This is a genomic window from Salinarimonas sp., from assembly GCF_046292825.1.
GTDB lineage: Bacteria > Pseudomonadota > Alphaproteobacteria > Rhizobiales > Beijerinckiaceae > Salinarimonas.
The window spans coordinates 1-109,647 of sequence record NZ_JBKBQG010000009.1 but is presented as its reverse complement, the minus strand read 5'-3'; the positions used below and the strand labels follow the sequence as shown (position 1 = coordinate 109,647).

At 69.1% G+C, this 109,647-nt stretch carries 107 protein-coding genes, 3 tRNA genes, 1 rRNA gene and 1 other annotated feature; of the genes, 68 read left to right on the top strand and 43 right to left on the bottom strand.

Going from position 1 to position 109,647, the window contains the following annotated elements; genetic code table 11:
* From rrf to ACK4UM_RS07170, 4 genes are all read left to right on the top strand, one after another.
* Positions 1-96 (top strand): 5S ribosomal RNA (gene rrf, locus ACK4UM_RS07185); the annotation flags it as partial.
* A 112-nt stretch (positions 97-208) separates the two neighbouring features.
* A tRNA-Met gene (locus tag ACK4UM_RS07180) sits at positions 209-285 on the top strand.
* Between the two features lie 269 nt (positions 286-554).
* Positions 555-1,424 carry a DNA-methyltransferase gene (locus tag ACK4UM_RS07175; RefSeq protein WP_409797269.1) on the top strand — a complete coding sequence of 290 codons (870 nt, stop codon included), beginning with the start codon at positions 555-557 and terminating at the stop codon, positions 1,422-1,424.
* Positions 1,424-2,389, top strand: coding sequence for an XcyI family restriction endonuclease (locus ACK4UM_RS07170; protein WP_409797267.1), 966 nt, complete (start codon positions 1,424-1,426; stop codon positions 2,387-2,389). Before ACK4UM_RS07175 ends, ACK4UM_RS07170 begins: the two co-directional genes overlap by 1 nt.
* Before the next feature lie 51 nt (positions 2,390-2,440).
* On the opposite strand, the gene ACK4UM_RS07165 is transcribed toward ACK4UM_RS07170, so the two are convergent.
* On the bottom strand, positions 2,441-2,875 hold the full coding sequence (locus tag ACK4UM_RS07165) for a hypothetical protein (RefSeq protein ID WP_409797265.1): 435 nt from the start codon (positions 2,873-2,875) through the stop codon (positions 2,441-2,443).
* An 80-nt stretch (positions 2,876-2,955) separates the two neighbouring features.
* Here ACK4UM_RS07165 and ACK4UM_RS07160 point away from each other — a divergent pair, with 80 nt between their 5' ends.
* Positions 2,956-3,300, top strand: a complete 345-nt coding sequence (locus ACK4UM_RS07160; protein ID WP_409797263.1) for a hypothetical protein — start codon at positions 2,956-2,958, stop codon at positions 3,298-3,300.
* Positions 3,301-3,304: 4 nt separating this feature from the next.
* Complete coding sequence (locus tag ACK4UM_RS07155; RefSeq protein WP_409797261.1) at positions 3,305-4,825, top strand: type IV secretory system conjugative DNA transfer family protein; 1,521 nt, start codon at positions 3,305-3,307, stop codon at positions 4,823-4,825.
* A 63-nt stretch (positions 4,826-4,888) separates the two neighbouring features.
* Here the strand turns inward: ACK4UM_RS07155 and ACK4UM_RS07150 are convergent, their stop codons facing one another.
* From ACK4UM_RS07150 to ACK4UM_RS07120, 7 genes are all read right to left on the bottom strand, one after another.
* Positions 4,889-5,122, bottom strand: a complete 234-nt coding sequence (locus ACK4UM_RS07150) for a hypothetical protein (protein WP_409797259.1) — start codon at positions 5,120-5,122, stop codon at positions 4,889-4,891.
* 10 nt (positions 5,123-5,132) lie between these two features.
* Entirely contained in the window at positions 5,133-5,597 is a 465-nt protein-coding gene (locus tag ACK4UM_RS07145) for a hypothetical protein (protein ID WP_409797257.1), read from the bottom strand.
* Between the two features lie 12 nt (positions 5,598-5,609).
* A complete protein-coding gene (locus ACK4UM_RS07140) occupies positions 5,610-5,777 on the bottom strand; it encodes a hypothetical protein (RefSeq protein ID WP_409797255.1) in 168 nt (55 codons plus the stop codon).
* An 11-nt stretch (positions 5,778-5,788) separates the two neighbouring features.
* Positions 5,789-6,487 (bottom strand): hypothetical protein, encoded by a 699-nt coding sequence (locus ACK4UM_RS07135; protein WP_409797253.1) that lies wholly within the window; start codon positions 6,485-6,487, stop codon positions 5,789-5,791.
* 254 nt (positions 6,488-6,741) lie between these two features.
* The gene (locus tag ACK4UM_RS07130; protein WP_409797252.1) at positions 6,742-8,256 is read right to left on the bottom strand and encodes a relaxase/mobilization nuclease domain-containing protein; all 1,515 of its coding nucleotides are present in this window, start codon (positions 8,254-8,256) and stop codon (positions 6,742-6,744) included.
* A gap of 115 nt (positions 8,257-8,371) precedes the next feature.
* The gene (locus ACK4UM_RS07125) at positions 8,372-8,899 is read right to left on the bottom strand and encodes a plasmid mobilization protein (protein ID WP_409797250.1); all 528 of its coding nucleotides are present in this window, start codon (positions 8,897-8,899) and stop codon (positions 8,372-8,374) included.
* Between the two features lie 908 nt (positions 8,900-9,807).
* Positions 9,808-10,155 carry a hypothetical protein gene (locus ACK4UM_RS07120; RefSeq protein ID WP_409797248.1) on the bottom strand — a complete coding sequence of 116 codons (348 nt, stop codon included), beginning with the start codon at positions 10,153-10,155 and terminating at the stop codon, positions 9,808-9,810.
* Positions 10,156-10,511: 356 nt separating this feature from the next.
* On the opposite strand from ACK4UM_RS07120, the gene ACK4UM_RS07115 reads away from it, so the two are divergent.
* Positions 10,512-10,889 (top strand): hypothetical protein, encoded by a 378-nt coding sequence (locus ACK4UM_RS07115; protein WP_409797246.1) that lies wholly within the window; start codon positions 10,512-10,514, stop codon positions 10,887-10,889.
* On the opposite strand, the gene ACK4UM_RS07110 is transcribed toward ACK4UM_RS07115, so the two are convergent.
* The 13 genes from ACK4UM_RS07110 to ACK4UM_RS07050 all read right to left on the bottom strand — a co-directional run bounded on the left by ACK4UM_RS07110 (position 10,886) and on the right by ACK4UM_RS07050 (position 18,498).
* Positions 10,886-11,089, bottom strand: a complete 204-nt coding sequence (locus ACK4UM_RS07110) for a DUF2244 domain-containing protein (RefSeq protein WP_409797244.1) — start codon at positions 11,087-11,089, stop codon at positions 10,886-10,888. The genes ACK4UM_RS07115 and ACK4UM_RS07110 overlap by 4 nt on opposite strands.
* A gap of 201 nt (positions 11,090-11,290) precedes the next feature.
* Positions 11,291-11,605: a DUF736 domain-containing protein gene (locus ACK4UM_RS07105; protein WP_409797242.1), complete on the bottom strand. Its 315-nt coding sequence runs from the start codon at positions 11,603-11,605 to the stop codon at positions 11,291-11,293.
* A gap of 566 nt (positions 11,606-12,171) precedes the next feature.
* Positions 12,172-12,354 carry a hypothetical protein gene (locus ACK4UM_RS07100; protein WP_409797240.1) on the bottom strand — a complete coding sequence of 61 codons (183 nt, stop codon included), beginning with the start codon at positions 12,352-12,354 and terminating at the stop codon, positions 12,172-12,174.
* 191 nt (positions 12,355-12,545) lie between these two features.
* Positions 12,546-12,767: a hypothetical protein gene (locus ACK4UM_RS07095; RefSeq protein ID WP_409797238.1), complete on the bottom strand. Its 222-nt coding sequence runs from the start codon at positions 12,765-12,767 to the stop codon at positions 12,546-12,548.
* Positions 12,764-13,225 (bottom strand): hypothetical protein, encoded by a 462-nt coding sequence (locus tag ACK4UM_RS07090; protein WP_409797236.1) that lies wholly within the window; start codon positions 13,223-13,225, stop codon positions 12,764-12,766. The genes ACK4UM_RS07095 and ACK4UM_RS07090 overlap by 4 nt, the downstream gene beginning before the upstream one ends.
* A 3-nt stretch (positions 13,226-13,228) precedes the next feature.
* Positions 13,229-13,465 (bottom strand): hypothetical protein, encoded by a 237-nt coding sequence (locus ACK4UM_RS07085; RefSeq protein WP_409797234.1) that lies wholly within the window; start codon positions 13,463-13,465, stop codon positions 13,229-13,231.
* Positions 13,462-13,710 carry a hypothetical protein gene (locus tag ACK4UM_RS07080; protein WP_409797232.1) on the bottom strand — a complete coding sequence of 83 codons (249 nt, stop codon included), beginning with the start codon at positions 13,708-13,710 and terminating at the stop codon, positions 13,462-13,464. Before ACK4UM_RS07080 ends, ACK4UM_RS07085 begins: the two co-directional genes overlap by 4 nt.
* Positions 13,711-13,736: 26 nt before the next feature.
* Entirely contained in the window at positions 13,737-14,342 is a 606-nt protein-coding gene (locus ACK4UM_RS07075) for a hypothetical protein (RefSeq protein WP_409797230.1), read from the bottom strand.
* The gene (locus ACK4UM_RS07070) at positions 14,342-14,518 is read right to left on the bottom strand and encodes a hypothetical protein (RefSeq protein ID WP_409797228.1); all 177 of its coding nucleotides are present in this window, start codon (positions 14,516-14,518) and stop codon (positions 14,342-14,344) included. The genes ACK4UM_RS07075 and ACK4UM_RS07070 overlap by 1 nt, the downstream gene beginning before the upstream one ends.
* Before the next feature lie 44 nt (positions 14,519-14,562).
* Entirely contained in the window at positions 14,563-14,820 is a 258-nt protein-coding gene (locus ACK4UM_RS07065) for a hypothetical protein (RefSeq protein WP_409797227.1), read from the bottom strand.
* 1,228 nt (positions 14,821-16,048) lie between these two features.
* Positions 16,049-16,951 carry a plasmid replication initiator TrfA gene (gene trfA, locus ACK4UM_RS07060; protein ID WP_409797225.1) on the bottom strand — a complete coding sequence of 301 codons (903 nt, stop codon included), beginning with the start codon at positions 16,949-16,951 and terminating at the stop codon, positions 16,049-16,051.
* A gap of 155 nt (positions 16,952-17,106) precedes the next feature.
* Positions 17,107-17,325, bottom strand: coding sequence for a helix-turn-helix domain-containing protein (locus tag ACK4UM_RS07055; RefSeq protein WP_409797223.1), 219 nt, complete (start codon positions 17,323-17,325; stop codon positions 17,107-17,109).
* A 42-nt stretch (positions 17,326-17,367) separates the two neighbouring features.
* Positions 17,368-18,498: a tyrosine-type recombinase/integrase gene (locus ACK4UM_RS07050; protein WP_409797221.1), complete on the bottom strand. Its 1,131-nt coding sequence runs from the start codon at positions 18,496-18,498 to the stop codon at positions 17,368-17,370.
* A gap of 328 nt (positions 18,499-18,826) precedes the next feature.
* On the opposite strand from ACK4UM_RS07050, the gene ACK4UM_RS07045 reads away from it, so the two are divergent.
* The 31 genes from ACK4UM_RS07045 (at position 18,827) to ACK4UM_RS06895 (ending at position 52,548) form a co-directional block, all read left to right on the top strand.
* Positions 18,827-20,055 (top strand): IS3 family transposase gene (locus ACK4UM_RS07045; protein ID WP_409797219.1). Its coding sequence is split into 2 segments (ribosomal slippage): positions 18,827-19,127 and positions 19,127-20,055, totalling 1,230 coding nucleotides; the frame shifts between segments, so codons are not numbered across the junction.
* Positions 19,114-19,230: a sequence feature (AL1L pseudoknot), on the top strand. It overlaps the preceding gene by 117 nt.
* A gap of 40 nt (positions 20,056-20,095) precedes the next feature.
* The gene (locus tag ACK4UM_RS07040) at positions 20,096-20,494 is read left to right on the top strand and encodes a protein-glutamine glutaminase family protein (RefSeq protein ID WP_409797277.1); all 399 of its coding nucleotides are present in this window, start codon (positions 20,096-20,098) and stop codon (positions 20,492-20,494) included.
* Positions 20,495-21,361: 867 nt separating this feature from the next.
* Complete coding sequence (locus tag ACK4UM_RS07035) at positions 21,362-22,843, top strand: ABC transporter substrate-binding protein (RefSeq protein WP_409797217.1); 1,482 nt, start codon at positions 21,362-21,364, stop codon at positions 22,841-22,843.
* Positions 22,844-22,923: 80 nt separating this feature from the next.
* The gene (locus ACK4UM_RS07030; protein WP_409797215.1) at positions 22,924-23,901 is read left to right on the top strand and encodes an ABC transporter permease; all 978 of its coding nucleotides are present in this window, start codon (positions 22,924-22,926) and stop codon (positions 23,899-23,901) included.
* A complete protein-coding gene (locus ACK4UM_RS07025) occupies positions 23,898-24,851 on the top strand; it encodes an ABC transporter permease (protein ID WP_409797213.1) in 954 nt (317 codons plus the stop codon). Before ACK4UM_RS07030 ends, ACK4UM_RS07025 begins: the two co-directional genes overlap by 4 nt.
* A gap of 17 nt (positions 24,852-24,868) precedes the next feature.
* Entirely contained in the window at positions 24,869-25,840 is a 972-nt protein-coding gene (locus tag ACK4UM_RS07020; RefSeq protein ID WP_409797275.1) for an ABC transporter ATP-binding protein, read from the top strand.
* On the top strand, positions 25,837-26,838 hold the full coding sequence (locus tag ACK4UM_RS07015; RefSeq protein ID WP_409797211.1) for an ABC transporter ATP-binding protein: 1,002 nt from the start codon (positions 25,837-25,839) through the stop codon (positions 26,836-26,838). Before ACK4UM_RS07020 ends, ACK4UM_RS07015 begins: the two co-directional genes overlap by 4 nt.
* A 40-nt stretch (positions 26,839-26,878) precedes the next feature.
* On the top strand, positions 26,879-28,030 hold the full coding sequence (locus ACK4UM_RS07010; protein WP_409797209.1) for a M24 family metallopeptidase: 1,152 nt from the start codon (positions 26,879-26,881) through the stop codon (positions 28,028-28,030).
* A gap of 543 nt (positions 28,031-28,573) precedes the next feature.
* A complete protein-coding gene (locus tag ACK4UM_RS07005; protein WP_409797207.1) occupies positions 28,574-29,548 on the top strand; it encodes a tripartite tricarboxylate transporter substrate binding protein in 975 nt (324 codons plus the stop codon).
* A gap of 69 nt (positions 29,549-29,617) precedes the next feature.
* Positions 29,618-31,120 carry a tripartite tricarboxylate transporter permease gene (locus tag ACK4UM_RS07000; protein WP_409797205.1) on the top strand — a complete coding sequence of 501 codons (1,503 nt, stop codon included), beginning with the start codon at positions 29,618-29,620 and terminating at the stop codon, positions 31,118-31,120.
* On the top strand, positions 31,117-31,596 hold the full coding sequence (locus ACK4UM_RS06995; RefSeq protein ID WP_409797203.1) for a tripartite tricarboxylate transporter TctB family protein: 480 nt from the start codon (positions 31,117-31,119) through the stop codon (positions 31,594-31,596). The genes ACK4UM_RS07000 and ACK4UM_RS06995 overlap by 4 nt, the downstream gene beginning before the upstream one ends.
* A 23-nt stretch (positions 31,597-31,619) precedes the next feature.
* Complete coding sequence (locus ACK4UM_RS06990; RefSeq protein WP_409797201.1) at positions 31,620-32,099, top strand: nuclear transport factor 2 family protein; 480 nt, start codon at positions 31,620-31,622, stop codon at positions 32,097-32,099.
* A gap of 93 nt (positions 32,100-32,192) precedes the next feature.
* Positions 32,193-33,323, top strand: coding sequence for an ATP-NAD kinase family protein (locus ACK4UM_RS06985; protein ID WP_409797199.1), 1,131 nt, complete (start codon positions 32,193-32,195; stop codon positions 33,321-33,323).
* Positions 33,324-33,367: 44 nt separating this feature from the next.
* Positions 33,368-34,777, top strand: coding sequence for an aminomethyl-transferring glycine dehydrogenase subunit GcvPA (gcvPA, locus tag ACK4UM_RS06980; RefSeq protein WP_409797197.1), 1,410 nt, complete (start codon positions 33,368-33,370; stop codon positions 34,775-34,777).
* Positions 34,777-36,366 (top strand): aminomethyl-transferring glycine dehydrogenase subunit GcvPB, encoded by a 1,590-nt coding sequence (gcvPB, locus tag ACK4UM_RS06975; protein WP_409797195.1) that lies wholly within the window; start codon positions 34,777-34,779, stop codon positions 36,364-36,366. Before gcvPA ends, gcvPB begins: the two co-directional genes overlap by 1 nt.
* Positions 36,367-36,424: 58 nt before the next feature.
* On the top strand, positions 36,425-37,048 hold the full coding sequence (locus ACK4UM_RS06970; RefSeq protein ID WP_409797193.1) for a glutathione S-transferase family protein: 624 nt from the start codon (positions 36,425-36,427) through the stop codon (positions 37,046-37,048).
* On the top strand, positions 37,048-37,968 hold the full coding sequence (locus tag ACK4UM_RS06965) for a polysaccharide deacetylase family protein (protein WP_409797191.1): 921 nt from the start codon (positions 37,048-37,050) through the stop codon (positions 37,966-37,968). Before ACK4UM_RS06970 ends, ACK4UM_RS06965 begins: the two co-directional genes overlap by 1 nt.
* A gap of 16 nt (positions 37,969-37,984) precedes the next feature.
* Positions 37,985-38,932: a 3-hydroxyacyl-CoA dehydrogenase gene (locus ACK4UM_RS06960; RefSeq protein ID WP_409797189.1), complete on the top strand. Its 948-nt coding sequence runs from the start codon at positions 37,985-37,987 to the stop codon at positions 38,930-38,932.
* Complete coding sequence (locus ACK4UM_RS06955; RefSeq protein ID WP_409797188.1) at positions 38,929-40,098, top strand: NAD(P)/FAD-dependent oxidoreductase; 1,170 nt, start codon at positions 38,929-38,931, stop codon at positions 40,096-40,098. Before ACK4UM_RS06960 ends, ACK4UM_RS06955 begins: the two co-directional genes overlap by 4 nt.
* Positions 40,099-40,360: 262 nt before the next feature.
* On the top strand, positions 40,361-41,716 hold the full coding sequence (locus ACK4UM_RS06950) for an ABC transporter substrate-binding protein (protein ID WP_409797186.1): 1,356 nt from the start codon (positions 40,361-40,363) through the stop codon (positions 41,714-41,716).
* A 97-nt stretch (positions 41,717-41,813) separates the two neighbouring features.
* On the top strand, positions 41,814-42,707 hold the full coding sequence (locus ACK4UM_RS06945) for a carbohydrate ABC transporter permease (protein ID WP_409797184.1): 894 nt from the start codon (positions 41,814-41,816) through the stop codon (positions 42,705-42,707).
* The gene (locus ACK4UM_RS06940; RefSeq protein WP_409797182.1) at positions 42,704-43,534 is read left to right on the top strand and encodes a carbohydrate ABC transporter permease; all 831 of its coding nucleotides are present in this window, start codon (positions 42,704-42,706) and stop codon (positions 43,532-43,534) included. Before ACK4UM_RS06945 ends, ACK4UM_RS06940 begins: the two co-directional genes overlap by 4 nt.
* Positions 43,535-43,557: 23 nt before the next feature.
* On the top strand, positions 43,558-44,658 hold the full coding sequence (locus ACK4UM_RS06935; protein WP_409797180.1) for an ABC transporter ATP-binding protein: 1,101 nt from the start codon (positions 43,558-43,560) through the stop codon (positions 44,656-44,658).
* 20 nt (positions 44,659-44,678) lie between these two features.
* Positions 44,679-46,082 carry an aminotransferase gene (locus tag ACK4UM_RS06930; protein ID WP_409797178.1) on the top strand — a complete coding sequence of 468 codons (1,404 nt, stop codon included), beginning with the start codon at positions 44,679-44,681 and terminating at the stop codon, positions 46,080-46,082.
* Positions 46,083-46,123: 41 nt separating this feature from the next.
* Positions 46,124-47,026: a dihydrodipicolinate synthase family protein gene (locus ACK4UM_RS06925; RefSeq protein ID WP_409797176.1), complete on the top strand. Its 903-nt coding sequence runs from the start codon at positions 46,124-46,126 to the stop codon at positions 47,024-47,026.
* Positions 47,027-47,054: 28 nt separating this feature from the next.
* Complete coding sequence (locus ACK4UM_RS06920; RefSeq protein ID WP_409797174.1) at positions 47,055-47,837, top strand: SDR family oxidoreductase; 783 nt, start codon at positions 47,055-47,057, stop codon at positions 47,835-47,837.
* Positions 47,837-48,568, top strand: a complete 732-nt coding sequence (locus ACK4UM_RS06915) for an SDR family NAD(P)-dependent oxidoreductase (protein ID WP_409797172.1) — start codon at positions 47,837-47,839, stop codon at positions 48,566-48,568. Before ACK4UM_RS06920 ends, ACK4UM_RS06915 begins: the two co-directional genes overlap by 1 nt.
* Positions 48,569-48,581: 13 nt before the next feature.
* Complete coding sequence (locus ACK4UM_RS06910; protein WP_409797170.1) at positions 48,582-49,430, top strand: sugar phosphate isomerase/epimerase family protein; 849 nt, start codon at positions 48,582-48,584, stop codon at positions 49,428-49,430.
* A 305-nt stretch (positions 49,431-49,735) separates the two neighbouring features.
* Positions 49,736-50,263 carry a TRAP transporter small permease gene (locus tag ACK4UM_RS06905; protein WP_409797168.1) on the top strand — a complete coding sequence of 176 codons (528 nt, stop codon included), beginning with the start codon at positions 49,736-49,738 and terminating at the stop codon, positions 50,261-50,263.
* Positions 50,264-50,266: 3 nt separating this feature from the next.
* Positions 50,267-51,538 carry a TRAP transporter large permease gene (locus tag ACK4UM_RS06900; protein WP_409797167.1) on the top strand — a complete coding sequence of 424 codons (1,272 nt, stop codon included), beginning with the start codon at positions 50,267-50,269 and terminating at the stop codon, positions 51,536-51,538.
* Positions 51,539-51,564: 26 nt separating this feature from the next.
* Positions 51,565-52,548 (top strand): TRAP transporter substrate-binding protein, encoded by a 984-nt coding sequence (locus ACK4UM_RS06895; protein WP_409797165.1) that lies wholly within the window; start codon positions 51,565-51,567, stop codon positions 52,546-52,548.
* A 27-nt stretch (positions 52,549-52,575) separates the two neighbouring features.
* Here the strand turns inward: ACK4UM_RS06895 and ACK4UM_RS06890 are convergent, their stop codons facing one another.
* Positions 52,576-53,718, bottom strand: coding sequence for an NAD(P)/FAD-dependent oxidoreductase (locus tag ACK4UM_RS06890; protein ID WP_409797163.1), 1,143 nt, complete (start codon positions 53,716-53,718; stop codon positions 52,576-52,578).
* A 184-nt stretch (positions 53,719-53,902) separates the two neighbouring features.
* Here ACK4UM_RS06890 and ACK4UM_RS06885 point away from each other — a divergent pair, with 184 nt between their 5' ends.
* Complete coding sequence (locus ACK4UM_RS06885; protein WP_409797162.1) at positions 53,903-54,850, top strand: dihydrodipicolinate synthase family protein; 948 nt, start codon at positions 53,903-53,905, stop codon at positions 54,848-54,850.
* Positions 54,847-56,001, top strand: a complete 1,155-nt coding sequence (locus ACK4UM_RS06880) for an NADH:flavin oxidoreductase/NADH oxidase (protein WP_409797160.1) — start codon at positions 54,847-54,849, stop codon at positions 55,999-56,001. Before ACK4UM_RS06885 ends, ACK4UM_RS06880 begins: the two co-directional genes overlap by 4 nt.
* Here the strand turns inward: ACK4UM_RS06880 and ACK4UM_RS06875 are convergent.
* Positions 55,989-56,756: an SDR family NAD(P)-dependent oxidoreductase gene (locus ACK4UM_RS06875; protein WP_409797158.1), complete on the bottom strand. Its 768-nt coding sequence runs from the start codon at positions 56,754-56,756 to the stop codon at positions 55,989-55,991. The two genes, ACK4UM_RS06880 and ACK4UM_RS06875, sit on opposite strands and share 13 nt — an antisense overlap.
* Positions 56,757-56,794: 38 nt before the next feature.
* On the opposite strand from ACK4UM_RS06875, the gene ACK4UM_RS06870 reads away from it, so the two are divergent.
* Positions 56,795-57,562 (top strand): SDR family NAD(P)-dependent oxidoreductase, encoded by a 768-nt coding sequence (locus ACK4UM_RS06870; protein ID WP_409797156.1) that lies wholly within the window; start codon positions 56,795-56,797, stop codon positions 57,560-57,562.
* A gap of 325 nt (positions 57,563-57,887) precedes the next feature.
* Here the strand turns inward: ACK4UM_RS06870 and ACK4UM_RS06865 are convergent, their stop codons facing one another.
* Complete coding sequence (locus ACK4UM_RS06865) at positions 57,888-58,688, bottom strand: SDR family NAD(P)-dependent oxidoreductase (protein WP_409797154.1); 801 nt, start codon at positions 58,686-58,688, stop codon at positions 57,888-57,890.
* A 111-nt stretch (positions 58,689-58,799) separates the two neighbouring features.
* Here ACK4UM_RS06865 and ACK4UM_RS06860 point away from each other — a divergent pair, with 111 nt between their 5' ends.
* Positions 58,800-60,521, top strand: coding sequence for a 2Fe-2S iron-sulfur cluster-binding protein (locus ACK4UM_RS06860; RefSeq protein WP_409797152.1), 1,722 nt, complete (start codon positions 58,800-58,802; stop codon positions 60,519-60,521).
* A 119-nt stretch (positions 60,522-60,640) separates the two neighbouring features.
* On the opposite strand, the gene ACK4UM_RS06855 is transcribed toward ACK4UM_RS06860, so the two are convergent.
* From ACK4UM_RS06855 to ACK4UM_RS06835, 5 genes are all read right to left on the bottom strand, one after another.
* The gene (locus tag ACK4UM_RS06855) at positions 60,641-61,480 is read right to left on the bottom strand and encodes an IclR family transcriptional regulator C-terminal domain-containing protein (RefSeq protein WP_409797150.1); all 840 of its coding nucleotides are present in this window, start codon (positions 61,478-61,480) and stop codon (positions 60,641-60,643) included.
* A gap of 52 nt (positions 61,481-61,532) precedes the next feature.
* Entirely contained in the window at positions 61,533-62,999 is a 1,467-nt protein-coding gene (locus ACK4UM_RS06850; RefSeq protein WP_409797148.1) for an NAD-dependent succinate-semialdehyde dehydrogenase, read from the bottom strand.
* Positions 63,000-63,344: 345 nt separating this feature from the next.
* Complete coding sequence (locus tag ACK4UM_RS06845) at positions 63,345-63,518, bottom strand: CsbD family protein (protein ID WP_409797146.1); 174 nt, start codon at positions 63,516-63,518, stop codon at positions 63,345-63,347.
* A gap of 79 nt (positions 63,519-63,597) precedes the next feature.
* On the bottom strand, positions 63,598-64,626 hold the full coding sequence (locus tag ACK4UM_RS06840) for an SIS domain-containing protein (RefSeq protein WP_409797144.1): 1,029 nt from the start codon (positions 64,624-64,626) through the stop codon (positions 63,598-63,600).
* 38 nt (positions 64,627-64,664) lie between these two features.
* On the bottom strand, positions 64,665-65,138 hold the full coding sequence (locus ACK4UM_RS06835; protein WP_409797142.1) for a hypothetical protein: 474 nt from the start codon (positions 65,136-65,138) through the stop codon (positions 64,665-64,667).
* An 87-nt stretch (positions 65,139-65,225) separates the two neighbouring features.
* On the opposite strand from ACK4UM_RS06835, the gene ACK4UM_RS06830 reads away from it, so the two are divergent.
* From ACK4UM_RS06830 to modC, 4 genes are read left to right on the top strand one after another with little or no spacing between them, the layout of a single operon-like run.
* Positions 65,226-66,731 (top strand): PLP-dependent aminotransferase family protein, encoded by a 1,506-nt coding sequence (locus ACK4UM_RS06830; RefSeq protein WP_409797140.1) that lies wholly within the window; start codon positions 65,226-65,228, stop codon positions 66,729-66,731.
* A gap of 57 nt (positions 66,732-66,788) precedes the next feature.
* On the top strand, positions 66,789-67,562 hold the full coding sequence (modA, locus tag ACK4UM_RS06825) for a molybdate ABC transporter substrate-binding protein (protein WP_409797138.1): 774 nt from the start codon (positions 66,789-66,791) through the stop codon (positions 67,560-67,562).
* 13 nt (positions 67,563-67,575) lie between these two features.
* Positions 67,576-68,286: a molybdate ABC transporter permease subunit gene (modB, locus tag ACK4UM_RS06820; RefSeq protein WP_409797136.1), complete on the top strand. Its 711-nt coding sequence runs from the start codon at positions 67,576-67,578 to the stop codon at positions 68,284-68,286.
* Positions 68,283-69,386: a molybdenum ABC transporter ATP-binding protein gene (modC, locus tag ACK4UM_RS06815; RefSeq protein ID WP_409797134.1), complete on the top strand. Its 1,104-nt coding sequence runs from the start codon at positions 68,283-68,285 to the stop codon at positions 69,384-69,386. Before modB ends, modC begins: the two co-directional genes overlap by 4 nt.
* Positions 69,387-69,402: 16 nt before the next feature.
* On the opposite strand, the gene ACK4UM_RS06810 is transcribed toward modC, so the two are convergent.
* Positions 69,403-70,734 carry a lipopolysaccharide biosynthesis protein gene (locus tag ACK4UM_RS06810; RefSeq protein WP_409797132.1) on the bottom strand — a complete coding sequence of 444 codons (1,332 nt, stop codon included), beginning with the start codon at positions 70,732-70,734 and terminating at the stop codon, positions 69,403-69,405.
* A 347-nt stretch (positions 70,735-71,081) separates the two neighbouring features.
* Between ACK4UM_RS06810 and asnB the strand changes: the two genes are divergently transcribed.
* From asnB to ACK4UM_RS06780, 6 genes are read left to right on the top strand one after another with little or no spacing between them, the layout of a single operon-like run.
* Positions 71,082-73,052, top strand: coding sequence for an asparagine synthase (glutamine-hydrolyzing) (gene asnB / locus ACK4UM_RS06805; RefSeq protein ID WP_409797130.1), 1,971 nt, complete (start codon positions 71,082-71,084; stop codon positions 73,050-73,052).
* 25 nt (positions 73,053-73,077) lie between these two features.
* The gene (locus ACK4UM_RS06800) at positions 73,078-73,344 is read left to right on the top strand and encodes a phosphopantetheine-binding protein (RefSeq protein ID WP_409797128.1); all 267 of its coding nucleotides are present in this window, start codon (positions 73,078-73,080) and stop codon (positions 73,342-73,344) included.
* Between the two features lie 31 nt (positions 73,345-73,375).
* Positions 73,376-74,923 (top strand): class I adenylate-forming enzyme family protein, encoded by a 1,548-nt coding sequence (locus ACK4UM_RS06795; protein WP_409797126.1) that lies wholly within the window; start codon positions 73,376-73,378, stop codon positions 74,921-74,923.
* 13 nt (positions 74,924-74,936) lie between these two features.
* A complete protein-coding gene (gene nadE / locus ACK4UM_RS06790) occupies positions 74,937-75,974 on the top strand; it encodes an NAD(+) synthase (protein ID WP_409797124.1) in 1,038 nt (345 codons plus the stop codon).
* Positions 75,971-76,684 (top strand): N5-glutamine methyltransferase family protein, encoded by a 714-nt coding sequence (locus tag ACK4UM_RS06785; RefSeq protein WP_409797122.1) that lies wholly within the window; start codon positions 75,971-75,973, stop codon positions 76,682-76,684. The genes nadE and ACK4UM_RS06785 overlap by 4 nt, the downstream gene beginning before the upstream one ends.
* Positions 76,685-76,734: 50 nt before the next feature.
* The gene (locus tag ACK4UM_RS06780; protein WP_409797120.1) at positions 76,735-77,826 is read left to right on the top strand and encodes a hypothetical protein; all 1,092 of its coding nucleotides are present in this window, start codon (positions 76,735-76,737) and stop codon (positions 77,824-77,826) included.
* 17 nt (positions 77,827-77,843) lie between these two features.
* On the opposite strand, the gene ACK4UM_RS06775 is transcribed toward ACK4UM_RS06780, so the two are convergent.
* Positions 77,844-78,278, bottom strand: a complete 435-nt coding sequence (locus ACK4UM_RS06775) for a MerR family transcriptional regulator (RefSeq protein ID WP_409797118.1) — start codon at positions 78,276-78,278, stop codon at positions 77,844-77,846.
* Positions 78,279-78,408: 130 nt separating this feature from the next.
* On the opposite strand from ACK4UM_RS06775, the gene ACK4UM_RS06770 reads away from it, so the two are divergent.
* The 5 genes from ACK4UM_RS06770 (at position 78,409) to ACK4UM_RS06750 (ending at position 87,188) form a co-directional block, all read left to right on the top strand.
* A complete protein-coding gene (locus ACK4UM_RS06770) occupies positions 78,409-80,508 on the top strand; it encodes a heavy metal translocating P-type ATPase (protein ID WP_409797116.1) in 2,100 nt (699 codons plus the stop codon).
* Positions 80,509-80,668: 160 nt separating this feature from the next.
* A complete protein-coding gene (locus tag ACK4UM_RS06765; RefSeq protein WP_409797114.1) occupies positions 80,669-82,243 on the top strand; it encodes a hypothetical protein in 1,575 nt (524 codons plus the stop codon).
* Between the two features lie 529 nt (positions 82,244-82,772).
* Positions 82,773-83,651: an undecaprenyl-diphosphate phosphatase gene (locus ACK4UM_RS06760; protein WP_409797112.1), complete on the top strand. Its 879-nt coding sequence runs from the start codon at positions 82,773-82,775 to the stop codon at positions 83,649-83,651.
* A gap of 110 nt (positions 83,652-83,761) precedes the next feature.
* On the top strand, positions 83,762-85,399 hold the full coding sequence (locus tag ACK4UM_RS06755) for a Na/Pi cotransporter family protein (RefSeq protein ID WP_409797110.1): 1,638 nt from the start codon (positions 83,762-83,764) through the stop codon (positions 85,397-85,399).
* Between the two features lie 190 nt (positions 85,400-85,589).
* Positions 85,590-87,188 (top strand): sensor histidine kinase, encoded by a 1,599-nt coding sequence (locus tag ACK4UM_RS06750; protein WP_409797109.1) that lies wholly within the window; start codon positions 85,590-85,592, stop codon positions 87,186-87,188.
* Between the two features lie 15 nt (positions 87,189-87,203).
* On the opposite strand, the gene ACK4UM_RS06745 is transcribed toward ACK4UM_RS06750, so the two are convergent.
* Positions 87,204-89,111 carry an ABCB family ABC transporter ATP-binding protein/permease gene (locus tag ACK4UM_RS06745; RefSeq protein WP_409797108.1) on the bottom strand — a complete coding sequence of 636 codons (1,908 nt, stop codon included), beginning with the start codon at positions 89,109-89,111 and terminating at the stop codon, positions 87,204-87,206.
* A 156-nt stretch (positions 89,112-89,267) separates the two neighbouring features.
* On the opposite strand from ACK4UM_RS06745, the gene ACK4UM_RS06740 reads away from it, so the two are divergent.
* The 3 genes from ACK4UM_RS06740 to ACK4UM_RS06730 all read left to right on the top strand — a co-directional run bounded on the left by ACK4UM_RS06740 (position 89,268) and on the right by ACK4UM_RS06730 (position 89,841).
* Positions 89,268-89,344, top strand: a tRNA-Pro gene (locus tag ACK4UM_RS06740).
* Positions 89,345-89,395: 51 nt separating this feature from the next.
* Positions 89,396-89,707: an ETC complex I subunit gene (locus ACK4UM_RS06735; protein WP_409797106.1), complete on the top strand. Its 312-nt coding sequence runs from the start codon at positions 89,396-89,398 to the stop codon at positions 89,705-89,707.
* A 57-nt stretch (positions 89,708-89,764) separates the two neighbouring features.
* Positions 89,765-89,841 (top strand) — tRNA-Arg (locus tag ACK4UM_RS06730).
* 54 nt (positions 89,842-89,895) lie between these two features.
* Here the strand turns inward: ACK4UM_RS06730 and phnE (ACK4UM_RS06725) are convergent.
* The 4 genes from phnE (ACK4UM_RS06725) to phnD all read right to left on the bottom strand — a co-directional run bounded on the left by phnE (ACK4UM_RS06725) (position 89,896) and on the right by phnD (position 93,530).
* Positions 89,896-90,753 (bottom strand): phosphonate ABC transporter, permease protein PhnE, encoded by an 858-nt coding sequence (gene phnE / locus ACK4UM_RS06725; RefSeq protein WP_409797104.1) that lies wholly within the window; start codon positions 90,751-90,753, stop codon positions 89,896-89,898.
* Complete coding sequence (gene phnE, locus ACK4UM_RS06720; RefSeq protein WP_409797102.1) at positions 90,750-91,685, bottom strand: phosphonate ABC transporter, permease protein PhnE; 936 nt, start codon at positions 91,683-91,685, stop codon at positions 90,750-90,752. Before phnE (ACK4UM_RS06720) ends, phnE (ACK4UM_RS06725) begins: the two co-directional genes overlap by 4 nt.
* A 5-nt stretch (positions 91,686-91,690) precedes the next feature.
* Positions 91,691-92,506, bottom strand: coding sequence for a phosphonate ABC transporter ATP-binding protein (phnC, locus tag ACK4UM_RS06715; protein ID WP_409797273.1), 816 nt, complete (start codon positions 92,504-92,506; stop codon positions 91,691-91,693).
* A gap of 97 nt (positions 92,507-92,603) precedes the next feature.
* Positions 92,604-93,530 carry a phosphonate ABC transporter substrate-binding protein gene (gene phnD / locus ACK4UM_RS06710; RefSeq protein ID WP_409797100.1) on the bottom strand — a complete coding sequence of 309 codons (927 nt, stop codon included), beginning with the start codon at positions 93,528-93,530 and terminating at the stop codon, positions 92,604-92,606.
* Positions 93,531-93,775: 245 nt separating this feature from the next.
* Here phnD and ACK4UM_RS06705 point away from each other — a divergent pair, with 245 nt between their 5' ends.
* Positions 93,776-94,366 carry an NADPH-dependent FMN reductase gene (locus tag ACK4UM_RS06705; RefSeq protein WP_409797098.1) on the top strand — a complete coding sequence of 197 codons (591 nt, stop codon included), beginning with the start codon at positions 93,776-93,778 and terminating at the stop codon, positions 94,364-94,366.
* A gap of 246 nt (positions 94,367-94,612) precedes the next feature.
* On the opposite strand, the gene ACK4UM_RS06700 is transcribed toward ACK4UM_RS06705, so the two are convergent.
* Positions 94,613-95,848 (bottom strand): branched-chain amino acid ABC transporter substrate-binding protein, encoded by a 1,236-nt coding sequence (locus ACK4UM_RS06700; protein ID WP_409797096.1) that lies wholly within the window; start codon positions 95,846-95,848, stop codon positions 94,613-94,615.
* 157 nt (positions 95,849-96,005) lie between these two features.
* Here ACK4UM_RS06700 and ccoN point away from each other — a divergent pair, with 157 nt between their 5' ends.
* From ccoN to ccoP, 4 genes are read left to right on the top strand one after another with little or no spacing between them, the layout of a single operon-like run.
* Positions 96,006-97,676: a cytochrome-c oxidase, cbb3-type subunit I gene (gene ccoN, locus ACK4UM_RS06695; protein WP_409797094.1), complete on the top strand. Its 1,671-nt coding sequence runs from the start codon at positions 96,006-96,008 to the stop codon at positions 97,674-97,676.
* Positions 97,677-97,691: 15 nt separating this feature from the next.
* Entirely contained in the window at positions 97,692-98,429 is a 738-nt protein-coding gene (gene ccoO, locus ACK4UM_RS06690; RefSeq protein WP_409797092.1) for a cytochrome-c oxidase, cbb3-type subunit II, read from the top strand.
* 10 nt (positions 98,430-98,439) lie between these two features.
* Positions 98,440-98,604: a cbb3-type cytochrome c oxidase subunit 3 gene (locus ACK4UM_RS06685; RefSeq protein WP_409797090.1), complete on the top strand. Its 165-nt coding sequence runs from the start codon at positions 98,440-98,442 to the stop codon at positions 98,602-98,604.
* Positions 98,605-98,607: 3 nt separating this feature from the next.
* Positions 98,608-99,486 (top strand): cytochrome-c oxidase, cbb3-type subunit III, encoded by an 879-nt coding sequence (gene ccoP, locus ACK4UM_RS06680; RefSeq protein WP_409797089.1) that lies wholly within the window; start codon positions 98,608-98,610, stop codon positions 99,484-99,486.
* Between the two features lie 105 nt (positions 99,487-99,591).
* Here the strand turns inward: ccoP and ACK4UM_RS06675 are convergent, their stop codons facing one another.
* The 3 genes from ACK4UM_RS06675 to ACK4UM_RS06665 form a co-directional block, all read right to left on the bottom strand.
* Positions 99,592-100,617, bottom strand: a complete 1,026-nt coding sequence (locus ACK4UM_RS06675) for a glycosyltransferase family 4 protein (protein WP_409797087.1) — start codon at positions 100,615-100,617, stop codon at positions 99,592-99,594.
* A complete protein-coding gene (locus tag ACK4UM_RS06670) occupies positions 100,617-101,456 on the bottom strand; it encodes a UDP-2,3-diacylglucosamine diphosphatase (protein WP_409797085.1) in 840 nt (279 codons plus the stop codon). The genes ACK4UM_RS06675 and ACK4UM_RS06670 overlap by 1 nt, the downstream gene beginning before the upstream one ends.
* 105 nt (positions 101,457-101,561) lie before the next feature.
* A complete protein-coding gene (locus ACK4UM_RS06665) occupies positions 101,562-102,599 on the bottom strand; it encodes an AI-2E family transporter (RefSeq protein ID WP_409797083.1) in 1,038 nt (345 codons plus the stop codon).
* Positions 102,600-102,948: 349 nt separating this feature from the next.
* Between ACK4UM_RS06665 and ACK4UM_RS06660 the strand changes: the two genes are divergently transcribed.
* The 3 genes from ACK4UM_RS06660 (at position 102,949) to ACK4UM_RS06650 (ending at position 105,930) form a co-directional block, all read left to right on the top strand.
* A complete protein-coding gene (locus ACK4UM_RS06660; protein ID WP_409797081.1) occupies positions 102,949-103,227 on the top strand; it encodes a hypothetical protein in 279 nt (92 codons plus the stop codon).
* A gap of 58 nt (positions 103,228-103,285) precedes the next feature.
* Positions 103,286-104,524, top strand: a complete 1,239-nt coding sequence (locus tag ACK4UM_RS06655; protein ID WP_409797079.1) for an alpha/beta hydrolase family protein — start codon at positions 103,286-103,288, stop codon at positions 104,522-104,524.
* A 188-nt stretch (positions 104,525-104,712) separates the two neighbouring features.
* Complete coding sequence (locus ACK4UM_RS06650) at positions 104,713-105,930, top strand: MFS transporter (protein WP_409797271.1); 1,218 nt, start codon at positions 104,713-104,715, stop codon at positions 105,928-105,930.
* A 6-nt stretch (positions 105,931-105,936) separates the two neighbouring features.
* On the opposite strand, the gene ACK4UM_RS06645 is transcribed toward ACK4UM_RS06650, so the two are convergent.
* From ACK4UM_RS06645 to ACK4UM_RS06635, 3 genes are all read right to left on the bottom strand, one after another.
* Positions 105,937-107,355: a sensor histidine kinase gene (locus ACK4UM_RS06645; RefSeq protein ID WP_409797077.1), complete on the bottom strand. Its 1,419-nt coding sequence runs from the start codon at positions 107,353-107,355 to the stop codon at positions 105,937-105,939.
* A gap of 147 nt (positions 107,356-107,502) precedes the next feature.
* Positions 107,503-109,011 carry a tripartite tricarboxylate transporter permease gene (locus tag ACK4UM_RS06640; RefSeq protein ID WP_409797075.1) on the bottom strand — a complete coding sequence of 503 codons (1,509 nt, stop codon included), beginning with the start codon at positions 109,009-109,011 and terminating at the stop codon, positions 107,503-107,505.
* Positions 109,011-109,451, bottom strand: a complete 441-nt coding sequence (locus tag ACK4UM_RS06635; RefSeq protein ID WP_409797073.1) for a tripartite tricarboxylate transporter TctB family protein — start codon at positions 109,449-109,451, stop codon at positions 109,011-109,013. Before ACK4UM_RS06635 ends, ACK4UM_RS06640 begins: the two co-directional genes overlap by 1 nt.
* Positions 109,452-109,647 lie beyond the last annotated feature (196 nt).

Genomic DNA, 109,647 nt, shown 5'->3' with positions numbered 1-109,647 from the left:
GCATAAGACCCGATCCCATCCCGAACTCGGCCGTCAAACTCCTCAGCGCCGATGGTACTGTGTCTCAAGACCCGGGAGAGTAGGTCGTCGCCGGGCCTGCAAAGGACAGGAAGATCTCCAAGAACAACATCCATCCTCTCACGATCGAAACGCCAAGGGCCCCAGGGGAATTCCCCCAACGGGGCCCTTCGCGTTCCGAAAACCTTGCCGCGGGGTGGAGCAGCCCGGTAGCTCGTCAGGCTCATAACCTGAAGGTCGTAGGTTCAAATCCTACCCCCGCAACCAGCTTAATAGCTTGAAATACAACGCCAAAACGAAAGCGCCTCGGCCTGCCGGTCGGGGCGCTTTGGCGTTTCGGGGACAAATTGGGGACAACCCCGGCCAACTCTCGCCAACAGGCGGGACGGTGCAAGATCGCCCTCCACATTCCCGGCGAAGCCCGATATTGTGGGCGAACGATGACGGGGCACGGCATTTAGAAGGCACGATACGGCGCACGCTCTGGCCCGTCGGCGCGATCAAGCGCCTGCCTGATGGGGGACAGACGAGGCGATATGCGAACGCAAAAGATAACCAAGCCCGAAAAGCTGACGGTGACGGCCTCCACGATTTTTGAGGGGGACGCGCTGACCGTGCTCCGGCGGCTGCCGGACTGCTCCGTGCAGACAGTCATAACCTCGCCGCCCTATTGGGGTCTGCGGGATTACAGCATACCCGATCAACTCGGCCTTGAGGGGACGTTGCCCCAGTACGTCAACGCGCTGCGGTCGATCTTCTCGGAAGCGCGCCGGGTGCTCAAGGATGATGGGATTTTCTGGCTGAACATTGGCGACGGCTACACAAGCGGCAATCGCGGTTGGCGTGCGCCTGACAAGAAAAATCCTGCTCGGGCAATGTCGGTGCGCCCTGATACCCCCGACGGCCTCAAGCCAAAGGACTTGATCGGCATCCCGTGGCGGCTGGCGTTCGCCATGCAAGAAGATGGATGGTACTTGCGGGCCGATCTTATTTGGAACAAGCCAAATGCCATGCCGGAAAGCGTGAAGGATCGCCCTACGCGCTCCCATGAATATCTGTTCATGTTCACTAAAGACGAAAAATATTACTATGACCGGGCTGCGGTCATGGAAGGCAACGGAAGCGGCAAACGCAATCGGCGCTCGGTGTGGAACATTCACACGCAAGGCTTTCCGGGGGCGCATTTCGCCACCTTCCCGCCTGCGCTGGTTGAGCCGTGTATCCTCGCGGCCACCAAGCCCGGCGACTTCATCCTTGATCCCTTTTTCGGCTCGGGAACGGCGGGGCTTGTTGCCCAACAGTTGGGCCGAAAGTATGTAGGGATTGAACTCAATCCCGAATATGTTGCGCTTGCTGCCGAACGGCTGGAAGCTGATGAAAAATCCATTGTTCGCGTGGCGGCCTGATGTTCAAAATACCCGATCCAGAATTACAGATTGATTTTTCGGGTGTGCTCGCGGAAATACGCGGGCAATACCTGCAAGACGCGCTCGCCGCGACAATCAAAAACCTCGACATAACGGAAATAGACAAGGCGCTTGCGGACTATGTGCCCAAGCCCAGCCTTGCGACGCTCGCAAGCCACGGCCTGCGCGGGGAACTTATGTTCCCGGTTCCGCTGCTCCTGACGAAAAACCCCCGCTTGTTGGGGTATTATCGGCTCTTGTACGGCTATAGCCAGAAAGAGTTTTACACGACGGAAACGGGGGTATCCCGGTTCCAGTCGATGGAAAAGCGCGGGGTGCTGACGGCGGCCAACGCTGCCGATCTCCCTGACCTGTGCCGGGCGCTGTCCGACGCGGCGGCGCTCCTGCTCGATGGCATTGGCGCGAAGCGCGTAAGCCAAGCCCTGCTTGATGATCTCACGCTTTTGACGCTCGGCCCGCAACTGCGGGGCGGGGCGAACGTCAAAAAGGGCGCTGCGGGGATCGTGAAGGTTTTCGACGCGATCCACGACATTGTTAAGCCTGCCGTCAAGGAAGCCACGGCCAACCGGATAGAAATTGAAAACGCGGCGGGGCGGCGTGTACTGATCGAGTTTGCTCCTGATCCGGATATCATCATCCGCGAGGAAATGAGCGCGGACAATTTTCGGGAATTGATCGCCGTTGAAGTCAAGGGCGGCTCGGACTTCTCGAACATTCACAACCGGATCGGGGAAGCCGAAAAAAGCCACCAGAAAGCCAAGGCTGCAGGCTATGTGGAATGTTGGACAGTCGTGAACGTCGATCGGATCGATATGGACATGGCGAAGAAAGAAAGCCCCACAACCAACCGGTTTTATCGGATTTCTGATCTGATCAACGGCGGCGGGCCTGAATATCAGGATTTCCGCGCGCGGGTGATCTCTCTCACCGGCATACGCTCGTAACGAACACGGCCCGCATACCTGCGGGCCGCTCCGGTTGAGGGGACAACGGCGTTAGCGGATGGCGTCGCCAACCACATAGATCGCGCTACCCGGCTCGGCGTTCCATCCGATCTGATAGGCGAACGGCTGGCGCGCTCCGCCATTTAGTACCGCCTCGGCCTTGCAAAAGGCGGCCACGTCGTGGCCCTCGCCTGCGGTAATCCGCATATCTTCGGCAACGGCTACCACGGCGGCCACGTCCGCGCCCTGATGGCGCAAGCCGTCCAGCGTGTAGGCGATGACCTCGCGCCCGTCGCAGGCGGGCAGGCGTGGGGCAGATGCCACATAGACGGTTGCTTTGCTCGATGCCGCTCCGTGCGCGGTCGTGCTGGCGTGTCCGGTGAAGGCGTAGGCCAAGGAAACACCTATCAAAGTGGCGGCGCTTGCGGCCACAAAACGGCGGTTCATGCTGATCTTGTGGGGGATGTTGAAAAGGTCGCGTTTCAAAGGGGTTTCCTCCTGTCAGTTGTTTTGCCCCCCTCTTTTCATGGGGCGGCCCGCATAAGCGGGTAGGTGGTTGCAGGCATATGCAACCAGGCAACAAAAAAGAGGCTGACACTTTGCGCGAACGCCTGATGTTCCAAGCGGTTCTGCTCGCCCTCGGCGGGGGCGCTGTCTGGCTGAACGCTGCGGCGCTGTTCGCATGGGGTAGCACAAAGGCCGCGCCGGTCGCGGAAGCTGCCCCGGAAGCCGGGGCGTATCTGCCCAAGGATACCCAGCTTTGCACCTCCACAAGCGCCAAGGCGGCGTGCCTGACCATTCCCGCCGGTTCGCCGGTGGAAGTGTTGGAGCGGTCAGGCGCGCAAAGCTACGTCCGTGCCGGGGGCTTTTCCGGGTATGTGCGCACGTCGGCCATAAAACAGGGGAAATAGGCCGATGCTAATCCAAAACCTGAAATTGCAAGCGTTCTTTGGGGTCGCGATGGCCTCGGTCTGCTGGCTGCACTACAACGCCGAACTATACCCCCAAGCCCTCCTGCTAGGCGCTGCGGGCCTCTGGGGCTTGTTCGGGCCGGTGCCCTTTGCGCGGGGCAAAACCCTGCACGGTTCCGCCCGCTGGGCAACTAAGTCGGAAGCCAAGGCGCGGGGCCTGCTGGGCGATGCGGGCGTAATCGTCGGAAAGCTGGAAGGCCGGTTTCTGCGCTACGACGCGCCCGGACACCTTGCCACGTTCGCGCCGACGCGCTCGGGGAAGGGCGCGGGGCAAATTATCCCCACACTGTTGACCTACCCCGGCTCGGTGTTCGTGACGGACATTAAGCGGGAAAACTACGATGTAACGTCGGCCTATCGGGCGGACGTGCTCGGACAACAGGTCGTGCGGATTGACCCAAGCAATCCCGCGCCGGGGGTGATCTTCAACCCTCTCGACTGCATCCGGCGCGATGCCAACATGGCAACGGATGCCGGGGTACTGGCCGATCTGCTCATGCCCCGGTCAGGGGATGGGGGAGCGTCCGAACACTTTGACCAACAAGCCCTGATCCTCGTGCGCGGGCTGCTGCTACATGTGATCGACAAGGCCGGGGATCGCGCCTGCATGGGCATGGTGCGGCAAGCCCTCATGGCCGGGCCGGAACAGTTTGAGCGCATCCTTGACGACATGGCGGCAAGTGCGGTGCCCGAAATACGCGAGGCGGGCGGGCATATGCAAAAGCTGGCGGCCAAGTCGCCGCGTGGGTTTGGTTCCGTGCTGTCCACGGCGGTAGGAAAAACCGACATCTGGAGCGACCGCCAAGTGAAGGCGATTACGACGGGGCGCAGCACGGTTGATTTTGGCCGGATGAAGGAAACGGGCGTAACCGTCTATCTTGTGGTTCCGCCCGACGAAATAGGCCACTTCCGGGTGTTCATGAGAACGGTGGTAGGGATGGCCTGCCGGGCCATGACCAAGAACAAGGCCAAGCCGGAAACGCCGGTGCTGTTTCTGCTCGATGAGTTTCCCGCGCTCGGGCATATGGCCTCGATTGAACAGGGAATTGGTGTCGTCGCGGGCTATGGTGTTCGGTTCTGGATATTCTGCCAAGACAAGCCGCAACTGCTTGCAATTTACGGCAAGGCGGCTGGTACGCTGATGGCTAACTGCGCGGTGCGCTCGTTCTTTGGCGTAACGGAATTGGAAACGGCGGAATACATAAGCCGTTCGCTCGGGCGAACGACGATTGAAACCCATAACCAAGCCGCCCGCGTCGCCGGTGGCGGTCTGGTGGCGACGGATGCCACGGTGTCGCGCTCGATGACGGCGCGTGATCTTATGACGGCGGATGAAGTTGCGGCCATGCCCGAAACGAAACAGGTTATCCTTGTCCAAGGGCTGCGCCCGCTGATGGCGGACAAAGTGCGATATTGGGAGGATGCCGCGTTTCGGGGTCTATTCGGGCGCTGGGAACAGGGGTAAGCCTTTAATCAACCGCCCACGAAAAAGCCGCCCAAGGTTGCCTTGGGCGGTTCTTGTTGGCGCTTATACCCGCCACGGGGGCCGGTACTCGAACGGCACGACGGCGAACACGCGCACCATAACGGCCACGTCCTGCCAGTAGCGCCATTGTTCAAGATCATCATCCCGCCAGCACACGACGGCATGGCCCAAGGAAAGCCGCAACGCGGCCTCGGGGCTACCGCTGCACAAAAGCTGCATGGCCCGCTCTGCGGCGGGCGTCATGTAGTAGGGGGACGGGATCGCGGCCTCGGTCATGCGGGGCCGGTCACTTGTACATCTGGCATTTCATGGCGGTGCAGGTGGTCGAGGGGATGCAAAACTGCTGCTTGCCGGACGAACCGCAAGGCGTTTGCGCGATAGATGCGCTATAGCCCGACTTGCAAGCCGGATACTTCAGGCCGGTGATGCAGGGTTGGCACTTGTCGGTAAGCTGGTACTGGTCAAGGCTGCACGTAAGGTCAAGGTTGTTGATCGTCTGAAATAGCTGGTGAATATCGCCCTCGTTCTTGCTCGTACGGGCGTTCAATTCGGCGTCCCGTGCCTCCAATGCTTCAAGGCGAACATTTTGGGTCTGGTCGATGCCGTCCTGATTGGTGCGAAAAACTTCAAACTCGTTTTCCAGCCGCATGTTGCTGCTGGCTCGGTCGATGCCTTGGCCGGTGACGTGCTGGGCGTGACCGGCAAGCGGAAGAATGGACGCGGCCACAAGAGAAACAAACAAAATACGCATGAAAAAAAGTCCTCACTTGATGGTTTCAATGACGGCCATAAGCGCCTGCCGAACGGATGCGCCGATACTGAAAAGCAATTCCGCAATAATGCCCGCCAACGCTTTCGCCTGCGCCGGGTCGTGAACGTAAGAAATAACGGCCAGCGCAAAAATCATCCCGATCACAATTTTTAAGATCATGTGTTTGCCCCCTATGATGTTTTGCACATGTAGGCCACGGCGCGGAATGGCGGGCGGTTGTCGAACGGCGTCGCGCTCCCGGTTGCGGCGGTGCTGCCGCTCCCAAACACGGGAAGGGTGTTTACGCCGTTCACGAACGAAACGCCGGGCTGGCCGGTGATGTTCGTCCCGTGGCTGTGGGGAGGCAGGTTGGCAACGATCAGCGTTATGCGGTGAGCGCCGCCAGCTTGATTCAAGGTGTAGGTTTCAGGAAAACCCGCAATGCTTAAAGACCCGACGCCAACCAAGAACCGCCCGCGCAAGTCGGGGGTGCCATTGGTGCCGTCGCATAACTGAAACCCTAGGGGCGGCGTGGTCGTGTACATGGGAACTATGGAATATTGCGGCAACGCGCCGCCGCCCCCGACTGGCTGCCATACGGTGCCGTTGCAAAACTCAACACCCCCCGCCGTGCTGTTGTAGCGTAAAGCGCCCTCGTTCTCGGTCGCGCACGCTCCTCCCGCGCCTAGCCTTACCTCGCCATTGGGGGGCACGGCCTCGGAAAGATAGGTAATCGACGCGCCTTGCATGGCCTGATTAGCAAGGATGGCGGTAGCCATGGCCTCGTACTTGCTATTCCCGGCGTTTGTCGAATGGGAATAAAACTTGTCCTGTGCCGCTGCGGGTTCGGCGGCGGCGGCAAAGGCCGTCAGGAAAAGAAAAGCCCTCATGTGCTCGACCTCCGTGTTGTTCTCGTGGGCTTATGCGGCTTGCCGCCAATTCTGACTGACGGGCGCGGGGCTGGAATAACTGACAATCCGGCCAGCGCGCCGGCCGGCAATCTGTCAGGAACTGAAAACCCCCGCCGGGGCGGGGGTCGCTGCTAGCGTATGTCGCTATCTAACTGCCGTAGAGTTGTCCATCTGTATTGCCTTTCGATGATGTTTTGCCTTGCGGCCCGACGGCTGCGCCCTTTGCGCTGCCGTCAATCGTCCCAACCTATGCCCCTGTCGCGCTCGCGCCCGCCGTCGCCCCGCTCGGCGTCGCGGTCGCGGGTAAGTTCCGCCAACGCGGCGGCCTTCTGGCGCACATTCTCATTCAGGGCGGCAAGCCGCCTTTCCTGCTCCTGCCGGTCGCCGGTCTGGTTCGTCCAGTCGCGCCAAGTCCGCGTGGCCTCCTGTGCCTTGTGTTCGGCGGGCGGAATACGGATGCGGGCAACCTTGGCCTGCTCGCGCGCGGCGATAAACCGGGCGCGGGCCTTCTTCATGCGCTCGATGGCGGCCAGCGCCTTGCGGCGCTCGGCGTCCTTCACCATTGCCCGCACCTTGCCCCGGAGCGTTCCAAACCGTTCGGGCTTGAAAGCGCATTCGGCCATTCGCCCGGCGCGCTGGCGCTCGGCCTCGTATTCTTCCCATGCCCTGCGGGCTGCGGTCGGGTCGGCGTAGGCATCCGCGACGGCGGCCATAAACTCGGCCCGGCTCTGGTTGGCTTCCCGGTCGAGCTCGGCAACCTTCGCGGCGAACGCTGCCACGGTCTGGCTTGCTTCCTTCGCGGCGGCCTCGGCGGTGCGTTGTTGCTCCGCCTGCGCCTGAAAGACGTTCCGCTCGCGCACGGCCGCGTCAAGCGCCGCCTGCCTGCGAGCGTATTCGGCGCTGTAATCGTCGCTGGTTAAGGTCTGCGCACGGCGGGGGGTGTTGAGTGCCCGATGATGATCTGCGCCCTTCTCTGGTCGCTCTGGGGCATCTAGGCCGCTCTCGCGGGCGTAGTCTGTGAACCGCTGCCCAAACCTCTCGGCAAGTTTGCCGGTGCGTATGTCCTTTTCCTTTCCAAACACGTCGGACAGCTTGGCCTTGTGCGTGTCGCTGTAAACGTACAGCGCGGCCTTGCTGCCTTTCCCGGCCATGCCAAGCCGCAAGCCCTGCGCCTGTAGGCGCTCGGTCAGGTCGGCCCAGCCGGTGGCCTCGCGAAACGCGGGCAAGGTCTGGCCTCTGATCTCGGCGCGCTGCTCGGGGCTGAACGTCTGGAAGGGCGGGCGGCCCTCGCGCCGGGCCTCGTGGTATTCGGCTTCGCTGATCCGCTCCGCCCCCTGCTCCTGCGAGCGCGATACGTTCAAGCCGTGTTCGCGCGCTACTTCCCTGACGATCTCGGTTAGCCGTGCCCCGCACTTGGAGTTATCCCAAGCGCGCAAGGTTTCGGGATGCACCCGCGAAAACAGAAAGTGCATATGCGGGTTCTGGGTGTCCTTATGGCCGAAAATAGCGCCTTGGTATTCGGCTAATCCCATGCGCTCGATGACCTTGCCCGCGATCTCGCGTTGCACGTCGTCCGGTACCTTTCCGGCGCGTGCGTCGGCGGCGTCAAACGAAACGATAAAATGCAGATAGGGGCCTTTCAGGCGGTCGCTGCCCCTCGATGCGCTAGCGTGCAGATGGGCGGCGATGGCGTCGGGGCTTTCGGCCTGAATGTTGTTCGTCTGAATGAAGGCGACACGCTCGCCCATGATCTCGGCCAGCGGGCGGCCCTGCCGGCCGGATGCTCTGCCGTGACACAAATAGCCAACGCTTTTTAAAGCGTCATTTGGCTGCCTCGCTGGCACCTTCCCGCGCGCCAAGCACCTAAGCCCCCAACTTTTCCTGCCGCGCGGGCTGCTGCTGGCGCTGCTTGGGTGGGAAAATCTTGAACACAACCGAGTTTAGCGCTTTGGTCGCGGCCTCCAATTCCCGACTGTCCGGCCATTTCCGTTCGGTGTTTGCATCCTTGGCAATCGCATTGATGCAGCGCCCTTGCTCCACCAGCGCCCCAAAATGCTCGGCGGCGGCCTCCTTGTCGAAGTCGCCACGGATCATGCGCCCCGCGCAATCCTCACGCATGATGCGTTCCCAAGCGTTCACAGACGTAAGCGCCTCGCCCTCTGCCCAGCGGGCAAGCTGGCTGAAGTTGGTTGCGATTTTCAGTAGTTCGTTGATCAGGTCGCCCACGATGGCGGGATGATTGGCGGGCGGCTTGGGCGTACGCCCGAAGGATCGTTCCCGGATATAGACGGCCAACGGGACGCGGGCGGCGCTTGATGCCGCCTTGAGCGTAGCAAGTTCGTGGTCGTCGTACCTGACTTTGATCTCATGGCGGCGCTTGTCGCGGGTCATGGTCAATCGCTTTCGTTGTTCTCCCGAAGGGCAATAATTGAGCCGAGGCCGGTAGGCCGAACCGCTCAACGGGTAAGGGGACTGAGGCCCCGCAGGCCCCGCAGGGGTCGGCGGGGACGCAAGGGCCTTACCCACATCTTGCCGCCCTCCTTTTGCTTATAACTGGCACCGCAAGCCGACGACTGAACGACTACGGTGGCAAGGTGCACTAGGACGTGTGGCACGGCGTTCCTGTCGGCTTTGCCCATTGTCCAAGTCGGGCATCGGCGGCCCCTCCCGCAAGGCGGGATGGCCGCGCCCGGCGTCAGGCCCAGTCAGGCTTAAGGGCTGAACCGGCCCGCCGCGCCTCCCGAAGGATGGTGCTGGCGGCGGGACGACGTGAAGCCCGCAAGCCTGTGGGAAGAGTGGGCGGCGTGCCGTCCACGCTTTCCAAGGGGCCTGTGGTCAATGGGTGAAGGCGACCCGCGCGCGTTGCTCGCGGGGGGCAAAGGGGGAGCCGCCCGCTCGGTCGATTTTCTCCGGTGGCGGGGTGCGGCCTGCGGCCAGAAAGAGGAAAGCCGCCTTGCGGCGGCTTCCCGGTCGTAACGCCTATTTCGGCGGTTCGTTGTCGGTTGGCGGGTTTGCCGCCTCGCCCTTTGCACCATGCTCAACAGATCAGGCGGCAGCTTATCGCCGCGCATTCCAAGCACGGCATAATCTGCGATTGTCTGGCAGGCATGAGGATGATGCAGCAGCCGAATAAACGCCGGCACCCACGAACCCCGACAGGGCAGGCGTTGCCCTTGCTCAAATGGAACCCCACGCAGGCAGGCCCAGCCCTGCACCGCATAGAGCAGAATCACCGGCCAGGGTGGCCGCATGAAATCCCCAATCACAAACGATCAGCTCATGCGGCCCCGGTCTTGTTGTTAGGCGGCGGCCAATAGGCCCCCAACAAAGGCGGTAAGCCTCTCCCACTCATTGGGGCCGATAAAGCCATGCAATCCGCATTGGTTACGGCCCTCGGCCAGCATCTCCAATTCGCGCACGCGCCATTTCAGGATTTCGGCGTTATGCCAAAGGGCGGTCTGACCGGCACCGCGGGTCAGGAATGCACTATCTGCCATGTGGCGGGCATCGGCGGCCTCTTTTCGGGCTGCGGGCAAGGCTGCCTGTGCCCATGCGATTACCTCGGGGGTAACGTCGATCAGGTCGGCACTGATATTCTCATGCACGTTGATAAGCTGGGGTTTAAAGGTGGCGGTAATTTGTTTCATAGCGAGAACCCTTAAAGTAAATGATTTAACTTACAGTAATAATATAACAATTATCACTCCGCTAATCAAGTAATATAAGCGAAATAATGCACTTTTTCGTTGGATTGACTTCGCGCTTTCATGGGTGAATGTTGCCGCCGTTGCCGCTCTTTCGTTCGTGTCCAGCAAACCCCCCTTCAGGGCAAAGCGCCCTTTTCCCTCATTCAAAACAAGCGGCGCGCAAGCGCCCAAACAAACCTGATCGAGTACACAAAGGAAGATGATTTAAGCGCCCGAAACAAAAGCGATTTTTCTTTTTGATTAGCGGAAAAATGTGATATTATATAGCTACATTCAACAAACAAAGGGTTCTCGAAATGAATATCTTTAAGAATAACCGCCGCGCCAAAACTTCCCGCCGCTCGCGCGGACTGGTGCTTGTGATCGACCGCAACGCGCTTGTTGTCGGCGCTGCGCTCACGTTCGCAACCGCTTTGATCGTGCGCCAGATGGAAGGCCACCGGGAAGCGATGGAAGCCGGACTGCTGGCGGAAGCCCTGAACGTCCAGCGCGGCAATCGCCTGTTGGCGGTGTTTGAGGCGGCGGCCAGCCGCGACGCTGTGCGGGAGCGGTTGCGCGCGCAACAGGCTTTCGCCGCGTTCGCGCCCCTGTTTCTGTTCGCCGTCCTCGATGACGTTCGGGCGGATTTCGGCGGGTGCTGGTCTGACCTGGCCGGGCAGCCGGTCGCGCTCTAAACGTCATCGAATTGGGCAACAAGCCGCTGGATGCGCTGGCGGCGTTCATCCTGCTGGCGCTCAAACTCCTCGAAGGCCAGCCGTTCGGATTCGAGCTCGACTCGCTCGCGCGCCTTGCGTTGGCGGTGGTTGAAGATGGCGACGGCCACCAGCGCCACGACGGCAAGCAAGGCGTAGAATAGAAGTTCGGTCGGGGGCATGTCAGTTTTTCATTGCCGGGCGTTGGTGCGTAAAGGCATAATAATCTTGCGTGGCCGTCTGGTCGAGAACCCTAGGCATCCAACGGCCACGCGGGCAAAGGGGGAGCCGTCCGCAAGGGCGGTTTTCTCCCTTGTAGGGGCTGGCGCTTTCGGGACCGGCGCAAGCAAACGAAAACCCCGCCTTTCGGCGGGGTTTGTCGGTTAGTCCTCTTTCTTTTTCTTCTGGCGCTCAAAGCGAAGGTCGCTCGCCTCGCCGTCGGCGGGGATGGACGCGACGGCATAGACCGGGGCCGCAAAGGCAGGATCGTCCAGCTTCACCGACAGGTAAGGCTTATCGTTCTTGCTGGTTTTCTCCCAAGCCGCGCCGATCTCTGCACCGTCCGCCATGACGCGGAAGCCAGGGGCTTTCTCGTTGTCGCTCTCGGTCGGAACCAGTTGCAGCGAAGCCTTTACGGTCAGCGTGTGCAAGGTGCCCTCGAAACCGTTTGCAGTTTTGACGATTTGGCCGATTTTCATAACTCTATCTCCTTTTGATTTATGGCTGCGCCTATCGCCGCCTTTCATGCCTTATCGTCGGCCCCGCCAATAAGCGGATGGTGCAAGGGAAAAATCGGAAGGTTCGCCGCTTGCGGGGAAAGCCGTGTTTTCCCTTGTGGCGGACGCGGGCGGGGGCAGATTTGGCCATGTCAGGAAGGCTGGTCGATGGGCTGCTGACACTCAAAAGGGGATGGAGCCGGAACGGTCGGCCCAAGTCGAAAAAGCGCCCAAACGGTCGGGGGATGCCTGCGCCTCGATGCGCCGGGAAGGCTGCAACGGTGCCGCCCTGCGGCAAACGCTCTGGGAAGCCCCTGCAATGCGTCCTTGGCCTGCGGCGCGGCGCGGGTAAGGGAAAGCCCGCCGTAAGCCTCTGGCGGCCTGCTGGACGATCCCGCCTGCCGGGTGCTCCTGCTGCCGATGCTCCTGCCCCGTGGCGGGGTGCGGCTCTCGCTGTGCGCCAGAATGGACAACCAAAAACCCCGCACGGGGCGGGGTTCGTGGCGGTGCTGGTGGCCGAAACGACCATTCCAAAAACGCACCCTTTCTTAAAACCAACCATCTTTTTTCTTATCGCCCCAGCCAAAAAAGCTGTTGCTGTTGTCGTTGGATGTTGATCCGCCGAATGGGCGGTCATATTTGATGCCGCCATTGCACGCGCACTCAAATTGCGCTTGACCCTCAAACAAAAAATCCTTGGTGGTGCCGTCGAAGTAATAAACGCGGCACATATCATAAATCTCCTGATTATAATTACTTGTCATTCTCAATGGAAGGGCGGCCATGGCGACCGGCGCGGGCTTTCTTGCGCTCTAACGCCTCGAAATAGAGGCCAAAAGTAAGGTGCCAAAAAGCCCGGGCAATTTGAAAAATAATAGCTACTGCGAAAAGAAGTAGCAGCAATCCTAGAATCTCCATCCGCCTAGCCCCCCGTTTCCCAAGGCGCTACGTCGCCCGTTTGCCGCTCGGCCTCGCGCTGTTCTTTCATTAGCATGGCTTTTACGTCCTCGATGCCGACAACGGCCAGCGCCAGCGCGTGGGCCATGTCCTGCGGGTTGGTGATGCGGGATGCGTGGGCAAGGTCGCTTGCCCGCTCCTGCAATATGTGGCCGATCTCGGCCACGCGGCGTTGTTGCTCGTTCATTTGGTCGGGTGTCCTTTCGTTTGTTGTTGGGCCTTGCGGGCCTGATACCGGGCACGATCTGCCGCGCGCTTGCGCTCGCGGTTCTCGGGCTTGGCTGCCCAGCGGTGCCATGCTTCCCTGACCTGCTCCCGGCGCGGTCGCGCCTTGAGGCGGGCAAGGGAAAACGTTTCAGGGGCGGGCTGGCGCTCGTCGCTGTTCAAGCGGCGGATCGCGGGATGCTTCTTCTTAACCGGCACGCTTGCCGGAAGGTGCGCGCGCCAAAACTCCAAAGCGCGGCCATCGCGGTCAAACTCGATCATCAAGCGCGGGTCTTGCTGGCTCCGGCCCATAAAGCGCACGTCGGCAAGGTCGGTGCCGGGGATTGTCCGGCCCGTTTCCCGCCGCTGGCAGATAACAACCGGCTGCCCGTCGTTGGTGAGGAAGGTAAGACCGATCTCAATGTGTAGGGGCTGGCGCATGGCTCAAGCCTCCACGCGGGCCAACCCGTCGGCGGCCTCGCCCATGATGCGCTCAATAGTTTCCAATATCTCGGCAGCGGCCTGCAAATCAGTAAAGGCCTCTATTGCAGCATCAGAATCATAGGCCGGTGCGCGGAGACTGTTCACGGCTCCGGCAAGGCAAAGGCTCAACTTGTGCGCTTCGGCGCTCGCTGTGGTTAGCAACGCGGCGGCGGTGCGTACTTGTATCGGCTTCTTCATTTCTTGGCCCCTCCGAACATGTCGGGCGTGCGCTTGCAGCGCGGGCCGGGTTTAAACGTCGGCGCGGCCGGCGTGCTGCTCTCTCGCTGTGCGTCTTTCTTGGTGGCGGCGGTCAATAGGCCGTCGATCAAGACAATCTCGCCGGTGCCGGTAATCCCGCCGCTGACCTGCTGCGCCTGCTCGACAAAGGGGCGGGCGGCGCGTAGGGCGGCTACAAGGTTCTTTTCAAATGCAGTTAGTGCCATAGTCCAAAGTTCCTGTTTTGTTCTTATCATTTGACGCGGTAAGCCTCGCGGACGCGGAAGCGCAGCGCATAAAGGGAGCGGATCGCGTCGCCTAAGCCTGCGTCCACGTCCTCGAACGCGGGCGGGTCGCGGTCGGTGCGGCGTTTGCCCCCGGCCTTGCGGCCACGCCAAGCGGTGCCTGCGGTCAGGATGTCCGGTTCGGCCATCCATTGGCCCCGGTAAACCTGACTGACTTCCATTCGGGTGCTGGTCTGATCCTGCTCGCGGTCACGCAAGGCGCTTTGGTGGCGGGTTTCGTCCACCAACACAAAAAGATAAGCCTTGCTCTCATTGGAAAGTACGAACGTCCAGCGGGTCGCGGTGATCAAGTCGCGGTCATTGTAATTGCGGGCCACATAAACTTGCGCGCCTTGGATGTTCTGACCGTCAAAGGTGGTGCCGCAAGCGTCCGCAAGGCGGCCAGCCGTGTAATTCAGCTTGTGGGCGGCTTCGGTCGCGCACCAGCGGGTGAGCGTGTTGCGAATGTCGGCCAACGTCTGGAACGTGGCGGCATAGCTGGCGGTATTCCATCCGGCCCAAGCGGTCGCCGGTACAAAAGCGGCGGCTGCAATGGCAAAACTAACGCCATTCATTACTTCTGCTTTCCAACTTCAATGTTGCTGTCAAAAACGATGGTCGGGAACAGGCGGAAACCGCCCCCGATCTCGCCACCTTGACGGTTGGTGTAGCTGCATCCGGTCGCAACCAGCGCAACCAAGATCAAGGCCACGGGCAGGGCAAGCGCGGCCAAGATGCGGAAGAACCACACGACGGGGCGGGCGCTCGGGCGTATGGCGTAAAGGGATGGGCGTTTCATAGCGCCCCCCCGGTCTGCTCGGATTCGTCTGCATATGTGCGGTCAAAACTCATGCGCACTTGCAGCACGTCGGCGGCCAACATCCGCGCCAGCGTTTCGGCACGCTGCAACAGTTCCTCGGCCTGCTCGCGGTCGGCTTTGACGCCGCGCATGTAGGTATGCTGCAATTCACGGGTAACGCGGTGGAGCGTCCCGGCGTTGCCGGTGGCGCGGTCGATGCCGTCCAGCATCAAGTTGAAGGCGTCGCGGTTCATAAACTCGCCCCCCTTAATGCTTGGTCTGGCCGGGGACGGTCGGCACAAAGGGCAACACGTCGGCGCAAGGCAGTTCAAACACAACGGACCTATTCTCGATGCGGGCGGGTATCTTGCCCTCTAGCAGGGGCACGGCCACGCTAGGCGGGATGTTCCAGCGCTCAAACATGTGCGTAACGGCGCGGACGTCGCCCTGCCGGTGCGCAAGCTGTAATGTGCGGAAAAGGGACGGGGCGTCCGTGCGCCCGTCGCTATTCAATCGGTATTCAACGACGTTGACTTGTGTATTCATGGCAAAAACCCAAAGTAATTATCGGCTATAATTCAATTATGGTTACAGTATAACGCAAAACAAGCCGATTGGCGAAAGAATATTTGCGAAAAATATACCGCCCTAGAACGCCGTTAAAATCGTTTCTGCTGTCGGTTCGCTGTCCTCTATCTATTCAAAGCAAAGAAATGCACCAAAAGCCCGCTGGCTGCGTCTGGCGGGTATTTATAAGGGGCCTGTTCTTCGTCCCTTGCCTCTCGGAGCCGCTTTCGCGCCGGTCGCCCATGACCGGACGGCGGACGGGTCAAGGCCGCGCTTGCGCGCCCCTAGGGCTTGGCCTTTACCCGGCCGGCGGCTGGGCATAGACCAAGCAAGAGAAAGCGGGGACGTGAGCACAGGGACGCCCCCTTGCCTCTTGGTGAGCTCGAGCCAACCGCCCCCGTTTGGGGGCTACGGGGGATGCGCGCCAGCCCATAGGCTGGCATAGCGCATTCCTTTTCAGGCAGGCGCAAGCCTGCCGCCGCGCCCTGCGCGGCTATGTACAATCCCAGCCGCCGCAAGGCGGCTTCCTTTTAAGGCTACCCCGAATGCGGCTGCAATTTTTTGGGCAAAGGGGGAGCCGCCCGCTCGGTCGATTTTCTCCGGTGGCGAAAAGTTATCCACAGCCCTCGCGCGCACGCGCGCTTTGATTAAAAGATGATTAAGAAAGGATTAGCAAGATTTTGCCGATCTGCGGAAAGCCGCTCCTGCCGTGGCTTTAAGGGACGTTTTATTGCGCGTTCTCGTAGGCGCTGGAACGGTATCGCGTAGGCGCTGGAACGGTATCGCGTAGGCGCTGGAACGGTATCGCGTAGGCGCTGGAACGGTATCGCGTAGGCGCTGGGACGGTATTTCGTATCCGCTGGGACGGTACGAAAAAAGCGCCCGCTTATGCGGGCGCTGTGGCGGCGGTTTGCGCTATTTATGGCTCTTATCAACGTGAACCAGGCCGCCAACGATCTCGAACCGGAACGCTTGGCCGCTCGCGGCGGCGGCGCTGGCAACGTCTTTCAGCGCCTTTCGCAACGTCTGCCGCGAACTTCCCGTTGCTGTGTCCTCGCTCCCAGCGAGCCGCAGCAAGGTATCTTCCCGAACAGGGAAGGGATTAGCATGGCTGGAATAGAAGCCATGGAGCCATTGAGCGAGGGGCTTGCCCTCAAGTGCCTTGCGGATCGTCCAATCAAGTTGTGTGTACTGATCGCGTCCAAATAGGGCGGCAAGGTTTGGGTTTATCTTGATCCGCCATTCTTGGGTTTTCTCGTCCTTGCGGCCCTCGTCAACCAATCCGCCGATATACGTATATCGGGCGGTTTTCAACACGATGGCGCTTGCGCGCAGGCGGGTTATCCGTTTCGCCAGCACGGCGCGGTTTTTGCCCGTGTCCGTCTTTCCCATGAGGCGCAACAGGGCATAAGACGTAACGCGGCATTCCTTCCCTAGCGCCTGTGTGCGGACAAGGTGCAGGATGCTTTCCCACACATCCAAATCGCCTTGGTCAAGGCGCTGGCCGGTATAGCGAACGCTCACCCCGTCAACTGCTGCCAATTCTTCATCATCCAAATAGCGCCGCTTGCCCTTGGCAATCGCGCCAAATAGGGCAGTTCGCAAGACGCCGTTGGGAACGGCGCGCACCGCCTCGGGCCACAAGGGGAGCATTGCCGGGGCGGGGGTGTTGTCGTTCGTTGGGGCTGTTGGCGCGGCCTTGGCCGCGTCGGTCGCGCTGATTGTTTTCTCAAGGCTCGCCAAGCGGCGGCGCAAACTAGCGTCCTGAACATTTGCGATGGTAGTTGAAGAATTGGCTTGATTTGTTTGCTTGCTCATGGGATAAATACCTTATTGTTGTTGGTTTATTTTGTTTCTCTAAAACAATCATGGCAAAAACAACCGATTGCCGCAAGCAATCGGTTTGTTTTATTTTTAGACCATGAGGAAAAGCCCCCAGCTTGCGCCGGAGGCTTATTGTTCCCCGCTTGCGGTTAGGCTGCGCGGTCGGCCTTGCGGGCCATGCGCTGGCCTTCAAGCCAGCGGTTGAACTCGGCGCGGTCGATGTAGACCCTACCGCCGATCCTTACCAGCGCCGGGGCTATCCCGCTCGTTTCCGCGTGGAATATCCACCAACGTAGCTTGTTTTCCGTGATGCCGGGTGACTGGTCGGCCACCTGCCGCACGGTCAACAGGTCTTTCAAGTCCACCATGTCCAAACCTCGGCGCATGGGGTTTGAAAAGGCCAAGGAAGCCTAAGTTTTACTGTTGAAAAGGTCGTCGTTCAAGCGCTCGACAAGCCCCTTGACGTGGCTTTCGGACAAGTGGGCGTAGCGGCGTACCATCTGCAACGTGCGATGCCCCAGCACCTCGGCAATCTCCACAAGGCTCGCGCCTTTCATGGCAAGATAGCTGGCGGTTGAGTGCCGTAGGTCGTGGAAACGGAAGTCGGCAAGCCCGGCCTTGTCGCGGGCGTTCTCCCACGCGGTGCGTATGTCGATGGGTTCTTGCCCGTCGGCACGCGGGAAAAGCCAACGGGTCGCCGGTGGCTTGGGCATACCCTCGTATAGTGCGGCGACCTTGGATCGCTGCTCGGTGAGCACGTCGGCAAGGTGCCGGGCGATGGGCACGGCGCGGGTGTCGCCGTTCTTGGTGTCGCGCAAGATCGCCGTGCGCCGGTCAAGGTCAAGGTCGCCAAGCGTCAGCGTCAGGATTTCGGATTTCCGTGCGCCGGTGCTCAAGGCGAACATAACCACGGGGAAAAGATGCGCGTTATCGCTCTGGCGGCACGCCTCTAGCAACTTGGCCCGCTCGTCGTCGGACAGGAACCGTGTGCGCTCGTCGCGTATCTTGGTGATGGCGTTCACCCCGTCCATAGGGTTCTGCGCCGTCCAGCCCCACGCCTTGGCGTGCTTGAACAAAACGGCCAGCGTGTCGCGGTAGTGTTTCAGGGTCTTGCGGCTCTTGGGCCGGTCGGGGGCCGCGCCCTCGTCCAGCTTGCGGCGCGTGTCGCCTGCCTCGGCCAGTTTCTCTAACTCGGCCTCGATGGCGTCTGTTGTGATGTAGGCCAGCCCGTAAGCGCCTAGAACGCGCTGCCAATGCCTTAGGTAGGTTTCGGCTGCCCGCTGGGTGGTCGGGGCCTTGTGGGGCAACACCTGCCGCTTGTAGCGGTTGATCAAGTCGCCAAGGGTCTTGCCCTTGGCGGTCGCCACCACGTTTTGCACCTCGCCGCGCCGGATTGCGGCCTCGGTCTGCTGCGCCCATAGCTTTGCGTCGGTCAGGCGCTTGAAGGTCTTTTGCTTTTCGGGCAGGCCGCGCACCCGGACGCGCACCCGGTAATAGGGTTCGCCGTTCTCGCTGCGGATGCGCTTTTCAATGGTGGGCATGGTGGGGCCTCGGGGACGCGCGGGGACAATATGGGGACACTTGTTCCCATGCTTCACCCCGTTCCGTCAACGATTTTCAACAGCGCGCTGGCGCTAAGCGCCTGGAAAGGCTATGGGTTGGTGTTGGCGGCTGTTGGTGCCTATGGGGCCGCGTTAGGCTCATAACCTGAAGGTCGCAGGTTCAAATCCTGCCCCCGCAACCAAACCAAGAAAACCCCGCGATCGGACCCCCGACGCGGGGTTTTTGCGTTCCGCGAAGCGCCGCCGCCGCGACGCACTGAACCGCCCCGTGTTTGCCGGAGGCTCCAACTCCTGAGAGGATGGAGCCATGAGCGAGAAGAAGCGGAACAAGAGCTACTCCCCCGAGGTGCGCGCCCGCGCCGTTCGGATGGTGGCCGAGCGCCGGGGCGAGTACGAATCCGAGTGGGCGGCGATCGCCTCGATCGCCGCGAAGATCGGGTGCAGCGGGGAGGCGCTCCGGAACTGGGTGCGCCAAGCCGAGCGTGATAGAGGCCAACGCGAGGGGATGACGACCGAGGTGCGCAAGCGTCTGGCCGCCCTCGAGCGCGAGAACCGCGAGCTTCGGCAGGCCAACGAGATCCTGCGGAAGGCCTCGGCCTATTTCGCGCAGGCGGAGCTCGACCGCCGCTCGAAGACATGATCGCCTTCGTCGACGATCACCGCCAGGCCTACGGGGTCGAGCCGATCTGCAAGGTACTGCCGATCGCCCCTTCCACCTACCGCGCGCATGTCGCGCGCCGAGGGGATCCGCAGAGGGCTTCGGCGCGCCGGCGCCGAGACGCGGAGCTGAAGCGGGAGATCGGACGCGTGTTCGAGGCGAACTATCGGGTCTACGGCGCCCGGAAGGTGTGGCGGCAGCTTGCCCGCGAGGGCATCCGGGTCGCACGGTGCACCGTGGAGCGACTGATGCGCACCATGGGCCTCCAGGGCGTCATCCGGGGCAAGCCGCCGCGCACCACGATCGCCGACAAGGCGCTGCCGTGTCCGGCCGATCGGGTCAACCGGGTCTTCAAGGCGCCTCGGCCGGACGCCTTGTGGGTCGCCGACTTCACCTATGTCGCGACCTGGAGCGGCTTCGTCTACGTCGCCTTCGTGATCGACGCCTTCGCGCGCAGGATCGTCGGCTGGCGCGTGTCCCGCTCGGCTCACGCTGGTTTCGTGCTCGACGCGCTCGAGCAGGCCCTGCACGAGCGCCGACCGGCGCAAACCCTTATCCACCATAGCGATCGTGGCAGCAAATACGTCTCGATCGCCTACACCGAGCGCCTCGCCGATGCCGGCATCGAGCCGTCCGTCGGCAGCGTCGGCGACAGCTACGACAATGCTCTGGCGGAGACGATCAACGGCCTCTACAAGGCCGAGGTGATCCACCGCCGAGGCCCCTGGAGAAGCCTCGAGCACGTCGAGTTCGCGACTCTCGAATGGGTAGCCTGGTTCAACACCGAGCGTCTCCTCGGACCGATCGGAAACGTCCCGCCGGCCGAGGCCGAAGCCCGCTACTGGGCCGACACCGAGCACGCCGCCATCGCAGCGTGACTCAAGCCAAAAAGCCTCCGGCAAACCCGGGGCGGTTCAGATCGGCCCGTCCAAGAGCGGCAAGGTCTGGAGCTACGGCAGACTGGTCGCCAAGACCCGTAACCATCCCAATTGCAGCGTCCCCTGGGAATACCACGTGGCGTCGACCGTTCGGGTCAGGAGCGGCGCGACGGTGACGACCTACGTCATCGACCCGTCGCAGCTCGGAAAGGTGGTTTTGGTCGACGCATGGAAGGCGGCGCAGGGGAACGCGGACGCTGTGATCGTCGAGACGGGTCCCGAGCCGTATTATAGAGCGCCGGATGGCACTGTCCAAAAGGACCCCGACTATACCAGCACGAACCAAGCGCTGGCGTCGTTCCGTCTGGCCCTCAAGAACCGCTCCGTCCAGCAGGGGCCTCCCCCCTACGCTCATTGCCCGGTCGCTCCGTCCAGCTGACAGGTCGAGCGTTCGCAGGGCGCAGCCGCGGTCGCGCGGCCGAGCAGAGTGTCCGAACCACGCGGCTGAGCTCCGTCGCGTGGGCGGGGCGGGGCGGGTCGAATCGAGGCGCTGCCCTTCCTCACCATGCGCGCGCTCTGCGAACGGTACGATCGTGGGCGTGGCCGCCCCCGCGAGCGTCTGACGGACCGGGCGCGGCAGGTCATCCTCCAGACCTGCCGCAGGCTGCCCGGCCGCCCCGTGGGCACGGACGAGCCCTGGATCTCCGAACAATCGAGCCTCTTCCCTCCCCTCCCCGGCCGCCCCCCCTGCAACTGGAGCCTCGAGCCTCGACCCACCGAGCGGATGCCGCGGCGGGCGAGACGATGCTCTACGCCAGGCGCTCGATCGGCACGCCGCCACGCTTCGACCGGAAGTGCTCGTCCGACCCGTCGCGAGCCCTTCCCCCTCTTCGGACCCGCGCGCGCTCTCACAGCTCGTGATGCGAAAAATCCCATCCGACACGCTGCCTGCCGACACTGTCCGCGGGCGCCGAGGAGACGCGGGTTCTGGAGCGTCACCCGACAGGGTCGGAAGGGGGCGCGAGCCTGTCCATCGGCCAAAGAAAACGATGGACAGCCTTCGGCATCTGCGCTCATCTTGTGCGGCATGCGCACGAACGTGCGGAAAAATGTTCGCGCCGTCCTGCCTCGAATGCGGATGTCGGAACGTCCCGCTCGGTGACCAGAAGAGGGAGCAGTCATGAAACGGCTTGTCGGCATCGCGTTGGGCTTCGCGCTTCTGGCGACGACCCCGCTCCACGCAAAGGATGTTTTGACGATCGGTGTTCGCTCGGAAGCGAGCTCGCTCGATCCGCATTGGACACAATTGTCCGCGGATCTTCAGGTCCAGGAGCATATCTTCGAGAGGCTCGTCGCGCTCGATTCGGTGTCGCAGCCCGTACCCGGCCTCGCCGTGTCATGGCGCGTGGTCGACGACACCACCTGGGAGTTCACGCTGCGCGAGGGCGTGCGCTGGCACGACGGCGAGCCCTTTACCGCCGACGACGTGATCTTCTCCTTCGACCGGCTGCGCGGCGGCATCCAGGGCGCGCCCGCGAGCCCCGCCTTCACGCTCGAGAAGGGCGGCAAACGCTGGGAGAAGGTCGACGAGCGCACGATCCGGATCACGACCGACGGCCCCTACCCCACCGTCGCCGAAGACCTCGCGATGGTGCCCATCGTCGCCGCGCACGCTGCCGCCGACGCGACGGCCTCGGTGGATTTCAACAATGGTCGCGCGGCGATCGGGACCGGCCCCTTCCGGTTTTCCGAGTTCCGCTCCGGCGACCGCATCACCGTCGTCAAGAACGACGATTGGTGGGGCGGCGAGGTGCAATGGGACGAGGTCGTCTTCCGCCCCGTCGGCCAGGACGCGTCGCGCCTCGCCGCCCTGCGCAACGGCGATGTCGACATTATCGACTATCCCCCCACGGCAGACATCCCGCAATTGCGCGACGATGACCGCTTCGTCGTCAGCTCGATCGCCTCCGATCGGCTCATCTACCTGATGCCCTCCTACCGCGACATGGAGGACTACGTCCTCGACAATGCGGGCAACGTCATGCGGCCCAACCCGCTGCGCGACTGGCGGGTGCGGCGCGCGCTCTCGCTCGCGATCAACCGCGAGGCGATCCGCGACCGCATCATGGGCGGCGCCGCGCTGCCGACCCGCAACGTCGTGCCGCCGGGCTTCTTCGGCTACGACGAGCGCCTGACGGCCGACCCGTTCGACCAGGCGGAGGCGCAACGCCTGATGCAGGAGGCGGGCTACGGCGACGGCTTCCGGATCACGCTGCACGGCCCCAACGACCGCTACGTCAACGATGCGCGGATCGTCGAGGCGGTGGCGCAGATGTGGAGCCGCATCGGCGTGCGCACCGAGGTCGACACGATGCCGCGCAACATCTTCTTCTCCGAGCTGATCCGCGGCCATGCCGACAGCTTCCCCGGACACGACGTGCCGAAATTCTCGATGGCGCTCACCGGCTGGGGCACCGTCGCGGGCGAGGCGACCTACACCGTGTCGGGCATCCTCGAGACCTACAATGCGGCGACAGGTGGCGGAAACGGCAATTTCGGCCGCTACTCGAACCCGCGGATCGACGCCCGCTCGGTGCTCGCCAAGCGCACGGTCGACAAGGACGCCCGCCTGAAGCTGCTGCTCGAAGCGATCAATATCGGCATGGAGGATTACGCGTTCATCCCGCTGCACTTCCAGGTCAACCACTGGGCGCTGCGCGCCGGCCTCGAGCACGACGCGCGCACGAACGAGCGCACGCTCGCGATCGAGGTCCGGCGGGCCGACTGAACCTCGGCGCGCGCAGCGGCGGGCCCCGTCGGCCCGCCGCGACGGCCGAGACTCTCGGCGGGCGAGATGGAGAGCGATCGATGCTGGGCTACGTGGCGCGACGGCTGGTGCAGAGCGTCTTCGTGCTGTTCGTGATGACGCTTTTGGTGTTCTTCGGGGTGAACGTGATCGGCAACCCGGTCTACATCTTCGCCTCGTCCGAATGCACGCAGGCCTGCGTGAACGCGATCATCGCCGATCTCGGGCTCGACCGGCCGATCTGGGAGCAGTACTTCGTCTTCGTCGGCAACGCGCTCACGGGCGATCTCGGCCGCTCCTTCACCTTCGGCGTGCCGGCGATGAGCCTGATCTGGGCGCGGCTTCCGGCAACCCTCGAGCTCGCCTTCGCCGCGCTCTTCATCGCGGTCGCGCTCGGCCTGCCGCTCGGCGCGATCGCGGGCCTGCGGCCGAACGCGATCTCGAGCCGGCTGATCATGGGCTTCTCCACGCTCGGCTTCAGCGTCCCGGTGTTCTGGATCGGCCTGATCTTCATCATGATCTTCTCGGTCGAGCTCGGCTGGTTGCCGGCGATCGGGCGCGGGCGGACAGTGTCGATCCTCGGGCTCGAGGTGAGCTTCCTCACCCGCGAGGGGCTCGCCCATCTCGCGATGCCGGCGTTCACCTTGTCCCTGTTCATGCTCGCCATGGTGATCCGGCTGACGCGGGCGGGCATGCGCGAGGTGCTGCTCGCCGATTACGTGAAGTTCGCTCGCGCCAACGGCGTGCCGGAATGGCGCATCCTCTCGCTGCACGTGATGAAGAACATCCTCATCCCGATCGTCACCGTGCTCGGCATGGAATTCGGCGGCGTCATCGCCTTCGCGGTCGTGACCGAGTCGATCTTCTCCTGGCCGGGCGTGGGCAAGATGCTCATCGACGCGATCGCCGTGCTCGATCGGCCTCTGATCGTCGCCTATCTCGTCTTCGTGGTGTTCATGTTCGTCTTCATCAACCTCCTCGTGGACATCCTCTATTCCGTCCTCGATCCGCGCGTACGTCTCGGCGGAGGCCGCCGATGAGCGCGGACGCCCTCGCACCACGCCCCGGAACGCAGGCGCCTCCCGCGCCCGCGCAGCCGCAACCCCAGGCCACGCCCGCCCGCGGGATCGTCGCTGCCTCGGTCGCGGCCTATGCGCGCTCGTGGATCGCGGTCGGCGCGGCGCTCGTCTTCGCCTCGATCGTCGCGGCCGCGCTCGCCGCACCCTGGATCGCGCCCCAGAACCCCTACGATCTCACCCAGGTCGATCTTCTCGACAATCTGCTGCCGCCGGGCTCCGAGAGCTTCTCGGGCATGACCTATCTCCTCGGCACCGACGGTCAGGGGCGCGACATCCTCTCGGCGATCCTCTACGGGCTGCGGATCTCGCTCCTCGTCGGTCTCGCCTCGGGCCTGATCGCGCTCGTCGTGGGATCGACGGTGGGCCTCGTCGCGGCCTATGCGGGCGGGGCGGTCGACGCGGCGATCATGCGCGTCGTCGATCTGCAATTGAGCTTCCCCACGATCCTCGTCGCGCTCGTCCTGCTCGTCATCCTCGGCCGAGGCGTCGACAAGATCGTCTTCGCGCTCGTCGTGGTGCAATGGGCCTATTTCGCCCGCACCGTGCGCGGGGTGGCGCTCGTCGAGAACGCCCGCGAGTATATCGAGGCGGCGCGCGGGCTCGAGCTCGGGCATCTGCGCATCCTTTTCCTGCACCTCCTGCCGAATTGCCTGCCGACGCTCCTCGTCGTCGCGACGGTACAGGTCGCCTCCGCGATCGCGCTCGAGGCGACGCTCTCCTTCCTCGGGCTCGGCCTTCCGCCGACGCAACCCTCGCTCGGGCTCCTGATCGCCAACGGGTTCGACTACATGCAGAGCGGACGCTACTGGATCAGCGTGCTGCCGGGCCTCGTGCTCCTCGTCACCATCGTCAGCCTCAACGTCGTCGGCGATCGGCTGCGCGACGTCCTCAATCCGAGGCTCGCGTCGTGACCGCGGCGGCGACCGAGATGCCGGTTCTCGCGGTGGAGGGGCTCTCGACGAGCTTCTTCACGCCGGCGGGCGAATTGCGCGTGGTCGACGGGGTGAGCCTGTCGATCGCGCGGGGCGAGATCCTCGGCCTCGTCGGCGAGAGCGGGTCCGGCAAGACGATGACCGGATTCTCGATCGTCGGGCTCGTCGATCGGCCCGGCCGGATCGTCGCCGGCGCGGTGCGCCTCTCGGGCAGGGACATCGTCGGGGCGGATGCGCGGGTGATGCGCGATCTGCGCGGGCGGCGCATCGCCATGGTCTTCCAGGACCCGATGATGACGCTCAACCCGGTCCTGCGCATCGAGACGCAGATGCTCGACGCGCTCTTCGCCCACGAGCGGATCCCCCGCCGCGAGGCGCGCGCGCGGGTGCGCGACGCGCTCGCCGAGGTCGGCATCCCCTCCCCCGACGAGCGCCTGCGCGCCTATCCGCACGAACTCTCGGGCGGCATGCGCCAGCGCGTCGCGATCGCGATCGCGCTCCTGCACCGGCCGGAAGTCGTCATCGCCGACGAGCCGACGACGGCGCTCGACGTCACCATTCAGGGCCAGATCCTCGCCCTCGTCCAGAAGCTGTGCCGCGAGCGCGGGACGGCGCTGATCTGGATCACGCACGATCTCGCGGTCGTCGCCGGCATCGCCGACCGGATCGCCGTGATGTATGCCGGGCGCATCGTCGAGGAGGGGCCGGTCGACGCGGTGCTCGACACCCCCGCCCATCCCTATACGAGCGGCCTGATCGCCTCGCTGCCGAGGCGCGGCGGCGTGCGCCAGCGTCTGGTTCAGATCCCCGGGCGGATGCCCTCCCCTGCCGCGCTGCCGCCCGGCTGCGCCTTCGCGCCGCGCTGCCCGCGCGCCGCCGAGGCCTGCGGCGCGGTCCCCGCGCTGGCACCGCTCGACGCGGCGCGCGCGGTGCGCTGCTTCTTTCCCCTCGTGGAGACCCCGGTATGACGAGCGTGCCCCTGCTCGAAGTCAGCGGCCTCGCCAAGACCTTCGGCGGGCGCCCCGATCTCGTCGGGCGCGCGCTGGCGCGGCTCGGGATCGAGCGGCCAGCGCCGGCAGTGCGCGCCGTCGACGACGTGTCGCTGCGCGTACACGAGGGCGAGGTCGTCGGGATCGTCGGCGAATCCGGCTGCGGAAAATCGACGCTCGGGCGGATGATCGCGGGCATCCTGCCGCCGAGCGCGGGCGAGATCCGCTTCCGCGGCGAGGATCTGCGCACCCGCCGCAGGAGACGCGCTCCCGGCGAGGGGCTGCCGATCCAGATGATCTTCCAGGACCCGTTCTCCTCGCTCAATCCGCGCAAGCGCGTCGCGGCCCTGATCGGCGAGGCGCCGCGCGTCCACCGGATCGTGCCGCGCGACGCGGTCGAGGACTACGTCGCGAAGCTGATGGAGCGCTGCGGCGTCGACGCGGTCTACAAGGACCGCTTCCCCCACCAGTTCTCCGGCGGTCAGCGCCAGCGGATCGGCATCGCGCGCGCGCTCGCCGTGAAGCCGCGGCTCGTCGTCTGCGACGAGGCCGTGTCCGCGCTCGACGTGTCGATCCAGGCGCAGATCGTCAACCTGTTCATGGATCTGCGCGCCGAGCTCGGCCTCACCTACCTCTTCATCAGCCACGATCTCGGGGTCGTCGAGCACGTCTCGGACCGGGTCGTGGTGATGTATCTCGGCCGCATCGTCGAGAGCGCGCCGTCGGCCGAGCTGTTCCGCGCGCCGAACCACCCCTACACGCAGGCGCTGCTCGCGGGCGTGCCGCGCATCGAGCGACGGCGCACCGTCTACGCGCCGGTCGCGGGCGACATGCCCTCCCCGCTCGCGCCGCCGCCGGGATGCCATTTCCATCCCCGCTGCCCCCATGCCGCGCCGCGCTGCCGGACGGAACGGCCCGCCCTGCGCGAGATCGCGCCGGGCCGGCTCTCCGCCTGCCACCTCAACGACGCGACCTGATCCTTAGCCCCCACCGACGACGACGAGAGGAGCATTCCCGATGAGCGCCGCCTATCACGAGCGGATGAAGAGGTTCGAGGCCCTGGTGGCGGAGGCCGCCGACCTCTGCTTCGTGCCGATCGGCACCGACCTCGATTATCTCACCGGCCTGCATCGCGACATTCCCAATTACGGCCGCAACCTGCATCCGGGCATGTGGCTCGAGGGCGCCTGGATCGTGCCGGGCCGCGCGCCGATCCTCACGCTGCCGCGCATGACGGTCGAGTTCGGCGCTGCCGGCGGCATCGAGGGCTACGACGTGCGCGTGCTCGGCGATTGGGACGACCCGGCCGCTCTCGTGGCCTCGATCATCGCCGAGGCGCGGCTGCCCGCACGACCCCGGATCGCGGTGAGCGACGACGCGGAGGCCGAGACGCTGATCGAGCTGCAGGGCCTCCTCCCCGAGGCCCGCTTCGTCTCGGCGACCCGCGTCCTGCGGCGCCTGCGCACGATCAAGAGCCCCGAGGAGATCGAGACGCTGCGCGCGGCCGGCCGCATCACGGAGGAGGCGTTCGCCGCCGTCATCGAGAAGCTGCGCATCGGCATGACCGAGCTCGATATCGTCACGGAAGTCGATTACCAGATGCGCAAGCGCGGCTCGCTCGGGCCGTCCTTCACGACCTCGCTCTACAATACGGGGCCCAACCACCCGATGCTGTTCGGCCGGCGGCTGCAGAGCTGGCCGCGGGTGCTGACGGCGCCGGTCTCGGTGCTGTTCGACTTCGGCGCCGTGCTCGACGGCATGTGCTACGATTTCGGCCGCACCGTCTCCTTCGGCGCGCCGAGCGACGAGCAGGTGAAGGTCCACCGGCTGATCATGGATTCGCAGGCCGCCGGCATCGCCGCCCTGAAGGCCGGCGCCGCGACCTGCGAGGAGGTGGACCGCGTCGCGCGCGCGGTGATCGAGGACGCGGGCTACGGCGCCTATTTCCGCCACCGGCTCGGCCACGGCATCGGCTGGGACGTGCACGAGCCGCCCTTCCTGACGAAGGGCGACACGACCCTCGTCGAGGAGGGCATGATCTTCACGATCGAGCCGAGCATCTTCCAGGACCGCGACTTCTCCGCCCGCGTCGAGGATTGCATCGTCGCCCGCCCCGGCGGCGGCGAGGCGCTGACCCGCGGCTTCCAGGATCTCGTCGTCGTGGAGTGACGGGACGGCCTGCGGCCCCGCCGAGGCCGCAGGCGCCCATCCGCGCGCGGGGTGCCTCCTCCGAGGCCTCCCTCTCCTTACCCTGAAAGTACGAAAAGCTTCCGCCTCGTACCTCGACGCTGTCATTCCGGGGCGCGAAGCGAGCCCGGAACCCAGACTCCCGACGTATGACGAGCAGCCTATAGGCTGCGTCCTTCAACGCATCCAGGGGCTTGGATTGCGGAACGAGCGCGCATGCGCGCCCGATCGAGCGTCGTGGTTCTGGGTTCCGGGCTCGCTACGCGCCCCGGAATGACGGCGTGCGATCTCTAGAAGAAAGATTCACAAACTCTCAGGGGAAGCAAAGGCGCGGCGTCCATGAAAAGCGATGCCCACCCACGTGCATTCCCGTCCGGCTACGGGATTGACAGAAACAGCCCACAGCCGCTTTTCTGCACATCTGTGCGCTATGCGGACAAACTGAGGAAAGCGACCGCGGGCGAGCGACCCGCTTTCAAGAGGCGCCGCCACTCCGGCTCGCGCCGCAACAATGGAGGTCTCACCATGCGAATGCATCCTTCCGTCGCCGCGCTGGCCGCCGGCCTCGCGCTCGGCACCGGTCTCGCGATCGGCGCGGCGAGCGAGGCCCGGGCCGATTTCCCCGACGGGCAGACGATCCGCGTGGTGACCCCCTACGGGGCGGGCGGCGGCATCGACATCGCCGCGCGCATCCTCTCCTCGGTCGCCGACGAGCATGTCGGCACCCGCGTCGAGGTGGTGAACATGCCCGGCGCCGGCGGGCTCGACGCGGCGAGCTACGTGCACGGCGCGGAGGCCGACGGCACCACCCTGATCATCTCAGATTACGGCCCGCTGATCACGCTGGCCCTGCGCGAGGACACCCCCTACGCGATCGACGACTGGGTGCCGCTCGTCCAGGTGACGGAGATCGCGCCGACCTTCGTCGCACGCACCGACGCGCCCTTCGACACGATCGAGGGCTTCGTCGAGGCGGCGCGCGCGCAGCCCGGCGGCATCCCGATCACGCACGGGACCTATATCAGCTCCAGCCACCTGCCGCTCCTGCGCCTCGAGCAGCTCACCGGAGCGCAGGCGAACCACGTGCCGACCTCCGGCGGCGGCGAGACCGTCCAGTTCCTCCTCGGCGGCACCGTGCCCGTGGCGGTGACGACCCCAGCGACGATCGCGAGCGCCATCGAGGCGGGGACGGCGCGCGCGCTGGCGGTCGCGACGGCCGAGCGGGTCCCCTCGCTGCCCGAGACGCCGACCCTGCGCGAGGCGGGCTTCGATATCGTGATGCCCGTCTGGTACACGATCTTCGCCCCCGCGAGCGTCCCCGAGGAGCGCCGAACCGCGATCGCGGAGCGGATCGCCGCCGCCTACGAGAGCCCGGCCGCCCAGGAACTCGCCGAGCGCGCGCGCATCGTCGTGCGCCCGATCACCGGCGCCGAGGTCGAGACGATCTTCGCCGACACTCGCGCCACCGTCGAGGCGACGCTCGCCGAGCTCGACGACTGACGCACGAGCGGGCGCCGCCGCCGCGCGGCGCCCGCAAGACGCTTCTTCCAGTCTCGACAGGGTCGCATCGTGCTCCTCGACACGCTCGCAGCAGCGGCGCAGATCGCCTTTTCCGCCGAGGTCCTCCTCGCCGTGCTCCTCGGTGTCCTCCTCGGGGTGACCGTCGGCGCGATTCCGGGGATCTCCGGCGACATGGCGATGGCGGTCCTCCTGCCCTTCGTCTTCAACATGGACACCGCGCCGGCGATCGGCATGCTGATGGGGATCTACAAGGGCGGCCTGTTCGGCGGCTCGGTTTCGGCGATCATGTTCGGCGTGCCCGGGACGCCCGGCGCCGCCGCGACGATCCTCGACGGCTATCCCGCCAAGAAGGCGGGGCTGCCGAACACGGCGCTGCACACGGCGCTCTACGCATCCGTCGCGGGAGACCTGTTCGGCGTCGCCGTCCTGATCTTCATCGCCACGCCCCTCGCCCTGTTCGCCCTGCAATTCGGCCCGCGGGAGTTCTTCGCGCTCTACATCGTCTCGATCGTGGTGATCGCCTCCCTCGACACGGGGCGGGTCGCGCGCGGCTTCGCGGCAGCCGCGATCGGGGTTCTCCTCTCGATGGTCGGGCGCGATCCGTTCAGCGGCAGCGCGCGCTTCACCTTCGGCATCCAGGAGCTCGTCGCCGGCATCGGCCTCGTGCCACTCCTGATCGGCCTATTCGCGCTCTCCGAGATCATGCTCCAGGTCGGGCGGACCTTCGCCGCGCGGGCGCGCGCCGCGGCGGGCGGCGTCCCCGACGAGCCGGAGGGCTACGATCGCGCCGCCGATCGGCTCCGGCCGCGCACCTTCGCGCGGCTCTGGAAGTCGGTTCTGCTCGGCAGCGCCACCGGCACCTTCATCGGCGCGCTGCCGGGCGCGGGGGCGACGCTCGCGGGCTTTCTGAGCTACGGCCTCGCGCAGCGCGTGTCCTCGAAGCCGGAGCGCTTCGGGCGGGGCTCGCTCGAGGGCGTCGCCGCGCCGGAAGCCGGCAACAGCGCGACCGCGGGCGCGACGCTGATCCCGCTCTTCGCCTTCGGCATCCCCGGATCGGGCAGCGCGGCGCTGATCGGCGCGGCGCTCGTCATGCAGGGGATCTCGCCCGGGCCGACCATGATCGAGAACAACATGGTCGTGATGTACGCGATCTTCATGCTGCTTCTCTATTCGAGCCTGATCAATCTCGGCACGAGCAAGCTCCTCCTGCCCTACTACGCCCGCATCTCGATGCTGCAGCCGCGCTACGTGCTGCCGGTCGTGCTCGGCCTCGCGATCCTGGGCACATACGCCACCTCGAATTCCATCGCGGACGTCTGGATGCTGGTGATCGCGGGCGTGTTCGGCGTCCTGATGCGGCTCGTGGGCATGCCGATCCCGCCGCTCGCGCTCGGCTTCATCCTGGGGCCCGGTCTCGAGCGCGCGCTGCGGCAGAGCCTCATGCTCGGGCAGAACGAGTGGATCTACCTGTTCCAGAGCCCGCTCGCGCTGTCGATCTATGCCGGCGGCGCGGCGATCATGCTCCTCTTCGTCTGGGCGACACGCAAATGAGCGGCACACCGCAACGAACTGGCCGGGACGGCCGCGCGATCGCGCTCGGCGTCGCGCTCGTGGGAATCGCGCTCCTGGGCATCGCGCACGTCCATCTCGGCACCTGGCGCCGCAGCCCCGGCGGCGGCGCCTGGCTGGTGCCGCTCCTCGCCTATGCGACGATGCTCTGCGCGGGCGCCTATGTCGCGCTCGCAGGCCTGCGCCGCGGCAGCGCGCCCGCCAAGCCCGAGCCCGCGCATCTCCTCGCCGTCGCGGCGACCGCTCTGTGGGGGATCGGCTTCTTCTACGCCGTCCGCCATGTGGGGCTCTATGTCGGCACGCTCGCCTTCCTGGCTCTCGCGATGATCGCGCTCTCGCCGCAGCCGCGACGCTCCGCGCTGCCGATCCTCGGCCTGTGCCTCCTCCTCGCGGGCGGCTTCTACCTGATGTTCACGCGTGTCGCGCCGATCCTCGTCGGCCGCCCGCTCCTGTTCTGAGGCTCTTTAGTGGAGGCTCCCCCGTGACCGACGCCACGCCCGATCTCGCCGCCCGCATCGCCGATCTCGAGGACCGCGCGGCGATCGCCGACGCGATCCACGCTTATTGCTGGCATTTCGACCGCAACGAGCCGGATGCGCTGGCGGATCTGTTCGCGGACGGCGCCCGCGTCGATTACGGGCCGGACGTGCCCGAGATCCGCGGGCGGGCGGCGATCCGGGCCGCGGTCGCGCGCGGGCTCGCGGAGATCTTCGCCGCGACGAGCCATCACGTGTCGAATATCCGCATCGCCCGCGAGGGGCCGGACGCCGCGCGTTCGACCTGCCTCCTCTACGCCTGGCACCGCTATCGCGGCGGCGCTCCCGACGGCGAATTGTGGGCGCAATACCACCATCGCTTCGTGCGGATCGACGGCGCCTGGAAGATCGCCGAGCTGCGGCTCGCGGCGGCGGGCACGAAGGACTTCCACCGCGCGCGCATGCATCCGATCGGCCGCGCCTGAGCGCGTTCGCGGCTTGCGTCCGCGACAGGATCGGATATTCTCGCGCTGCGTAAAACATATGTTCGCAGTGCGAACAAATCGGAGAGGGGTTTCGTGAAACGGCGCAGCATCGGCCTCGTGGTCAATCCGATCGCCGGAATGGGCGGCCGCGTCGGCCTCAAGGGTACCGACGGCCCCGAGGCGCTCGCCCGCGCCCGCGCGCTCGGCGCCGTGCCGGAATCGCAGGCGCGGGCCGCGCGCGCGCTCGCCAGGCTCGCGCCCCTCGCCGACCGGATGCGCCTCCTCGCCTGCCGGGGCGCGATGGGCGAAGGGGCCTGCCGCGAGGCCGGGCTCGACGCCGATATCCTCCCCATTCCCGCCGAGGAGGACGCGAGCGGCCCCGCCGACACCCGCGCCGCGGCGGCCGCGCTCGCCGAGGCGGGCGTCGATCTCGTCCTCTTCGCCGGAGGCGACGGCACGGCGCGCGACGTCTTCGACGCGCTCGAAACGCGGGTGCCTCTCCTCGGCATCCCGACGGGCGTGAAGATGCACTCGGCCGTGTTCGCGACGAGCCCGGAGGCGGCCGGCAATCTCGCCCGCCTTCTGGTCGAGGGCGACCCTCGGTTGCGCTTCGCGGAAGCCGAGGTGATGGACATCGACGAGGCGGCGCTTCGCGCCGGCGCCGTCTCCGCGCGCCTGCACGGCTATGCGCGGGTGCCCTTCGAGCGCGCGCTCCTGCAGGCGGGCAAGGCCTCCGCGCGGGCGAGCGACGAGGAGGCGCTCGACGCGCTCGCGGGCGAGATCGTGCGCAACATGGAACCGCGCCGGCTCTACCTGCTCGGCTGCGGCACCAGCATCGCGCGCATCAAGCGCCGGCTCGGCTTTCCGGGCACGCTTCTGGGCATCGACGTCGTCCTCGACGGCCGCCCGATCGCGCTCGACGTCGGGGAGGAGCGTCTTCTGCGGCTCCTCGGCGACGGCGTCCCGGCGACCATCGTGACGGGCGTCACGGGAGGCCAGGGCTTCGTCTTCGGACGTGGCAACCAGCAATTCTCGGCGGAGGTGATCCGGCGGGTGGGGCGGCAGAACATCGTCGTCGTCACCGGACTCGCCAAGCTCGTCGGCCTCGATCCGCCCTGCTTGCGGGTCGATACGGGCGACGCGGATCTCGACCGGAAATTGTCCGGATACATGCCCGTGCGCACCGCGCCGGGCCAGTCGACAATGATGCGCGTCGCCGCCTGAGCGGGCTCGAGCGACGCGCTCCAGACAAGGAGGAGGACAGGAGCGTGACACAGGACATCGCGAGGCCGCATCCCTACATGCCGAACTCGGTCCCCGAGGCCCAGAACGCGATGCTCGCGGCCATCGGCGCCAATTCGATCGAGCAGCTCTTCGCCCAGATCCCCGAGGATCACCGTTTCCGCGGCCGCTTCGACCTGCCGCCGGCGCTCCCCTCCGAGGTCGAGCTGCGCCGCCACCTCCTGCGCACGCTCGCAAAGAACGAGAGCTGCGAGGAGAATCTGAGCTTTCTCGGCGCGGGCATCTATCAGCACAACGTGCCCGCGATCGTCGACGAGATCGCCGGGCGCAGCGAGTTCCTCACCTCGGTGTGGGGCACGGCGATGTCGGACCACGGCCGCAACCAGGTTTGGTTCGAGTTCGCCTCGCAGCTCGGCGAGCTCGTCGGCATGGAATTCGTCGGCCTGCCCGTCTATTCCTGGGGCTGCGCGGCGGGCAACGCGATCCGCATGGCCTCGCGGATCACGGGCCGCCGCAAGGTGCTCGTCGCGGGCTCGACCGATCCCGAGCGCCTCGCGGTCATCCGCCAATATTGCGAGCCCGTCGAGACGAAGAGCCACATCGCGGTGGAGACCGTCGGCTTCGACCCGCGCACCGGTCTCGTCGACCGCGCCGACCTCGAAGCCAAGCTGACCGATGCGGTCGCGGCGATCTACATGGAGGTGCCCTCCTTCTTCGGCACGATCGAGGCAGAGCCCGCCGCCCTCGCCGCGGCGGCGCGCGCGAAGGGCGCGATCACCATCGTCGGCGTCGATCCGATCTCGCTCGGCATCCTCGCGCCGCCCTCCGAGTACGGCGCGGAGATCGTGGTCGGCACGATCCAGACGCTCGGCGCGCACATGAATTGCGGCGGCGGCGCGGGCGGCTTCATCGCCTCGCGCGACGAGGAGGTGTATGCGCGCGAGTACCCGACGCTCAACATCTCGGTCACGCAGACCTCGGTGCCCGGCGAGCTCGGCTTCGGCCTGTGCCTCGCGCATCAATCGTCCTACGGCCTGCGCGAGGACGGCAAGGACTGGACCGGCAACTCGGTCTACCTCACCGCGATCGCGAGCGCCGTCTACATGAGCCTCATGGGACCGGAAGGCTTCCGCGAGATCGGCGAGCTGATCGTGCAGCGCGCGCGTTACGCCGCGCGCCGGATCGCGGCGCTGCCGGGCGTCGAGATCGCCTTCGCCGACGGGTTCTTCAAGGAATTCGTCGTGCGCTTCGACGGCACGGGCAAGTCCGTCGCGCAGATCAACGAGCGCCTGCGGCAGAAGAAGATCTTCGGCGGCAAGGACATCTCGGGCGATTTCCCCGCGCTCGGCCGGGCCGCGCTCTATTGCGTGACGGAAGTACACACCAAGGACGACATCGACCGGCTGGTCGAGGCACTCGAGGAGGTGCTCGCGTGATGACGAAGCCCCGTGAATACCGCCAGGCCCGCTGGAACGAGCCCGTCGTGATGGAGCTCGGCGTGCCCGGCCGCCGCGGCGCCGTGTTTCCCGCCGCCGAGCCGGACGTCGCCGCGACCGTCGGCGCCGCCGAGAGCCTGATCCCGGCCGCCATGCGCCGGCGCACCCCGCCCGCTCTGCCGGAAATGACCGAGCCCGACGTCCTGCGGCACTACCTCCACCTGTCGCAGGAGGTGCTCGGCATGATGAATATCAGCCTGTTCGGCACCTGCACGATGAAGTACAATCCGCGCCTGTCCGAGCAGATCGCGCTCAGGCCGCAGATGGCGGAGCTGCATCCCTATCAGGACCCGCGCACATTGCAGGGCATCCTCGAGATCGTGCACGAGTTCGACCTGATCCTGCGCCAGCTCTCGGGCATGGACCAGTTCGTCTTCCAGGCCGCCGGCGGCGCGCATGCGGCCTATACGCAGACCTGCGTGACGCGCGGCTATTTCGCCGCGCGCGGCGAGCTCGGCCAGCGCAACCAGATCGTCACCACGATCCAGGCCCATCCCTGCAACCCGGCCACCGCCGCCGCAGCCGGGTTCGAGGTGGTCACCCTGATGCTCGAGGAGAACGGCTATCCCTCGATCGACGCCTTGAAGGCCGCCCTCTCGGACCGCACGGCTGCGGTGATGCTCAACAATCCCGACGACATGGGCATCTACAACCCGCAGATAAAGGAATGGGTGCGGCTGACCAAGGAGGCCGGGGCGCTCGCCTTCTACGACCACGCGAACTTCAACGGCGTGATGTCGAAGATCCGCGCCCGCGATCTCGGCTTCGACGCCTGCATGTTCATGCTGCACAAGACCTTCGGCGGGCCGAAGGGCGGCGGCGGCCCGGCGACCGGCGCCTATGGCTGCTCGGCCGAGCTCGCGCCCTTCCTGCCCAAACCGATCGTCGTCAAGGACGAGGCGACCGGCCTCTACGATCTCGATTACGACCGCGAGGCGAGCGTCGGCAAGGTGCGCGAGTTCTTCGGCAATCTGAACATCGTCATGCGCGCCTATGCGTGGGCGCGGGCGATGGGCGAGGAGGGCATCCAGCAGGCCTCCGACATCTCGGTACTCGCCAACAATTACATGGAAAAGCGCCTCCTCGCCATCCCGGGCGTGACGAAATCCCACCCGCATCTGAACGAGTACCGCCTCGAGATGACGCGCTACTCGCTCGAGAAGCTCAAGGAGGCGACCGGGATCGGCGTCGCCGAACTCTCCGCGCGCATGACGGACTTCGGCGTCGACGCCCCCTGGCTCGCCCACGAGCCCTGGCTCGTCCCCGAGCCCTTCACGCCGGAGGCCGGCGAGATGTGGTCGAAGGAGGACATCGACACCTGGATCGACGTCGTCGCCGAGATCGCGCGCGAGGCCCACGAGAACCCGGACCACGTCCGCGCAGCCCCGCACAACGCCGCGATCCACGCGATCGACGGCGCCGCGCTCGACGATCCCGCGCGCTGGGCGACGACCTGGCGGGCCTATCTGCGCAAGAGGGCGCAGAGCGACGACGCGCAGGCCGCTCCCGCGCGCGCCGCCGGCGAATGAAAGCCACCCGCGCGGCCGGATCACGGCCGCGCGGGCTCCTTCGCGAGGTGCCTTTCTCATGACCCTGACGATCTACGGGATCGCGCGCACGCGCACGTCGCGCGTGCTCTGGATGGCCGAGGAGCTCGGCGTCCCCTACACGCACGAGCCGACGCCGATCTCCGACGAGGGCACCCGCGCCCCCGCCTTCCGGGCGCTCAATCCGATCGGCCGGGTGCCGACGATCGACGACGACGGGCTCGTCCTGTCCGAATCGCTCGCGATCAACCTCCACCTGGCGAAGAAGGTCGGCGGCCCGCTCGCGCCGCGCGACCTCGCGGAGGATTCGCTCGCCACGATGTGGACGCTCTTTGCGGCGACCGAGCTCGAGCCGAACGCGCACGAGGTCCTCGTCCACACCCACAACCGCCCGCCCGAGACGCGCGATCCTCAGGCGCGCGATGCCGCGCTCGCCGCCCTCGCGCGTCCGCTCGCGGCGCTGGAGGACGCGCTCGCGGCGGGCGGCGGGCATCTCGTCGGCGGGCGCTTCACCGTCGCCGACCTCAACGTCGCTTGCGTGCTGTTCTATCTGCGCGCGTGGCCGGCCGCGCTCGGACCGTTCCCCGCGATCGCCGCGTTCTGGCAGGCGGCGACGCAGCGGCCGGGCTATCGCGCGATGCTGCGCCTGCGGGGCGATCTGTGATGGCGGACGGGCGCGCGCCGGAGGGAGTTCCTCCCCAAGAAGTCCCGCCCCATGCCTGGCCGGAGGCGGAATGGCGCGGGCTCGTCGGCCGGGTGCGCGCGGGGCGGCGGCTGCGGCCGCCCTCGTGGCAGGGCAAGAGATGCGCGGTCGCGCTCTCCTTCGATTGCGACCACGAGACCTTCGAGATGGGACAGGGCGGACGCGCGATGGGGCGGCTCGCCTGGGGCGAGTTCGGCCGCCGCGTCGGCGTCCCGCGCATCCTGGACGTGCTGCACCGCTACGACGCGCGCGCGACCTTCTTCGTGCCCGCCGTCGCGGCCCTCATCGACCCAGACGAGCCGCGCCGGATCGCGGCGCATGGCCACGAGATCGGCATCCACGGCTTCATTCACGAGAACAATTCGAAGCTCGGCTATGAAGACGAGCGCGCCCTGACCGAGCGCGCCCGCGACGTCCTGCGCGCGACGAGCGGCACCGATCCGGTGGGCCTGCGCTCGGCGAACTGGGATCTCAGCCGCAACACGATCGCGATCGCGGCCGAAATGGGCCTCCTCTACGACAGCTCGATGATGGCCGACGAGGAGCCCTACGAGCTCCTCCTCGACGGCGTGGAAACGGGCCTCGTCGAGGTGCCGGTCGAGTGGCTGCGCGACGACGCCGTCTACCTCCTCTTCAACCGCAATCCCGCGACGCGCCCCTACACGCCCCCCGCCGCGGTGCTCGACATCTTCCTGCGCGAATTCGACGCCGCCTACGCGGAGGGCTCCGTCTTCCAGCTCGTGATGCACCCCTTCGTGATCGGCTACCGTTCGCGGATCTTCATCCTCGAGGAGATCCTCCGCCACGCGAAGGCCAAGGGCGACGTCTGGTTCGCGACCCATGCCGAGGTCGCGGCCTATGCGCGCGATCACGCCGTCTGACCCGTCGAGAGAGACCATGCAGGATCGCACCATCACCATCGTCGGCGCGGGCTCGATCGGCGTCGCCTTCGCGATCGTGTTCGCGCGCGCGGGCGAGCGCGTCGTCGTGAGCGACCCCGATCCCGCGCGCCGCGCCCGGGTCGATGCCGAGATCGCCGAGCGGCTCGACGACCTGTCCGCCCACGGCCTCCTAGAGGGCGACGAGGCCGCGATCCGCGCGCGCGTGCGGGTCGCCGACGATCTCGCAGGGGCGCTGGCGAGCGCGCGTCACGTGCAGGAATGCGCGCCCGAAAACGAGGCGCTCAAGCGCGATCTCGCGCGCGAGATTCTCGCGCTCGCGCCGTCCGACGCCGTCCTCGCCTCCTCGTCCTCCGCGATCGGCGCGAGCCGCTTCGCCGGGCAACTGCCGGAGGGGCAGCGCGCGCGCTGCCTCGTCGCGCATCCCGGCAACCCGCCCTACCTCGTGCCGGTCGTCGAGATCGTGCCCGCGCCCTTCACCGATCCGGCGATCGCCGATCGCACGGCCGACCTGTTCGCGCGCTGCGGGATGACGCCGGTGCGGGTCGCGCGCGAGGTGGAGGGCTTCGTCTTCAACCGGCTCCAGGGCGCGCTCCTGCGCGAAGCCTATTGTCTCGTGCGCGACGGCGTGATCGGGGTCGCCGACATCGACGCGCTCGTGCGCGACGGGCTCGGCCTGCGCTGGTCGGTCATAGGGCCCTTCGAGACCGCGGATCTGAACACGCGCGGCGGCATCCGGGCTCACGCCGCGCGGATGGGACCCGCTTACGCGCGCATGGGCGCCGAGCGCGGCCAGAACGACCCCTGGTCGGAGGATCTCGTCGCCCGCGTCGAGGCCGAGCGCCGCGCGGCGCTGCCGATCGAGCGCTGGGAGGACGGGGTTCGCGCGCGCGACGTCGGGCTCATGCGCGCGCTCGCGGCGCGCCGCCGGGGCGCTTCGTCGTGAGCGATCAGGCGCTCCCCGCGCGGATCGGGACGGCGATCGTCGGCGGCGGCATCGTCGGTCTGTGCCTCGCCCGTCTCCTCGCGCGGGACGGGGCCGAGGTCGCGATCCTCGACGACGGAACGTTGGCCGGCACGACCGCGAATGCCGGCAGCCTGCACGTGCAGATGCAGAGCCGCTTCATCCGCCTCTATCCCGAGCAGGCGGCCGCGCTCGAGCGGGCGCTGCCGCTCTATCTCGCCGCCACCCGCGAGTGGTTCGACCTCGAGCGGGCGCTCGAGGCGGATTTCGAGCTCAAGCGCACCGGCGGGCTGATGATCGCCGAGAACGAGCGGCAATTCGCCTTCCTCGCCGACAAGGCGCGGCGCGAGCGGGCGCGCGGGCTCGACGTGGCGCTCGTCGAGCGCGCGGAGCTGATGCGGCTCGCGCCCTATCTCGGCGAGAGCGCCTACGGCGCCGAGTTGTGCGCCGACGAAGGCAAGCTCAATCCGCTCCTCGCCAATGCCGCGATCCTCGCCGATGCGCGCGCGGCCGGCGCCCTGCATTGCGCGGGCACGCGGGTCTCGCGCGTCGCGGCGGACGGGGCGGGCTTCGTCGTCGCCACGAATCGGGGGGCGATGCGCGCGGGGCGGGTGGTCGTCGCGGCGGGCGCGGGGACGGGGGCGCTTCTCGCGCCGCTCGGATGCCGCGTGCCGACGGTCGCCGAGCCGCTCCACATGAACGTCACCGAGCCGATGGCCCCGGTCGTCGGCCACCTCGTCCAGCACGCCGAGCGGATGATCACCTTGAAGCAGCTCGCGAGCGGACATGTCGTCATCGGCGGCGGCTGGCCGGCCAGGCTCGCGGAGGCGGGACCGCCGCTCGTGCGGCACGAGAGCCTCGTCGGCAACGTGGCGCTCGCGGTCCGCCTCGCACCGGGGCTCGCGCAGGCGCGGGTCGTCCGCACCTGGGCGGGGATCAACACGACGAGCGACGGACAATGCACGATCGGCCCCGCCGGGCCGCGCGGGCTCTTCGTCGCCGTGCCGGGGGACGCCGGATACACGCTCGGACCTCTCGTCGCGCGCCTCGCCTGGCAGAGCCTGCGCGGCGAGCGCCCGTATTTCGACCTCGCGCCATTCGCGCCGAGCCGCTTCGCGCACGACGGTGAGAACGCGGCCGTCGGTTGACGGGTCGAGGGACGCAGACAACCCCGATATCGCACAATCATACGCTTCTCAGCCCCGCCTCGAGCGGCGCTCGACGGCGTTCAATCGTTGCCGTACCGAGGCTAGACGCCGGAAAGCCCACCGAGAGCCACGCAGCCTGCGCAATTTCGCGCAAGATTGCTCTTGCTTCGCCCCGCACATGATGTTCACTATGCGCACGAATGTACGAGAAACGGAACGGCGCCGACGCCGAATCCGGCGACCTCTGGGATTGGAGCGGACGATGACGAAGACCCCGATCGACAGCCTGAATTCCAGCCTCACCAGCGTCTCGCGGCGCACGGTCCTGACCGGCATGGCCGCCGCCGGCCTGACGGTCGCCGCGCCGGCGATCCGGCCCGCCCGCGCGCAGGACGTGACGCTGCGCTGGTGGTCGCCGCAGACGGCGCCCGCGCAGCGCGAGGCCTACGACTACCAGATCAGCACCTTCGAGGCCGCCAATCCGGGTGTGCGCGTGCTGTTCGAGAGCACCTCCGACGAGGGCTATCCGGCGCAGATGGCCGCCGCCTTCGCCTCGGGCCAGGCGCCGAACGTCGTGACGCACCTGCCGTCGTTCGCCGTGTCGAATTACTGGGAAAACGATCTCCTCGAACCGTTCGACGACGTCATCGAGATGATCGGCCCGGAGAATTTCTACGAGGGCGCGAACGACGTCTACGAGATCACGCCCGGGCAATATGCCGGCACCGGCATCGGCAACTCGGCCGCCAACATGCTCTGGGTGCGTCACGACCTGATGGAGCGCGCCGGCATCGAGAGCGTGCCGCGGACCTGGGACCAGCTGCGCGAGGCGGCCGCCAAGATGCAGGGCGGCGGCATCTTCGGCGCGCCCCTGCCCTACGCGCAGAACTCGATGACGAGCCTGGTGTTCATCTGTTTCGTGCACGGCGCCGGCGGGCAGATCTTCACGCCCGATCTCGAGGTGGCGGTCGATTCGGACGAGTTCCGCAACGCGCTCGAGTTCTACAAGTCGATGCGCGAGTTCTGCCCGCCGGGTGCGACGAACTATTCCTGGGGCGACAGCCTCACCGCCTTCGTCTCCGGCGCGACCGCGACGGGTCTCTATACCGGCCGCGTGCTCGCCAACGTCAATGCGCAGAACCCGGCGATCGCCGACCACATCTCGGCGCATCTCTATCCGACGATCTCCGAAGACGTGCCGCACTGGACCTTCAACGACTTCCCGTCGGTGATGATCCCGAAGAACGCGCCGAATCTCGAATTGACCAAGAAATTCGCCGCGCATCTGTTCGAGCCGGACGGCTACATCCGCCAGCTGCATGCGGCGCCGGGCCACGTGCTGCCCGTCCTGCGCACCATCTCGGAGATGGAGGCCTACCAGGCGCATCCGATCATCCAGAAGTATCGCGAAGACGTGGACAAGATGTCGGCCGCGGCTGCCGCAGGGCACAATCTCGGTTGGGAATCGCCGCAGCACCGGCCCAACACGCAGGCCGGCCGCATCGTCGCGAGCCATGTCCTCGCCGAGGCCGTGCAGCGCTACGTCATGAACGGCGATTCGATGGATGCGGTCGTGTCCGACACCGCGCGGCGTCTGGAAGAGCTGATGCGGGGCTGAGCATCGGCGGCGGCGGCGCTCTCCCCGCCGCGATCTCCCCCGCGTCCGGAGCCGGTCGGCGCACGCCGTCCGGCTCCACCCGAAAACGGAACTCCCGATGTACGCCTCCGCCCTCGATCGCCGCTACGCGATGCTCGGCGCGCTGCTGATCGCGCCGACGGTGATGATCTTCTGTCTGGTGATCGTCTACCCGCTCGTCTCGGCGATCTATCTGAGCCTGTTCACGATTTACACGCCGACCCTGCGGGGAGACTTCGTCGGCTTGTCGAACTACGCGGACCTGATGAGCCGCCACGAATTCTGGCGATCGCTGTTCAACACCGTCGTCTGGACGGTCTCGACGCTCTTCCTGCAGGTCGTCTTCGGGGTGGCGATGGCGCTCGTGCTGCACCAGAACATGATCTTCCGCTCGCTCGCGCGCAGCCTGATCCTGTTTCCGTACTTCGTCTCGACCGTCGTCGCGGTGCTCGTCTGGCGATGGCTGTTCAACGATCTCTACGGCATCCTCAATCACACCATGCTGTGGATCGGCCTCATCGGCATGCCGCTCGATTATCTCGGCTCGATGCCGAACGCGATGATCAGCGTCATCCTGGTCGGCGCGTGGAAATACTTCCCCTTCGTCGTCATCGCGGTGCTCGCGCGGCTCCAGACCATCCCCGAGCACCTCTACGAGGCGGCGAAGATCGACGGTGCCGGACCCGTGGCACGGTTCTTCGACGTGACGCTGCCGCAGCTGCGCGACGTTCTCCTCGTCGTCATCCTCTTGCGCGCGATCTGGGACTTCAAGGAATTCGACCTGATCTTCCTCCTGACCGGCGGCGGGCCGATCATCTCGACCCAGACGCTCCCCCTGATGGTCTACAAGGAGGCGTTCGGGCTCAACGACATGGGGCGCGCTTCCGCCGTCGCCGTCACCATGATGCTCGTGATGCTCGTCTTCATGCTCCTCTACCTGCGAACCACCCGCGAGCGGGAGAGTGCACGATGAGCTTCATCCTGCGCCGGATCGCCTGGAACCTGTTCGCCTGGACCCTGGTCTTCCTCGTCGCCTTCCCCCTCGTGTGGATGGTGCTCACCTCGGTCAAGCCGCAATTCGAGCTGTTCCGCATCCCGCCGACCTTCTGGCCGCAACAGGTCACCTTCGAGCATTACTGGACGCTGCTCGAGCGCACGCCGTTTCTGACCTACATGCGCAATTCGCTCGCGATCGCCTTCTCGACGACGCTCCTCGTCGTCGCGGTGGCGACGCTCGGCGCGCATTCGCTGGTGCGCTTCAAGTATCCGGGCCGCGAGCGGCTCGCGACGCTCGTGCTGTTCACCTATCTCCTGCCGTCGGTCGTGTTGATCCTGCCGCTCTACCTGATGCTCGTCTGGGTGGGCGTGGCGAACTCCATCTTCAGCCTGGTGATCGCGTATACGACCTTCTCGCTTCCCTACGCGATCTGGCTCCTGCGCTCGTTCATGCAGGGCATCCCGGAGGATCTCGAATCGGCGGCGCTCGTCGACGGCGCCTCGCGCATGGGCGCCTTCGTCGACGTGATCCTGCCGCAGGCGCTGCCGGGCATCATCTCGACCGCTCTGTTCACCTTCATTCTCTCCTGGAACGAGTATCTGTTCGCGCTCGTCCTGGTGAACACCGATGCGGCGCGGCCGCTGACCACGGGCGTGATGAACATGCTCGTGTCCTCCTTCAACATCGAGTGGTCTCTCCTGATGGCCGCCTCGGTGATGATGAGCTTGCCCCTGATCGTCATCTTCGCCTTCCTGCAGCGTTACTTGACGCGCGGGTTCGGGGCGGGGGGCGTGAAGGGCTGATACCTTAACGAGGGTGACGCACAATGGCGCAGGTGCGCTTCGAGAAGGTCCGCAAGGCGTTCGGGCAGGCGGTCGCCGTCGAGGGGCTCGATCTCTCGATCGACCACGGCTCCTTCGTCGCGCTGCTCGGACCGTCGGGCTGCGGCAAGACGACGACGCTGCGCATGCTCGCGGGGCTCGAATTCCCGACGAGCGGGACGATCTCCATCGGGGACCGCGTCGTCAACGACGTCGCGCCGGGCAAGCGCGATATCGCGATGGTCTTCCAGTCCTACGCGCTCTATCCGCACATGAGCGTCGGCGAGAACATCGCCTATCCGCTCAAGAAGCACGGCGTGCCGCGCGCGGCGCGCGAGGAGAAGGTGCTGCAGGTCGCGCGCACGCTGCAGCTCGAGCATCTGCTGGCCCGCAAGCCGCGTCAGCTCTCGGGCGGCCAGCAGCAGCGCGTCGCGCTCGGCCGAGCGCTCGTGCGCAACCCGCAGGTGTTCCTCCTCGACGAGCCCCTCTCCAATCTCGACGCGAAGCTGCGCGCCCATATGCGCGCCGAGCTGATCGAGCTGCACCGCACCGTCGGCCAGACCTTCGTCTACGTGACGCACGACCAGCTCGAAGCGATGACCATGTCCGACAGGATCGCCGTCATGCGCGAGGGCGTGCTCCAGCAATACGCCCCGCCGCGCGAGGTCTACGACCGGCCCGCGAACCTGTTCGTCGCGGGCTTCATCGGCACGCCCTCGATGAACGTGCTGTTCGGCGAGCTCGTCGGCGAGGGGCCGCGCATGCAGATCCGCGCGCCCGCCCTCGCGCTGCCGGTGAGCGTGCGCGGGGACGCGCCGCGCGGGCGGCGGGTCGCGCTCGGCGTGCGACCCGAGGACGTGCTCCTCGGCGCCGGTCCCCTCGAGGCCCGCGTGCGCCTCGTCGAGCCGACCGGCTACGAGACGATCATCGTCTTGGACGTGCCCGGCGGCTCGCTCGTCACGCGCGCAGGGCCGGACGTCGCGCTGCGGATCGGCGAGAGCGTCCCCTACGACCTGCGCGCCGAGCGCCTGCACCTCTTCGACGGCGACAGCGAAATCCGCCTCGAGGCCGAGTTCGGCCGGGCGGTCGCGAGCGCCGCGGCTTGAATACGTTTCGGAGCAACGACATGGCCCCTTCCGCCGCCGACATCGCCGCGCTCGACCGCGCCTACGTCTTCCACCCCTTCACGGCGCTCAAAGAGCACGAGCGCTCGGGCGGCCCGATGATCGTGCGGGGCTCGGGCATCACGCTCGAGGACAGCGAAGGCCGCACCTATCTCGACGGCATGGCCGGGCTCTGGTGCGTGAACGTCGGCTACGGCCGGCCGGAGATCGCGGAGGCGATCCACCGCCAGGCGCTGACGCTGCCCTATTACCACGGCTTCTCCTCGATGAGCACCGACACGCCGGCGCTTCTCGCCGAGCGGATCGTGCGCGCCGCGCCGAAGGGAATGGCGAAGGTGTTCTTCGGCAATTCCGGCTCGGACGCCAACGACACCCAGGTCAAGCTCGTCTGGTACTACAACATCGCCCGCGGCAAGCCGAACAAGCGCAAGATCATCTCCCGCGCGCGCGGCTATCACGGAGTCACGCTCGCCTCGGCGAGCCTCACCGGCCTCGAGGGCCTGCACAAGGGTTTCGGCCTGCCGCTCGATTTCGTGCGTCACACCCGCGCTCCGCACCGTTTGTGGGAGGCCGAGCCGGGCATGAGCGACGCCGATTTAGTCGCGAGCCTCGCCGCCGATCTCGAGGCGATGATCCTCGCGGAAGGGCCCGAGACGGTGGGCGCCTTCATCGCCGAGCCGATCCAGGGCGCGGGCGGCGTGATCGTGCCGCCGAAGGGCTATTTCCCGGCGATCCGGGAAGTGCTGACCCGCCACGACGTGCTCTTGATCGCCGACGAGGTGATCTGCGGCTTCGGACGACTCGGCACCATGTTCGGATGCGAAGCGCTCGACATCGAGCCCGATCTGATCACGATCGCCAAGGGCATCACCTCGGCCTATGTGCCGTTGTCCGGCTGCATCGTCTCGCAGCGCGTGTGGGACACGATCGCGGACGCGGGCGAGCGCAACGGGCCCTTCGGCCACGGCTACACCTACTCCGCCCACCCGCTCGCGGCCGCCGCCGCCCTCGCCAATCTCGACGTGATCGAGAACGACCGCCTGCTCGAGGCGGCGGCGACGCGTGGCGCCGAGATGCGGGCGGCGCTCGCCGACAGCTTCGGCGGGCATCCGCTGGTCGGCGAGGTGCGCGGCATGGGCATGGTGGCGGCGGTCGAGCTCGTCGCCGCGCGCACGCCCGCGACGCCCTTTCCTCCCGCGCTCAAGGTCGCGCCGCGGGTCGCCAAGGCGGCACTCGCGCGCGGCGTGATCACCCGCGCCCTCCCCTCCTCCGACACGCTCGCCTTCTCGCCGCCCTTCGTCGCGACGAGCGGCGAGATCGCCGAGATCGTCGGGCGCGTGCGTGAGGCGCTCGATGCGGTGGCCGACGAGCTCGCCCGCGAGCGGGCGCTGCCGCGGGCGTCGTGAGGCCGTTCGGACAGATTTCTCAATCGGGAAAGACCAGGGTCATGAACAGGAATGCGGTGAGCTGGATGGGGCCGATGCCGGCGATGACCACCCCCTTCGACACCGACGGAAGGGTCGACGATCGCGCCTTCTCGGCCAATGTCGATCGGCTCCTCTCGGCGGGGGCCACGGGGATCGTCGCCTGCGGCTGCACGGGCGAGTTCTGGGCCTTGTCGCACGAGGAGCGCGAGCGGCTCTATGCGAGCGCGGTCGCCGCCGTCGACGGGCGCGGCACGACCATCGTCGGCACGGGCTGCGTGACGGCGCAGGAGACGATCCGGCTCGCGCGCGCGGCGAAGGCGGCGGGGGCCGACGGGGTCCTCGTGCTGCCGCCCTACTTCGTCAAGCTCACCGACGACGAGATCTTCGCCCATTTCGCGGAGATCTCGGCGGCGATCGATCTGCCGGTGATGGTCTACAACATTCCCGGCAACGCCGTGAACGCCGTCTCGCCCGCGCTCGCGGCACGGCTCGCGGCGCTCGACAAGGTCCTCGCGATCAAGGAGAGCTCGGGCGACTGGAACAATTTCTACGCGATGTTGCTCGCGGTGAAAGACGAGTTGCGCGTGTTCTGCGGGCCGTCCTCCGTCTTCGGCGTGCCGGCGGTCGTCGCCGGTGCCGACGGCACGATCGATTGCTTCCCCAACGTCTGGACCGGCTGCCTCGACCTCTTCTACGCCGCGCGGGACGGCCGCACGAGCGATGCGCAGGCGCTGCAGGCGACCGGGCGCCGGCTCACCGACCTCTTCGTGAGCGGGGGCCGCACGCTCTATCCGGCGACGAAGGCGGCGATGGACATGATGGGGCTCGCGGGCGGCGGGCGCCCGCGTCCTCCGCTCCAGCCGCTCGAGGGCGAGCCGCTCGCGGGCCTGCGCCGCGGGCTCGTCGAGCTCGGCCTCCTCTGAGCGTGCGAGAACAAGAAGGGCGAGAACCATGGATCTGGGGATCAGGGGACGTCATGCGATCGTCTGCGCCGCGAGCCAGGGGCTCGGGCGGGCCTGCGCGGAATCGCTCGCGCGCGAGGGGGTGAGCCTCACGCTCAATGCCCGCCGCGAGGAGCCGCTCGCGCGCGCCGCCGAGGAGATCGCGCGCGCCCACGGCGTCGCGGTGGATTTCGTCGCCGGCGATCTGACGGAGCAGGACGCGCGCGACCGGCTGATCGAGCGCTGCCCGGCGCCCGACATCCTCGTCTGCAATCCCGGCATCCGCCAGGTGCCCGGCGATTTCCGCACCTGGAGCCGGGAAGATTGGCTCTGGTGGTGGGACGCGCATTTCCACGCCATGATCGACCTGATCGCGCGCACGACCCCCGGCATGTGCGAGCGTCGGTTCGGCCGCGTGGTCTCGATCACGGTGAGCTTCATCAAGTTCCCGCAGGTGGGCTTCGCCCACAGCCATTCGGCGCGGCTCGCGCTCTCGGGCGCGATCGCGGCGATGGCGCGCGAGCTGATCCCGCACAACGTGACGATCAATTCGGTCGCGCCGGGCCTGTTCGACACCGACGCGCTGCACACCAATCTCCACGGCCATGCCGCGCGCGGCAACACGACCTACGAGGCGATCGTCGAGGACCGCAAGCGGACCTGCCCGGCCGGCCGCTTCGCCGCACCGGAGGAATGCGGCGATCTCGTCGCCTTCCTGTGCGGCGACAAGGCGGGCTTCCTGACGGCGCAGAACATCGTTAACGACGGCGGCGTCTACCAGGGGCTGTTCTGATGGATGCGCCCGTCCTTCCCGTCGCCGGCCGCGTCGTCGCGATCTCCGGCGCCTCGCGCGGCCTCGGGCGCGCCATCGCCGAGCGGCTCCACGCCGACGGGTACACGCTCTCGCTCGGCGTGCGCGATCCGGACGCGACCGCGCGCCGGCTCGGATTCGATCCGGAGCGCGCGAGCGTCCACCGCTTCGACGCGGAGGACGCCGAGACGGCCGGAAGCTGGATCGCCGCGACGATCGCCCGCCACGGACGGCTCGACGGGCTCGTCAACAATGCGGGCATCTTCCGCAAGGTGACGTTCGAGGAGGGCGGCGAGGCGGATCTCGACGCGCTGTTCGCGATCAACGTGAAGGCGCCCTACCGCATCACCAAGGCCGCGCTGCCGCATCTGCGTGCGGCCGGGCACGGGCGGATCGTCAACATCGCGTCGACCGACGGCAAGCGCGTGCGCGATGCGACCGCCTCGCTCGGTTACGTGATGTCGAAGCATGCGCTCGTCGCGCTGTCGCACGCAACCAAGTTCGCGTCCTGGGAAGACGGGGTGCGGGTGACGGCTCTGTGCCCCGGCGCGATCGAGACGCAGATGATCGCCTCCGTTCCCGGCGCGACGCCCGCCGGCAACAGGCTCGCGCCGGAGACCGTCGCCGAATTGGTGAGCCTCCTGATGCGCCTTCCCGACACAGCAACGATCTCCGAGCTCGTGGTCAACACGCGGCTCGAGGCGTCCTATTGAGGAGGAACCCGTCATGACCGATCTTCGCGTCGCCGCGTCCACCTTCCCGTTCCTCTATTCGCATTCGGGGCTCGACGCCCTGAAGCACCTCGCCTCGCAGGGTTACACCGCCTTCGAGCTGATGATCTTTCCGCCCCATTGCTGGCCGGCGACGATGAGCATGGCCGAGCGGCGGGCCATGCGCGATTGGCTCTCCGACAACGGCCTGTCGGTGACGAGCTTCTGCTACCCGCTCCTCGACAACAACCCGAATTCCGTCTGCCCCTTGATGCGCCGCTACACGCTCGATCGCTACAAGGAGGCGATCGCGTTCGCGGCCGATCTCGGCTGCCCCTACGTCGTCGCGATCCCCGGGCCGGTGAACTCGCTGATCAACCCGCCGGACGCCTGGCAGCGGCAATGGTTCGTCGAGGGCATGCGCGAGCTCGTCGCCTTCGCGAAGGGCTCGGGCGTCGAGCTCATCCTCGAGAACGTGCCCTTCACCTTCCTGCCGACCGCCGAGGACATGCTCGCGGTCGCCGACGAGATCGACCCGTCGATCGGCATCAATTTCGACGTCTGCAACTCCGCCTACATCAAGGAGGACGTGGTCGGCGCGATCGAGCTTCTCGGTGCGCGGATCAAGAACGTCCACATCTCCGATTCGGGCTACGCGGAGTTCAAGCACGACCGTCTCGGCACCGGCATCGTCGAGCCGGGACCCGCCGCCGCCGCGCTGAAGAAGATCGGCTACGACGGCCTGACCGTGCTCGAGATCATCACCGATGCGACGAAGCCCGGCGTCGACCCCGATGGCGATCTCGCGGAGAGCCACGCCATCCTCGCGCGCAACGGTTGGGAGGCGCCGCCGACCCGGCGTTGAGTCGGGCGGAATCTCGCACAGGGCTTTCGCGCGCGCGTCACTGGCACGCGGCGCGGCGCGGGGCGAGTCTGCGAGGCCCGAGCGGAGCAGCTCCAGCGACGGCCGGCGGAGCTGCTGAGCATTTTGTGCGCATAGCGAACAAATTTCTCTCTTGCGCACAAATTATCTTTCGGGAACTATTCGCGGGATCGCACGACGCGATCAGGCGGCCTCTGCGGGCTTCGTCCGGAGTGCCGCGCCGAATCTGCAGCAAACGTGCCCGACGCGGCTCGAAAAGCGGCGTGCGGGGGAGAAAGGGTGCGCGCGTGCGCTCGATCCTGCGTGCCGTCGATCATCTCAACGCCGCGCTCGCCGTGCTGGTGGGCGCATTGCTCGCGACGACGTTCGCGGCGGTGTTCTATCAGGTCCTCGTCCGGTTCGTCCTGACGAGCCTCGGCGTGAACATCAGTGCGCCTTGGACCGAAGAACTCGCGCGCTATTGCCTGATCTGGATGGTGTTCCTCGGCGCGGCGATCGGCTGCCGACGGGCGCAGCTGATCGCGCTCGAATTCGTCGTGCGCTCGCTGCCCGCCCGGATCGGAATTCCCGTGCGCTACGCCACCATCGCCCTGTCGATCGCCTTCTTCGCGCTCCTCGTCCATGTCGGCCTGCCCTTCGTCGAACTCGGCCGCACCGAGACGAGCCCGGTGATGAACATCCGCAAGAGCATCGTCTATTGGGCGATGCCCGTCGGCGCCTCCCTGATGATCCTCAACTCGCTCGCCCTCGTCCTCGAGAGCCTCGTCGAGCGGCGCGACATCCGGTTCGCCGCCGACGACGTCGCGGAGGCGTGAGGCATGGGCGCGCTCCTCCTGCTCCTCATCGTCCTGTTCACCGCCGGCGTGCCGATCGCGCTCGCGCTCGGGATCGCGCCGCTGCCGACGCTGTACGGCCGCAACATCCCCCTCGTCGCGATCCCGCAGGTCGTCTTCGAGAGCCTCGATTCCTTCGCGCTCATGGCGCTGCCGCTCTACGTGCTCGCCGGTCGGCTGATGCAGTTCGGCGGGATCGCGGAGCGGCTCGTCCATTTCGCCGTCGCGCTCGTGAGCTGGCTCCCCGGCGGGCTCGCGGCCGCCGTGGTCCTCACGTCGATGATGTTCGCGACGATCTCCGGCTCCTCGGCGGCGACCGCCGCCGCGATCGGCGCGATGCTCATCCCGGAGATGGAGCGCCAGCGCTATCCCCGCCCGTTCAGCGCGGCGACGACGGCCTCGTCGGGCGAGCTCGGCGTGATCCTGCCGCCCTCCGTGCCGATGGTGATCTACGGCGTCATCGCCGGCGTCTCGATCGGCGATCTGTTCGTCGCCGGCATCATACCGGGCCTCCTGATCGGCAGCTCGCTCATCCTGGTGGCGACCGTCACCGCCTGGGCGAAGGGCTACGGCCAGCGCACGCCTTTCGAGCTGACGCGCTACGTGCCGGACGTCGCCCGCGCCTTCCGGCGCGCGTTCCTGTCGCTCCTGATGCCGGTGATCATCCTCGGCGGCATCTTCGGCGGCATCTTCACCGCGACGGAAGCGGCCGTCGTCGCCGTCGCCTACGCGCTCCTGCTCGGCGTCGTCGTCTATCGCCAGATCGCGATCGTCGACCTGCCGTCGATCTTCGCCAAGGCGGCGATCACCTCCGCCGTGGTGATGGTGATCGTGGCCTTCGCGGCGATGTTCGCCTTCTCGCTCAACATCCTGCGCGCGCCCCAGACCATCGCCGCGATGCTCACGAGCGTCTCCGACAACCCGCTCGTCTTCCTGCTCCTCGTGAACCTGTTCCTGCTCGTCGTGGGCATGTTCATGGAGACCTTCGCGGCGATCATCATCCTCGCGCCGATCCTCGCCCCGATCGCGGTCGCCTACGGCATCGACCCGGTGCATTTCGGGCTGATCATGATCGTCAATCTCGCCATCGGCATGGTGACCCCACCGGTGGGCGTGAACCTGTTCATCGCCTGCGGTATCGCGAAGATCGGCATGGAAGAGCTGATCCGCCCGCTCGCGGTGTTCCTGGCCGTCCTGGTGCTCAACCTGATGGTCATCTCCTACGTGCCGGCGCTCTCGCTGGCATTGCTGCGCTGACACAACGAAAACCTCCGGAGGACACGATGCAGCTCACCCGCAACATCCTCGCCGGCGCCTTCGCCGCCGCCCTCGTGGCGGCGCCGGCCGGCGCGCAAGAGCACCAGATGACGCTCGCCCACGTGCTCAGCGAGCAGAGCGCCTACCAGATCATCCTCACCCGCTTCGGCGAGCTCGTCGAGGAGCGCTCCAACGGGCGCATCGCGGTCGAGGTCCAGTGCTGCGCGCAGGCCGGCAACGAGACCCGGGCGATCCAATCGTTCCGCACGGGCGTCCTCACCGGCGGCTTCGTCGGCGGCTCGTCGCTGGAGACGGTGGTGCCCGCCTTCCGCGTCCTGTCGCTGCCCTACCTGTGGACCGGCTCGGAGGAGGCCTACGAGGTCCTCCAGGGCGAGACCGGGCGCGAGATGCTCGACTTCCTGCACGAATTCGGCATGCACGGGCTCGGCTGGGGCGCGATCTTCGAGCGCTCGGTCGCCTCGCGCCGCCCGGTCGAGACGGTGGAGGACCTGCAGGGCCTCAAGATCCGCGTCCTGCCGACCCCCGGCTTCGTCGAGGCTTATCGGGTGATGGGCGCGCAGCCGACGCCGATGGCCTATGGCGAGGTGTTCATGGCGCTGCAGAACAACGTCGTCGACGCCCTCGAGATCTCCCCAGATTCGATCGTCGCCGACCGCTTCGTCGAGGTGGTCGAGTACTACTCGCTCACCAAGGCCCACCAGTCGACCACGGTCTTCGTGCTGGCGAAATCGTTCTTCGACGGGCTGCCGGAGGATCTCCAGGAGATCGTCCAGACCGCCGCCGACGAGGCGATCGCCCACGGCATCGAGGCCCATCTCGAGCTCAACCGCAAGGGCCTCGAGATCGTGCGCGAGCGCGGCGTGACGGTGATCGAGCCGGATCTCGCCCCGTTCGCGGAGGCGGCGCGCCCCTCCTGGGACGTGATCCTCGCCGACGTGCCGGAGGCGCGCGAGCTCCTCGAGATCATCGAGGCCGGCCGGCAGCGGTAATCGGTAGACTGGTCCGCTCCGGGAGCCTCACGCCGCGCGCGAGGAACCCGGAGCGAAGGCCGCGATGTCGATCGCGGGGCGGCGTCCGACCACGAGGTCGGCGACGAGGCGCGCCGCGATCGGCCCGGCGGTGAACCCCATCCAGGGAAAGATCGCCATGAAGAAGCCGGGCACGCCCGGCGGCTCTCCGAGGATCGGGCGCCAATCGTCCGTGCCGTTGACGAGGGCGGGCCAGGTGCGGACCACGCGGGCCCCCGCGACGCCCGGCACCACGCGGCAGGCGAGCGCGAGATTGGCGCCGAGGGAGGCGGGGTCCGGCGACAGAAGGCCGCTTTCCTGATCGAGCCGCGACGGCCAGCCGCCGCCGATCAGCAGCGAGCCGACGGGCGTCTGCTTGAGGGTCAGCTTGCCGCCGGCGAAATAGAGGAGGTGCCGCACGATCGGCGCCACCGGCTCGCTGACGGTGACCTGGATCGGATGCGCCTCGAGCGGCAGCGCGACGCCGACCATGCGCGCGACCGCCGCCGCATCGGCGCCGGCCGCGTTCACGATCCGCCGGGCATGGACGCGCCCGCGGCTCGTCTCCACGACGAAAGAGCCGCCCTCGCGGGAGATCGCACGCACGCTCGTGAAGCGCTCGATGCGCGCGCCGAGGCGCTCGGCCGCACGGGCGAAGGCCGGCACCGCCGCGAGCGGGTTGGCCTTGCCCTCGATCGGGCACAGCGCCCCGCCGACGAGGTCGTCCGCGACGTAGGGCGCGAGCGCGTGCAGGTCGGCCCGCGAGAGGATCTCGACGGGAAGTCCCTGCTCGCGCTCGATCCGCGCCTTGGCGACGACCTCGCGCATCTGCGCCTCGCTCGCCGCCACGAGGAGACCGCCGGGCGTGGCGACCTCCAGGTCGATTCCGAGCTCGGCCTCGACCTCCCGCCACAGCCGGATGCCCTCCATCATGATGGGGATCGTCGGCGCGAAGGTCCGCGCCCAATCCTCACCTTTGGTGACGAAGGGTTCGTGCGGGATCTGCGCGTGGATCGAGCCCGCATTCGAGCCCGAGGCCTGCGTGTTGAGATCTCCGCGCTCGAGGAGCACGACCGCGACGCCTTCCTTGGCGAGGTAATAGGCGCTCGCCGCACCGGCGAGACCACCCCCGACGACCACCACATCGATCACGCGCGATCTCCTCCCGATCCTGCTCCGCGCTTTACACCATTCTGTGCGGTATGGTAACAAGTGTTCGCAAATCAGGTCCTCATCGCCCATCGAGAGTGCCGATCCCGACGTTGCTCGCCTTGCAAGGGAGGCGGGCGCGGCCCCTTGCGCGCAGGCGATCCGAATACCCCACCAGGAGCAGGTCATGAGCAGAGAGTTCCGCGGCAGCTATACCGTTTCGGTGACGCCGTTCACAGCCGACGGGAGCGCCGTCGATCTCGAGGCGCAGAAGCGCTTCCTCGATTGGCAGATCGCCCAGGGGGTGCCTGGCATCATCGTGCTCGGCACGACGGGCGAGTTCCTGACGATCACCGACGAAGAGCGGCGCGCGCTCGTCGCCACCACGGTCGAGCACGTCGCCGGGCGCATGGACGTCCTCGTCGGCACGATGAACGCCTACACGCCCAACGCCGTGCGCTATTCGCGCGAGGCGGAGGAGCTCGGCGCCGACGGCCTGATGATCATCCCGCCCTATTACTACACCCCCACCGAGGACGAGATCTTCGGCTATTACGCCGCGATCTGCGAGCGCGTCGGCCTGCCGATCATGCTCTACAACAATCCGGTGACCTCCAATGTCGACATGTCGGCGAAGCTCGTCGGGCGCCTGACCCGCGCCTTCTCGCAGATCCGCTACATCAAGGAAGCGAGCATGGACGTGGCGCGCGTCTACGACATCGTCGAGGAGACGCAAGGGGTGATGAACGTCTTCGCCGGCGAGCGGATCGTCGAGAGCTTCAAGCTCGGCGCAGTGGGTTACGTGAACCCCTACGGCAATTACATCCCGCGCGCCTCGCACCGGATCTGGGACTTCCTGGTCGAGGGGCGGATCGAGGACGCTCAGCGCATCCAGAGGCTGATCACCAAGCTCGATCACATCATCGCCGAGGGCCACCCCACCTACGGCCATCAGTGCTATTCGAAGGCGCTCGCCGGCGCCGTCGGCTGCCCGGTCGGCGACGTGCGCCCGCCCCTCACGCAATTCGCCGCGCTGGGCGAGGAGGGCCGCGCGCGCCTGTCGAAGATCATGGCGATCATCGGCGAGATCGACGCGCTGATGACCGAGCTCGACGGTCGGATGGCCGCCGAATGACGGGCCCCATCCTCTTCACGCCCCTCGACCTGAGGGGCGTGCGCTTCAAGAACCGGATCGTCGTCTCGCCGATGTGCCAGTACCAGGCCGTCGAGGGCGCGATCCAGGACTGGCACATGGCCCATCACGGGCGCTTCGCGCTCGGCGGCGTCGGCGCGTGCGTGATCGAGGCGACGGGCGTCACCCGCGACGGTCGGATCACGCCGGGCTGCACCGGGCTCTACGACGACGCGCACATCCCCGGCATGCGCGCGATCGCCGCGCTCTACCGGCGCTTCGGCGCGGCCTGCGGCGTCCAGATCGGGCATGCGGGCCGCAAGGCCTCGACCGCACGCCCCTGGGACGGCGCGGGGCCGCTCGAGCCCGGCGGGCCGGAGCCGGCCTGGGAGACGATCGCCCCCTCCGCCCTCCCCCACCGCCCCGATTGGCCGGCGCCTCGGGCGATGGAGGCGGCCGATTTCGAGCGCGTGCGCGAGGGATTCGCCGACGCGACGCGGCGCGCGCTCGCGGCCGGGCTCGACTTCGTCGAGATCCACGGCGCGCACGGCTATCTCCTGCACACCTTCTTCTCGCCGCTCTCGAATCGCCGCGAGGACGCCTATGGCGGCGATCTCGAGGGGCGGATGCGGTTCGTCCTGGAGATCACGGAGATCGTCCGCTCCGTCTGGCCGGCGGACAAGCCCGTCTTCTACCGCGCGAGCGCGGTCGACGGCACGGAGGGCGGCATCACGCTCGACGACACGATCGCGCTCGCCCGCGCGCTGAAGGCCAAGGGCGTCGACGTGATCGACTGCTCCTCCGGCGGCATCCTCACCGGCGTGGCGCTCGCGGGAGCGGGGTCGAAACCCGCGCCGGGCCATCAGGTCCCACTCGCGGGGGGCGTGCGCCGCGGAGCGGACGTCGCCACGATGGCGGTGGGCCTCATCGTCGACCCGCACCAGGCAGAGGCGATCCTGGAGGCCGGCGAGGCGGACCTGATCGCGCTCGGGCGCGAGCTGATGGCCGATCCGAACTGGCCCTTCCACGCCGCCCAGGCGCTCGGGGTCGAGGATGCCGACGGCGTCCTGCCCGAGCCCTACGCCTTCTACCTGCGCCGCCGCGGACGGGTCTCGCTCGATCCACGAGACCCGCCATGGCCTCAGCGCACGTAAGTCGCGCCGTTGACGTCGAGCGTCGCGCCGCTCAGATGGCGCGAGGCTCCCGTCGCGAGGAAGGCGACGAGATTGGCGATGTCCTCCGGCGGCACCCATTCGCCCATGGCGAGGCCCGCCGTCACCGGCGCCTCCCCGCCCATGCCAGCCGCGAAATCCTCCGACATCTTGGTGCGCACGACGCCGGGCGCGACGATGTAGACGAGGATGTTCTCCTTCGCGCAGGCGCGCGCGATCGTCTGCGTCGCCGCCTTGATCGCCGCCTTCGACGCTGCATAGGCGAGGTGGTCCGCATTGGTCGAGCCGCGCTGCGCGGCCCAGCTCGAGATCGTCACCACGATGCCGCCGCCGCGCGCCCGGTAATGGTGGACCGCGCGGCGCAGGAGGCGGGCGGGGGCGAGCACGTTGATCGCGAGCGTGCGCTCCCAGGTCTCGTCCCAGGCCGAATCGTCCGCGTCGATGCCGCCGCCCGAGAGCATCACCGCCGCGTTGTTGACGAGGACGTCGACGCCCCCGCGCCAATCCTGCGCTTGCCGCCAGAGCCGCTCGACCTCCTCGGGGCGCGACAGGTCGGCCCCGACGAGGAGCTTGCGCTCCTCCGGCAGCTCCGCCGTCGCCGCCTCCGCGCCGGCGCGGTCGCCGCCGTAATGGGCGACGAGGTGGCATCCGGCGGCGCCGAGCGCCCGCGCGGTCGCGGCACCGATGCCCTTGGACGCGCCGGTGAGGAGGACGGTCTTGCCGGCGAGATCGATCATGGCGTGGCTCCTGTAGGGGTCTTCGGAAAGGATGCGGGATGAGACGCTTCGAGAACAGGCGCGTCGTGGTGACCGGCGGCGCGAAGGGCATCGGCCGCGCGATCGCGGAAGGATTCGCGAGCGAGGGGGCCGCGCTCGCGCTCGTCGGTCGCGACGAGACGGCGGGCGCGGAGGCCTGCGCGGCACTCGCGAATGCGGGCGCGCGGGCGATCTTCGTGCGCGCCGATCTCGCCGATCCGCCGGCCGCCGAGCGGGCGGTCGCGCAGAGCGCCGAGCGTCTCGGCGGGCTCGACGTCCTCGTCGCCAACGCCGCCTTCTCCCGCCGCCGCGGGCTCGCCGACGCGAGCCTCGAGGATTGGCGCGAGATGCTCGACGTCAACCTGATCGCCCCCTTCTTCGCCGCCCGCGCCTGCGAGGGGCGGATGGGCGCGGGCGGGGCGATCGTCACCATCGCCTCCGAGATGCACGCGCTCGCCAACCCCCAATCGATCGTCTACGGCACCACGAAGGCCGCGCTCGTCCACCTGACGCGCAAGCTCGCCCTGCATTTCGCGCCCGCCGGCATCCGGGTCGCCGCGGTCGCGCCGGGGCCGATCCGCACCGAGATGCTCGAGCGCTCGGTCGTGCAATCGGGGCAACCGCTCGAGGAAGGGCTCGCGGCGCACGCGGCGCGGCTCCCGATCGGGCGCCTCGGCACGCCCGAGGAGGTCGCGCAGGCCGTCCTCTACCTCGCCTCCCCGCAGGCCGGTTTCGTGACGGGCACCGTGCTCGCGATCGACGGCGGCTCGACGATCCCCCATCCGTGAGGGGGGTGGCGGGTTCGAGGCGGCTCTCCTTCCATCAGAGCTTGGGAGCACATCGCCTCGTACCTCCACGCCGTCATTCCGGGGCGCGAAGCGAGCCCGGAAGCCAGATCCACCACGTCGGATGAGCAGCCTATAGGCTGCGTCCGTCGACGCATCAGGTGCGTCGGTCTGCAGAACGAGCGCGCATGCGCGCTCGAACGAGCGTTGGGGTTCTGGATTCCGGGCTCGCTTCGCGCCCCGGAATGACGGGACGGGAAAGAAGGAGAGCGGCGGCGCCACTCGATCGCAGTCCCCTGCGCAGATCTCGCGAGAACCGCGCATCGCCTCACCCGATGCCGCAATCGACGCAGAGCAGCTGCCCGGTCTGGCCGGACGAGAGGTCGCTCGCGAGGTAGAGCGCGGTGCCGGCGACGTCGGCTTGCGTGGCTATGCGCCCGAGATGGGTCTGCGCGGCCATGGCGGCGAGTTCCGCCTCGGGCGGCTCTCCGCTCGCGGCGGCGCGGCGCTCGACGCGCGCGATCAGCGCAGGCGTCGCCACGGGGCCCGGCCCGATCGCGTTGACGCGGATGCCGTAGCGGCCGAGATCGGCCGCCGCCGCGCGCACGAGGCCGAGGACGGCATGCTTCGAGGCGGTGTAGATCGCCTGGCGCGGATGCGCCCGGTGGGCATTGAGCGAGGCCATCACCACGATCGCGCCGCCCCGCTCCCGCATCAGCGGCACGGCGTGTTTGAGGCAGGCGGCGACCCCGCGCAGGTTGACGGCCATCACCCGGTCGAGTTCGCCGAGATCGAGCGCCGCGATCTCCGCCCAGGGCGGGACGATGCCCGCATTGGCGACGAGGACGTCCAGACGCCCATGCGCCGCCGCGACCTGCGCGAGCCCCGCGGCGACCTCGTCCTCGACGGTGACGTCCGCCCGCGCCGCCCGCCAGCCCGGCGGCAGGGCCTCGGCGGGGTCATCGCGATCGAGGCCCGTGCCGCGCGCGCCTGCGGCGGCATAAGCGTGGGCGATCGCGGCGCCGAGCCCCGAGGCCGCGCCGGTGACGAGCGCCACGCGCCCCGCGAGCAGGCCGCCGATGCCGGAAGGCGCCTCGGCGGCCGGCGTGTCCTTCACCGGGTTGACCATCGACGAACTCCCCATTAAGCGTACGCTTGTACGGATAACGCACAAATCGCCGCACGAGAACCCTCATCGCGGCGCCGAACGGCCAACCCTCCTGTGCGCGCGAGCCCGCCGATGCCCCCCACCGACCGTCCCCTCGACGCCACGCTCCGCTTCGAGGGAGCCGAGATCCCCGCGCGGGCGGGCGAGACCATCGCGGCGGCGCTGACGCGGGCGGGCGTGCGCGTCTTCCGCGAGACCCGCGGCGGGGCCGGGCGCGGCCTGTTCTGCGGCATGGGCGTCTGCCAGGACTGCCTCGTCGAGGTCGACGGGCAGGCCAACCAGCGCGCCTGCATGACGAGCGTCGCGGGCGCGCAGGAGGTCCGCCGCCAGGCGGCCCTCGCCGGAACCGCCGCCGCTCCCATTGCCGCCCCGCGCCCGCTGCGGCGGCTCTCGCCGGACGTCGCCATCGTCGGCGCCGGCGCGGGAGGGCTGAACGCCGCGATCGCGGCGGCGCGCGCCGGGGCGTCGGTGATCGTCCTCGACGAGCGCAAGAAGGCCGGCGGCCAGTATTACAAGCAGCCCGCGGACGCCGTGGCGGGTCCCGACGAGCCCGGCGCCGACGCGCAATTCGAGGCCGGACGGCAGCTCGTCGCCGCCGCGCGGGAGGCGGGGGCGACGATCCTCTCCGAGACGATGGTCTGGGGCGCCTTCGCCCCGCGCGAGCTCGCGGCGATCGGCCCCGAGGGGCCGCTCGTCGTCACGCCGGCCAAGCTGATCGTCGCGGCCGGCGCCTACGAGCGCGCCTTCCCCGTGCCGGGCTGGACGCTGCCGGGGGTGATGACGACGGGCGCGGTGCAGACGCTGCTTCGCAGCTACCGGGTTCGTGCCGGCGACCGGATCCTGTTCGCCGGCAACGGCCCTCTCAATCTCCAGGTCGCGATCGAGGCGGCGCGGGCGGGCGCGCGGGTCGTCGGCATCCTCGAGGCGGCCGCGGCGCCGGGCATCCGCGAGGCCGGCGCGCTCCTGGCGATGGCGCGCAACGATCCTCGCCTCGTGCGCGACGGCCTCTCCTACGTGCTGGCCGCGCGGCGCCTGCGCGTGCCGATCGCGAACGACCGCGCGCTGGTCTCGATCGAGGCGACGCCCGAGGGCCTCGTCGCGACGAGCAGCGCGAGCGGCGATGCGGGCCGCGACGTCCGCCGCCACGAGCCGGTCGACGTCGTCGCCTGCGGCTACGGCTTCCTGCCCGGCAACGAGATCCTGCGCACGCTCGGCGCCCGCCACGAATACGATTCCGCCCGCCGCATGCTCGCGACGATCCGCGACGCGGACGGGCTGACGAGCCTGGCCGACGTCTACGCGGTCGGCGATTGCTGCGGTCTCGGCGGCGCGCCCGCCGCCCGCGAGGAGGGCACGATCGCCGGCGCGGCGGCCGCGGCGGCGCTCGGGCATCGCGTCGAGGAGGCGGCGATCGCCGCGGCGCGCGGGCGCCTCGCCCGCCATCGGGCTTTCCAGAAGGCGCTCTGGCGGGTCTACGCGGCGCCGCTCCCCGCGCTCGGTCGGCCCGCCGCCGACACCCATGTCTGCCGCTGCGAAGAGGTGAGCCTCGCGACCATCGACGCCGCCATCGACGAGGGCAGCCGCACGCTCGGCGACATCAAGCGGCGCACGCGTGCCGGCATGGGCCGCTGCCAAGGCCGCTATTGCGCGAGCCTCGTCGCCGAGCGTCTCGCGGAGCGCGCGGACCGGCCGATCGAGGAGATGTCGTTCTTCGCCCCGCGCGTGCCGTTCAAGCCCGTAAGCCTCGCCGATCTCGCCGCCGCGCTGGAGGCGGACGAGCGGGCGGGTGCGTGAGCGGGCCCGAGCGGTGGGGGCGAGGGCGTATGTGAGCGTTCGTGAAGCTTTCCGAGGCTGCCATCCCGGGTCCGCTTCGCGGTCCGGGATAACAGCGCACGGAAGAATAATCCGAACGCTCAGCGCAGCATCATGCGCGAGATGCGGGAGGCGGCGTCGAGGAGTTCCGGCAGGATCTGCGCCTGCATCTCTTTCGTGGTGAGCCGCACGCTCGGGCAGCAGACGTTGAGCGCGGCGACGATCTCGCCCGACCGGTTGCGGATCGGCGCCGAGATCGAGCGCAAGCCAACCTCGAGCTCCTGGTCGACGATGGACCAGCCCTGCCGCCGCGTCTCCTCGATCAGGCTCGCGAGCTGCACCTTCGAGGTGACGGTATGGGGCGTGATCTTCTCGAGCGTCACGCCGTCGAGATAGGCCTCGAGCTTGTCCTCCGGCAGGCCGGCGAGAAGCACGCGTCCGGTCGACACGGCGTGAGCGGGAGCGCGGCTGCCGATGTTGATGCCGATGCTCACCACGCGCTGCGAAGTCGCGCGGGCGACGTAGCGCACGTGGTCGCCGTCGAGGACGGCGACGAACACCGATTCCTGCAGCTTCTGCGCCAGCTCGTCGACGACGGGCTGCATGATCTCGGTGATGTCCATCGAGGCCAAGAGCGAGAAGCCGAGCTCGAGCACCTTGGGCCGCAGCTGGAAGTACTTGCCGTCCGTCGAGGCGTAACCCTCGCGCACCAGCGTCAGCAGGAAGCGGCGCACGGCGGCGCGCGTCATCGCGGTGCGCTCGGCGACCTCGCTGAGCGTCATGCTAGACTTCGACCGGTTGAAGGCGCGGATGACCTCGAGGCCGCGCGCGAGCGAGGTCACGTAGTCGCGATCCTCGTTCGTCGCCTCGTTCGCGGCATCCGCCGCGTTGTCGGCACCCGCATCGAGCTGATCGTCGTCCTGGAGATCGTCCTTTGCCATCGTGCGTCCTCGGCTCGGCTGAAACGGGGAATAGGGGCGGATAGCGGGTCGATCAAGAGCCGATTCCGGCGGCGCACAGGTATTTCACCTCGACGAACTCCTCGATGCCCATGCGCGAGCCCTCGCGTCCGACACCGGACTCCTTCAGACCGCCGAACGGCGCACCTTCGTACGAGAACAGGCCGGTGTTGAGGCCGATCACGCCGAAATCGAGCGCCTCGCCGACCCGGAAGACCCGGCCGACGTCGCGGGTGAAGTAATAGGCGGCGAGGCCGTACTCGGTCGCGTTCGCCATGGCGATCGCCTCCTCCTCCGTCTCGAAGCGGAAGACGGGCGCGAGCGGACCGAAGGTCTCCTCGCGGGCGACGCGCATCTGCGCCGTCGCTCCGGCGATGACGGTCGGCTCGAAGAAGGTGCCGCCGCGCGGATGCCGCCCGCCGCCCGCGACCACGCGCGCGCCGCGCTCGACGGCATCGGCGACGTGGCCCTCGACCTTCTCGATCGCCGCCTCGTCGATCAGCGGCCCGATCTCGACGCCCGCCTCGAAGCCGTCGCCGACGCGCAGCGCCGACACGGCGGCCGCGAAGCGCTCGACGAAGGCGTCGTGAATGCCCGCCTGGACGAGGATCCGATTCGCGCACACGCAGGTCTGGCCCGCGTTGCGGAATTTCGAGGCGATGGCGCCCGCCACCGCCGCATCGAGATCGGCGTCGTCGAAGACGATCAGCGGCGCGTTCCCGCCGAGCTCGAGCGAGAGCTTCTTCACGGTGCCCGCGCATTGCGCCATCAGCGCCTTGCCGACCTCGGTCGAGCCGGTGAAGGTCAGCTTGCGCACGATCGGGCTTTCGGCGAGCTCGGCCCCGACGGCCCGCGCGCTGCCCGGCACCACGTTGAAGACGCCCGGCGGCAGCCCAGCTTCCTCGGCGAGAGCGGCGAGCGCGAGCGCGGAAAGCGGCGTCGCGCTCGCCGGCTTGAGCACCATGGTGCAGCCGGCCGCCAGCGCGGGGCCCGCCTTGCGGGGGATCATCGCCATCGGAAAATTCCACGGCGTGATCGCCGCGCACACGCCGATCGGCTGCTTGAGCACGAGGAGCCGGCGGTCGGGATCGTTCGTCGGGATCGTCTCGCCGTAGACGCGCTTGCCCTCCTCCGCGTACCACTCGATGAAGGCGGCGCCGTAGAGGATCTCGCCGCGCGCCTCCGCGAGCGGCTTGCCCTGCTCGGCGGTGAGGATCTCGGCGAGCGCGTCGGCATTCGCGACGACGAGCTCGTACCAGCGGCGCAGGATCGCGGCCCGCGCCTTGGCGGTCGTGGCGCGCCATTCGGGCAGGGCGGCCTCGGCCGCTGCGATGGCCGCCTTCGCATCCGCCCGCGTCGCGCTCGCGACGCTCGCGACGAGCGCGCCGGTCGACGGGTTGCGGACGGAGAAGGTGGCGCCGTCCTGCGCGTTGCGCCAGCCTCCGTCGATGAAGAGTTCCGTCCGCGCGAGGCGGGACCGCTCCAGGACGGCTGACGACATGATCACACTCCGACATGCTGTGCGTAAGACGCACACTTGTACGATTTTGTGCCGCCTTCACGCAAGGCATTTATCGCCCAGGTGCCGGGCTGAACCGCCTTTCAGGAGGCAAAACCGCGTCTGCTGGCGTTCTTCTGCGACAGAGGCAGGGGATCCGCAAGCGACCCCGCTTGCACGATCCGCCACCTTTCCGCACGGATGTTCGGACACGAGCCGGTTTGCGCTTTCGCGAAGCGGAAGGCGAGCACGGCTCGGCTCGTCCACCCAAGCTCCGTCGGGACGTGAAAAAACCCCCGCGCCGGGGAGGCCGGCGCGGGGGTGATCTCTTCGTTCGACGGTCGCGGCTCACTTGCCGCGAAGGGAGTCCTTGATGCCGCCGATGGTGTTCTGGGTCTTGCCTTCGGCGCGATCGGCGGTGCCGTCCATCTCAGTCTTGCGATCGCCGGTCAGCTTGCCGATGCTCTCCTTGGCCTTGCCCTTCATGTCCTTGGCGGAACCTTCGATACGATCCTTGTCCATGGTGCTCTCTCCATTGTCGACATGCCGAGACAAGTCGCGGGAAAGATTGCGGTTCCTCTCGAGCCGACGCGCGCCGTCGTCACAGCCGCACCCCCGTCATGATGGTCTTCCACGGCTCGCGATGCCCGTGGAGCGTGTCCGGATCGGTGCCGCGCAGCCGGGCGAGCTCGGCCGTGAGGCGGTGGAAGGGCACGATCGCGAGCATCGGCCGCAGCAGCGGATGCGGCGCGGGCGCGAAGGGCAGCGTGGGGGCCTCGAGCCCGTCGCGCGCGCTCCCGCAGGTCAGGACGGGTCGCAGGCCGAGGCGCGTCAGCACCTCGCGCAAGAGCGCCGAGCGCCCGCGATCGTCCATGTCCGGCTCGAGGATCACCGCGCCCATCTCCGGGTGGAAGGCGGCGGGCGTGCCGTGCAGCGCGAATTCGGGCGACATCGCCTCGGTCCAGATCCAGGCCCCCTCCTTCAGCTTGAGCGCCGCCTCCTGCGCGGTGACGAGATCGTCGCCGAAGCCGACGACGAGGACTGGATGCGCCTCCGCGAGCGCCCCGACCGCCGCCTCCGGCATCGGCATGGCGAGCGTCCGCTCGAGCGCCTCCGGCAGCTCGGGAAGGGCGCGCGCGAAGGCGTCGCCCGCGGCCTCGAACGGGGCGGCGAGGCGCGCGAGGGCGGCGAGCGAGGCGAGATAGGAGACGCTGAACGTGCCGGCGGTCTCGTTGGGGCAGGTGCGGATCGTGTGGTGCGCCGCCTGCTCCGGAGCGCTCTGCCCGACGATGGCGATGGTCGGCGCGGCGCCGGCCTCGCGGGCCCGGGCGAGCGCGGCGTTCGGGAACAGCTTGGTGCCCCTGTGGCTGATCACCACGACCTGGTCGCCGGGCGCGATCGGGACCGCACCCGTCCCGAGATCGTGGGCGTCGACCGCGTGCGGACGGACCTGCCCGGCGCTGAGGCGGGCGATCCAGGTCGCGGCGACGCGGGCGGCGTGCAGCGAGGTGCCGATCCCGGAGAACAGGATCGGGCGTTCGGGGTCGAGCGCCGGCACCTCGCGGGCGAGGGCCTCTCTCACGGCATGCGGGATGGCGGCGATCTGATCGTCATAGGCGAAGCGCGTCATGCGGGCTCTCTCGGTCGGTCGGTGAGGGTCGGGTCGGCTCAGACGAAGGCGTCGAGGCGGGCGTCGAGATAGGCGGCGACGTCGGGTCCGCCGGCGGGCTCGAGGACGTGCCGGATCCAGGCGGCGCGCTCGAACTCGACGATCGCGAGCTCCCAGATGCAGGCCGCGGGGCCGGGCCATTGATGGACGAAGCGCCCGCCATGGCCCTTCGGCGCGCCGTAATTGTGGTGGCGCAGGATGTCGTTGTCGGACCACCACTCGACGAGAACGTAATCGCCGTTCTCGCCCTCGTGCACGATCAGCACGGCGAGGCCGTGGCGGCGGAGATCCTCCCGGCTCGCGCGCGACAGGCGCTCGCGGGCGATCTCGCGGCCCTGGTCGACGAGCGCGGACGGGGGCGCGCTCCCATGCAGGGTGAGCCCGTAGACCTTCACCCGCCAATCCTCGAACGACCACAGGCCGAGCGCGCTGACGCGCCGCCTGCGATACGGGCCGATCGGTTCCGCCGACATCCTGCGCTCGCGCCCCCGCCTGTTTGACACGCTCGTCGTGTAGGAGCACTTTGGCGCAGCATGCAGAGCCAAACCGGAGCGAAAACGTTGGGCCAAATTGAGCGACGCGCGGCGCGCCGCGGAGACGCCCTCGAGGCGACCTTCCTCGCGGACGTCTCGCGCGATCGGGACGAGCCGCTCGAGCGGCAGATCGTCGAGCGGCTGCGCGCCGCGATCGGCAGCGGACGCCTCGGCGGGGGCACGCGGCTGCCGCCGACGCGGCGCCTCGCGGCCGATCTCGGCGTCGCGCGCAACACGGTGGCCGCCGCCTACGAGCAGCTCGTCGCGGACGGCTATCTGGTCGGCGCGCGCGGGGCGGGCACCTTCGTCGCGGGGGACGCGACGGCCCCCGCCGCGCGGTCGGCGACCGCTTCGCGCACGGGCGCCGCCGCGGATCGGGCGCCGTCGGCGGCGCTCACGCCGGGGGAGCCCGGCCTCGTGCAGCTCGGCGCCTGCTGCCCCGCCGACGAGCCGTTTCCGCGCGCGGCCTGGCGACGGGCCTTCGCGCGCGCGGCGAGCGCGCTGCCGGGGGGCGACGACGGCGCGCCGGCGGGCGAGTGGCGCCTGCGCGCGGCGATCGCCGCCTATCTGGCGCGGGCGCGCGCGCTGGCGGTGGCACCCGAGGCGGTGGTCGTGACCGCGGGCGCCGTGCAGGGCATCGCCCTTCTCGCGCGCCTCCTGCTCGCGCCCGGCGACGCGGTCGCCTTCGAGGACCCCGGCTACACGCTCGCGCGCGAGGCGCTGACGCGGGCGGGCGCGCGCATCCTGCCCGTCCCGGTCGATGCGGACGGGATCGTGGTCGACGCCCTGCCGGAGGGGGCGAGCGCGCCGCGTCTCGTCTACGTCACGCCCTCGCACCAATTCCCGCTCGGGGGGCGGCTGTCGCTGTCGCGGCGGCGCGCGCTGCTCGATTGGGCGGGGCGCAACGGCGCCCTCGTCGTGGAGGACGATTACGACGGCGAGTTCCGCTACGACGCCGCCCCGCTGCCGCCGCTCGCCTCGCTGCCCGGCGCCGAGCGGGTCGCCTATGTGGGCACGTTCTCGAAGACGCTGACGCCGACCCTGCGCCTCGGCTTCGTGGCCTGCGCCGATCCGCGCCTCGTCGCGGGCCTGACGGAGCTGCGCGCATCGGGCGACAACCACACGCCGAGCCTCACCCAGAACGCCGTCGCGACCCTGATCGAGGACGGCACCCTGACCCGGCACGTCGCCCGCATGCGCCGCGTCTACGCCGCCCGGCGCGCCGCCGTGCAGGACGCGCTCGCGCCGATCGCCGACCGGGCGCCGCTGCGCGGCCTGTCGGCGGGGCTGCATGCCTGGCTCGATCTCGGCGACGCGGAGCGCGTGGCGGCGATCCGCGCGGCGATGCGTCGACACGGGATCGCGCTCACCCCGGTCGACGCCTTCGCCCTGCGCCCGCAGACGGCGCCGCAGGGGATCGTGCTCGGCTACGGGGCGCTCGCCCCCGTCGAGGCCGCGCGCCTGTGCGGGCGGCTGCGGTCCGAACTCGACGCGATCGACGCTCGCGCGGCGCGCGCGAGGGGAGACGGATGAAGCGGCATGGACAGAGCGCGATCCGTCGCGCAGAAAGGACATTCGTCGGAGATCCTCATGCCGCCGCTCGTCGCCCCTCGCGCACTCCTCGCCGCACTCGCGGCTCTCCCGCTCCTCGCCGCCCCGGCCCGCGCCGACGACGTCCTCGTCTTCGCCGCGGCGAGCCTCACGGACGCGCTGAACCGGGTCGCGGAGGCATGGCGGGCCGAGACCGGGCACGTGGCGCGGATGTCCTTCGCCGGGTCCTCCGCGCTCGCCCGCCAGATCCAAGAAGGCGCGCCGGCCGATCTCTTCGTCTCGGCGAGCGTCGATTGGATGGAGGCGCTCGAGACCTCGGGGGACCTGCGCGAGGGCACGCGCCGCGACATCCTCGGCAACACGCTCGTGCTGATCGCCCACGGGCGGGACGCCGAACCCGTGACGATCGACGAGCGCCTCGACCTCGCCGGGATGCTCGGCGGCGAGCGGCTGTCGATGGCGCTCGTCGAGGCGGTGCCGGCGGGCATCTACGGGCGGCAGGCGCTGACGTCGCTCGGGCTCTGGGAGAGCGTCGCGCCCCTCGTCGCGCAATCGGACAATGTCCGCGCGGCGCTCGCCTTCGTCGCCCTCGGCGAGGCCCCGCTCGGGATCGTCTACGCGACGGATGCGGCGGTCGAGGACGCCGTCACGATCGTCGGCACCTTCCCGGAAGGCAGCCACGACCCGATCGTCTATCCGGCCGCGATCACGGCCCAGAGCGAGAGCCTGGTCGCCGCAGCCTTCCTCGACTTCCTCGTCTCCGACGCGGCCCGGCCGATCTGGGAAGAGTTCGGCTTCACGGTTCTGGACTGAGCGGCGGGCGGCGATGAGAGAGGCTCTGGCGGGCTGGCTCGGGCCGGCGGAATGGCAGGCGGTGGCCCTCTCGCTGCAGGTCTCGTTCTGGGCGACGCTCGCGAGCCTGCCGCTGGGCATCTTCGTCGCCTACGCGCTCGCGCGCTGGTCGTTTCCCGGCAAGCAGCTCCTGAACGGGCTCGTCCACCTGCCGCTGATCCTCCCGCCGGTGGTGACGGGCTACCTCCTGCTGATCGTCTTCGGGCGGCGCGGCAGCGTCGGGCAGTTCCTCGAGCAATGGTTCGGCATCGTGCTCTCCTTCCGCTGGACGGGCGCGGCGGTCGCGGCGGCGGTGATGGCGTTCCCCTTGATGGTGCGCGCGATCAGGCTCGCGATCGAGGCGGTCGATCCGAAGCTCGAGGCGGCGGCATCCACCCTCGGCGCCTCGCGGCCCTTCGTCTTCGCCACCGTGACCCTGCCCCTCGTCCTGCCCGGCATCGTGGCGGGCGCGATCCTCGCCTTCGCCAAGGCGATGGGCGAGTTCGGCGCGACGATCACCTTCGTCTCGAACATCCCCGGAGAGACGCAGACGATCCCGTCGGCCATCTACGCCTTCCTGCAGGTGCCCGGCGGGCAGGAGGCGGCGGGCCGGCTCGTGATCGTCGCCATCGTCATCGCCATGGCCGCGCTGCTCCTGTCGGAATTCGTCGCGCGCCGCGTCGCGAAGCTGGTGGCGGGATCATGAGCCTCGAGATCCGGCTCGCCCACCGCTTCCCGGGTTTCGCGCTCGACGTCGCCTTTTCGGCGCCGCCGGGGATCACGGTGCTGTTCGGCCCCTCCGGATCGGGCAAGACGACGCTCGTGAACGCCGTCGCCGGCCTGCTGCGGCCGCAGGAGGGCCGGATCGCGGCGGGCGATTTCGTGCTCCTCGACACGCGCGCGCGCCGCTTCCTCCCGCCCCATCGCCGGCGCCTCGGCTACGTCTTCCAGGAGGGCCGGCTCTTCCCGCATCTGAGCGTGCGCCAGAACCTCCTCTACGGCCGCTGGTTCGCGCCGCGCGAGGCGCGCACCGAGAGCCTCGAGCGGGTCGTCGACCTCCTCGGCATCGGCCATCTCCTCGGGCGCCGCCCGGGCTCGCTGTCGGGCGGGGAGAAGCAGCGGGTCGCGATCGGGCGCGCGCTCCTCGCCGCGCCGAAGCTGATCCTCGCCGACGAGCCCCTCGCGGCCCTCGACGAGGCGCGCAAGGCCGAGATCCTGCCCTATTTCGAGCGGCTGCGCGACGAGGTGCGCGTGCCGATCCTCTATGTCAGCCACTCGTCCGCCGAGGTCGCGCGGCTCGCGACGACCGTCGTCGCCCTGCGCGAGGGCCGCGTCGCGGCGATCGGCACGCCGGGGGAGGTGCTCGGCGACGCGCATGCCGTGGGCGCGCGCGCAGCCGCCTCCGTGCTCGCGGCGCGGGTCGTCGCGCATCACGCGGACGGGCTCACCGAGCTCGCGACGGCGGCGGGGCCGCTCTTCCTGCCGCGCATCCCCCATCCCGTCGGCGCGGCTTTGCGCGTGCGCGTGCCCGCCCACGACGTGATCCTCGCGCGCACCCGGCCCGAAGGGCTCTCGGCGCTCAACATCCTGCGCGGGCGCATCGTCGACATCCGCGACGGGCACGGGCCGGGGGTCATGGTGAGCCTCGCGATCGGCGAGGCCGGGGAAGCCGGGGAGGAGCGTCTTTCGGCCCGCATCACCCGCCGCTCCGCGCAGGCGCTCGATCTCGCGCCCGGCCAGGACTGCCACGCGATCCTCAAGAGCGTCGCGCTGGCGCAGGAGGATATCGGGACGGGGACGGGCTGACCCTCCCCTCCCCCGCTCAAGGCGCCGTCACCGGCGATGCGGCGGTGCCGGCGGCGCGGCGGGCGAGGAGGAGCGAGATCGCGTCCGTGCCAGCCTCTCCGGCGCGGCGGAGCGCGATCGCTGCCGCGATCTGCCAGACCAGGATCGCGAGGAGCACCGCGGCGGCCGCGCCCACCGCTCCGAAAGGCGGCACCAGGGCGAGGCTGCCGAGCACCAGGGCCACCAGCGCGACGACGCAGAAGGCCGCGTTGCGCCCCTGCGCGCCGGCGAGGTTGAGCATGGTCACGCTCGGCCCGGCGAGCGCGCGCACGGCCTGGGCCGCGACGAGGATCGCGAGGACCGGCCCGCCTTCCGCGAAATCCGCGCCGAACAGGGAGAGCGCGAAGCCGCCGAGCGCCAGCGCCGCGAGCGTGGCGAGGAGCGTCCCGGCGGCGGGCAGCATCACCGCCCGCACGACGGCCGCGCGCAGCCGGGCGGCATCGCCGAGAAGGCGCGCCTCGGCGATCTCGGGGCCGGCCACGTGGTGGGCCGCCTGGACGAGGAAGCCGACGAGGAAGGACAGCTTCAGGCACAGGCCGAACACCGCCGTGTCCACCTTGCCCATCAGCGGCGCGGCGATCACGATGGCGACGTCGGCGAAAGCCGAGAGGAACAGCGCGACGATGATCGCAGCGCGCGCCTCCCCCCGCCACCGGCGCGCGAGCCGGGGCGCCGACGGCGCGACCGGGCCCGGCGGCACGAGACGGCGGGCGAAGACCGCTTGCAGCAGCGCGACAAAGGCGGTGATGGCGAAGAACAACGCGATCACCCCCGCCCCGCTCATCGCGAGCCCGCTCGCCACGAGCGCGAGCACGGCGCCGAGGAACAGCACGGGGCGGGCGAGCGATTCGAAGACGTAGGCGATGTCGAAGCGCCGCTTGGCCGCCGCGATCTCGCCCGCGAGGTTGATCGCCACGACGAAGGGCAGGCAGGCCGCGCCCATCAACAGGCCGAGACGCAGGCTGTCCGAGACGGGCAGCGGCAGGAAGGCTGCCGCGACGAGCGCGCCGGCGAGGATCGCCGCGCCGACGGCCGCGCTCGCGATCGCGCTGCGCAGGAAGCGGCGTTGCAGCGGCAGACGATCGCGATAGCGCGCGATGAAACGCGTCGCCACGCCGGGATAGCCCTGCGCCCCGACGAGACCGAGCACCGCGACGAGGCTCGTCACCGCGTAGAACAGGCCGAGCTCGGCGGCACCGAGCTTGCGCGCGAGCAGGAGCTGGGCGCAGAACCCCGCCCCGGCCCCCGCGAGACGGAGCGCCGTGATGAAGGCCGAGGATTCGAACAGGCGGGCGACGCGGCCTGACACGGGCGGGCTCACTCCGAGAGACGATCGACGTCGCAGGATGGGGTGCGACCGTTGCGAAATGCTCAAAGGGGGCGAATCGACGCAACCGCTTTTCAGGTGTCCGCGCGCGACCATGCAACTCTTCATGGTTGGGACGCGCAGTCCGACGGCTCCGACCGGACCCGCCGGCGGCGGGCGCCTCCGCGGCGAGAAACCCATGTCTTTGATCGTGCGAGAGAAGCCCGAATGCTGTTCGATTCGTAAAGGTTAACTTAACCTTCCGCTCGCTTCCGATGGGAAAACAGCCATCTTCTTACCGGGCAAAGGCGTATTTTCGATCCCCGCCCGGACACGAAGAGGCATTCGGCATGTGCGGCATCGCAGGCCTTCTCGGTACCGATCCGGCCCCCCCCTCGGCGCGGGCGCGCCTCGACGCGATGCTCGACGCGATCGCCCATCGCGGGCCGGACGGGCGCGGCGGCGTCGTCGCGGGGCCGGCCTGCCTCGGCCATGTGCGCCTCTCGATCCTCGACCATGCCGGCGGCGCGCAACCCTTCGTGGACGACAGCGGCGAGGTGTTCCTGAGCTTCAACGGCGAGATCTTCAACCACGAGGAGATCCGCCGGGACCTCGAGGCGCGCGGCCACGTCTTCCGCACCCGCTCCGACACCGAGGCGCTCCTGCGGCTCTATCTCGAGCGCGGGGAGGCGTGCGTGCACGCGCTCAACGGGGACTTCGCCTTCGCGATCTACGATGCGCGCACGCGCAAGCTCTTCATGGCCCGCGATCGCATGGGCGTGCGGCCGCTCTATTGGACGCAGACGCGAGACGGCCTCGCCTTCGCCTCCGAGATCCGGGCGCTCCTCGCGGGCGGCTTCGCCTCCGGCGCGCTCGATCCGCTCGCGCTCGCCGACATCTTCACGCTCTGGTTCCCGCTCGCGCCGCGCACGGCCTTCGCCGGGGTGAACGAGCTGCCGCCGGGCCATCATCTCGTCGCGACCGATGCCGGCATCCGCGTCTCCCCCTGGTGGGAGCCGTCCTATCCGACCGCCGAGGAGGACGCCGCCGACGTGCGCGGCGAGGGCGCGATCGCGGAGGAAGTGGCCGCCCTCCTCGCGGACGCGACGCGGCTTCGCCTGCGGGCGGACGTGCCGGTCGGGTCCTATCTCTCGGGCGGGCTCGATTCGAGCATCGTCGCGGCGCTCGCCGCGCGCGAGGTCGGCGCGGGCTTGCGCACCTTCTCGGTCGGCTTCGAGGCGGCCGATCTCGACGAGACGCCCTTCCAGCAGGAGATGGTCGCGCGGCTCGGCACGGCGCACACCGCGATCCTCTGCCGCGGCGCGGACATCGCCGCGGATTTCGCCGCGGTCGTCGCCCATGCCGAGCGCCCGATCCTGCGCACGGCTCCCGCCCCGCTCTACCGCCTCGCGGCCCGGGTCCGGGCGGAGGGCTACAAGGTCGTGCTCACCGGCGAGGGCGCGGACGAGGTCTTCGGCGGCTACGACATCTTCAAGGAGGCGAAGATCCGCGCCTTCTGCGCCCGCGCGCCGGGCTCGCGCCTTCGCCCGCTCCTGTTCCGGCGCCTCTATCCCTACATGCCGAGCCTCCAGGCCCAGTCGCCCGCTTATCTGAACGCCTTCTTCGGCATGGCGCTCGACCGGCTCGGCGATCCGCTCTTCTCGCACCTGCCGCGCTTCTCGACGACGGCGAAGACGAAGGCGTTCTTCTCCGACGATCTCCTGCGCGCGATCGGCGATTACGACCCCCTCGCCGCCCTCGCCGAGCGGCTGCCTGGGAATTATGCGCGCTGGCATCCGCTGGCGCAGGCGCAATATCTCGAGACCGCCCATCTCCTGCCGGGCTACATCCTCTCCGCCCAGGGCGACCGGGTGTCGATGGCGCACGCGGTCGAGGGGCGCTTCCCCTTCCTCGATCCGCGCGTCGTCGACGCCGCCGCGCGCATCCCCGCGCGCCTCAAGCTGAAGGGTCTGCGCGAGAAGCACATCCTCAAGGCGGCGCTCGGCCACCTCGTGCCGGCCTCCGTGGCGGCGCGTCCGAAGCAGCCCTACCGCGCTCCGGACGCGGCCGCCTTCTTCGCGGAGGGCGGCATCGGCGCACCGGCGCTCGCCCATCTCGCCCCCGATGCGATCGCGCGCCAGGGCCTGTTCGAGCCGCGTGCGGTGGAGAAGCTCGTACGCAAATGCGCGGGCGGCGCGCTCGGCACGAAGGACAACATGGCGCTCGTCGGCATCCTGTCGACGCAGATCCTGCGCGAGGCGCCCGCTCTGCGCCCTGCCCGCCCCCATTCCCCTCGCCTGCGCGCCGCGAGCGGCGCCTGAGCGAGCCCGATCGAGGAGAAGACCCATGCCGAACACCATCGAGACGCAGATCCGCGCCTTCATCGAGGAGAGCTTCCTCTTCCGCAACGACGGCGTCGCCCTCGGCGCCGAGGACTCGCTCCTCGAGCTCGGGCTGATCGATTCGACGGGCGTGCTCGAGCTCGTCGCCTTCCTCGAGGACACCTGGGGCTTCACCGTCGGCGATGCCGAGATCGTGCCCGAGAACCTCGATTCGATCCGCGCCCTCGTCGCCTTCGTCGCCGCCAAGAACGCGGCCGCCAAGGCCGCCTGAGGACGCTATCGACAACCGAGGAGACACTCCCATGCGCGTCGAAGATCATCTGGCGGCGAGCGCGCGGCGCCATCCGGAGAAGACGGCGCTCGTCGTCGGGTCCGATCGCATCGCCTACGCGACCCTTGAAGACGAAGCGGCGCGGCTCGCGGGCGCGTTGCGGGCGGCGGGCGTCGCGCGGGGAGACCGCGTGGTGATCTTCGCCGACAATTGCCGCGAGGCGGTCGTGGGGCTCTACGCGGCGATGCGGGCCGGCGCCGTGTTCTCGATCCTCAACCCCTCGACCAAGGCCGACAAGCTCGGCTTCGTGCTGCGCGATTGCGAGCCCGCCGCGATCCTCGCTCAAGCCCGTCTCGCGCCGATCCTCGCGGCCGCGCTCGACATGCTCGACCCGGGCAACCGCCGCCCTGCCCTCTTCCTCGTCGGCGAGAGCGACGCGCTCCCGAGCGCCCTCCCCTACGCGACGGCGATCGCGGGCCCGCGCATCGCCGCGGGAGAAGCCGGCATCGATCTCGACCTCGCGATGCTCGTCTACACCTCCGGCTCGACCGGCGTGCCGAAGGGCGTGATGATGACGCATCAGAACGTCGTCGCCGCCGCCACCGCGATCACCACCTATCTCGAGAGCGCGCCCGACGACATCGTGCTGTGTGCGCTGCCGATCTCGTTCGATTACGGCCTCTACCAGGTCCTGATGACGGTGATGGTCGGCGGCACGCTCGTGCTGGAAAAGTCCTTCGCCTTCCCGCAAGCCGTGCTCCAGCGCATCCGCGACGAGCGCGTGACGGGCTTCCCGCTCGTGCCGACGATGGCGGCGCTCCTCCTGCAGATGCGCGAACTCGAGCCCGGCTCGCTGCCGAGCCTGCGCTACGTCTCGAACACCGCCGCAGCCCTTCCTCCGGCGCACATCGCCCGCCTGCAGGAGCTTCTGCCCGGCACGCGGATCTACTCGATGTACGGCCTCACCGAGTGCAAGCGCTGCACCTGGCTGCCGCCCGCCGAGCTCGCCCGCCGGTCGGGCTCCGTCGGGATCGCGATCCCCGGCACCGAGGCCTACGTCGTCGACGAGGCGGGGCAGCGCGCGGCGCCGGGCGTGACGGGCGAGCTCGTCATCCGCGGGGCGCACGTCATGAAGGGCTATTGGCGCAATCCGGAAGCGACCGCCAAGGCCCTGCGCGAGGGCCCCCACCCGTGGGAGCGGGTCTTGTACACGGGCGACCTCTTCCGCACCGACGAGGACGGCTTCCTCTATTTCGTCGCGCGCAAGGACGACATCATCAAGACCCGCGGCGAGAAGGTCGCGCCCAAAGAGGTCGAGAACGTCGTCTACATGCTCGCCGGCGTGCGCGAGGCGGCGGTGGTCGGCGTGCCTCATGCCGTGCTCGGAGAGGCGGTGAAGCTGCTCGTCGCGCTCGAGCCCGGCGCCGACCTCGACGCGCGCGCGATCAAGCGCCACTGCGCCGCCCATCTCGAGGATTTCATGGTGCCGACCGAGATCGAGATCCTCGCCGAACTGCCGAAGACGGCGACCGGCAAGATCAGCCGCCGCGAAGCCGCCGCCCTCGTCGCGGCCGAATGAACGGAGACCGCTCATGGCCATGACGCAGACCGCCCTCCGCCCCTTCGACGCGCGCGCCCTCGCGATCGATCCGGCCCACGAGACGGCGCGGATCGCCCATGCGCTGCGCGAGCAGGTCGGCAGGCGGCTGCGCAAGCGCGGCATCGTGCTCGGCCTCTCGGGCGGGATCGACAGCTCCGTCACCGCGGGCCTCGCGGTCGCGGCGTTCGGCGCCGACAAGGTGCTCGGCATCCTGATGCCCGAGCGCGATTCCGACCCCGACAGCCTGCGCCTCGGCCGGCTCGTCGCCGATGCGTTGGGCATCGAGACGGTGGTCGAGGACATCGCGCCTGCGCTCGAGGCGATGGGCTGCTACGCGCGGCGCGACGCGGCGATCCGCACGGTCGTGCCCGAATACGGGGAGGGCTGGACCTGCAAGGTCGTGCTCGATCCCGCCTTCCGCGCCAAGGGCTACAACCTGTCGAGCCTCGTCGTGCGCGCGCCCGACGGGGAGGAGACGCGACGGCGCCTGCCGCTCGCCGCCTACCAGGCGATCATCGCCGCCGCCAACATGAAGCAGCGGACCCGCAAGCAGATCGAGTATTTCCACGCCGACCGCCTCAACCGAGCGGTCGCGGGCACGCCGAACCGGCTCGAATACGCGCTCGGCTTCTTCGTGAAGAACGGCGACGGGGCGGCCGACGTGAAGCCGATCGCACATCTCTACAAGTCGCAGGTCTACGACCTCGCGGCCCATCTGCACGTGCCCGACGAGATCCGCGCCCGCCCGCCGACGACGGACACCTGGTCGATGCCCCAGAGCCAGGAGGAATTCTACTTCGCCGCGGACACGCGCACGATGGACATCTGCCTGTGCGCCCTCGATCTCGGCGCGAGCCGAGAGGAGACCGCGCGTGCGGCGGGGATCTCGGAGGAGGCGGTCGAGATCGTCTGGCGCGACATCGCGGGGAAGCGCAAGGTCGCGGCGGTGCTCCATGCCGGTCCCATGACGGTCGACCCGGTCGCGATCGACCTCGCCGCGATCGACCCCGCCGCGGCGGACGACCGATGACCCCGCAGGCGCGCCCGGCGCCTCCGGGCGGTGAGACGGCGCCGGCCGAGTTCCGCTTCATGGGCCTCGGCTTTCCCGCGATGCCCGACGTGCTCGCCCCGCGCGCGGAGACCGAGCTCCTCGGCCGCGCCGCGCTCGAGGCGCTCGCCGCGCGCGGGCGGGCGCGACCGCTCGTCGTCGACATGTGCTGCGGCGCGGGCAATCTCGCGGTCGCGATCGCCGCGCGCGTCGTCGGCGCCCGGGCCTTCGCCTGCGATCTGACCGACGGCGCCGTCGCGGCGGCGCGGGCGAGCGTCGCCCGGCACGGGCTCGGCGACCGGGTGAGCGTGCTCCAGGGCGACCTCTTCGCGCCGCTCGCCGACCACGACCTCGAGGGGCGCGTCGACCTCGTCGTGTGCAACCCGCCCTACATTTCCACGGGCCGTCTCGCCAAGGATCGCGCCCACCTCCTCGCAGACGAGCCGCGCGAGGCCTTCGACGGCGGCCCCTACGGCATCGCGATCCTCCAACGGATCGCGCGCGAGGCCGGACGCTTCCTCGCGCCGGGCGGCGTGCTCGCCTGCGAGTTCGGGGAGGGACAGGGCCGTCAGGTCGAGCGGCTTCTCGCCCGCACCGGGACCTGGGCGGATATCGCCTTCCTCGCCGATGCGAGCGGCACGGCGCGCGTCGTCACCGCTCGCCGAGCGGCCTCTTCGGACATTGCAGCATGAGCGCGCTTTCGAGTCCGGCGATCGCCAACGCAGTTCCCGAAATCCGCCCGGTGAGCGCACAGGACGTGCCCGATATCGCGCGTCTCTTCCGCGAGACCTTCCTGCCGCCGACGGCGCGCGACGTGCCTCAGCAGGCGCTCGAGTCCATGCTCGCGCGCCTCTTCGTCGCCCCCCTCGCCGACGATCCCGAAATCGCCTCCCTCGTCCATCGCGACGCGCAGGGGCGGCTCGACGGCTTCGTCGGCGTGATGGCGACGCCCTTCGAGATCGAGGGGCGGCCCTGCCGCGCGGCCTATTCCGGCACGCTGATGGTCCGCGCGCAGGACCGCGATCCGATGGCCGGAGCGCGGCTCCTGCGCGGGTTCCTCTCAGGGCCGCAGGACGTCTCCCTCTCGGAGACCGCCAACCCGATCTCGGAGGGGCTCTGGAAGCGCCTGCGCGGCACCGTGCTGACGAGCTACAGCCTCGAATGGCTGCGCGTCTTCCGCCCCCTCGCCTTCCTCGCGGCCGGCGTCGAGCACGCGGGCGGGCCGGCGCGGCGCGCGCTGCCGCTCGTGCGCCCGCTCGCCCGCCCCCTCGACGCGCTCGCCGCCCGGCTCGCGCCCGCTCTGTCGCGGGTGGCGGACACGGCGTGCGGCGAGGAGGAGATCGCGGACGACGCCACCTTCGCCGCCCTGCTCGAGCGCTTCACCGAGCCCTATGCGGCGCGGCCGGCCTGGGCGCGGGTCGACCTCGCCGCGCGCATCGCGGCCTCGCGGCGCAAGGCGCGCTACGGCGCCATGGTGCGCCGCCTCGTCCTGCGCGGGACGGTTCCGATCGGCCTCTATCTCTACCACGCGCGGCCCGGCGGCATCGGCCACGTGCTCCAGATCGTCGCCGCGCCGGGGCGCGCGGGCGACGTCGTCGACCGGATGTTCGCGAGCGCACGGGCGGAGGGGCTCGCCGCTCTGCGCGGGCGCACGCAGCCCGACAGTCTGGACGCGATGCTCACGCGCGGCTGCGTCTTCGCCCACCGCGCCTCGACCTGCGTGCAGACGCGCGACCCCGCGCTCCTCGCGCCCTTCGCGAGCGGCCGCGCCTTCGTCACCGGGCTCGCCGGCGAGACGTGGTCGCCGCTCGTGGGGGACGATTTCGGCAGTTGAGCGGCTCGGGCCGATCGTCAGTGCCGCTCGTGCAGGCACTCGCCATGGTCGGCGAGCACCTCGATGATGCGGCATTGCGCGACGGTGCCGTTCGCGCAGGCGAGCATCGCACGCAGCTCGCCCCGCAGGGCCTCGAGCCGCGCGATGCGGTTCTCGACGTCGTCGAGATGGGCGCGGGCGATCGCGTGGGCCTCGCCGCACCGGCGCTGCGGATCGGCGGCCATCGCCAGGAGCTCGCGGATCGCGTCGATCTCGAAGCCGAGATCGCGGGCGTGGCGCACGAAGGCGAGCCGGCGCAGATGCGCGGGCCCGTATCGCCGCTGCCCGCCGCGCGTGCGCGCGGGCGCCGGCAAGAGGCCGATCTCCTCGTAATAGCGGATGGTGGGGACCTTCACCCCCGTGCGACGCGAGAGATCGCCGATCGCCAGATCGTCGGTGCCGCCGTTCGCCATCGCGCGCTCTCCTCGTGTTTCTCGAATCGGGAGACCGACATTCGCCAATTCCCGTCGTTTTCCGCTTGAAGCTCTAGTCGCTAGAGGTCGTAGCATGCCCTCGTGATGGAATCGAGGACGGCGGGACGGGATGAGCGAGACGTTGCGATATCGGGTCGAGCGCATGGATTGCGCCTCCTGCGCCGCCAAGATCGAGACGGCGCTCGCCCGCATCGAGGGCGTGGGGGACGTCGCGGTGAGCCCGGGCGCGGGGACGCTGCGCCTGCGCGCTCCCGAGACCGCGCGCACGCAGATCGAGGCCGCCGTGCGCGCGCTCGGATTCGGCCTCGCGCCTGTCGAAGCGGCGAGAGCGACGCCGGCCGATCCGCCCTGGCACGGGGCGCCAAAGGCGCGGCTCGCGCTCGCCTGCGCGGCGGGGCTCGCGGGAGCCTACCTCCTCGGCCTCGCCGTGCCGGACCATGCCGATCTCGCCTACGCGACGGCGATGCTGATCGGCCTCGTGCCGATCGCCCGGCGCGCGCTCGCGGCCGCGCGGGCTGGCTCGCCCTTCACGATCGAGACGCTGATGACGATCGCCGCGATCGGCGCCGTGATCATCGGCGAGACGGCGGAGGCGGCGATCGTGGTGCTGCTCTTCCTCGTCGGCGAGATGCTGGAGGGCGTCGCCGCCGGGCGCGCGCGCGCCGGCATCCGCGCGCTTGCCGCCCTCGTGCCGAAGACGGCGCTCCTCGAACGGGACGGCGGGCTCGCGACCGTCGAAGCCGCCGCGCTCGTCCCCGGAGACGTCATCCACGTGCGCCCCGGCGACCGCATCCCGGCGGACGGCACCGTGCTCTCGGGCGAGGGCGCCGTCGACGAGGCGCCGGTGACCGGCGAGAGCGTGCCGCGCCCGAAGGCGCCGGGCGACGGCGTCTTCGCCGGCACCATCGTGACGGACGCCGCCTTGCGCGTGCGGGTGAGCACGGACGCGCAGGACAACACGATCGCGCGCATCGTGCGTCTCGTCGAGGAGGCGCAGGAGGCGAAGGCGCCGACCGCGCGCTTCATCGACCGCTTCGCGCGCATCTACACCCCTTGCGTGCTCGTCCTCGGCGCGCTCGTCGCGACGCTGCCGCCGCTCCTCGTCGGCGCGCCCTGGCTCGACTGGATCTATCGCGGCCTCGCGATCCTGCTGATCGGCTGCCCCTGCGCGCTCGTCATCTCGACGCCGGCGGCGATCGCGGCCGGCCTCGCGGCGGGTGCGCGCCGCGGTCTGCTGATCAAGGGCGGCGCCGTGCTCGAACGCCTCGGCCGGGTCGACGCCATCGCCTTCGACAAGACGGGCACGCTCACCCGCGGCCGCCCGGTCGTCACCGACATCGTCGGGCTCGATCGCACGGCGGCCGAGGTCCTGGAGGACGCGGCGGCGCTCGAGGCGGGCTCCGCCCATCCGATCGCGAAGGCGATCCTCGCCCATGCGCAGGCAGAGCGGGTCCCGGTCGTGCCCGCGATCGGCGTGATAGCGCTCGGCGGCAAGGGCGTGAAGGGGCGCTTCAAACGCCGCGCGCTCTTCCTCGGATCGCCCCGGGCCGCCGCCGCCGTCGCGCCGCTCGACGAGGCGACGCTCGCGCGCATCGCCGCGCTCGAGGCGCGGGGCAAGACCGTCTGCGTCCTCCTCGTCGCCGAGCGCCCCGCCGGCCTGATCGCGGTGCGCGACGAGCCCCGCGCGGACGCCGCCGAGGGCCTGCGCGCGCTCGAGCGGCTCGGGATCGCGCCCGTGATGCTCACCGGCGACAACCCGACGACCGCAGCCGAGATCGGCGCGCGCCTCGCGATCCCCGTCCATGCGGGCCTCTTGCCGCAGGACAAGATGCGCCTCGTCGAGAAGCTGCGGGCCGAGGGGCACGTCGTCGCCAAGGTCGGCGACGGCATCAACGACGCCCCCGCCCTCGCCGCCGCCGATATCGGCATCGCCATGGGCGGCGGCACCGACGTGGCGCTCGAGACGGGCGACGCGGCCTTGCTCGAGGGGCGCGTGGGCGACGTCGCGCGCATGGTCCGCCTCTCGCGCGACACGATGGCGAACATCGCCCAGAACATCGCCGTGGCGCTCGGCCTCAAGGCGGTGCTCCTCGTCACCACGATCCTCGGCATCACCGGCCTGTGGCCCGCGATCCTCGCCGATACCGGCGCGACCGTGCTCGTCACGCTCAACGCCATGCGCCTTCTCGCGGCGGGGCGCAGGATGTGACGAGCCGTTCGCCGGCTCTCCACCGGGCATCGCGAAAACCCTTTCGAGTTTCGATCGATAGTTGATACATTCTTCACGTACCCGTGGTTGATTCGCGGCGCCGTGTCGCAGTGCGGCGTCGTCGCGTCACGTCACGGGCGACCATTCCGAGGGGGCATTCATGATCCGACATTCGAAAGCCGGCCTGGCCGGCACGGCGGCTCTGGCGGCGCTCTGCGCGCCCGCCTTCGCCGAAGACGCGCGCACGCCGAACACGATCGACTACGCCATGTATTTCAACGCCGACGTGCGCGACGCGCCGGCCTGCGCGATGCAGGTGGTCGACGGCGCGGTGGTCGTCGACCCGGCGATCCGCAATCCGGCCATGACCTGCCCGGACATGTTCTCGTGGAAGCTGTTCACCGAGATCGTAACGCAGGAATTCTGGAAGAATTGGGCGGCCGACCCGCAGACCTGGCCCGCCCAGCCGATCGCGATGTGCGCGCCCGGCCAGGATCCGACGACGTGCTGCACGCCCGGCTCCCTCGACAATCCGGGCTATGACGATGCCGACAACCCGGCGCTTCACTGCCCCTATTTCCCGGGCGATCACCGGGCCGCGGGCGCGACGCCGCCGCTCCACCAGGCGCAGCCCCTCTCGAAGGCCCACACCACCGCCTTCGACGCGAGCGTGCGGCCGGTGACGCCCCAGGACATCGACGCGATCGATCCGGGCCGGATCGTGCGTCAGTCGATGGCCGAGCTCGTCTTCCGCAACAAGCCGATGTTCGACTACGTCTTCGAGAACGACCTCTACAATTCCGACGGCGTCGCGAAGGTGTTCGCCGAGAACGCGCGGGTGATGACGAACCAGGCGCCCTTCCAGAGCGCCAATGCGGGCGGCGCCAGCGCGCGCATCGACTTCCCCGTCGACGCGGTGATGATCAAGAGCAATTGGATCTCTCGCGCGCGCGCCGAGGAGCTCGGCATCGTCGAGAATCCGGACGCGCCCTTCGTCAAGATGACGCTCACCTCGGCCGTGACCGACAACAACGCGCAGATCTTCGAGCCCGGCGAGCATTGGCTCGTCGCCTTCCACGTCTCCTCGAAGGACATCCCCAATTGGGTCTGGCTGACCTTCGAGCACGTCGACAATCTCGGGCGCTGCGACTACACGGGCTGCAACGATTCCTACGGCTTCGCCTCGCCCGACGAGGTGCCGGAAGGCGCCGCCGACAACTTCACCCGGCCGCACATGATGAGCGACGAATTGCCCATCGCCTCGGCGATCTTCGATCCCGGTCGCGTCTATGCGGGCGGCGCGATCCGGCCGGGCCTCGAGGCGGTGCTCGACGGGCTCGGCATCGGCACGGGCGAGAGCGCCGACGCGGCGATGCCGAGCATCGGCGATCCGGCCTGGCGCAGCTATCGCCTCAAGGGGAGCCAGGTGAACTTCGTCCAATCGACCGGCTGGCGCAACATCCTCGGCAACTCGGTCACGGAGGGCGGCTTCGTGATGTCGTCGTCCTGCATGACCTGTCATGCCCGCGCCCATGTCGGCCCCGACGGCACCCCGAGCGTGATCGGCGTCTTCGAGAACACGCTCGGCCAGATCGGCTATGCGGAGGGCTCGGTCGGCATCCCGGACCCGACCTGGTTCGTCTCCAGCCAGCAGCCGCCGAAGCTCGAGGCTCTCCAAACCGATTTCGTCTGGGGCTTCTTCTTCGCGAACGCCCTCCAGCACGCGTCGGAGTGAGGCGCCGCGGGGGGGGGGGGGGGGGGGGGGGGGGGCCGGGCCCCGCGCGCGCCCCGATTTCTTCTGGGGTTACTTCTGCGCGACCGCCCTCCAGCAGGGGGGGGTGTGTGGCGCCGGGGCGCGCGGCGGGTCCGGGCCGCTCGCCGCCGGATTCGAGCCACGCGTTCTTGCGATAACGCAATTAAAGGGTGTCATCCCGGGCCGCGAAGCGGACCCGGGACCCATAACCTCGACGCTCGTCCGAGCGCGCATGCCGCGCTCGCTCCGCATCCTCAGATGAAGCCACCGTCGGAGATACGCAGCCTATAGGCTGCGACCGACGCGTCGTGGTTCTGGGTCCCGGATCGCCTTCGGCGTCCGGGATGACAGCCGTCGGCAATCGAGAAGCCGCAGGCAGAAGAGAGCGCTCGCTCCCCCCAAACAGCCCCCCCTCCCCTCGGAACGTCCGCGCGGCTATAGCGGTTTGCCCCTCGCGCGCCGTGCGTCGCGCGCCCCGCCCCGCCCCGACGATTCCCGAGGAAGCCTGCCGATGACCCTTCTCGAAGCCGCGCTTCTCGGGATCGTGCAGGGCGTGTTCATGTTCGTGCCGGTGTCCTCCACCGCGCATCTCGTCGCGACGCAGCACCTCCTGATCGCGTCCGGCTCGCAGATCCCGCCGCCCGAATCGCCGCAGATGATCTTCTTCGATCTCGTGGTGCATGTCGGCACGCTGGTCTCGGTCGTCTGGGTGTTCCGCCTCCAGATCGCGCAATTCCTCTCGGGCACCGCGACCGAGCTGCGCCGGCTCGCAAAGCGGGAGATCCGGGGCGAGACGGCGCCGCGGCAGAGCTGGTTCGTTCTCCGGTTGTGGATGCTGGGCCTCCTGTCGGTCTTCGTCACCGGCACGATGGGGCTCGCCTTCCGCGATCTGTTCAAGACCGTGTTCGCCACGCCCGCGATGCTGGCGGCGACCTTCACGATCACCGGCATCCTCCTCTACGTCACCGACCGCCTGCCGCCGCGTCGCCTCGGCATCAAGGACATCGGCCCGGCAATGGCGCTCGCGATCGGCTTCGCGCAGGGGCTCGCGCTGATCCCGGGGCTCAGCCGCAGCGGGCTGACCATCATTGCGGCGCTTTTATGCGGCCTCAAGCGCAAGCGGGCGGCCGAGTATTCCTTCTTCATCGCCTTCCCGACGATCCTCGCGGCGACGGCGGTGCAGGCGGCGGGGCTCGCGCGGGCGGGCGAGCCGCTCGCGATCGCCGCCGCGCCGCTGGCGGTCGCCTTCGTCGTCTCGGCGCTGGTGGGCGTGGTCGCGTTGAAGCTCGTCCTCGCGCTCCTCTACCGGGCTCGGCTGCGTTACTTCTCCTACTACCTCTGGGCGCTCGCACTCCTCGTCCTCGTCGGTTTCGGCGACGTGCTGACCTGAGCCGGCTCCGGATTGGTGCGGATGGCGCGCGGGGCTCGGTTCGCGCGAGATGGCGGGCGAGAGCCTAAATCGATGCAGAATCCGCCTCCCCGTCCCGAAAGCAGCCCGCGATGAGCGGCCTGCCCCTCGTCGCCACGCTCGGCGGCATCGGCCTCTTCCTCATCGGCATGCGCATGATGAGCGACGGGCTGCGGCTCGCGGCGGGCGAGCGCCTGCGCGCGATCCTCGCCCATTCGACGAAGACGCGCCTGCGCGCGCTCGCGGCGGGCTTCGCGATCACCGCGATCGCGCAATCCTCGAGCGTGGTGACGATCGCGACGCTCGGTTTCGTGAATGCGGGGCTCCTCGGCCTCGGGCAGGCGGTGTTCGTGGTGTTCGGGGCCAATGTCGGCACCACGGCGACGTCCTGGCTCGTCTCGCTCGTCGGCATCGGCATCCGCATGGACGTCCTCGCGCTGCCCCTCGTCGGCATCGGCGCGCTGCTCGAATTGGCGCTGCGCGATCCGCGGCGGCGGGCGATCGGGCGCGCGCTCGCGGGCTTCTGCCTGTTCTTCCTCGGCGTCTCCGTGTTGAAGGACGCCTTCGCGGGCATCGCCGGCGCGGTCGATCTCGGCGCCTTCCAGGACGGCGGGATCGCGGGCATCGCCCTGTTCGTCGCGATCGGCATCGGGCTCACCGTCCTGACGCAATCCTCCAGCGCCTCGATCGCGATGGCGATCACCGCGGCGGCGGGCGGGCTGATCGGGCTCGAGGCGGCCGCCGCGACGGTGATCGGCGCCAATCTCGGCACGACCTCGACCGCCGCGCTCGCCTCGATCGGCGCCACCGCCGACGCCAAGCGCGTGGCGCTCGCCCATGTCCTGTTCAATGCCGTCGTCGGCCTCGTCGCCCTCGCCCTCCTGCCGGCGCTGATCGCCCTCGTCACCCTCGCCGTTCCCGACACGATGGAGGCGGGCGCGGCGGGGATCGCGACGACGATCGCGCTGTTCCACTCGCTGACGAAGGTTCTGGGCGTGCTCCTCGTGTGGCCGCTCGCGGGGCGCCTCGTCGCCTTCCTCGCGGGCCGCTTCGTTTCGCCCGACGAGAGCGAAGGCCGCGCGCGCCATCTCGATCCCAACATGCTCGCGGTGCCGAGCCTCGCCATGGAGGGCGTCGCGCGCGAGGTCGCGCGGCTCGTGGGCACCGCATCCGAGACCGCGCTCGCCGCCGTGCGCCACGGCCATTCCGCGCTCGGCGCGCTCGCGACCCGGCGGCGGACGGTCGAGCGGCTCTCGGGCGAGATCCACGCCTTCCTGCGCGAACTCCAGAAGCAGATGCTGCCCGAGCACGCCGTCGACGGCATCGGCCATGCGCTGCGCGCCGTCCGCCATGCCGAGGAGATCGCGGCGCGCAGCCTCGCCCTCGCCGAGGCGTCGCCGCCGCGGGCGGAGAGCGGCGGGGTCGCCGCGCGGCTCGCGACGTTCTCCGCCCTCGTCGAGCGCGCGCTCGCCCGCCTCGCCGACGCCTCCCCGGAGGGCATCGACGCGGCCGCGGCGGACGCGCTCGGGCGGGACGTCGAGGCGGGGTATCAGGCGCTCAAGGCCGAGATCCTCGCCGCCGGCGCGGCGGGAAGCGTCCCCTTCGAGGCGGTCGACGGCGCGCTCGATCGCGCCTACGCCCTGCGGCGCCTCGCCGAGCACGCCGCCAAGGCCCGCATCCGCCTCGCCCGCGTGGCCCCTCCCCCGCCCGAGAGCGGTTTCGGCGCTTGATCACCAGTTGTGGCTACGCTTCCGGCTCTGCCGAGACGACCTTAATCCGCCGATCAAAAGTTGTTCAACCTCGCGCGACCTCTTGCGAAGCCGGGCCGTCGTGCTATGGTCGAGCCCTGTCCATGGCGCGCCCGCTCGTGCCGTTTCCGCGCGGCGACCCGTTCGACGGGACCCGAGAGGAGGCCAGATCGTGCGCTCCGGCCGCGACATCACGGCGACCGCGCCTCGCCCGCTCCTGCGCTCCCCGTCCACCTACCTGTACGCGCTCCTCGCCGCGGCGGTGCTGGGTATCGGGACGAGCGTGCTCGTGGCGAGCGCGCGCGACCGGGCGACCGAGATCGCCCAGGCGCGCGACGTCGTCGCGACGCTCGCCGCGATCTTCACGGACTACACCGACCGGCTCCTCGAGACGGCCGACCTCGTGCGCAACGAGGCCGTGGCGATCACGGTCGCGGAGGATGCCATCGCCCGCGACGCGGGCGCCCATCGCGCGCTCGCCGGCCTCGCCGACCGCTCCCCGCACGTGGTCTCGATCTGGATCGGCGATGCCGCGGGCGACGCGCTCCTCACCTCGCGCACCTACCCGACGCCCGCGCTGAACGCCGCCGATCGACCCTATTTCAAGGCGGTCCGCGACGACCCGCAGGCGCTCCATATCGCGCTCCTGCCGGACAACCGGTTCGTCGACGAGGTGCTGATCGTCACGGCCCGGCGCATCGCGGCGGACGACGGCGGATTCCTCGGCTTCTCGCAGGTCTCGCTCTCGCCCGAGAGCATCCGCGATCTCGTCGCGACGACGCGGGTGGGCTACCCGATCTCCATCTACCTGTTCGCCCCGACCGGCGAGACGCTGCTGCGCGATCCGCCCGTTCCGGTCGCGGCTTTGGCGTCGGTCGAACGCGACGCGCTCCTGCCCGCGGGCATCGGCCGGCGCGGCGTTTTCGAGGCCCCCTGCCCGCTCGACGGGACGCCGATGATCTTCGGCTACGCGGCGTCGTCGGTCACCGGCATCGCCGCGACGATCGGCATTCCGAGCGCGGCGGTGCTCGCAGGGTCGCGGAGCAGGCTCCTCGTGAACACCCTCGCGGGCACGGCGATGACGCTCGCGCTCGCGCTCCTCGCGGTCCTCGGCGCCCAGGCGGTGCGCCGCCAGAAGGCCTACGCGCTCGATCTCGAGACGCGGGTCGAGGAGCGCACCCGCGCGCTCTCGCAGGCGCTTGCCGAGAAGACGCTCGTCCTCGCAGAGATGGGCCACCGGGTGAAGAACGCCTTCGCGACGGTCCAGGCGGTGCATCGCATGTCGATGCGCACGGCCGGCGATTTCGAGAGCTACGATCGCGATTTCGAGGGCCGCCTCGGCGCGCTCGCGGCGGCGCACGTGATGATCGCCGAATCGGGCCCCCAGGAGCGGGTGTCGCTGCGCGCGCTCGTGTCGGGCGAGCTCGATCCCTATGCGAGCGGAGCCGGGATCGCGATCGAGGGCGAGGACGTGGCGCTCGACGGCGGGCGGGCGGTGGCGCTCGCGCTCGTGGTCCACGAGCTCGCGACGAACGCCGTCAAGCACGGCGCCCTCTCGGCGGCGAACGGACGCGTCGCCTTCGCATGGCGCGTCGAGGCGGGCTGCCTGCATCTCGACTGGCGCGAGATCGACGGCCCGCCGGTCGTCCCCCCGAGCCGGCGCGGCTTCGGCTCGCGCGTTCTGGAGACGAGCCTCAAGCCGCACGGCGGCAGCGTCGCGCTCGACTACGCGCCCGACGGGCTCGTCGCCCGCATCGCGCTGCCGCTGTGACGGCGGCGCGCGTCCTCAATCGATCCGCAGCCGCAGCGAGGCCGCCTTTTCCGCCTCCGCGGCCTGGAGGAGCGCGCGGGCGGCGTCGGCTTCCTGCTGGCGATTCCACATCGCGGCATAGACCCCGTCCGCCGCGATCAGAGCCGCATGGGTGCCGCGCTCGACGATCAGCCCCTGGTCGAGCACGATGATCTCGTCCGCATTGACCACCGTCGAGAGGCGGTGCGCGATGACGAGCGTGGTGCGCCCGCGGCTCACGCAGTCGAGCGCGTCCTGTATCTCCTTCTCGGTGAAGGTGTCGAGCGCCGAGGTCGCCTCGTCGAGGACGAGGATCGGGGGCGCCTTCAGGATGGTGCGGGCAATCGCCACGCGCTGCTTCTCGCCGCCCGAGAGCTTGAGCCCGCGCTCGCCGACCGGCGTCTCGTAGCCCTCGGGCAGGCTCTCGACGAAGCGGTCGATCTGGGCGAGGCGCGCGGCCTCGCGCACCTCCTCCTCGGCGGCGTCCCAGCGGCCGTAGCGGATGTTGTAGCCGATCGTGTCGTTGAAGAGCACCGTGTCCTGCGGGACCATGCCGATCGTCGCGCGCAGGCTCTCCTGGGTGACGCCGGCGATATCCTGCCCGTCGATGAGGATGCGCCCGGCCTGCGGCTCGTAGAAGCGGAACAGGAGGCGCGAGATCGTCGACTTGCCGGCGCCCGAGGGGCCGACGATCGCGACGGTGCGCCCCGCCGGCACCTCGAAGCTCACCCCCTTCAGGATCGGCCGCGTGGGATCGTAGGAGAAGCGCACGTCCTCGAACCGCACCGCGCCCTGCGCGATCGCGAGCGGACGGGCATCCTCCCGGTCGCGGATCTCGGGATCGCGATCGAGGATCGCGAACATGTCGGAGATGTCGATCAGCGCCTGCTTGATCTCGCGATACACCATGCCCATGAAGTTGAGCGGGATGAAGAGCTGCACGAGGAGCGCGTTGACGAGCACGAAGCCGCCGATCGTCGCGTTCCCCGCCATGATGTCGCGCACGGCGAGCAGCATCACGATCGTCATGCCGATCGTGAAGATCGCCGCCTGGCCGGCGTTGAGCAGCGCGAGCGAGGTGTAGGTCTGCACGGAGGCGCGCTCGTAGCGCTCCATCGAGCGGTCGTAGCGCTCGATCTCCCGCCGCTCGGCACCGAAATACTTCACCGTCTCGAAATTGAGGAGCGCGTCGATGGCCTTGGTGTTGGCGTCGGTGTCGCTCTCGTTCATCTTCTTGCGGATGCCGATGCGCCACTGGGTCATCTTGTAGGTGAAGGCCAGGTAGGCGACGACCATGACGAGAACGACGAGCGAATAGAGCCAGTCGAACTGCCAGGCGAGGATGCCGAGCACGAGGACGAGCTCGAGGATCGTCGGGATCAGCGTCAGGATCATGAGCCGGGTGAGCTCCTCGATCCCGTCGCGCCCGCGCTCCAGCACGCGGGTGAGGCCGCCCGTCTTGCGCTCCAGGTGAAAGCGCAGCGAGAGCGCGTGCAGATGCGCGAAGAGCTCGGTGGCGAGCTTGCGCACGGCATGCATCGAGACCTTGGCGAAGACCCCGTCGCGCACCTGCGTCAGCAGCGCCATCAGGATGCGCGCGCCGCCATAGGCGAGCGTCAGGATCACGGGCGAGGCGAAGAGCCAGCCGAGCGCCTGGGCGGGGGGGATGTCCGTCGCCGTCGACGCGCCGGTGACCGCGACGAGCGCGTCCGTCGCCCATTTGAAGGCGAAGGGGCCGAGCATCGTGGCGAATTTCGCCGCGACGAGGAGCCCGAAGGCGAGGAAGATGCGCCGCTGCAGATCGGGCCGCCCGTGCGGCCACAGATAGGGCCACAGACGCGGCGCCGCGGAGAGGAGCCCGCCTTCGTCGCGCGCGGCGCGGGGGCTCTGATTGGGATCGGTCATGATGCTCGGCTTCTGTCGGATGGCTCCATATAGGACGTTTCGCGCGCCCGCGACAGACGCGGGGACGCGAAGGCGGGCCATGCGCGGGTGCGGCCACCACAAAAGGCTTGCGCGCCGAAGCCGCGCTCCGTATCTCCAATCGTGCCGAAGGCGTGTCGGGGCGTAGCGCAGCCTGGTAGCGCATCTGCTTTGGGAGCAGAGGGTCGCTGGTTCGAATCCAGCCGCCCCGACCAGCCGCCGGCGAGGGTTCGAGGTTCGAGAGAGACCGGATCGAGAGAGCATCCGTGGCCACGACCGCACGCATCTACAAGCCCGCCCGCGGCGCCACCTCCTCGGGCCAGGCCCGCACCAAGCGCTGGGTGCTCGAGTTCGAGCCGGCCTCGCCGCGCCAGATCGAGCCCCTGATGGGCTGGACCACCTCCACCGACACCCGCGCCCAGGTGCGGCTGACCTTCGAGACGAAGGAGGAGGCGATCGCCTATGCCGAGCGCGAGGGCCTCGCCTACCGCGTCCAGGAGCCGATGGAGCCCAAGCGCCGCATCGTCTCCTATTCCGACAATTTCAAGCACAACCGCGCCCAGCCCTGGACGCACTGACTTCTCGCGTTTCGCTTCGCCGTCGCGGGGGCGCTTCGAGCCCTCCGCGCCGGCCACGGCCCCGTAGCTCAGCTGGATAGAGCAAGTGCCTTCTAAGCACTAGGTCGCAGGTTCGAGCCCTGCCGGGGTCGCCACTTCGTCGGCGGATGATTATCCCGATCGCGACGGGGGCCGCGAGCGCGCCCCTCTCAATGCCCGCGCTCGCCGATGAAGCGCTTGCGGATCTTGCCCGACGCCCAATCGATGATCGCGATCACCACGAGCACGTTGAGCACGACGAAGGCCACCTGGTCGAAGAGCCCGGCGCGGAAGCGCTCGATGATCACCATGCCGACGCCGCCCGCACCGACGAGCCCGAGGATCGTCGCCGAGCGGGTGCTCGATTCGAAGGAATAGAGCGAGAGCGAGATGAAGACCGGCAGGATCTGCGGCAGGTAGCCGTAGCGGATCACGCGGGTCTCGTCGGCGCCGGTGGCGCGCACGCCCTCGACCTGCTTGCGGTCGATGTTCTCGATCGCCTCCGAATAGAGCTTGGCGAGCGTGCCCGTGTCCGAGACGAAGATCGCGAGCACGCCCGCGAGCGGCCCGAGCCCCACCGCACGCACGAAGACGAGGCCCCAGATCACCTGATCGACCCCGCGCAGGACGTCGAGGAAGCGGCGCACCGCGTGGCGCACGGGGGCGAAGGGCAGCGTGTTGCGCGCGGCGAAGAAGGCGATGAAGAGCGCGAGGATGGTCGCGAGCAGCGTGCCGAGGAAGGCCATCGCGATCGTCTGGGCGATGCCCGTGTAGATCTGGCCGTACATCCAGGTGTCCATGTCGCGCCACACCACCATGCGCGTCAGCATGGTCGCGGCGCGGTCCCAGGAGGCGAAGAGCTTCCAGATTTCGAAGAGCCACAGGGAATAGAGGAGATAGGCCCCGATCAGCCCCCAGCCGAGGACGCCGATCCCGCGCGAGAGCGGGTTGCCGAAGGCTTTGGGGTGGCTCGCGCGCGCCTGCGCGATCTCGGCCGGGCCGATCGCGTCGATCGAGAAGCTTCTCATCGCAGGTTCTCCTTGCCGATGAAGGCGTGCCGCACGCGCTCCGAGAGGAGGTCGATGAGGGTCACGGTGGCGACGACGAGGATGAGCACCGCGAGCACGCGGTCGTCGGAGAAGAAGGAGATCACGTGGTTGATCTCCGCCCCGATCCCGCCCGCGCCGACGAAGCCGACGATCGAGGAGGCGCGCACGTTGATCTCGAAGCGCAAGAGCGTATAGGAGGCGAAGTTCGGCAGCACCTGCGGGACGATGCCGTAGCGGACCTCCTCGAACCAGGTGCCGCCGACCGCGCGGATGCCGTCGACGGGGCGCATCGAGGCGTTCTCGTTGACCTCCGCGAAGAGCTTGCCGAGCGCGCCCGCCGAATGGATCGCGATCGCGATCACCCCCGCGAGCGGGCCGACGCCGACCGCGAAGACGAGGACGAGCGCGTAGAGGATCTCCGGCACGCCGCGGCAGAATTCGAGGAAGCGCCGCGAGAGGATGCCGATCGCGTTGTTCGGCGCGAGGTTGCGCGAGGCGGGGAAGGACAGCACGAAGGCCGCCGCCGCGCCGAGGATCGTGGCCGTGATCGCCATCAGGATCGTCTCGAAGATGAGGCGCATGTACTTGGCGAAATCGGAATACCAGAAGGTGATCGAGCCCGGCACCGCGCGCCCGTCGGGCCCGCGACCGAGGAAGAGCTTGTCCCATTCGAGATTGGGCAGGACCGTGCCGAAATACTCGAAGATGCGCGGCACGCCCGCGGCCAGGCGATCGGGATAGAACCGCGAAACCGTGATCGACCAGATCAGCATCGCGAGGAAGAGGCCCGCCAGCAGGATGGTCGAGAGGAGCTTCGAGCGGCGCAGCTCCGCGCGATGGCGCTCGAAGAGCGTGACGGCGTCCTCGCCGGGCGCGGCCTTCGTGCGGGGGTCGAGCGTGGTCGTCGCCATCGCGCTCAGCCCGCCGCCTGGAGCCGCACGACCGGCTGGTGCCCGCCGATCGACGTCGAGGTGATGCCCTCCGCGAAGGCTTCGTCCGCCTCCGCGCCGTAGATCTCGCGCGCCGCCTTGTCGGTGAGGTCGTGCGCCGGCCCGTCGAACACGACGCGGCCGCCCTGCATGCCGATGATGCGGTCGCAATAGGCGCGCGCGGTGTCGAGCGTATGCAGATTGCAGACGACGGTGAGCCCGTCTTCCGTGTTGATGCGCCTCAGCGCGTCCATCACGACCTTGGCGTTGAGCGGATCGAGGGAGGCGATCGGCTCGTCGGCGAGCAGGATCTCCGGCTCCTGGACGAGGGCGCGGGCGATCGCGACGCGCTGCATCTGCCCGCCCGAGAGGGTATCGGTCTGCTGGAGCGCGGTATGCGCCATGCCGAGCCGGTCGAGCGCGCGGATCGCGAAGGCGCGCTCCTGCGCGGAGTAGAGCTTGAGCATCGAGGAGACGAAGCCGTGACGATGCAGCCGCCCCGTCATCACGTTGGTGAGGACGTCGAGGCGGCCGACGAGGTTGAATTGCTGGAAGACCATCGCGCATTGCGAGCGCCAGCGGCGCAGCTCGGCGCCCTTCAGCTTGGCGACGTCGCGCCCCTTGTGGATCAATTCGCCGCTCGAGGGATCGTTGAGCCGGTTTATCATGCGCAGCAGCGTCGACTTGCCCGCGCCCGAGCGGCCGATCACGCCGACCATCTGGCCCTGCGGAATCGAGAGCGTGACGCTGTCCACGGCGACGTTGTCCTTGAAGCGCTTGGTGAGCGCGCGGAATTCGAGCATGACGGCCTCGTTCGGCTGGAGCGGCGACATGGGGATCTCGCAAGAAGCGGACCCCCGCCGCGAAGGACGGGGGTCCGCCAGGGACCTGCGTGCCGGATCAGCGCGAGCCGGCGATCTCGGCGCGGCGCATCTCGACGATGCCCTCGTAGAAGGAATGGTCCGTCGGGGCCCAGCCGGCGCCGGAGCCGAAGGAGACGGCCGTGTAGCACTCCGGATCGGTCTCGTGCTGGGTGGCGAAGTAGTCGACCAGGATCGCGCGCGCTTCCGCCGGGATCGCCTGACGCACGACCATCGGGCCGTTCGGGATGATGTTCGATTCCCAGATGATGCGCAGGTCGGCCATGTTCAGGAGGCCGTTGTCGATCATGCGGCGCAGGTTGCCGCGGGTATAGCCCTCGGAAGGCTCGCCCACGCCCGACACCCAGGTCACGCCGCCGTCGAACTGCCCGTTCAGGACCGCGATCACCGCCTGTTCGTGACCGCCGCCGAAGCCGGTGCGGGAGAAGAACTCCTGATCGTTGATGCCGGCCTGGGCGAGCTCGAAGCGCGGCACCAGGAAGCCCGAGGTCGAGTTCGCGTCGGCATAGGCGAGCGCGCGGCCGCGCATGTCCTCGAGCGTCTTGATGTCGCTGTCGGCGCGGACATACATCACCGCGATGTAGCCGAGCGAGCCGTCGGCCTCCGCGTTGACGAAGATCGGCTCGACCGCGTCGGCATCCTGCAGGTAGATGCCGGCATAGGCGGACGCGCCGAGGAACGACATCTCGAGCTGGCCCGCGAGCAGGCCCTGCATCACGCCGGCATAATCGGGCGCCGGGAACAGCTCGACCGGCACGCCCAGACGCGAGCCGAGCGCCTCGACGAGGCACTGGTTGTTGCGCAGACGATCGGCCTCGTTCTCGCCGCCGAGCAGGCCGACGCGGAAGACGGGCATGTCCGAGCGCCAATCCGCGGCGGCGGGGGCGGCGATGCCGAAGGCGAGGCTCGAGGCGGCGACGGCGCCGAGGAGGAGAGTGCGGAACATCGGACGGGTTCTCCGGAAGAAATCCAGCAGGTATGCGCTCGTCGTCCGAGCGCTCGCGACCCGTATTCGTCTCTCACGAAGCTTTTGCGACAGAGCCGATTCCGTTGTGTGACAGGGGAAAACGCTCAGTCGGCAAATATTCGCGTGCGCGATTCCCACGACGCGGTCTCCACGGCGGCGAGCGGCTTGGCGGCACGGGCAGGCGCGCTATATCGCGGCGCGTGGAGGCGCAGAGAGGTCGAGACATGCACATCCTGGTCGTATCGGGCAGCCAGCGGGAGGGGTCGCGCAGCGGGGCGATCGCGGATCTGATCGCGCGCCGGCTCGCCGCCCGCCATGACGCGCACGAGGCCTCCGTGCTGAAGCTCGAGGCGGTCGAGATCCCCTGGAAGGAGCGCGCCGACGATCGCGCCGGCCCGATCGCCGCGCGGCTCGCCGCCGCCGACGGCTTCGTGATCCTCGCCCCCGAATGGAACGGGATGGCGACGCCCGCGCTCAAGAACCTCTTCATGATCGCCGGCAACGACCTGTTCGCGCACAAGCCCGCGGCCCTGTTCGGCGTCTCGGAGGGCACCGGCGGCGCCTATCCGATGGCGGAGCTGCGCATGAGCGTCCACAAGAACACCCTCGTCTGCTTCACCCCCGTCTCGATCGCGATCCGCCCGGCGAGCGCCTTCATCGCGGAGGGCGAGAGCGTGCTCGCCGGCGCCGAGCCGTCGCCCGCCTGGGCGCGGGTCGACCATTCGCTCGACGTGCTGATGGCCTATGCCGAGGCGCTCGGCCGGGCGCGCGCGGCCGCGCCGGAGCTGCTGCGCAAGGTGTATAACGGGAATTGAGGGGCGGGCGAATCTTTCCCCTGGCCGTCATTCCGGGGCGCGAAGCGAGCCCGGAATCCAGAACCACGACGTTGGTTCGAGCGCGCATGCGCGCTCGTTCCGCAATAGCAGGCAATCGATGCGTCGAAGGACGCAGCCAATAGGCTGCTCATCCGAGGTCGGGAGTCTGGATTCCGGGTTCGCTTCGCGCCCCGGAATGACGGCGTGGGAAGGGGAGAAGGCTGACGCACCCCCCGCCCCACGGCTTCACGGCGCGGCGTTTCCGAGGTAATCGAGGCCGCCGTCGGGACCCGGCAGCCATTCGTGGACGACGAAGATCGGCAGGATGACCTCGCCGGCGGGGTCGAACATCAGGGGGCCGAGCACCGTCTCGACGGGGTCCGCGCGCAGCCGCGCGGCGATGGCGCGCCCGTCCGGTCCGGCCTCGAACGCCGCCGCCGCGATCGCCTCGATCGCGGCGTGGGACGCGAGCGCGATCGGGTGGAGCGTTTCCACCACCCCCTCCTCGCCCAGCATCGGCACGACCGCGGGATGGACGGGCGTGCCCGCGAGCCGCGCCTCGCTCGCGAGCCGCTCGGCGAGCGCGGTCGCGGCGGGGATGCCGGCGGTGTCCCGGCTCGCCGTCATCAGCGTGCCGGCGGCGAGCGCCGCGTCGAGCTGCGCGAAGGCGGGCGCGGCGAGCCCGTCGGACCCGACGAGGACCGCCTCGCTGCCGGCATCGCGCAGATCGCGCAGGAGAATCGCCGCTTCCGGCGCGAGACCGCCGAAATAGACATGGGTCGGCGCCGCCGCCGCGATCCGCGCCGCGAGCCCGCGATAGCCCGGCTCGCCGGGATCGAGCCCCTCGTAGAAGACGTCGCCCGCCCCGCCCTCGTCGAGCGCGCGGCGCATGGCGTCGGCGACGCCCTTGCCGAAGGCGGACTTGTCGTGGACGATGGCGACGCGCAGATCCTGCCCGCGGGCGAGGAGATAGCGCGCGGCGACCTCGCCCTGGCGGGCGTCGCGGCCGGCTAGGCGCAGGATGTTCCAGGTGGGCTCCTCGGTCAGCCGCGGCTCGGTCGAGGCCGGGTTCACGAGAAGGATCCCGTCGCGCGCGAGCACCGCCGCCGCCTCGAGCGTGGCCTGAGCGGTGAGATGGCCGACGACCGCGACGATCCCCTCCCCCGCCATCCGCGCGGCGAGCGTCCGGGCGCGTGCCGGATCGCCGCCGTCGTCGAGCACGACGAGATCGATCGGCGGGCCGCCGGCTTCCGCGATCGCCTGCACGCTGCGCCGCGCTCCCTCCTCCATCATCGCGCCATAGGCGGCGAGCGGACCCGTCATCGGCGCGCCGACCGCGATTCGCAAAGGCGCGCCCGCCGGCTGCGCCGGCTGCGCGCCGGCCTCCATCGCGGCCGATGCGAGCCCGACGGCGCAGGCCGCGGCGAGGCACGAGCCCGCGAGACGTCCCCTCATCCGCCGCACCAGCGCTTCCCCCGTCATCCGCCGCATCCCGACAATTCCCGATCCTCCCCGCAGAATGAGGAGGCTTTGACGAAGATCAAGGCGCGGGGGCGGCGAATGTCGCGAATGTGCCGCCAAGGCCCGGACCCCGCTCCGGGCTTCTCGCCTGTTCGGCACGACACCCAAGGGGATTTACATGGCCTCGATCGGCGCATCTCCGGCGGCACCGGGCAAGCGGATGACCATCGGCGAGGGGGGAACGGCAGTCGCGCTCGCGGCGCTCGCGGTCCTCTCGATCGTGGTCGCCGCGAAAGCCTGGGAGCCGGCCTACGCGTTCCACGCCTATCTGTTCGCCGCGGCGAGCGTCGCGGGCGTGTTCGCGATCATCAACCGCTATTACGACCGCCCGGCGGCGCTGCCGCCGCAGGAGATCGGCGGCAAGCCCAATTACAACATGGGCCCGGTCAAGTTCGCCACGGTCGCGGCCATGGTCTGGGGCATCGCCGGCTTCACGGTCGGCCTGCTCATCGCGCTGCAGCTCGCCTATCCGGCGCTGAACTTCGACACCGCCTGGCTGAATTTCGGCCGGATGCGCCCCCTGCACACCTCCGCGGTGATCTTCGCCTTCGGCGGCAACGTGCTCCTCGCGACCGCCTTCTACGTCGTGCAGCGCACGAGCCGGGCGCGGCTTGCGGGCGACATCTCGCCGTGGTTCGTGGTGCTCGGCTACAATTTCTTCATCGTGATCGCCGGCACGGGCTACCTGCTCGGCATCACCCAGTCGAAGGAATATGCCGAGCCCGAGTGGTACGCCGATCTCTTCCTGACGGTGGTGTGGGTCGCCTTCCTGCTCGTCTTCCTGGCGACGCTGTGGAAGCGCAAGGAGCCGCACATCTACGTGGCGAACTGGTTCTTCCTCGCCTTCATCGTCACGATCGCGATCCTGCATCTGGGCAACAACGCCGCGATCCCGCTGTCGCTGTTCTCGGCGCGCTCCTACATCGTCTGGTCGGGCGTCCAGGATGCGATGATCCAGTGGTGGTACGGCCACAACGCGGTGGGCTTCTTCCTGACCGCGGGCTTCCTCGCGATCATGTACTACTTCATCCCCAAGCGCGCCGAGCGGCCGGTCTATTCCTACCGCCTGTCGATCATCCACTTCTGGGCGCTGATCTTCCTCTACATCTGGGCCGGCCCCCACCACCTGCACTACACCGCCCTGCCCGATTGGGCGCAGACGCTCGGCATGGTGTTCTCGATCATGCTGTGGATGCCCTCCTGGGGCGGCATGATCAACGGCCTGATGACGCTCTCGGGCGCCTGGGACAAGCTGCGCACCGATCCGGTCCTGCGTCTCATGGTCGTGTCGCTGGCCTTCTACGGCATGTCGACCTTCGAGGGTCCGATGATGTCGATCAAGGTCGTCAACTCGCTCTCGCACTACACCGACTGGACCGTGGGCCACGTCCATTCCGGCGCGCTCGGCTGGGTCGCCTACATCTCCTTCGGCGCGATCTACTGCCTCGTCCCCTGGCTGTGGAACCGCGAGCGGCTCTACTCCCTCAAGCTCGTCAACTGGCACTTCTGGATCTCGACGCTCGGCATCGTCCTGTACATCTCGGCGATGTGGGTCGCGGGCATCATGCAGGGCCTGATGTGGCGCGCATACACCAGCCTCGGCTTCCTGGAATACTCGTTCATCGAGACCTCCGAGGCGATGCACCCCTACTACGTCATCCGCGCCCTGGGCGGGCTCCTCTTCCTCGCCGGCGCGCTCATCATGGCCTACAATCTTTGGATGACCGTCCGTGCGGTTCCGAAGGTCGCCGAGGCCGAGCCGCAATCGCCGCTCGTCGCGGCCGAATAAGGGGAGGGGCGAACCATGTCTCTCTGGAACAAGCACGCGATCTTCGAGAAGAACTCGATCGTCCTCGTCGCCGGCATCGTGGGCGCCGTCTCGATCGGCGGCCTCGTGGAGATCGTCCCGCTCTTCTACCTCAAGAACACGATCGAGGAGGTCGAGGGCATGCGCCCCTACAGCCCCCTCGAGCTCGCCGGGCGGACGATCTACGTCCGGGAGGGCTGCTACAATTGCCACTCCCAGATGGTCCGCCCGCTGCGCGACGAGGTGGAGCGCTACGGACATTACTCGCTCGCCGCCGAATCGATGTACGACCGGCCCTTCCAATGGGGCTCGAAGCGCACGGGGCCCGACCTCGCGCGCGTCGGCGGCAAGTATTCGGACGCCTGGCACGTCGCCCACCTGATCGACCCGCGCTCCGTGGTGCCGGGCTCGATCATGCCGGGCTATCCGTTCCTGTTCGACACGCCGCTCGATTTCGCCAATGTCGAGCGGGAGCTTCGCGTGCAGGCCATGCTCGGCGTGCCCTATACGGACGCGATGATCGAAAACGCCCGCACGGACCTGATCGTCCAGGCGAGCACCGACGATCCCGCGCTCGACGCCCTGCTCGAGCGCTATCCCAAGGCGCAGGCGCGCAACTTCTCCGGCCGCCACGACGGGGTGATCACCGAGGGCGACGCGCTCGTCGCCTATCTGCAGATGCTCGGCACGTTGGTCGATTTCTCGACCTACGACAACGCCGCGAACGTGCGCTGAGGAGGCGGGCATGAACGAGGCCGTTCAGACCTATTCCTTCCTCGCCAATTTCGCGCAGACCTGGGGCCTCCTGATCTTCATGTTCGGGTTCTTCCTCGTCCTCGTCTACGCCCTCAAGCCGTCCAGCCGCTCGACCTTCGACAAGGCCGCGCGGTCGCCCCTCGAAGAGGATTGAGCCATGGCCGCTCCGGACAACAAGCATATCGACGAGGCGACCGGCGTCTCGACCACCGGCCACGAGTGGGACGACATCCGGGAGCTCAACAACCCGCTGCCGCGCTGGTGGCTGTGGCTCTTCTACGTCACCATCGTCTGGTCGCTGATCTACGTGCTGCTCTACCCGGCGATCCCGCTGATCAACAGCGCGACGGGCGGCGTCCTCGGCTGGAACTCGCGCTCGGCGGTCGTCTCCGACCTCGCGCGGCTCGACGCCTCGCGCGGCGAGCGGATCGCGGCCTTGCGCACGACGGCGCTCGAGGACATCCCCGCCGATCCCGAACTGCTCGCCTTCGCCCAGGCCTTCGGCCGCGCCGCCTTCGGCGACAATTGCGCGGCCTGCCACGGCGCGGGCGGCGGCGGCACGGTGGGCTTCCCCAACCTCGTCGACGACGATTGGATCTGGGGCGGCACCCTCGAGGAGATCCACCACACGGTCACCCACGGCATCCGCTCGACGCCGATGGACACCCGCTTCGGCGACATGCCCGCCTTCGTCCGCGACGGCTGGTTCGGTCGCGCGGAGGCGATCGCGGTGGCGGATTACGTGCGCAGCCTCTCGGGGCTCTCGGGCCCGGAGAACGCCGACCTCGCGCTCGGCGCGCAGGTCTTCGCCGAGAATTGCGCGTCCTGCCACGGCGAGACCGGCCAGGGGACGCGCGCGCTCGGCGCGCCCGACCTGACGAACAACATCTGGCTCTACGGCTCCTCCCGCGAGGCCGTCATCGAGACGATCTCCAACGGGCGCGGGGGCATGATGCCCCATTTCGGCGAGCGTCTCGATCCCGCGACGATCACCGCGCTCACCGTCTACGTGCACACGCTCGGCGGCGGCGAGTGAGGGCAAGCACGGGGCTCGGCTCGGAGCCCCGCGACACGACGCGAAAGAACGGCGGGCCCGCTCGGGTCCGCCGTTTTCGTTCGCGCGTACGGCCGACCGGCCCTCTCACGCCGCGAGGGCGGCGCGGCGGGCCTCGTGGGCGGTGCGGATGTTGCCGAAGAACTGGGCTGCGCTGCGCTCCCAGGTGAAGCGCTCGGCATAGGCGCGGCAGCGGGCGGGGTCGATCGCGAGCGCGGCGAGCGCGGCCCGGCGCAGATCGGCGTCGAGCACGCCGACCCCGCTGTCGCCGATCACGTCGAGCGGCCCCGTGACCGGATGGGCGGCGACGGGGAGCCCGCTCGCGAGCGCCTCCAGCATCACGATGCCGAACGTGTCGGTGAGGCTCGGGAAGACGAACACGTCGGCGCAGGCGTAAGCCTGGGCGAGCGCCTCGCCGGAGAGCGCGCCGAGGAAGACGGCGTCGGGGTCGATGCGCTCGAGATCGCGCCGCGCCGGGCCGTCGCCGACGACGAGCTTCGTGCCCGGCAGGTCGAGCGCGAGGAAGGCGGCGATGTTCTTCTCCACCGCGAGCCGCGCGACCGTGACGAAGACCGGCCCCGGATAGCGCCCGCGCAGAGCCGGGCGCGGACGGAAGAGATCGGCGTCGACGCCGCGCGACCAGCGCATGATGCCGGAAAAGCCGCGCGCGGTCAGCTCGCGCTCGAGCGAGGGGGTCGAGACCATCATGCCGATCCCGCTCGCGTGGAAGCGGCGGATGACGGCATAGGTCCAGTCCTCCGGGATCGGCGCGCGGGCGGAGACGTATTCCGGGAAACGGGTGTGGTAGCTCGTCGTGAAGGGGATCGCGCGCGCGAGGCACAGCGCGCGCATCGCGAAGCCGATCGGCCCTTCCGTCGCGATGTGCACGTGCGTCGGCGCGACGCGCTCGAGGATCGGCGCGAGCCGGCGCGCGCTCGCGAGCGAGAGCCGGATCTCGGGATAGGTCGGCATCGGCACGGAGGCGAAATCGAGCGGGGTGACGAAGCTCACCCGCGCGCCGCAGGAATGGGCCCGCTCGGCCATCGCCTCGAGGGAGCGCACGACCCCGTTGATCTGCGGCTTCCAGGCGTCGGTCGCGACGAGGAGATGCATCACGCGACCTCCCTTCGGGGCACGAGGGGGCCGGCATCGAGCGGGTAGACCTCCGCCGGCGCGGGGAGCGCGGAGGGCGCTGTCACCCGCGCCTCCTGCCAGCGCACGATCTCGAAGGAGCCGTCGTAATGCTCGGCGATCGCGGTGCAGGATTCGACCCAGTCGCCGCTGTTGAGATAGACGAGCCCGTCGATCTCGCGGTGGGCGGCATGGTGGATGTGGCCGCAGACGACCCCGTCCGCTCCGTGGCGGCGCGCCTCGGAGGCGAGGAAGGTCTCGAACTCGCCGATAAAGGAGACGACGTTCTTCACCCGGTTCTTCGCCCAGGCCGAGAGCGACCAATAATCGAAGCCGAGCTTGCGGCGGACGTAGTTCAGATAGGTGTTGAGCCCGAGCGCCACCGTATAGGCGCCATCGCCCAGGAGCGCGAGCCAGCGCGCGTGGCGCATCACGATGTCGAATTCGTCGCCGTGGATGACGAGGAGCCGCTTGCCGTCGGCGGTCTCGTGCACCGCACGCTCGACGATCTCCACCCCGCCGAAGTTCCCGCCGATGTAATCGCGCAGGAACTCGTCGTGATTGCCTGGCACCACGACGACCCGCGCGCCCTTGCGGACCTTGCGGAGGATCTTCTGGACGACGTCGTTGTGGGTCTGCGGCCAATACCAGCTCTTCTTCAGCCGCCACCCGTCGACGATGTCGCCCACGAGGTAGATCACATCCGCATCGTAATGGCGGAGGAACTCGAGCAACAGCTCCGCTTGGCAGCCGCGCGTGCCCAGATGGATATCGGACAAGAACAGCGTTCGGACGCGACGGTCTCGGGGATCGTTCGACACGGGCGAATCCTCTCCTGACGTGCAGGATCGTCTTCGCCTATTGCTGTTGCACTTTGATGACGCTCGATCAGACGTGGCGCTCGGGTGGACGAAAGTCGCAAGCGTTCAGACCTGCCCATCGCGCGACATCAGGATCGCGAGCCCGCGCGTCTGCGGCGCGGAGGCGAGCACGATCTTGAGGACGCTCGTCAGCGGCACCGCGAGAATGGCGCCCGGCAGCCCCCACAGAGCCGCCCAGACGACGAGGCTCAGAAGCACGACGAAGGGGCTGAGATTGGTCGAGCGGCTGAGCACCCGCGGCTCGAGCCAGTTCGCGACGTAGAGTTGGGCGATCGTGAGGAGGACGAGAGCGAGGATCGTCGTCTCGATCGAGGCGGTCTGCACGAGCACCTGCAGGAGCACGAGCCCGACCGCCACGAGCGAGCCGACATACGGCACGTAATTGGCGAGCGCGATCACCACCGCCCAGAACACCGCGAATTCGACGCCGAGCACGAGCAGGATCGCGAAGGAGAGCGCGCCGAGCGCGGCGTTGATGGCGCTCTTGGCGAAGATGTAGGAGGTGATCTGCCCGTTGATCCGCGTGACGAGCGCCGCCATGCGGGCGCTCTCCTCGCCCTCGCCGAAGACGAGCGCGAGCTTCTTGGGCATCAGGGCGCGCTCGGGCAGGAGGAAGACGACGTAGGTGACGACGAGCACGATGTAGGCGCCCGCGCTCGCGAGGGCGTTGAGGATCGGGATCGCCACCGCGCGCGGCTCGAGCCAGTCGAAGGAGATCGCCTGAAAACCCTCCCACAGGCTCGTCCCCGTCGCGCCGAAGGGCCGGGCGAGATCGTCGGCGATGCGCTGGAGGTTCTCGGCATAGGTCGGCAGCACGAGGGCGAGGCTGCGCAGGTTCGCCGCCCCGAGAAGCCCGATGAGCCCGAGCCCCGTGCCGAGCACGGCGAGCGCGACGATCGTGATCGCCCAGCCCGGCGCGCGCGCGAGGACCGGGATCCGCCGCAGCGCGTCGACGGCGCCGACCGTGATATAGGCGAGCATGATCGCGACGACGGCCGGCACCAGCACCTCGCGCCCGACATGCAGGATGAAGCCGAGGAGGACGGTGACGCCGAGGAGATGGAACAGGTCCCTGATGCTCACGGGGACGCCTCCCTTCGCCGCGACGCCCGAATGAAGCCCTCCCGATCCGCGTCGTCAAGCGGGTCGCACCGCCGCGCGCGAGGAGGCCATCCCGTCGACGATCGCGCTCCACGCTCGCGGCGCGGGCCGTCTTCGTCCTTCCTCGCAGGAGGCGACGGAGCGAATGGATCGTGGTCTAGGGCGGGTGCAACCCTACCGGCGCACCCTCTCCTTCCCCTCAGGGGAAGGAGAGCGGCGGCGCCTCGCTCTCGCCTTCCCGTTCGGAGGTCACGACGTGTCGATCTCCCAGCCGCGAGCGGGCGGGAGCGTCGGGCGGGAACACCGTTGCGGGTTCCGAATTCCCTCCCCCATGATGAGGATCGAGACCACAGCCCGCGTGCGGCGGCTCGTGATGCCGCTCGCCGTCCTCGCTGCCGCCGCGACGCTCGGCGCCGGCGAGAGCCTCGCCGGGCACGACGCCATGCATCGCGCCGAGCCCGTCGAACGCGTCGCGGCGCCGCTGCCGCCGCAGCGCCCGGACATTCCGCCGCCGGCGATCACGCTCCCGGCGATCCCGCATCTGCCGTTGCCGCACGAGCGCGATCCGCAGGCCGTGCGGGTCGTCTATCCGGTCGATCCGCGGGAGTGAGGGCGGGCCGAGAACAAGGGGGCGGGGGCGCCGAGCGACACGAGACGAGAGGTCTCCCATGCCCGCCAGAGCCGCGACCATCGCCTACGCCTTCAAGAACGCCGCCTGGGCGGACGGCTATCTCCAGGGCACGCTCGCCGCGCAGACGACCGGCGGCAGCGAGATCGGGGAGACCTTCGCCGCCGCGGCGCAGGTGCGCGTCGGCGATTGCGCGAGCTGGCAGGCGGCTTTCCGCGAGATGGCCGAGCGCGTCGAGGAGCTCGCCCTCGAATCGGATCGCGCCGGCCACGCGGTGAGCGCACGAGACTGCTTCCTGCGCGCGAGCAATTATTACCGCGCGATGCTCGTCCAGATGGGCCCTCGCGTCGATCCCGACTATCACGAGGTCGCGCGGCGGATGCGCTCGCTCTTCGCCCGCGCCGCCGCCCTGTCGGAGGGCTTGATCGAGCCCTTCGAGCTGCCCTTCGAGCACGGCCATCTCCCCGGCTACGTGCTGCACGGCGACGACGGCACCGGCCCCGCCAAGACCGTGATCGTGGTGGGCGGCGCGGACAGCTTCGCCGAGGATCTCTACCATTGGTACGGCGCCCAGGGCGCGCGGCGCGGCTACAAGGTCGTCCTCGTCGATCTGCCCGGCCAGGGGCTGACGGCGCGCGACGGCTTCCGCTTCCGCCCCGATGCCGAGGCGGCGCTCGGCGCGCTCGTCGCGCATGTCGGCGCGCGCCCGGACGTCGACGCCTCGCGGATCGCCGCGATCGGCTTCAGCCTCGGCGGCTATCTCGTGCCCCGCGCGACGACCGCGGGGGTGCCCCTGCGCGCGATCGTCGCCGCCTCGATCTTCCCCGATTTCGAGGACCATTGGCGCTCGATCCCGCTCGTCTCGACGATGGCCGAATGGGAGGGGACCTGGAAGATGGCGCTCCTCGCCCGGCTCTTCGGCTCGCGCATGAAGGTCGTCGAGCGCTCCTTCGACACCTACAAGGAGCGCTGGGGCGCGCGCTCCATCGCCGAACTCGTCGAGAAGGCCGCGGGCTGGCGCTTCGACCCGGGGGCGGTCCCCTGCCCCACCCTGATCCTCGCGCCGCAGAGCGAATACGACGGCTACGGGCTCGTGCGCGCGCGCATCCACGACGCGCTCGACAGGCTGCCGAACCCGAGAAAGCGCCTCGTCGTCCTCCCGAGCGCCCTCGGCGCCGGTCGCTCGGTCGGCGGTCCGAACCTGTCCGTCTGCGCCCGCATGGCCTTCGACTGGCTCGACGACACCCTCGCGGCGGACGCCCCGCCCGCGGCGAGCTGACCCGGTGAGCGGCGTCGCGGCGCCGGGCCGCTCGCCCGACCGCCGTCGCAGATGCGAAAACGCGCACGCGGCGCGGGTTCTCGCGCGCCGCGAACGTCGTTAGACTGACGCACGCCCGCGATATCGGCGGGTGCGGCACGAGCCGCCTGCCGCGGGAGCGCCGCTTGAGTCCACCCTCCTCCGCCGCGATCGACGAGCCGCCCTCGGGCGCGCGCCGCCCCGCGCGCGGCATCGTCGTCGCCGGGCTCGGCATCGGGCAGATCCTCGCCTGGGGCTCGACCTATTACCTCCCCGCCGTGCTCGCGCCGACGATTGCGGCCGATCTCGGCGTGCCGCTCGCGCCCATCGTCGGCGGGCTCACCGTCGGCCTCGTCGCGGCGAGCCTCGTGTCGCCGCGCGTCGGCCGGGCGATCGAGGCGACGGGCGGGCGGACCGTGCTCGCCTTCGCCTCGCTGACGATGGCCGCCGGGCTCGGCGCGCTGGCCTTCGCGCAGGGGCTCGTCACCTATCTCGCGGCTTGGCTCGTGATCGGCATCGGGATGGGGGCGGGCCTCTACGACGCCGCCTTCTCGACGCTCGGCAAGCTCTACGGGCGCGAGGCGCGCGCGGCGATCACCAATCTGACGCTCTTCGGCGGCTTCGCGAGTACCGTCTGCTGGCCGCTCTCGGCCTTCCTCGTGGAGACGCTCGGCTGGCGCGGCACCTGCCTCGCCTATGCGGCGATCCACGTCTGCGTGACGGCGCCGATCCACCTGCGTCTCGTCCCGCGCCTCCCGCCGCCGGCGCCCCCTCCCCCCGCGCCCGCGAATGCGGGAGGAGCGGCGGGCGCGGACGCGACGGCGCCGAGCGCCGCGCCGCCGCATCCGCTCCTCCCCCTCGCCCTCGCCACCGGCCTGACCATCGGGGCGATCGCGAGCGCGACGATGTCCGTGCACGTCATAAGCCTCCTGCAGGAGCGCGGCACGAGCCTCGCCGCGGCGGTCGCGCTCGCCGCGCTCATCGGCCCGGCGCAGGTCGGGGCGCGCGTGATCGAGGCGGTGATCGGGCGGCGCTTCCACCCGATCCTCACCGCCGCGGCCTCGACGCTGCTGACGCTCGCCGGCATCGGCGTGCTCGCGCTCGGCCTGCCGGTCCTCGCGCTCGGGCTCGTGCTCTACGGGGCGGGAATCGGCATCCGCTCGATCGTTCGCGGCACGCTGCCGCTCGCCCTGTTCGGCCAGCACGGCTATGCGGCTCTGATGGGCCGGCTCGCGCTGCCGCAGCTCCTCGTCGGCGCGCTCGCGCCGCTCGGCGCGGCGTTCGTGATCGACTGGGCGGGCGGGGACGTGCTCCTCGCGATCCTCGTCGCCCTGTGCCTCCTCGACCTCGCCTTCGTCGCCCTGATCGCCGCATTGATGCGCCGCTGAGGGCGCTCAGGCCGGGGGCACGGGGAGGGCGATGGCGCAGCGGACGCCGCCGGGGTTCAGCTCGTAGCGGGTCTGCGCCTTGAGCTGGTAGGGCAGCGCCCGCTCGATGAGCTCGCGCCCGTAGCCGCTCGCCTTGCGGCACAGCTCGGGCGGCACCGGCACGCCGCTCTCCTCCCACTGGACGTGCAGATGGGGCTGCTCGCTCTCGGCGTCCTCGAGGTGCCAGGCGATGCGCAACCGCCCCTCCGGCCGCGACAAGGCCCCGTATTTCAAGGCGTTCGTCATCAATTCGTGCAGGCCGAGCGCGACGATCTGGACGCTCGACGAGCGCAGACGCACGCCCGCGGGCCCGTCCAGCACGACGCGCGGCTCGCGCTCCCCCTCGTTCACGTCGATCCCGTGTCCTTCGAGTTCGACGCGCAGGAGATCGTCGAAGGCGATGCGCGAGCCGCCGTCGAGCCGCGAAAGGAGGCCATTGACGCGCGCGAGCGCGTCGAGCCGGCAGCGGAAACGCCTGCGGAAATCGGCGAGCCCCTCCGATTCGGCGAGCGTGCGATCCGCCACCACCCGCAGGATGCCGAGGAGATTGCGCGTGCGATGCTGCAGCTCGGCGACGAGGACCTCCATGCGCTCCGCGGCGTCCCTCAGGCTCTGCGCCTGGGCGCGCTCGCCGGTGACGTTGCGCGCGACGCCGACGAGGCGACGCCCCTGCTCGAAGACCCGCCCCTCGACGCGCAGCCACACCGTCTCCCCGGTCTCCGGCGACACGATTCGATGCTCGGAGCGGAAGCATGCGCGCTCGCACACCGCTTGCGTGAGGCGCGCGCGCACCTCCGCCGCGTCGTCGGGATGAACCATCCCCAGGATGTCATCCCCCTCGCGCGGAAGCGCGAAGCCGACGACGGCGCGCTCGGCCTCGGAGAACACGACGGCCCCGGTCTCGAGATCGACCTCCCAGGTGAGGAGCCCGCCCGCGCTCGTGGCGAGGCGAAGCCGCTCCTCCTGCTCGCGCAACGCCTCCTCGGCCGCCCGCCGCGCGGTCACGTCCGTGAACAGGAGCCCGACCTTGTGCTCGGCCGGATCGCCGACGGGAAAAGCGTTGACGTCGAACCAGCGCCCGAGCGAGGCGGCCTGCGCCTCGAAGCGCGTCGGTTCGCCGGTGAGCGCGACGCGGCCATAGGCCTCGAGCCAACGCTCCTCGATGCCGGGAAGGAGCTCGCGGATGGTGCGCCCCACCGCGTCCGGCATGCCCGTATGCCGAACGAAGGCCTCGTTCGCCTCGAGAAATCGGAAGTCGCGGGGACGGGACTTCTCGTCGTAGATCATCTCGAGGACGCAGAAGCCCTGATCGATCGCGGCGAGCACCGATCGGTAGATCGCATCGCGACCGTGCTGCAATGCGGCAACGTCGACCGGCGCGCTCATCGACATCCTGTGCTTGTTCCGTTTCTTGAAGCTAACCCAACGGCAGCAGCACGGCAAGTCGACGAACGGATAGATGAATGCTGATAGGTTGTTTCCTTATGTGCATCGGCTCCGGGTCGGCGCGCCGCGACGTCGATACGCAGGCGATCATTCGGCGGTCGACGCGCTACCCTTGCGGCGGCGGAACAGCGACGCCCACAACGCCCACACGAGGAGCCCCGCCGCGATCGCCATCAGCGTCGCCCCGATCGGCGAGGCGACGAGCACCGTCGGATCGCCGCGCGAGAGGAGGAGCGCCCGGCGCAGGTTCTCCTCGAGCGCCGGCCCCAGGATGAAGCCGATCAGGAGCGGCGCCGGCTCGAAGCCGAGGAGGCGCATGCCGTAGCCGACAACGCCGAAGAAGAGCGCCAGCACCACGTCGAAGACGTTGTTCGAGATCGCGTAGACGCCCACGCAGATCAGCACCACGATCGCCGGATAGAGCAGCTGGTAGGGGATGCGCAGGAGCCGCACCCACATGCCGATCAAGGGGATGTTGAGGACGAGGAGCAGGACGTTGCCGATCCAGAAGCTCGCGATCAGCCCCCAGAACACCTCCGGATGCGTGCTCATCAGCTGCGGCCCCGGCGTGATGCCGTGGATCATCAGGGCGCCGAGCATCAGGGCCATCGTCGCCGAGCCGGGGATGCCCATCGTCAGCGTCGGGATGAAGGCCGTCTGGGCAGCGGCGTTGTTGGCGCTCTCGGGCGCCATCACCCCCTCGATCGCGCCCTTGCCGAAGCGCTCGGGCGCGCGCGCGGTGCGCTTCTCCAGCGCGTAGGCGAGGAAGGCGGCGATCGTCTGCCCCGTGCCGGGCAGCGTGCCGAACAGCGCGCCGACCCCGGTGCCGCGGGCGACCGGCGCGATCGAGGCGCGCGCCTCCGCGCGGGTCGGCAGCATCGAGGCGAAGGTGATCTTGCCGCCGACGAAGCCGCCCGCCGTGGCGCGGATCGAGGCGATCACCTCCGCGATCCCGAAGAGCCCCATCGCGAGCACGACGAGGCCGATCCCGTCGCGCAATTGCGGGATCCCGAGCGTGTAGCGCGGATAGCCCGAATTGATGTCCGTGCCGACGAAGCCGAGGAGGAGGCCCACCACGACCATCGCGATGCCCTTCAAGGGCGAGCCCTGCCCCACCGCCGAGGCCGCGATCAGCCCCAGGACCATCACCGCCACGTATTCCGCCGGCCCGAAGGCGAGCGCGAAGCGCGCGAGCGAGGGCGCGAACAGGGTGAGCACCACGATGCCCACCGTGCCGCCGACGAAGGAGGCGATCGTCGTCATGAACAAGGCGACCCCGGCCCGCCCCTGCCGCGCCATCGGGTAGCCGTCGAGGCAGGTGACGGCGGCCGACGGCGTGCCGGGCAGGTTGAGCAGGATCGAGGCGATGGAGCCGCCGTATTCCGCTCCGTAATAGACGCCCGCCAGCATCACCAGAGCCGTCGTCGGCTCGAGGTAGAAGGTGACCGGCAGGAGCATCGACACGGCCGCGAGCGCGCCGATGCCGGGCAGGACGCCGATGAAGGTGCCGAGGAAGACCCCGAGGAAGCAATAGAACAGGTTCGCCGGCGCGAAGGCGGTGGCGAAGCCGAGAGCGAGATTGGACAGGAGTTCCATCAGAACGGCATCCGCCAGGGCACGAGCGGCAGCCGCAGCGCCACGATGAAGACGAGATGCGCCGCGACCGCGAGGAAGAGCGCGAGCGCGAGCGCCGGAAGCGGCCGCGAGCGCGCGTCGGCGGTCGCGCTCGCGAGCACGGCGACGACGATCGCCGGCAGGAGGCCGAGCGGGCGGATGGCCAGCGCGAAGGCCGCAAGGCCCGCGAGCACGCCGAGGAAGGGCCGCCATTCGACCGCGGGGATGCGCCCGGCCCGGCCGAAGGCCGCACCCGCGACGAGAAGGCCGATCAGGATCGCCGCGCCGCCGACGACGAGCGGCAGATAGCCCGGCCCCATCCGCCGCGCGGTCCCGAGCGGCAGATCGAGCGCGCCCCACACGAAGGCGCCGCCGAGCGCCGCGAGCGCGAGCCCCGCGGCGAGATCGCGTCGATCGACCACCGCCAGCCCCCCTTGTTCATCCCTCCCCGGAGGGGAGGGTGGCCTCGCGAGCGTTAGCGAGCGAGGTCGGGTGGGGCACGACGCGCGGTAATTTTCCGCGATCGACCGTGCCCCACCCGGCCCCTGTCGCTCCGCTCCAGGGTCCACCCTCCCCTACGGGGAGGGATTCATGCCGCCCCGTCCCTCCCCGGAGGAA

What these genes read in the sequence shown, in the direction of transcription:
- ACK4UM_RS07175 (WP_409797269.1), top strand. Translation starts at nt 555, where the DNA reads ATGCGAACGCAAAAGATAACCAAGCCCGAAAAGCTGACGGTGACGGCC.
- ACK4UM_RS07170 (WP_409797267.1), top strand. Translation starts at nt 1,424, where the DNA reads ATGTTCAAAATACCCGATCCAGAATTACAGATTGATTTTTCGGGTGTG.
- ACK4UM_RS07160 (WP_409797263.1), top strand. Translation starts at nt 2,956, where the DNA reads ATGCAACCAGGCAACAAAAAAGAGGCTGACACTTTGCGCGAACGCCTG.
- ACK4UM_RS07155 (WP_409797261.1), top strand. Translation starts at nt 3,305, where the DNA reads ATGCTAATCCAAAACCTGAAATTGCAAGCGTTCTTTGGGGTCGCGATG.
- ACK4UM_RS07150 (WP_409797259.1), bottom strand. Translation starts at nt 5,122, where the DNA reads ATGACCGAGGCCGCGATCCCGTCCCCCTACTACATGACGCCCGCCGCA.
- ACK4UM_RS07145 (WP_409797257.1), bottom strand. Translation starts at nt 5,597, where the DNA reads ATGCGTATTTTGTTTGTTTCTCTTGTGGCCGCGTCCATTCTTCCGCTT.
- ACK4UM_RS07140 (WP_409797255.1), bottom strand. Translation starts at nt 5,777, where the DNA reads ATGATCTTAAAAATTGTGATCGGGATGATTTTTGCGCTGGCCGTTATT.
- ACK4UM_RS07135 (WP_409797253.1), bottom strand. Translation starts at nt 6,487, where the DNA reads ATGAGGGCTTTTCTTTTCCTGACGGCCTTTGCCGCCGCCGCCGAACCC.
- ACK4UM_RS07130 (WP_409797252.1), bottom strand. Translation starts at nt 8,256, where the DNA reads ATGGGCGAGCGTGTCGCCTTCATTCAGACGAACAACATTCAGGCCGAA.
- ACK4UM_RS07125 (WP_409797250.1), bottom strand. Translation starts at nt 8,899, where the DNA reads ATGACCCGCGACAAGCGCCGCCATGAGATCAAAGTCAGGTACGACGAC.
- ACK4UM_RS07120 (WP_409797248.1), bottom strand. Translation starts at nt 10,155, where the DNA reads ATGAAACAAATTACCGCCACCTTTAAACCCCAGCTTATCAACGTGCAT.
- ACK4UM_RS07115 (WP_409797246.1), top strand. Translation starts at nt 10,512, where the DNA reads ATGAATATCTTTAAGAATAACCGCCGCGCCAAAACTTCCCGCCGCTCG.
- ACK4UM_RS07110 (WP_409797244.1), bottom strand. Translation starts at nt 11,089, where the DNA reads ATGCCCCCGACCGAACTTCTATTCTACGCCTTGCTTGCCGTCGTGGCG.
- ACK4UM_RS07105 (WP_409797242.1), bottom strand. Translation starts at nt 11,605, where the DNA reads ATGAAAATCGGCCAAATCGTCAAAACTGCAAACGGTTTCGAGGGCACC.
- ACK4UM_RS07100 (WP_409797240.1), bottom strand. Translation starts at nt 12,354, where the DNA reads ATGTGCCGCGTTTATTACTTCGACGGCACCACCAAGGATTTTTTGTTT.
- ACK4UM_RS07095 (WP_409797238.1), bottom strand. Translation starts at nt 12,767, where the DNA reads ATGAACGAGCAACAACGCCGCGTGGCCGAGATCGGCCACATATTGCAG.
- ACK4UM_RS07090 (WP_409797236.1), bottom strand. Translation starts at nt 13,225, where the DNA reads ATGCGCCAGCCCCTACACATTGAGATCGGTCTTACCTTCCTCACCAAC.
- ACK4UM_RS07085 (WP_409797234.1), bottom strand. Translation starts at nt 13,465, where the DNA reads ATGAAGAAGCCGATACAAGTACGCACCGCCGCCGCGTTGCTAACCACA.
- ACK4UM_RS07080 (WP_409797232.1), bottom strand. Translation starts at nt 13,710, where the DNA reads ATGGCACTAACTGCATTTGAAAAGAACCTTGTAGCCGCCCTACGCGCC.
- ACK4UM_RS07075 (WP_409797230.1), bottom strand. Translation starts at nt 14,342, where the DNA reads ATGAATGGCGTTAGTTTTGCCATTGCAGCCGCCGCTTTTGTACCGGCG.
- ACK4UM_RS07065 (WP_409797227.1), bottom strand. Translation starts at nt 14,820, where the DNA reads ATGAACCGCGACGCCTTCAACTTGATGCTGGACGGCATCGACCGCGCC.
- trfA (WP_409797225.1), bottom strand. Translation starts at nt 16,951, where the DNA reads ATGAGCAAGCAAACAAATCAAGCCAATTCTTCAACTACCATCGCAAAT.
- ACK4UM_RS07055 (WP_409797223.1), bottom strand. Translation starts at nt 17,325, where the DNA reads ATGGTGGACTTGAAAGACCTGTTGACCGTGCGGCAGGTGGCCGACCAG.
- ACK4UM_RS07050 (WP_409797221.1), bottom strand. Translation starts at nt 18,498, where the DNA reads ATGCCCACCATTGAAAAGCGCATCCGCAGCGAGAACGGCGAACCCTAT.
- ACK4UM_RS07030 (WP_409797215.1), top strand. Translation starts at nt 22,924, where the DNA reads ATGCTGGGCTACGTGGCGCGACGGCTGGTGCAGAGCGTCTTCGTGCTG.
- ACK4UM_RS07025 (WP_409797213.1), top strand. Translation starts at nt 23,898, where the DNA reads ATGAGCGCGGACGCCCTCGCACCACGCCCCGGAACGCAGGCGCCTCCC.
- ACK4UM_RS07020 (WP_409797275.1), top strand. Translation starts at nt 24,869, where the DNA reads ATGCCGGTTCTCGCGGTGGAGGGGCTCTCGACGAGCTTCTTCACGCCG.
- ACK4UM_RS07015 (WP_409797211.1), top strand. Translation starts at nt 25,837, where the DNA reads ATGACGAGCGTGCCCCTGCTCGAAGTCAGCGGCCTCGCCAAGACCTTC.
- ACK4UM_RS07010 (WP_409797209.1), top strand. Translation starts at nt 26,879, where the DNA reads ATGAGCGCCGCCTATCACGAGCGGATGAAGAGGTTCGAGGCCCTGGTG.
- ACK4UM_RS07005 (WP_409797207.1), top strand. Translation starts at nt 28,574, where the DNA reads ATGCGAATGCATCCTTCCGTCGCCGCGCTGGCCGCCGGCCTCGCGCTC.
- ACK4UM_RS06995 (WP_409797203.1), top strand. Translation starts at nt 31,117, where the DNA reads ATGAGCGGCACACCGCAACGAACTGGCCGGGACGGCCGCGCGATCGCG.
- gcvPB (WP_409797195.1), top strand. Translation starts at nt 34,777, where the DNA reads ATGACGAAGCCCCGTGAATACCGCCAGGCCCGCTGGAACGAGCCCGTC.
- ACK4UM_RS06970 (WP_409797193.1), top strand. Translation starts at nt 36,425, where the DNA reads ATGACCCTGACGATCTACGGGATCGCGCGCACGCGCACGTCGCGCGTG.
- ACK4UM_RS06965 (WP_409797191.1), top strand. Translation starts at nt 37,048, where the DNA reads ATGGCGGACGGGCGCGCGCCGGAGGGAGTTCCTCCCCAAGAAGTCCCG.
- ACK4UM_RS06960 (WP_409797189.1), top strand. Translation starts at nt 37,985, where the DNA reads ATGCAGGATCGCACCATCACCATCGTCGGCGCGGGCTCGATCGGCGTC.
- ACK4UM_RS06950 (WP_409797186.1), top strand. Translation starts at nt 40,361, where the DNA reads ATGACGAAGACCCCGATCGACAGCCTGAATTCCAGCCTCACCAGCGTC.
- ACK4UM_RS06945 (WP_409797184.1), top strand. Translation starts at nt 41,814, where the DNA reads ATGTACGCCTCCGCCCTCGATCGCCGCTACGCGATGCTCGGCGCGCTG.
- ACK4UM_RS06940 (WP_409797182.1), top strand. Translation starts at nt 42,704, where the DNA reads ATGAGCTTCATCCTGCGCCGGATCGCCTGGAACCTGTTCGCCTGGACC.
- ACK4UM_RS06935 (WP_409797180.1), top strand. Translation starts at nt 43,558, where the DNA reads ATGGCGCAGGTGCGCTTCGAGAAGGTCCGCAAGGCGTTCGGGCAGGCG.
- ACK4UM_RS06930 (WP_409797178.1), top strand. Translation starts at nt 44,679, where the DNA reads ATGGCCCCTTCCGCCGCCGACATCGCCGCGCTCGACCGCGCCTACGTC.
- ACK4UM_RS06925 (WP_409797176.1), top strand. Translation starts at nt 46,124, where the DNA reads ATGAACAGGAATGCGGTGAGCTGGATGGGGCCGATGCCGGCGATGACC.
- ACK4UM_RS06920 (WP_409797174.1), top strand. Translation starts at nt 47,055, where the DNA reads ATGGATCTGGGGATCAGGGGACGTCATGCGATCGTCTGCGCCGCGAGC.
- ACK4UM_RS06915 (WP_409797172.1), top strand. Translation starts at nt 47,837, where the DNA reads ATGGATGCGCCCGTCCTTCCCGTCGCCGGCCGCGTCGTCGCGATCTCC.
- ACK4UM_RS06910 (WP_409797170.1), top strand. Translation starts at nt 48,582, where the DNA reads ATGACCGATCTTCGCGTCGCCGCGTCCACCTTCCCGTTCCTCTATTCG.
- ACK4UM_RS06900 (WP_409797167.1), top strand. Translation starts at nt 50,267, where the DNA reads ATGGGCGCGCTCCTCCTGCTCCTCATCGTCCTGTTCACCGCCGGCGTG.
- ACK4UM_RS06895 (WP_409797165.1), top strand. Translation starts at nt 51,565, where the DNA reads ATGCAGCTCACCCGCAACATCCTCGCCGGCGCCTTCGCCGCCGCCCTC.
- ACK4UM_RS06885 (WP_409797162.1), top strand. Translation starts at nt 53,903, where the DNA reads ATGAGCAGAGAGTTCCGCGGCAGCTATACCGTTTCGGTGACGCCGTTC.
- ACK4UM_RS06880 (WP_409797160.1), top strand. Translation starts at nt 54,847, where the DNA reads ATGACGGGCCCCATCCTCTTCACGCCCCTCGACCTGAGGGGCGTGCGC.
- ACK4UM_RS06875 (WP_409797158.1), bottom strand. Translation starts at nt 56,756, where the DNA reads ATGATCGATCTCGCCGGCAAGACCGTCCTCCTCACCGGCGCGTCCAAG.
- ACK4UM_RS06870 (WP_409797156.1), top strand. Translation starts at nt 56,795, where the DNA reads ATGAGACGCTTCGAGAACAGGCGCGTCGTGGTGACCGGCGGCGCGAAG.
- ACK4UM_RS06865 (WP_409797154.1), bottom strand. Translation starts at nt 58,688, where the DNA reads ATGGTCAACCCGGTGAAGGACACGCCGGCCGCCGAGGCGCCTTCCGGC.
- ACK4UM_RS06860 (WP_409797152.1), top strand. Translation starts at nt 58,800, where the DNA reads ATGCCCCCCACCGACCGTCCCCTCGACGCCACGCTCCGCTTCGAGGGA.
- ACK4UM_RS06855 (WP_409797150.1), bottom strand. Translation starts at nt 61,480, where the DNA reads ATGGCAAAGGACGATCTCCAGGACGACGATCAGCTCGATGCGGGTGCC.
- ACK4UM_RS06850 (WP_409797148.1), bottom strand. Translation starts at nt 62,999, where the DNA reads ATGTCGTCAGCCGTCCTGGAGCGGTCCCGCCTCGCGCGGACGGAACTC.
- ACK4UM_RS06845 (WP_409797146.1), bottom strand. Translation starts at nt 63,518, where the DNA reads ATGGACAAGGATCGTATCGAAGGTTCCGCCAAGGACATGAAGGGCAAG.
- ACK4UM_RS06840 (WP_409797144.1), bottom strand. Translation starts at nt 64,626, where the DNA reads ATGACGCGCTTCGCCTATGACGATCAGATCGCCGCCATCCCGCATGCC.
- ACK4UM_RS06835 (WP_409797142.1), bottom strand. Translation starts at nt 65,138, where the DNA reads ATGTCGGCGGAACCGATCGGCCCGTATCGCAGGCGGCGCGTCAGCGCG.
- modA (WP_409797138.1), top strand. Translation starts at nt 66,789, where the DNA reads ATGCCGCCGCTCGTCGCCCCTCGCGCACTCCTCGCCGCACTCGCGGCT.
- modB (WP_409797136.1), top strand. Translation starts at nt 67,576, where the DNA reads ATGAGAGAGGCTCTGGCGGGCTGGCTCGGGCCGGCGGAATGGCAGGCG.
- modC (WP_409797134.1), top strand. Translation starts at nt 68,283, where the DNA reads ATGAGCCTCGAGATCCGGCTCGCCCACCGCTTCCCGGGTTTCGCGCTC.
- asnB (WP_409797130.1), top strand. Translation starts at nt 71,082, where the DNA reads ATGTGCGGCATCGCAGGCCTTCTCGGTACCGATCCGGCCCCCCCCTCG.
- ACK4UM_RS06800 (WP_409797128.1), top strand. Translation starts at nt 73,078, where the DNA reads ATGCCGAACACCATCGAGACGCAGATCCGCGCCTTCATCGAGGAGAGC.
- ACK4UM_RS06795 (WP_409797126.1), top strand. Translation starts at nt 73,376, where the DNA reads ATGCGCGTCGAAGATCATCTGGCGGCGAGCGCGCGGCGCCATCCGGAG.
- nadE (WP_409797124.1), top strand. Translation starts at nt 74,937, where the DNA reads ATGGCCATGACGCAGACCGCCCTCCGCCCCTTCGACGCGCGCGCCCTC.
- ACK4UM_RS06785 (WP_409797122.1), top strand. Translation starts at nt 75,971, where the DNA reads ATGACCCCGCAGGCGCGCCCGGCGCCTCCGGGCGGTGAGACGGCGCCG.
- ACK4UM_RS06775 (WP_409797118.1), bottom strand. Translation starts at nt 78,278, where the DNA reads ATGGCGAACGGCGGCACCGACGATCTGGCGATCGGCGATCTCTCGCGT.
- ACK4UM_RS06770 (WP_409797116.1), top strand. Translation starts at nt 78,409, where the DNA reads ATGAGCGAGACGTTGCGATATCGGGTCGAGCGCATGGATTGCGCCTCC.
- ACK4UM_RS06765 (WP_409797114.1), top strand. Translation starts at nt 80,669, where the DNA reads ATGATCCGACATTCGAAAGCCGGCCTGGCCGGCACGGCGGCTCTGGCG.
- ACK4UM_RS06760 (WP_409797112.1), top strand. Translation starts at nt 82,773, where the DNA reads ATGACCCTTCTCGAAGCCGCGCTTCTCGGGATCGTGCAGGGCGTGTTC.
- ACK4UM_RS06755 (WP_409797110.1), top strand. Translation starts at nt 83,762, where the DNA reads ATGAGCGGCCTGCCCCTCGTCGCCACGCTCGGCGGCATCGGCCTCTTC.
- ACK4UM_RS06745 (WP_409797108.1), bottom strand. Translation starts at nt 89,111, where the DNA reads ATGACCGATCCCAATCAGAGCCCCCGCGCCGCGCGCGACGAAGGCGGG.
- phnE (WP_409797104.1), bottom strand. Translation starts at nt 90,753, where the DNA reads ATGAGAAGCTTCTCGATCGACGCGATCGGCCCGGCCGAGATCGCGCAG.
- phnE (WP_409797102.1), bottom strand. Translation starts at nt 91,685, where the DNA reads ATGGCGACGACCACGCTCGACCCCCGCACGAAGGCCGCGCCCGGCGAG.
- phnC (WP_409797273.1), bottom strand. Translation starts at nt 92,506, where the DNA reads ATGCTCGAATTCCGCGCGCTCACCAAGCGCTTCAAGGACAACGTCGCC.
- phnD (WP_409797100.1), bottom strand. Translation starts at nt 93,530, where the DNA reads ATGTTCCGCACTCTCCTCCTCGGCGCCGTCGCCGCCTCGAGCCTCGCC.
- ACK4UM_RS06705 (WP_409797098.1), top strand. Translation starts at nt 93,776, where the DNA reads ATGCACATCCTGGTCGTATCGGGCAGCCAGCGGGAGGGGTCGCGCAGC.
- ACK4UM_RS06700 (WP_409797096.1), bottom strand. Translation starts at nt 95,848, where the DNA reads ATGACGGGGGAAGCGCTGGTGCGGCGGATGAGGGGACGTCTCGCGGGC.
- ccoN (WP_409797094.1), top strand. Translation starts at nt 96,006, where the DNA reads ATGGCCTCGATCGGCGCATCTCCGGCGGCACCGGGCAAGCGGATGACC.
- ccoO (WP_409797092.1), top strand. Translation starts at nt 97,692, where the DNA reads ATGTCTCTCTGGAACAAGCACGCGATCTTCGAGAAGAACTCGATCGTC.
- ACK4UM_RS06685 (WP_409797090.1), top strand. Translation starts at nt 98,440, where the DNA reads ATGAACGAGGCCGTTCAGACCTATTCCTTCCTCGCCAATTTCGCGCAG.
- ccoP (WP_409797089.1), top strand. Translation starts at nt 98,608, where the DNA reads ATGGCCGCTCCGGACAACAAGCATATCGACGAGGCGACCGGCGTCTCG.
- ACK4UM_RS06675 (WP_409797087.1), bottom strand. Translation starts at nt 100,617, where the DNA reads ATGCATCTCCTCGTCGCGACCGACGCCTGGAAGCCGCAGATCAACGGG.
- ACK4UM_RS06660 (WP_409797081.1), top strand. Translation starts at nt 102,949, where the DNA reads ATGATGAGGATCGAGACCACAGCCCGCGTGCGGCGGCTCGTGATGCCG.
- ACK4UM_RS06655 (WP_409797079.1), top strand. Translation starts at nt 103,286, where the DNA reads ATGCCCGCCAGAGCCGCGACCATCGCCTACGCCTTCAAGAACGCCGCC.
- ACK4UM_RS06645 (WP_409797077.1), bottom strand. Translation starts at nt 107,355, where the DNA reads ATGAGCGCGCCGGTCGACGTTGCCGCATTGCAGCACGGTCGCGATGCG.
- ACK4UM_RS06640 (WP_409797075.1), bottom strand. Translation starts at nt 109,011, where the DNA reads ATGGAACTCCTGTCCAATCTCGCTCTCGGCTTCGCCACCGCCTTCGCG.